The organism is Arachnia rubra, from assembly GCF_019973735.1.
GTDB lineage: Bacteria > Actinomycetota > Actinomycetes > Propionibacteriales > Propionibacteriaceae > Arachnia > Arachnia rubra.
In genome coordinates, this window is record NZ_AP024463.1 from 2334125 (window position 1) to 2447972 (window position 113848).

Here is a 113848-nt window from a genome sequence, read left to right on the forward strand (position 1 = left end):
AGATCTCCGGGCACACAGCCGACGAGGTTCCCATGCGCCCCGTGGGAGTGGAAGCCGACTATTTCGTGCGGATCTCCGCGATGGAGTTCGCGATCCGCAACGACGATGGGGCAATGCCCGCCGCGCTGAGGGAGTGCGACATCTGCCTGGTCGGGGCCTCTCGCTCCGGCAAGACTCCCCTGTCGATCTATCTGGGCTATCTGGGATACAAAACGGTCAATGTGCCGCTGGTGCCTGGCATCCAGCCGCCTGAGGAGCTGTTCGGGATCGATCGCTGGCGCATCGTCGGGCTGACCATCGACGCTGAACGACTGTTGCAGATCCGGTCGCGGCGGGTGCAGGGCCTGGGTGGGTTCGGGACCCGGGATGGTTACGCCGACCTGGGACAGATCCTCGACGAGCTGGACGAGGTGAGCAACATCCAGCGCCGGCTGGGAGCCCCGATTGTGGACACGACAGGCCTGGCGCTGGAGGAGGCCGCAGCCCGCATCATCGACATCGTTGATGAGCGCGCCCGCCGCGCGGGCTCGCATCTTCGCCGCCCCGCGGGTCAGCTCCGGATCAAACCGTGACTGATTACAGGTCGGCGTGGGAGTAGCTGCGGGCGTCGTTGATGGGCTCAATGTGCCCAGTGACGGTCATCCTGGGGAATTCGGAGACGATCTCGTCGGAGAGATCCTCCAGGAAGTCGTGCCCTTGTTTGACGCTCCACTCGTCCGGAACGAGCAGGTGGAATTCCATGAACTGACGAGTCCCGGAGACCCGGGTACGCATCAGGTGGAACCCCACCTCGGCACCGGCGCGGCTGCTCAGTATCGCACGTAGCCGCTCATTGTCCTCCTCGGGCAGGGACACATCCATCAGACCGGCCGTCGACTCCTGCACCAGGGCGTAACCCGCAAAAAGGATGTTGACGCCCACAGCGATGGCGATCACCGGGTCCAGCCAGTCCCACCCGGTGAGCCACACCAGGACTATCCCGGCCAGCACCCCGGCCGAGGTCCAGACATCGGTCATCAGGTGCTTGCCATCAGCTTTGAGGGCGATGGAGTGGTGACGTCTCCCTGCCCTGATCAGCAGCAGAGCGACAGCACCATTGAGGACGGAAGCCACCACTGAGATCGCCAGGCCAACCCCGACTGCCTCGAGGGGCTGCGGGACAAGCAACCGCTGGACGGCGAAAATGCCGATGGAGATGGCGGCGATGAAAATCATCACACCCTCCACCGCCGCGGAGAAATACTCCGCCTTGGTGTGACCGAAGTTGTGGTTGGCGTCGGCGGGTTTCACCGCGATCTTCAGGGCGATCAACGCCACGACGGCGGCGACCAGGTTCACGATGGACTCGGCGGCGTCGGCCAACAGGCCCACTGATCCCGTGACCAGCCAGGCTCCGGCCTTCAGTGCGATCGTGGCAAGTGCAGTGGCCACGGCCAGCCAGCCATAACGGCTCAGGTCCGGTGCACCAGTGGATTGTTGAGAACTCAGCGACACACCTCCATGGTCAGTGCGCACCAGATTGGAAGCAAGCCTTGATAGGTTCTGCTCGCCTTCTCCCGCTCCGCCTTGAGGGAACCGGTTCTTTCTAGGCCCCGACCAGGGGAGGGTAGGGCTCGATCCAGGTGTGGGAGCGGTCAGTTGTCCATCTGGTCACATGGCCGAGGTGCTCGGTGGGTAGGTATCCGGCCTTGAGGTCCGCGACCGGCACCGGCAGGGCTCCTGTTAAGTCAGCGACCTCCGGGATCAGGTCGGTCACCACAGCCACCACCGGTATCCTGAGGCTCTTCCGGTTTGCCACCAGGGTCGCCAGCACCTCATCGCCGATCCCGCGAGCCACCAATACGATCGGCTGGTGCTGGGCAATGGGTTCCATCAACTCCCGCATCGTGACGCCGGTACCGTCGATGATCAGCACACTGGCATCCTCTAGCTCGGCACGACCATGTGCGTCAGCGAATCCCAGAGCTGCAAGCCCGATCTCAAGCCGCTCACCCCTTGGCTTCCCCTGGTCTGGCGTTTCCCCGGCAGCCGGCGCCGGCAGGTCGTCGATCTCGGACTGAGTCAGGTATTCGGGCCTCCCCTCGTCCCCACCTCCCGTGGACTCCCCCTCTAGCCGGCGCCGGCGGAGCATGTCCAGCCAGACGGCAAGCGCCAGCAGAAACAACCCAATGACCAGCGCCCACAGCAACCCGTCCAGCTCTCCCATACCCCAAGCCTGCCACGCCACAACCCGGTGTATGCAGGGAAGGCCAGCAGGTACTAGACTGTCTTCGCCCCTATAGCTCAGTTGGCAGAGCAGTGGACTTTTAATCCATGGGTCGCGGGTTCGAACCCCGCTGGGGGCACGAGGGGGCCGCCGCAGCAGCAAACCCCCGGGCCGCGGCGGATCTCGTCCCCGCAGCCGCGACGGGCAGGTAGCCGGCATCATCCTGGGCGACGCGCTGCGGCAAGATGTCCCTGAGCTCAATCTGCAACAGCTCGGATGTCACGTACAGGTCATTGAGTGACCATCCGATCTCACCCCGCAGCTTCCTGCCAGCATTGGAGCCAGTCACTCCAAGCGCATCACCAAGCTGCTTCCGGGTGACTCGTCGCTGGAACATCAGGTTGTTCACGGCAATACCCACCGCCTCGTCGGCGCTGTAGGTACTGATGAGGCCCGCATCGCGAGCTGTTTCTAGGTCCCTGGCCATGAAGCACATCATAGACGACTGCGCACAAAACGCACAACATGACGATTGACAAACAACTTGGACGCGCAGCACACTAGGCGCGTGAGCGCGCGAAAAACACACGATGCCACCAAAAAAGAGTGGATCGGCACTGAAGAGGCGGCCGATTGGATCCCTGGTGCCTCGAAGCGGAGCGTCCGACATTGGTGCGCCTCCGGGTTACTTCCGGGGGCGATTCAGTTGCCGTCGGGTCGGTGGCAGATTCCGTGGTCGGCTGTGGTTGCGGTGTTGGGGTTCGATCCTGCTGCGGGGTCGTCCGATGGGGTCGGGGTGTCCCCCTTCCCGGCCCTGCCGGATGATCCTGATGGGCGGGGCGGTGTGGATCCGTTACCTGGTGTTGAGGAGCCGTGAGATGTCGATCTGGGCGGTGAACTGGGCTTTTCAGTTGGATGTGCCGAATCAGACGCACAAGTTGGTGTTGTTGTCGTTGGCGAACTTCGCGGATGATGAGGATGAGGCGTGGCCTCATGTCGAGACCTTGGCGAAGATGGCGTCGGTGTCGGTGCGTTCGGTGTTTCGGGCGTTGGCGGCGTTGGAGGCTGCTGGGTTGATCTCCCGGACGATGGGGTTGCGGGAGAACGCTGGGGGTGGGTTGCGGAAGTCGAATTCGTTGTACCGGCTGCATGTGCCGGATGAGGTGTCTCGGAGGGCTGGCCGGGGCGAGGGCCGCCCCAAGCTGCTGCGTGAAGCTCCTAGTGGGAGCCAACCTGACACTGGTGTCATGTTGGCTGCTGTCGCGGATAAAACCCCTAGTGGGAGCCAATGTGACACGGGTGTCACATTGGCTGACCAACATGACACTGGTGGCACCACCAACATGACACCAGTGTCAGGTCTCTATAAGGAAAACCCATCACATATAGAACCACCAACCCCCCTACCCCCCACGCCGCCGGCGGCGGCCGTGGTGCTGGCGGACGGGTCTGGTGGGGTCGGGTCAGGATCTGAATCCGACTCCGACGTCGAAGATTCCCGGGGTGGTGTTGGCCTGCCGGCGGCTGGGTCGGCTCCGGCCGGTGGCCGGGCCGTCTCCCCCAACGCTGACGGCGGTGTTGTGCCGGTGGGGCGTGATGTGGCGGCTGACTGGGTCTTGATCCGGCACGCGCTGCCGGAGCCGATGCAGGTCCTCGACGACGACGGCGTCGCTGTGGTGGCGCCGCTGCTGCGGGAACGCCTAGATGCAGGCTGGACCGCGGCCGATCTGCGGGCGCATCTGGCGGTGAATCCGATACCGGCCCGGGTCCGGCATCTCGCAGGCCTGGTGGCGCACCGCTTGTCGAAACTTCCGCCGGAAGGGGCTCCGAAGTCGTCGCCGTCCAAGCGGCGGGTACCGGATCCGCCGTCGATGCCGCCGTTGCGGCCGGAGGAGCGTCATCCGGTGGCGGTGCGGGCGGAGGAGGCTCGGGCGGAGGCGATCCGGACAGGATCGCCTGATGCAGGCCGGTCACGAGTTTGGTGGCTGATGCGTGAAATGGAAGCGGCCTCGAAGGCGGCGGAGGGTATGTCGGGGGTCTGATTGTTGGGGTTCTCGTCTAGGTAATTGTCAGTTTGTGTTGATACTTGTTTTCGGGTTTACAGGAGGAAGATGATGATGTTTTTGTTGGAGATCAAGGACGTCAAGTTTGATACGACGTTGTTGAATTTGATTTTGGATGGCTTGGGGGCTTTGATCGGTATTGGGGGCGGTGTGTGGGCTGTTTGGGGTTTGGTGCAGTTGGGGATCCAGTTCTTTGGTGAGCGCGATGGTAGTGGGATGAAGACTGCGTTGAATCACATGATGGGTGGCGCGATCATTGCGGCGGCGGGAACTGCTTTGGTTGCTTTGCTGTGAGGTGTTGTCGTGATGGTGTTGTTGGAGGCGTGGACGGATACGATTTTGCGTCCGATCTTGACGGATTTGTCGTCGGGGTTGGGTTCGATGTTCGGTTTGTCGATGGCTACCGTGCTGGAGTCCCCTGAGGCGTGGGGGGATAATCATGATGCTACTGCGCAGGTAGCGGGTTATGTGTCGACGATTTCGACTGCGTTGATGGAGACCGCTGCCGCTGTTGTGTTGGTGATCTTGTTTCTCATTGAAATGCATCGTGTGATGTTGATGACCGATGGGGATGGGGACACAAAACTTCGGATGAGTGTGTTCACATGGGTCAAGTTTGGTGTTGTGTGGGCGGTGTTTCATCAGACCCCGGCTATTTTAGCGGCGATCTACCAGTTTGGCACGTCGGTGGCATCGGAAACCAACAAGCTATTCACCTCCGAGGTGTGGCCGGATCGTGATTTTGATGAGTTCTTGGGGGCGGTGAAGGATCTCGATTGGCTGGGACAGACCGTGTTGGTGGTGTTGATGCTGCTGGCGTGGCTCATCAACAAAGGTGCTGTGCTGGGTGGATTCGCCTTGGTGGTGATGCGTTTCATTAAGTTGTACATTTATGGGGCTTTTGCTCCGGTGCCGATGGCGATGATGGTTTCAGACCATACTCGTTCGTTCGGGATTGGTTTCATCAAGAATTACGCTGCTACTGTGTTGCAGTCGTTTGTGTTGGTGATTCTTTTTGGGATTTACACGATTCTGACGACGCGGTGGGCTGGGGCTGCGATGACGGGCTTGCCTGAGGGGGGCGTGGCTGCGGCGTTCTCATTGGGTGGGAAGTTCATTTTCATGGGGATCCTGCTGGGGATGCTTGTGATGGGATCAGGGAAGATCGCAAGCGAGCTACTAGGAGGCTGACATGAGGAAATTTACTGGGCTACTGCTGGCGGCCACCGCTGTTGCGGGGCTGGTGTCGTGTGGGGCGTCGGTGGAGCAGGTCCGGAAGGATGCTGCGGAACGGCTGGATGGCATGGTTTTCATCGACGACAAGGACCAGGTGCGTTCGAAGCTGGAGGCCGCGAAGAGCGTTGACGAGGTGACCTCGGTGATCGATGCAGCAGCGGTGGAGGATCAGGCGGCGGCTGATAAGTATTGGCCGTGTGCTGAGCAGGCCGTGGCCAAGTTGAATTCTGGCGTGACGTGGACTGCTGCGTCCTCCACGACCGACGGCAGCAAGCTCGTGTGGGCGGCGCTTGCTCTCAGACCTGATGGGGTCGCGTCGATGGAGGTCACCGACAAGGGAGTCAATGTGGCTCATGAGCCGTTGAAAGGGGCGGTGTGGATCGAGAAGCTGGCCGGGAAAGTCACTGGGTGGAGCAGTGACGCAACCGAGTTGGTTTCGAAGCGGCGCGTGATCGGCGAGAAGAAACCTAGGTTCGATGGTCCGGGTAGCTGCGAGTTCCAGTTCAATTTGACGCTGACCACGTCCGCTGCGACTGAGGCGGTGCAGGTACGGATGGAGTACTACAAGACGTCCTACCAGCCGGGTTTGATCATTGACGGGGCGGCGTTCCGGGACCTGGAAAGTGGTAGGTAGATATGGCAATCGAAATGCGTGTCTATGCGGAGATCACGGAGATCGATCCGAAAGTCATGGGGGGATTGACCTGGCGGCAAATGGGAGCGGTCGGAATTCTGGCGTTCGCTACTGCCGCTGTAGGGTTCGTGTTGTTCATGGTTTTCGGTCTTGAGAGTATCCGAATGCTACCGTTCGCGATTGCTCCTGTAGCGGCCCCTGTGGGGGCGTGGGCATGGGTGAGACCTATGGGTATCCGCACGGAGAAATGGGCGCCTCATATGCTGCGCACGTCATTGTCGCCGAAGCGTCTTTTGTATTTGAATCATTCACCGAACTCGGAAGATTCTGTTCGATTCCCGGGAAGGAATAACCATGTTTCTTGGAAAGAAGCGAAACGACGGAAAGAAGCAGGAGCCTGACAGCAAGCCATCGGGGCGTCTGGAAGTCGGTCACGGCAGGAAACGCTCGAAACGACGTAACGGGAAGACGAAGAAGAAGTCGCGTTTGATGCGGCGGGCGCAGGAGTTTTTGTGGTATGAGTCGATGCTTGAATCCGGCGTGTGTGTTCTCGGTGGCGGCTTGTATTCCGCATGCTTGAAGTTGTCTGATATTAATTATCAGATGGCGACGGATGAGCAGCAGCATTCGATTCTGGAATCGTATGCTCAGTTGTTCAACAAGTTCGGGTCGGGTGAGCATTTGGCGGTCACGATCATGAATCGCCGTGTCGAGCGCCGTAATTTGGTGGGGCGTGTGTTGTTCCCGGAGCCCAGGTACGGGGATGAGTTCACGGCGTTGCGGAGTGATCACAATCGGATCGTGCACGCCAGCATCGGAGATCGGAAGTACGTGATCGTCACCGAGAAGTATTTGACGTTAACGGTGAAAGCGTCGGACCTCGAGGAAGCGAAAGCGCGACTGGATCGTCTTGTGACATTGGTGGCCAAACACATGTTGGGGTTATTGCAGTGCCGCGCGGAGCAGTTGGATGGTGTGGGCAGGATCGAGCTGCTACGGGAATGGACTCGTGGCTGCTACGCGAAAGGGTTCGACTATGCCGCAATGGATTTGTCCGGTGCGACAACTCATGACGAGTTGGCTCCGCAGGCGGTGGAGTTGGGAGACCGGTCACGTCTGGTACTGGTGGGCGACGAAGGTGAGCTGCACTACCAAGTACTGGTGATGCGGGACTATCCGACCTGGGTGGCGGATACGTTGTTCACCCGACTCTCGGAGGTACAGACCGATCTCGCGATCACGTTCGTGGTGGAGCCGATTGACAAGGTAGAAGGCAAACAGCTGGTGCGAACGTATCGGGCGGGGTTGTCGATGGAACGCCAGGACGCCCGCAGACGGGCGTTGAAGGCAGATATGGACCCCGAATATGACTTGCCCGAGCGGGTCATCAACGGTATGGAAGAAGTTCGTGATCTGCAGCAGGCGATGGATCAGCAGGATCAGCGGTTGTTCACCACCACCTTGGTGGTGATGGTACGAGCAGAAAGCAAGGAGGAATTGGCGAAACGTGTTGACCAGGTACGTAAAGCAGCCAAGGGCGAGTCGTGTGAGTTGTCGTTCTTGAAGTTTTGGCAGGAGGAAGGCTTCAACACCGCACTGCCGTTGGGGTTGTCGCTGGTACCATTTCATCGAACACTGACCACAGCGTCGGTGGCGGTAATGATGCCCTTTACGTCGCAGGAGATTTTGGACGACCAAGGGTTGTTCTACGGCATCAATTCCACCACTAGGAATCCGATCATCATGGATCGACGAGCCACTAGGAACGGTAATGCGTTCAATCTCGGCACCAGCGGCTCTGGCAAGTCTTATTTCACGAAATGGGAGATCGTGGAGGTGCTGCTGGGGCGCCCGAAGGACGTGATCATCATCATGGATCCCGAAAGGGAGTACCGTGCCTTGGTGGAAGCCCTGGGGGGCACCGTCATCGATATCCACGCCGGCTCAACGCATTCGATCAACCTGTTCGACCTGGTGCTGTCGAATGTTGAAGGCGATCCGATCCGGCTGAAAACCGAAGCTGTGTTGGGGATGCTGCAAGTACTGCTGGGCGGAAACACGGGTATCGATGCCGCGGCGAAATCTTTGCTGGACCGCTGTATCACAGCGTTGTACCGTCGCTGGGCGGAAACCCCGCCTGAGCAGCAGGAGATGCCTACGCTGCGGGATCTCTACCACGAAGTCCGCGGTCAGGGCGACGAGGTCGCGGCTCAAGTGGCTGCCGCTTTGGAGATCTACGCTGTTGGGTCGTATTCCGGGTTCGCGCGGCAAACGAATGTGGATACCAAACATCGACTGGTGTGTTACGACACCAGTCAGCTCGGCCCGAGTCTGCAAACCTTCGGGATGATGGTGGTTTTGGACTCGATCTGGAACACGGTACAGCGCAATTACGGTAGTGGAATCCGCAGTTGGCTCTACATGGACGAGTTCAGTCTGCTGCTGGCAAACGAGCATGCCACCCAACAGGTCACCCAGTTCTACCAGAGGTTCAGGAAGTATGGTGGATTGCCGACTGCTATGTTGCAGAACATCACTGCCTTGCTCGAGAACCCGTCCGCGTGCCGGATGTTGAACAATGCTGAGGTGTTGTTCTTGATGGGGCAGTCTCATACCGATGCGGACGCATTGGCAGAGCTGTTGGGGCTCTCTGAGGACGAGATTCGTGCATTCACCGCCGTGGAACCAGGATGTGGTCTGCTGCGTGTCGGAGCCACCACGATTCCGTTCAATGGTCGTAAACCCCACGACGGGCCGTTGAACGTCTTGTTCTCCACAACCTTCGAAGAAACAGGGGCCGGTCGTGGTCAATGAACGGCCCCGCCGATGGGGTGAGATCCGCACTACCCGGCAGCGGACGTATCGCCTCGACCCGGATGATTCACCGCAGTCCCCCACACCCCGCTACGGTGGAATCATCACCGAGGTGCGGGGGAATCAGGTCACCGAAACCACCACCCGGCGCCAGCGCTTGACTGAGGCCGCCCGGCAGGTAGGTGCCGATACCTTGACTGCCGGGAAAGTGGTAGGACGGCACGTTGGCCGGGCAGGCAGATCTGCGGCCAGGAGCGCCGCGCGGCTCAGTGTGAACCAGCTAAGGCAGATCGATCGTCTGGGTCTGGCGGACACAGACGATCAGGCAGCAAGTCTTCTCCGCCAAGGCGCAACTCATGCACGTCGAACCAGCAAGTCGATAATCAAAGGCAGTATGCACGCTGCGAAGGTAGTCGCCAAACGATTCCTGCCGGGTGTGCCGCCGGCCCCCAAATTGACCAAACATCAACCTGGCCTGATTGGCCGCCTCACCCGTAAGTTGATACGCGGCGGCACCAAGAAATTCGTAGCTGCTGGACGGACCGGGATCCGTTCCGGAGTCAGAACAGCGGGTTCGTCCCTTCGCGCCGGGGGTTATCTTGATGCTGATCGGGCAGCATTCCGGGCCGCTCAAACGGCATGGCAGAAACCCACCCGGTTCGGCCTGAAACAAGCCGGACGGCCCGTGAAATGGGCTGCCAGACATACAGCACGAGCAGCAATGCGAGCAACCGCCAGAGTCACCATGCTAGGAGCTAAAGCAGTTGTTGCGGCCATGGGCGCAGCCGGAGCTCTCCTTCCCGTACTCATCGGCATCATCGGTATCGTCGCTGCCCTGTGCGCAATCCTGCCATCATTCATCACAGGCGCCGGCGCAGAGAACCACCGCCGGCAAGCAGCGCAGACGAGGTGCGTGGGCGGATCCACTCCGGGACATGCAGTCACGGCCGCTGAGGTCGCCGAGTTCCTACCGAACCCGAATGGCAAGGACATCTCCTTGCTGCTCACTGCCGAGCAGCGGGCGACGGCGACGGCGATTGTGGAGGAGGGCCAGAAGGCTGGAATCCCGCCGAGGGGCTGGGCGATCGCGTTGATGACCGCGATGCAGGAATCAACAATGGGTGCCAACCCATCGACGAAGAAACCGAATGCTGATGTTGATGTGGGGGTGTTTCAGCAGCGGGCGAAGGTCGGCTGGTATGCCGACGGCGCGACGGTAGAAGAAAACACCAATATTCTCAATGATGTGCACTATGCGGCACGAACCTTCTACCTCGGCCATGATGTCGCGGTGCGTCACGGTGATGGGGCGGGCAGTGTCGGCTATCACATTCCCGGTTTGACGGATATCGAGGGATGGCAGTCAATGGATCTGGGCCAAGCGGCCCAGAAAGTCCAGGTGAGCGCTTTCCCTGATTACTACTCGAAGCATGAAGCGACGGTGGCCTCGCTGCTGCCTACGATTCAAACCCAGGGCTGTACAGCGATCACAACCGGTAGTAGCCCTGCGGCGGGTGTGGATGACTACGCCCCAGTCCGGCGCGACCGTGAAGGACTCGATGATTGGGCGTTCTATTGGGGGGAGTGTGTATCCTATGCTGCTTTTGCGGTCCGCACATACAGTCCGCACAAGGATTTCGTCAATAATTGGCGCGGCGCGCATTTTGGTAATGCAAAGGAATGGGACGAAGCCGCACGCAAGCTTGGTATCCGGGTTGATCAAATCCCAACCGTTGGGGCTGTTGCACAGCACAGCCGAAACGGCTATGGACACGTGGCCTACATTACTGCTGTCCATGAGGACGGTACTTTCGATGTAAACGAGTACAATCATGGGCCGCGACACAAGTTCGGCACTCGCAGCCATGTTTCCATTCCTAAGGACTTCGATGTCGTCATTCATTTTGAGGAGCCGTTGGCATCATGATGAGGTATTTGAAGGTCTTGGCTGCTGGTTCGCTTGGAGTGGTGTTTCTCGGGGCTTGTGGCGGGCCGGCCGAGGAGTCGGCGGTGGGGGTCTCGTCGGTGTCGAGCGTGGCCGTGGTTGCTCGAGGAGTAGCGGAGAGCCCAATTCCGGAGTTCGCCGACTCCCCGGCCCGGTGGGCCGCGGCGGAGTTCGTGCGGGCGGCGGCGACGCCGGATGCCCGACTGGACACCTCCCCGGCTGAGGCGTGGCGCCGAGCCGCGCCCTATGCAACTAGCGAACTTGCACCGCACCTCACCGAGGCCAAGGAGTCCGGCACCGTCCCTGGGTGGTGGCGGCGCTTGGTCGAGGCGGGCGGGTACGTCTCGATCGAGATCAGCAACATCACTGGTGATGAGTCTCAGGCTGCGCCGCCTCCGGGTAGTCCCACACCAACCGCTGCTCCGGGCGAGGAACTGCCGGTGGAGGTGATGTTCAACCGCACAGCCCACGCCCCTGGCCGTGTTCCTAGTCGGGGGGTGAAAACCCAGATTTGGGTTGTGACGGTCCGAGACGGCCTAGTGGTTGCTTTCAAACCAGAGTCCGGCGACTGATACAGGAAGAGGGTGTGGAAATGGTGCGACGGCGTCGATGGCGGCGAATAGCAGCGTGGATCATTGGTCTGCTGCTGGCGGGGTCGATGTTCTGGGCTGCCGATGTATTCAGCTGCGGTTTCCGTGCCGCTGGCGGGAGTCTGAATCTTCTGGAGAAGGTCTCGGCCGGGTTCTCGACGATGCGGGCGCTGCACAGTGTGTCGTGGGCTGCGGCGGATCTCCTAGCAGGCGGGGCTGTGGTGTTGTTTGCTGCTGCGGGGTGGTGTGCCTATCGGCTGGGTCAGCCGCAGCGGGCCGGGGCGGAGCATGGCTCCGCCCGCTGGGGCAAGTCCCGGGATCTGCGGCCGTTCACGGACCCTGACATCGAGAAGAATGTTTGGTTGACGAGGGAGCATCGGATCCGCATCACTAGGGCGGCGCGTCCGGAGCATCAGCGGAACCTCAATATCTTGTGCATCGGTTCGTCTGGGTCTGGTAAGTCTCGTTTTTTTGTGATGCCGAATCTGGATCGGGGTCTTTCGTCGGTGGTGGTGACGGATCCGAAGGGTGAGCTGCTGCGGCAGTGCCGCCCCGGCCTGGAGGAGGCCGGGTTCCGAGTGCGGGTGCTGAACCTAGTGAACTTCGCCGAGTCGGATGGGTTCAATCCCCTAAGCTATTTGCGTCCTGGGCATGAGCCGGAGGATGTGGCTTTGTTGGTGCGAACGATTATTGCGAACACCAGTGTTCCGGGGCAGAAACCCTCGGGTGGGGATCCGTTCTGGGAACGAGCGGAAGCCGCGTTGCTGAACGCGTTGATTGCGTTTGTTGCCGCCACCGCACCGGCCGGGCAGCGGCATCTGGGTGAGGTGATGGACCTGCTGTCGCGGATGCAGGCCAGCAAGGACGACGCCTTGTCCCCGGTCGATGAGTTGTTCCTTCATGCGGCTGAGTTCGGTCAGGGGTCGGAGCTGCTCACCTATGCGGTGTCCCAGTATCGGGTGTATCAGCAGGCGGCGGCGAAGACGGCCGCATCAATTCTGGTCACTACCGGCGCAAGGCTTGCCCCGTTGCATATTCCAGCGGTCCGCCGCATCTTGGCGCAGGATACGTTGCGGCTTGATCGTGTGGGCTTCGAGCCGACCGCGGTCTTTGCGGTGATCTCGGATTCGGACAAGCAGTTCGCGTGGTTGTCGGCGTTGATGTTCTCGATGTTCTTCCAACGCTCGGTGTGGTTGGCGGATCAGCGGCCCGATGGGATGCTGCCGGTGCCGGTGACCTGTTGGATGGATGAGTTCGCCAACATCGGCCGGCTGCCGGACTTCGAGATCTTCCTGGCCACCGTCCGTTCTCGAGGCATCTCGGCGGTGTTGATGATCCAGGCTTTGGGTCAGGGCAAAGCCCTCTATGGCGATGCCTGGACCACGATCATGGGCAACTGCGACACCGTACTGTTCCTGGGTTCGCAGGACGCCGAGACCAGGAAGTGGGTGTCGGAGGCATTGGGTAAGGAGACAATCCGTACCGTGGATTCGTCGATCTCGCATGGCCGCAGGGGCGGCTCCAGGAACGTCAAGACGATCGCCCGCGATTTGTTGAGTGCGGATGAGGTGGGGCGGTTGCCTGGTGGGGAGGCAATCGTATTGGTGCGGGGGCTGCCGCCGTTCCGGGGCCGGAAGCTGCGGCCTGTCACCGATGGGCAACGAACTCGACGTAAGGCTAGTGACATGGTGAGGAGTGGCAAGTGATGAGTGAACATGTCGACAGCGATGCGGCTGGGGATGCGCGTGATGATGCGGTGGCCAGGTTGTCGCAGGAGGTGGCGCAGCAGAACGCCTTGTTGTTGCAGGTGATGGAGCGGTTGCAGCAGACCGAGGCCCGCACCACCAGCGTCCCCACTCGTGGTGGGAAGCAGGAGGTCGTGGTGTTGTGGCCGTGGAGCCTGGACCCGGCCCGGAGCGTGGAGGATTGGGACCGGTTGATCGTGTGGGTGGATGGGATCTGCGCGTCTCATGCGGTGACTGCGATCCCACCGTGTTGGCTGGCCCATCCCGACTTGGTGAATCAGCTCGAGGCACTCAGGTGCGCGTGGGAGACCGCCGCCGCACACCATCCTGGGCCAGAGTTGATCTCTTGGTACACCTATAGCTGGCGGCCATTCCTGGCCTATGTACAGTCGGTGGATCGGTGCCGGAATGGGCATCATCAGCCGGATCCGGCGGCTACGGTCACCGATGTTGGGTTCCATCCACTCGCCGCTGCCGAGGCTCCGGCGGAGTGAACTCGACCGGGTTGTGTCCCCGCCGGCCTTGGGCTGGCGGGGACACAACCGTCTCATAGCAGCCCCAGCCAAGGGTGAGGTGGAATATTATTCCCCGTTTTGTTACCCCCTCAGCGTTCGGGTGCGTCGCGTTCGTGGCGGGGTGTGGGTTGTTCCGGCTGTGGTGTGTGTTGGTGTTTGAGGGCGGCTGTGTCGCGGATCCGGTCGATGAGGGGCCGGTCTTTGTCGGCCGCGATCGCACGGGCTTGGGCGTCGATGGTTTTGGCCCGTTGGGCTTCGAGGGCGCCTTGGTAGCGCTCGAGGCTGCGTTGTAGGGCAGGTTTGTTGAGATCCGCGGCACGAGCCCGGAGTTCGGTGATCTCTTGGTCGAGCGCGATCTTTGCTTGGATGGTTTCGATGAGGGGGGTGCCGGGTGCAGGGCGGAGGGTCTCGCGGGCGCGGGTCGCGGCGTCAAGGTCCATGGCCAGGGCCGCCCGTTCGGGGAGGGTCTCGAGGCGCTCGGTCAGGGCGGTGAGTTGTTGGCGGAGCTGCCATTGGTCGATGAGGTCTTGCACCGACCCTGTCTGCTGTGTCGGTTCCGCTGGCCGTATCGGTGGCGTGGGGTGCAGTGACTGAGACTTCTGCACCGCCTGCACTGCCTGCGCTGGGTGCGCTGTTTGTGCTGGGGGTGCCGATTCTGCTGGCTGTACCGGTGTCGCTGGGTGCCGCGGTTGTGGTGGGGTGATCGCCGCGGTTGGGCGGGTGATGGCGGCAGTGTGGAGGGGCTGATGGACGACGTCGTGCAGTGCCGTGTCGGGCACTGGGCCGGGTATCCGTGTGGGTGTGGGAGGCTGTGGGGCCTGGATGGGTGTGGGGGTGATGGGGATACCGAGGTGGGTGGCGAGGTCGTGAAGACGCTCCCCTGCACGGGGCCGGATCCGACTGCCTGAGTTCCGACGGCCTTGGACCTGCTGCTGGATTTCGTGGCTGACCAGGTCCCGCACCGCGTCCTGGTGCTGGGTGGGGGCGGCATCGCGGAGGGCGGCTGCGACCAGGTCGGTGTGGTAGGGCTGCTGATCGGCCGGCAGGTCGGCAATCAGCCGGGCGGCATGACGTGCCACACCGACGAGGATGTTGACGTTGCCGGCCAGGTCGCCGGCGTGGTCACGAACCATGCCGACGAGGAGTTTCCCGGCGATGGTGGGGGCGGCATCCCCGAGCACCAAGGGCTTCTGTAGAGCTTCCGCGCCGCCGGGACGGGCTAGGAGTTCGGCGGGGTCCTTCACGGGCTGTCCGTCGGGTGGCAGGAGGAGGAAATCGTAGGCGGTGATGCCGTGGCGGACCAGGAGCTCATGGTCGCGGGCGGCGGCGGCCTGCCCGGCAGCATCGGTGTCGGTGGCCTCCCACACCCTCGCTCCTTGGTTGGCGATCGCCTGGGCTTGCTGCTCGGTGAGTGCGGTGCCGAGTGGGGCAACCCCAACCGCGCGGCCGCCAGTGGCGAGGGTGATGGCCAGGGCGTCGAAGGGTCCTTCTACGCGCACCAGGTCCGCACCCTTGGCAACCAGGTCCTGATACTCGGGCAAGCCAAAGAGGACCTCGCTCTTGTGGAACGCGCGGGTGGTGGGGGTGTTGAGGTATTTCGGCACTCGCGGGTCGGCGCCGGGACGGGCACGGCCGACGAAACCGACCAAGTCGCCATCGAGGTTGTGGATGCCGAGGACGAGACGGTCACGGAACACATCGATGACGCCGCCGCCCTGGGCGGGTTTGGCAAGTCCGGCGTCGATGAGCTCCTGGTCGCTGGCCCCGTGGCGTCGGAGGTGTTGGACCAGCCGACTTCCTGCCGGCGCATACCCGACCACGATCTCGGGGTGGTCGGTCAGACCAGTCTTCAACCGTTCCTCGAGGTACTGCCGGGCAGCCGAGTCCTGGTAGTGGTCCTTGAAGAACTGGGCGGCCTGTTGGGTGAGGTCGAGGATCCGTTCCCGGCTGGTGAGGCCGATGAGGTCGCGTTCGAGCTCAGCGGCGGGCGTCAGCACCGGCGCGGTTGCGGGGGCCGCTTTGGTGGGTTCGCGGCGTGGCGGGGCCTTGGTGCGGGCGTGCTGGATGCGGTGGGCGGGTTCGGTGGCGGCGCGACGCATCCCACTGCTTGGTTCGGTGGTGGCTGGGGGTGCGGTGAGAACTGGTACCGGGACAGGAGGCGACGGCTCTACACCGCCATCGCTAGGAGCGTCGCCCGGGGTGGGTGTGGGGCGGCCGGTGCGAAGGTCGGAGGCGGCGGCGTGGAGGGTGTGCAGCCAGGTCGCTGCTTGGGCCCCGACGGCCTTGGATCTGGACGGGGCTGGCAGGGCGACGTTGGGGTTGGTGTGCTCGGTGAGGCCTCGCCAGGTTTCGATTTGCCCTGCGACCTGCTCCCAGCGAGCACGCTGGGCGGGCTCGTCGGGGACGGGGCCGAGATAGGTTGTGGCCCAGTCGGGTGGGTCGAGGGCGAGCGCTTGGCCGCGGGTGGTGATCGCGTCGGCGACCTGGTGGCGCATCTGGGTGAGCGCGGCCGCCCAGCTGCTCGGCATGGCTGGATCGGTGGTGCCGTGGCCGGAGATCGCCCACGCGGGAGCACCGCACCGCTCCACCTGCCCGGGACGGGGGTCGAAGCGGCGATGGTGGGCTTCGATCCACAACTGCTTCCGCAGCTCCTGCACCGCCACAAAGCCGAGTTCTGCACGGTCCACATCGCCCGCGAGGTTGCCGGGGCGTTCCGGCATGGTGGCGGCCTCCCGTTGCGTGGTTTCGCGGTACCACGACTTCCCGTCGAGGTCGGCGCGGGTGCAGGTCTCGTCTCGCAGCTGAGTAGCACGACGGGTTGCATCATCCCGGTCAGCGCGCAGCCGCTCCAAACGCGCATCCAGATTCTTCAAGAGCTGTTCGGGAGCGGCCGTGTCGGGGGTGCGGAGCAGCTGCCGGATGTGCCGGCGGATCTCGGTGATCGCTTTCGATGCGGCCTCGGCGCGGCCGCGGGCTGCGCGGAGTTGGATCGCGAGTTCGGCATCATCCAACGCCCCGTGGGGGCGGTGCTGCCAGGACGGCACCGCTTCGCCGCGTTTCGTGACTGCCGGCACGGCCTCGGTCTCACGGTGGGTGCGTTTCGTGGCTTTGAGTGCTTTGAGGGCGGTGGTTTTGTCGCAGGTGGCGGCATGGAGTTGGGCGGCGAGTTCTTGGTCGGTGAGGTGACTGAACCGGCGTACTGCATCCCGGTTCTGGCGGGCGTGCTGTTGGGCGAGGGTGAGGTGGCGGCGGATCCGCCACGCGATCAGTCCGGCCGGGGCCTCGACGCCGTCGGGCAGGTTCTCCGCGCACTCGTGGAGGATCCGGGCCGGGGTGAAACCTTGTTGTTCGGCGTCGTGGAGCGCTTTGTGGAGGCGGTGGAGCTGGGGAGATTCTTCGATCTGGCTCCACACCGCTGGATGCTCCCGCCGCAACGTCTGGTTGTAGCGGTGGGCATCGGCGCGGCGTTGCATATCGGCCAGGATGCGGACCAGGTGTGCGGGATGCCCGGCTTCGGCTTGGGCCTGGGCGATCAGCTCCCGCGCCGACGTGGCTTGCACATTTTTGGCTGCGGCGTGGCGGAGCATGTCCGGGGCGGTGTGGCCGTCGGTGATGGCCCATACCTGGTTGGAGTTACAGCCGCGGGTGAGCCCCACATACACGGCGTCATGCCCGATCGCGGTGGTGTCGAGGAGGAGGTGTGCTGAGTCGACGGTGCGGCCCTGGGCTCGGTGCACCGTCACGGCGTACCCCAGACTGCTCCATTGACGGACGTAGTCAGCGGGGAGGGTGCAGGTGCGGTCGTGGTCATCGACAACCTCGATGCTGCCGTCAGAGTTGATGGCCTCGACAGTCCAGCGGTCACCGTTTTTCACAAAGGACCGACCGGTGCCGGTGGCCAGGCGGCGGTCGTTACGTCGGGTGAGGATCCAGTCCCCCACCCCGGCTTCTGCCCCGTCGGCCAGGGTGATCGTGGAGCTGACGTTGACGTGACCTTCGTCGATGCGGCGCTGCTGCGCCAACAGATTCAACGCGTTCACAGAACTGTTGGTGGTAGCCAGCAGCAACACGCGATCGCCCCGTTCGAGGTCCTTGGTCCATGCCTGGACCATGTGTTGATGGGTGTGCTGGGCGGTGCCGCCGTGGACCCGGCCCTGGGCCAGATACCATTCGACATCGCCCTGATCCCGCAACCTGAGCGACGCAGCCGCTTCGTGTTCGTCGGTGAAGCGGTGGAGGGTCTCGAGGCGGACGACGTCGGCCTCGTGGGTGAGCATCTTCAGGGCTCCGCCGGCGCCGATCGCCTGCAACTGGCGGTCATCCCCCACGAGCCGTACGAATGCGCCGTTGTTGCGTGCGGTGCGGGTGATGGCGGCCAGATCGGTGGCCGAGGCCATGCCAGCCTCGTCGACGACGACCACATCGCCGGGCTGGATGTTGAGACGGCCTTGGCGATGTTCGTGGAGCCATTTCGCGATCGTGACGGATGGCATTCCGGTGGCGGTTTCGAGTTGTTCGGCGGCCGCTGCCGAGACCGTCACACCCCACGTTCGCGCTCCGGCGCTAGCGATTGCCTGGGTGGCAACACGCATGGCGGTGGTCTTCCCCGCACCTGCCGGACCAATGCCGACGGTGAGCACCTGGTCGCTGGTTGCGACTTGCTGGGCCAGGGCAATCTGGCCCGGATCGAGCTGTAGTTCCTGCTCCCCCACGACGGTGTCGAAGATCTCTTGGGTGGCGGCCGGCAGATTGATGTCGTGGGCGGCATCTACCAGGAGAGCTTCGGCTTCCAGGACCTGGGCGGAGGTGTAGAGCCGCGCCGCCGGCGGGGAGTAGATGCTGTTGCCGTCGGGGTTGAGGAGCTCGGGGAGGGCAGGTGTGGCCACGTCGGGGGTGATGGAGATCGACGCCTTCGTCAATGCGGCATCGAGCACGTCGTGGCGCAGCTCATCCGAGACCAAATCGGGTTGTGAGGCGGCCCACATATTGACTCTGGTCGAGACATGATTACGGTTCCACACCGACTGCCGGGCGCTCAACTCCGTCACGATTTCGGCTGCGACCTGGTCCACATGCACCCTTGAGCCAGGCTCTTCCGGATTCTGGACAGCAGCCGATGTGGTATCGGGTTCGGCGTCGAGTTGGGTGATGATCTCCTGCTGGATCTGCTCCGCTTCTGCTCCAAGATGGCCCCGCCACTGCTCACGCAATTCATCCCGCGTGATGGCCTGGGACTTCGGGATCCGGGTCTCCAATGTGGCCTGCTGCGCCAACGCGAGGTGGGTCTTCTTGTCGGGCTGGTGTCCGTGCTCGGCGGCGAACTCTGCGATGAGTTGCTCGGTGCGGGCGGTGATTGCTGCCCGTCTGCCCGAGCAGCGCTCAATCAGGTCATCGCTGATCGCGGCGAGTTCCATGCCGCGGTAGTCGCCGCTGGGTGTGGTGCGTTCCCGTAGCTCCAACCCCAGCTGTTTCAGCTCATTCGCGAGCTTCTGGTTGTAGACCGATGAGGCGGTGACGGTGGCCTTGTACAGCGACCGGGAGTCGATGGTGAGCCACCTCACTCGGCCTTGCTCGTTGGTGATCTGCACCCGATTGGCGACAACGACGTGGTCGTGGAGTTGCGGGTCGCCCTCCCGGGATTCCCAATGCCGGAAGCGGGTAGCGAGCAGCCCGTTGGTGGTGTGGAAGGCGATACCCTGGGCGCCGGTGCGGGCTCGAATGACTTCATCCTCGAGCCACGTAATGGTTTGTTCAATGGCTGCTTCGTGCGCAGCCTCAAGTCGCTCGGCCTGCTCCGGGGAGCTGATTCCCCACGCCACCGACAACGACTTCGGCGCTGAGAAGGTGAGGTCAAACCCGGCGACGGTGTTCTGCTTGCTGCTGAGTTCGCGGCTCATCCACTTCGCGACTTCGATGCGGCTCCCGCTGCGCCCATGCGCAGCTCTGAATTCGATCCCGGCGGTGCGCATCCTCACGCGGAGGCGCTCATCAGCCTCGAGTTCGCGACCCAAACGATGCTCTTCTGTGCTGAGAGCGTTGTCAATCGCTCGCTTCAGCGTACTGTCTGGGACCTGGTAGGCGGCGAATTTCCTGCCTAACCGGACGCTCTGGATGGCCTTCTTCGCGCTCACCCCGGCGGCGATCTGCTCAGCGATGAGCCGGTCTGCATCGGGATGCAGACCCTCCCCGAACAGGGCCTTCATCTGGGCCTCGGTTACCTCGCCCTCAATGCCGAGAGCGGCCGCGCCGCGTCCCATCCACACCCCAGCTGGCGTGCCGGATTCGAGGTAGTAGTCGCCCAACTCCTGATCCTTGGAGCGGTGATCGCCACGTGCTGTGCAGGAGGTGTAGTACTCATACCCATCCCCGGCGCTGAGGCGGGAGATGGTCATCACACCGCCTATCGTAGCTCATGGTCCGCTTCATGTACTGAAAGTGCCAGTAGTGTGACGGCTGGAAGGGCCTTGAACCCCTTCTGTATTGAGGAGAAAGTAGGAGCGAAGCGACTTCCGAAATATGCTCAGAAGGGGTTCAAGGCCCTTCCAGCCGTCTTGGACACGCGAAGCGTGTCCAAGATTTAACGACTTACCAAAGTGAGATGATCGCCTGACTTGAAGTGTTTTGAAAGTTGTACCTGCTCCGTCAGGAGTGGGTACAACTGGAAGTGGTTGTGTCGCCCTCGATGGGCGGCACAACCACCACAACCTGCGTCCCGGCAAGACAGCATCCGTGCAGCCAGGTCGGCTCCGCGAGGCGGATGGTCGGGCCTCGATGGCCCGGTCATCCGCAACAGCCCAGCCACCACGAAACCATGAACCCGACGGCGGACTGGTTTGTGCACCGTGGTTGTGTGTGGCCTCGATGGCCTCACACAACCAACAAGCGCGGTAAACTGTGCTTGTGCGGAAGACAATGACGAAGACCAGTGCACGCAGCACAGTGCGCGGACGCTCCACCTCATTCGCTGAACGCGAACGACGCCTCGAGAACCTCGCGGTCGAGCACCTCGTGCTCACCGACAAGATCGCCGCCCTGGAGGCAGAACGCACCGAGATTGTGCGAAAGCTCTACAGCGAAGGACTCAGCCGGGGTGAGATCGCGCAACGACTCGCGGTCGAACTTCGCGCGGTCCCAACACGCAAACGCCTCACCGCTGAGGCTGCAACTGAGACTGAGGACAGCGACGATGACGGATCACCTGACGGAGCTGACAACAGCAGCGCAGAACCCGGCGATCTTGACGAGGTTCCGTGCGAAAATTCATCGCAGTCCTGACCTGGACTGCTGGCTTTGGACCGGCGCCATCAGCGGGAAAGGGCACGGCCGCTTCTGGATCCGCGACGACCTGGTGGTGATCGCGCATCGGTTCGCGTGGCTGGTCGATCAACTCGAACGCGGCCAGATCGTCACCAAGATGCCGGCAGTCATCTCCCACGACTGCGACAACCCGATCTGCCAAAACCCTGCCCACCTGCGCGTCGGCACGGCGACGACGAACCGACGCGAATGGGCCGCGAGACGAGACGTCCCGGGGTCACCGCTGCGAGACCTTCGTGGAGCACGCGGCCGCGCCGAAGCGCTCCGCGACGCCGCCAAGACCAGGGCAACAGATCTGACAGCGGTGATCGACGACGGCAAGGGCGCTGTCGATCGGCTGCAAGAACAGCTGTGGTGACGGTGCAGGTGGGTGTTAGGCGAGGGCTCGTTGAATGCTAGATTTGCTGACCTGGAGGATGCGGGCGATCTGCGCCAACGAATGCCCATCGGCGCGGAGTTTTTGGGCAGCCTTGCAGCGCTCGGGGGTTATCACAGTGGGGCGGCCGCCGATACGGCCTTGGGCCCGTGCGTGTTCCAGGCCCCGCATGGTGTTTTCGCGGATCGTGTCAACGCGGAGCTGTGCAAGGACGGCCATGATCCCGATGATCGCCTGCCCCATCGGCGTGGAGGCATCGACGTCCAGGGCAGGTTCGGTGAGGCTGCGCAACCGGATCCCGCGGGCGGCGAGATCACGGATCACCTCGAGTGCGATCCGTTCCGTCCCGGCGATCCGGTCCAGGGCCCGCACCAGCAGCGTGTCACCCGCTCGGAGGTAGTCCTGGCACGCTGCCCATTGCGGTCGCTGTGTGGTACGGGCGGAGTGGCCGTGATCGACGAACACCCGTACCGCTCCAGCGGCCTCGAGCTCCGCTTGCTGCGCCTGCGGGTTCTGGTCACGCGTGGACACCCTCGCGTAGCCGATGATGCTCATCGCTCCGGTCCACCGTGACCGTGGTCGGGACGCGACGGTGTGGAACGGTGTCGGGGCCTGAGGCCTGTCGTCCTCGATGACGAGTCATGCCGCGCTGACGGGAGCCTGCTCAGGCAGCGACTGGAAGAGCTGCCTCCACTCAGCACGCTTCGCCGCAACAGCTGCGTGATCTTCAGGGCTGATCTCCCACGCCTCCTGGCGGAGCTGGGCAGCCTGACGGATCCAGTAGTCATGCTCTTGCCTGGTCTTCGCCTGGTTGGCCCACATCACGTAGTGGCCACCAATCCTGCTGCACAACTCATGCAAAGCGTCGTAGGCCATCACGGGGTCGTTCATCGTGGTCCTCCTCCTCACAGTGCGGGGGTCACTCCCCCAGTCTACTTCGCCCCACCCTGCTGGACCTGTCCTTGCTCCGTCTGGCGCCGCAACAACTGGGGAACGACGAGGTCGGTCCAGAAAGGACTTCTCGGGGGTTTCGGGTCGTTGAGGGTGTGGGACGGGTTTTTGGGTCGCCTTGGCTGCTCTCCAGGGGTGCTGGCCGTGATGGGTGGGGGTGGTTCGTTATCGGCCGTTAGTGGAACACGCCAGGCGCACCGCCACCCCGGCAGGTGCGTGTAGCCTCATGGACGCAGCGGGCACAACGGACTTGGAAGAGCTGACCCACATCGTTCTTGGGCGGCCAAGCATCGGTACCAGGCCCGGGGCCTCACCCGTGGTACGGGCTCGGGTTCCTCAGGCCCTCAAGGACCGTGTGGCCGCTGTAGCCAAGCGTGAACACCGCAAGGAGTCAGATTGTGATCAGGCACGGCAGCCTCGGGGGTGAGGTGTGTCGTGGCTGCGCGCTGCTTCTAGTTGTAGTTGCGACGGTCTCGTGATGCTTCGAAACAGCGTCGATCGAGGTTGGTGTTCCAGATGCGGCGGGGGCTGGTGGGGCGGAGGCTACCTCCCGCGTAGTTGCCTTCCTGCTGGGCGTTTCTGTTGTACCAGGAGACTGTTTCGATCTTGGCGACGGCCGGGCTCTCTTGTCGCATGTCGAAGAGGGTGTCGAGAGTGGGGACCAAGTCGGTGTCGCGGGAAGCGAGGATGACCAGGTCGATGTCGGGTTGGAGGGCTTTGCGGAGGCATGTGAGAGCTACCAGGACATCGATGCCTTTCTCCTGGCCAGGTCCTTTAGGTATTTTGTGGCCGTTGGCGTTGCGGGCGGGGGTGCCCTGGGCGGTCAGCTGGAAGCTGTACTTCAGATCTCGTAGTTCGACGGTGGCTCCGTCGCGGCGCCACTGCTCAGCTTGGGCCGCGCATCGGCGACTCTGGTTCCAGTCGTAGTTGATGTGGGGCAGGCCACGGAAGGCGATCACTTCGATGAGGCTTGCTTCCGGATGGCCTGCTCGTTGTGCCTGGTTACGTTGGCGTATCGCGACGTCGGCGAACTGCTTGGGGTGGATGAGGGCATCGTGTTTGTGACCGTGTCGATCGAAGACATCGTGTGCCGTGAGATGGACGTTCTGGTAGTCCATGACGATGACGCTGCGCAGCATGCGAACTCCTCAAAAAGTGAAAAATCCCCACCAACCCTTACGAGCGGTGGGGAGCAATGAAGCCAGTATGCATGATGTTCGCAGTCATGGCAAGGGCAGCCAGATGAGTTACTGCGGAAGCCGTGCCGCGCCACCGCATCCACTCACCCTGACCTCTTGGTTGCTTTGGCGGGGGTCACTGCCCTGGGTCTTCTTCCTCTTCCCCTAGCTCAGCTAGCTCAGCGTCGCGTAGGGCTTTCTCCCGCTTGCGGGCAGCGAGTGTTTTGAGGATTGAGGGGATGCAGACCCTCAACGCGACGAAAGCTGTCACGGGTGGCAGCAGTCGCCACGGTGAGGGCTCGAATAGCCAGAATCCGAGTTCTATGGCGAGGAGCAGGGTTCCGGTTATGACGATCCCCATGATGTTGGCAAACTTCAAGGCCCCCGCGAGATCCATCGGCCAAGGCAGTCGCCACGGTTCCCTTCTGCCTGGAACCACGATGCGGGTTCGGCGCGTGGTGGAAGGACCAGAACTGTTGAACCACTCCAGCAGCACGACTCCATTGAGCGTACCCACCATGAGGACTGCGTAGACAAAGGTGAAAGGCATCATCGTGGGCTCCTTGCAGGGAGTCGGCCGGGGAGCCGGTCGGGTGGGGTGGGGAGGGTACCGCCGGCGCGGTGGCTGGCGTGTTGGATGGCTGTGGTGATGGCGGTCAGGACCCATGCGGAGCGGGTGGTCCAGTATCCGGCGGTGGAGTCGGCGGTGATTGCGGCATCGATGGCGGCCCGGGCCTGGGCGCCGATGGTGAAGCTGCGTGGCTGCCCGGAAGGCTGGATCGCGGGATGGTCTGCTCGTTGCTGAGGGGTTAGGTGCGCGTGCCGGAGACAAGCTCCGGCGATCCAGTCGCCGAACGTGTCAGCGGTGCCGCCGGCGTGCCAGTCAGCGAGGAATGCGGCCTTGGCTTGTTGGTAGGTCTCGGGGGTGAGGCAAACCGAGACGGTGTCCATACCTGCGCCCGCAGTTTGGTCTCTACGGTTTTTCTCTTCGGTGGGTGGGGCCGGTGGTGCTGTCTGCGCTGGTTGTGGTGGTGTTTGGCTGAGGATTGCGGAGCGTCTGCGGTCTGCGAGGGTTGGGCGTTTCGGCATTTTATGCCTCCTTGAGGACTGGGGTGAGGGCTTTGTGGTAGTCGTCGGTGACGGGGTGCCCTGGTGCGTAGCAGCTGACGGGTTTGCCGTCGAGGTAGGAGTCGCGGACGATGACGGCTTCCCGCACAGCGGGGGTGACTCGTCCGGGGTAGTGGGTGTGGAGGGTGTGGAGGACGTCGCGGTCGAGGCAGCGTTGCGGATTCGCTCTGGTGGGGATGATCCAGTTGATACGTTGTCCGGGTCGCAGCCGGGGGTTGATGCGGCCGGTGATGATGGCGTCGAGTCTCTCCAGCTGGTCGTAGGCTTCGCCTTCGCATGCGACGGGGGCGATGATGACATCGGCTGCTGCGAGGGCTGCGAGGGTGGCGATGCCCATGACTGGTGGGGTGTCGATCACAACATCATCCCACCGGTCGGTGAGGCCGGGAAGGTAGTCACGTAGCGCGGTGATCGCTTCGGGACGGTACTGCAACTCGGCGAGGTCGTCGGTGCCGGCCAGTACCCACGCGCTGGGAAGACAGGGTGATGGGATGGCGGCTTGTTGGGCGGTGGAGGTGCCGAGGATGACATCGGCTGCGACGGCCGCGACGGGAGCATCGGCCAGGACTCCGAGGCGGGTGGTGAGGTTTCCCTGCTCGTCCATGTCGATGGCCAGGACTCGGCGTCCACGAGCAGCCAGATGGGCGGTGATCTCGGCGGCGGTGGTGGTTTTCGTCGAGCCGCCTTTTCCCAAGGCTGTGGTGTAGATCGTCATAAGTGATATTGCCTCTCAAATCTAGGGTTGTTAGTGGGGTTGGCCGGGTTGGGGCCGTTAGTCGAGCTATCTCGACTAACGGCCATGTGGTGGTTACTGGAGGCACCCCCCGTAGCGGATGGTCTGGGCGGTTTCACATGGCCATCGCACTTGGCAGGTGGGGCAGACCAGGCGGCCATCGGTCACTTGGGAGTTATGGAGCCGCCACACGGTCTCGAGGACCTCGAGAGCCCTCTGTCCACGGCGTGCATGAGTGAGAGTGGTTTCGAGGTCGTCGTGGAGGTCTTCGACCATGTCTTTTGCTTCGTCGACGGCTCCCAGTACATCGGTAAGAGCAGTGGTGATTTCGGTAGCGGTGGTCATGACTGACTCCTTGTTTCTCCTAGTGCAGCTGGTGCGGCTAGTTCAGCTAGCCCAGTTGATGCGGTTGGTGTGGTTAGTTGTGGTTGGGCGGCCAGCGGTTGCCGGCCATAGTGGGGATGGTTAGAGGCCTCTGGCGACGGCTGCTGCGGCGGCGAGCCAGGCGCGTTGGGTGGCTGGCCGGAGGGCTGAGTAGAGGAGCCGTCCGCCGACCATGGCGGGGTCGTGGGGGATGGCGACGACGGTGACGCCGAGTTCGCGGTAGCCATTGATGATGCGTTTGATGGTCGCAGGCTTCGCGTCGGGGTCAGCCTGGGAGACGATCACGACCGCTTGGTCGGCGAGGGCAGCTGATTTCGCGTCGCGTTGAGTGAGGGCCTCCAGCAGCAAAGCGCCGGCTTCGGCGTGGTCGTCGCGGGTGGTGGTGGGGACCACGAGTCGGTGAGCGTGGTCGACCAGGGTTCGCCATTCGGCTGCGGATTCGTCGTTGCCGGTGTCCACCACGGAGACGCGGTAGTACTTCGCGGCGACGTCGAGGAGGGCGGTGAGGTCACTGGGGGTGAGTCGTTGGGCGGACGCGAGTGCCAGGGGTTGGGATTGCAAAACGTCGAAGCGGTCCTCTGGCTGGTGATGGACGAAGTGCGCCATGTCAGCCGATTGAGCGGTGGTACCAAGAAGACGCGGGATCTCGGGCAGCAACTCGATGACGGTGGCGTCGTGTGATCCTTTCTGGGTTCTCCAGCCCAGGGTGCCGCGGGTTTGGTTGGCGTCGATCGCGAGGACTCCGGCACCCCCGCAGCGGGCCAGCACTGCGGCGAGCATGACGGTGGCAGGGGTTTTCCCGGAGCCGCCTTTGCCGTTGGCGACTGTGATGAGCCGATGCCCGGGCCAATGCTGGCTGACCGCGAGCACATCCGCCCGCTCAGACCGCTCCGCAGCACCTGGTCGGACCCGCAATCCGAAGCGGGTCAGAGCGCCACGCCAGCCCTGGCGGGCCGGCTCCTCCACCGCCTGATCGGTGAGGAACGACCGCCGCGGCACTCTCGCCACCGCCTCAGGTAGCGAGACACTAGCAGCACTACCATGACTAGCATCATCAACCCCACTAGCTGCACTGACCGGGCTAACAGGGCTAGCCGCGCTAGTGAAGCTAACTGGGATAGGCTCGCTAGCTCCACTAGCCGCCGGCAGCGGTGACACCGGTGCCGGCGGCTGCGCGGAAGACTTCGACGCAACCGTCTTATCGGGATTGAGAGCCTGATACCAAACCTTCTGATCGGAGGCGGTGAAGGTGATCTCCCCCTGCCTGGTCGCGACGATTTGGGTGTAGGCCCAGGGCTCGAAGGCACCCTGAACGGTCATGTTGGCAATCAGCGCCGTCGCGACGTCAGCGTCGGGGAGGTAGGGGGCGGCGTCGCGGAGGAGGTCTCCGAGAGCCACCACCGTCGCCGCGGTGGGGCGATCACCGGTGGGATCATCGCTCCAACGAATGTCGAGCATCCCATCCTCGTGGAGTATCGCGAGAGCCTGATATGTCATAGCGGTCCTTACGTGTCGGCGGCATTCACAGCCGCCCTGAGAGCATCGGAGGTGAACGCGAGGTAGCGTTGAGTGGTGGCCACGGATGCGTGGCCCATGAGTTGCTGGACGACGATGATGTCGCGTGTCGCGGCATAGACGGCCGTCGCGAACCTGTGACGGAGCCCGTGAAGAGTCCACGGTCGCGGCAGCTGGGAGTTGACCAGTTTGCCGATGCGGTCTGCGCCAAGGTGGCCACTGGTTCCGCCGGGGAACAGCCAGCCCTGCTTGATGCCGTGTGCCTCTTGGTAGAGGCGGATCGCTGAATCAAGCCGGTCGGAGACCGGTACCAAGCGTTCGTGGCCGCCTTTGCCGTGGACCAGGATTGTGCGGCCGTGCTGCTCGGTGATGAGGTCATTGGTGTGAAGGAGGGGAATTTCTCCGCGTCGCATGCCCGCATAGGCTGCGAGCCGGACGGCTAGAGCCACGCGATCATCGGTGCAGCCCATGAGTCCCTCAATGAGAGTATCGGGGACGGGGCGAGCAAGTGCGCGGGGGCGGCGGACGGTTGGGAACTCGATGATTTCGGGATTGCCCTGGTCTCGTCGTAGCCAGGTCAGGAAGCTGCCGTAGCTGCCATAGGCGGCGTGCCTGGTCTCTGGCTGCCACTTCTGTGTGGCTGCCCAGGTAAGCATGACGTCGACCGTTAAGTCGTCCGGCAGGATGTGGGGGTTACGCCGCGCGAAGTACACGATGTGGTGCCTCTTGCAGCGGATGGTGGCTGGCCGCAACCCGCGGGCAAGGAGCCAGGTGGTCCAGCGGTCGACAGGGTCTTGCCAGGCGGCGGGGGTAGGTTTCGCGTTGTATCGGGCCATGGCCTTGATGTTCGCTTTGCCATGCCCCGGCCGTCATCGGATGTGGGTAGCGGCTGGCCCACGGCTGTCTCTTGTTCTCCATGGGTCGCGGGTTCGAACCCCGCTGGGGGCACCGGCGCAGGCTCGAAACCTGGCTCCGTTTCATCCGTTCTGTGGGGCAGCAGCTGGGATACCGTGACGCCGAAGTAGGCGGCAGCAGCGTATAGGTCGTTCAGGGACCACCCCGTCTCTCCCCGCAACTTGCGCCCCACAGCGGGACCCGTCACGCCAAGGACTTCTCCGAGCCGCTTGCGGGTGACCCGATGCTGAAACATCAGGGTGTCACTGATCAGTGGTGACAACGCCAACTTCCCGGCGCGCGGCAGCGTGACTTTGCCGGCGGTATCCGGCATATCGGGGGTTGGTGGAGCGGCTGGGTCGAGCGTGCCGGGAACGATCGTTTCCAAGCCTCACTCTGAAAGCGCAAGGTTGAGGGCGTTACCCTTGAGGGCATGAGTTCTTTAGTAGTCACTGACAGCAGGGGTCGAGCAACACTCGGCCCGAAGGAACAGACTTTCAAGGTAACCAAGCTGGATGGTGGCGCTCTGCTACTAGAGCCTGCCCGGGTGCTCACTGAAATCGAGGTCGCAGTGTTGCAGACGCCCGGCCTAGTTGACCAGGTCAATGCCTCAATGGCTCACCCGAGCGAGGGACGAACATACCGGAAGCGTTCTGCTCGTGCTTGAGGTCCTCGAGGACGAGGCAGCCACCACGATTCTTGATCAGCTCTGGGAACAAGGCCGTGAGCAGCTGCTAGAGAAGATCGACGAAGTGGTGGACTGGATCGCTGCAGGTGATGCGCGAGCACGACGTCATCGCCTCGATGCACCAGTTCTGGTTCACGGCTTCGTCTGGGCCATCAGAGTCACTGACCAGGGGCAGGACTGGCTGATCCTATGGAGCGAGGTTGATCCAGGCACCGCCAAGATCCACGCCGTGAGCCAAACAAACCTGCTCTGACTGACACGCTTAGCCACCTGTTCCTCAACCGCCAGGAGCCGGGCTAGGGTGCTGTCTTCACCGGCTCAGAGAAGAGGCACAAGCATGAACAAGCAGCACTCTAACCCCACACTTGCCAAGGACACGATCCACGCCCCGGAGCACATGGAGGCATCTCAGGAAGACCTCAGCGACGATCAGATATCTGCCGACGATGAGCAGTCGTGGTCTCATCATCACACGGAACCACTTCACGGACTACGTTTCTTCCCCGAGACACCACCCCCTCGCATCCCCGCCAGAGCAGCTGCCGCAGGCACCCTCGGCATCATCAATGGCATGTTAGGCATCATCCGAGCCACCACCACGCCTATTTTCTTGGCCTCCCTCTCCGATAACCTCGGGCTGCTCCTTACTAGCCCCATTTTCCTGCTGACCTGCACCGAGGCAATCTGCACTTTCGGAATCGCAGCAACTATGCTGGCTGGCAGCGTTCATCTGTTCAAGGAGAGAAGGCGCATCACCTTACTGGCCGCCGGATTCATTCAGATGGTAGTAGTATTATTAGAATCTGCCTTGCTTGTGACCTTCCATTATGGCGGTACGGCTTTCATCATCATGCAATTAGTCGGTCTGGCATTGCCTATCCTGATCATCATTCTCCTCAGAAAAAAGGCAACGCCTCAGGAAGCTGTCAAAGAACAGCCACCACGCCCTGAAACAATTCCCAGCAGGATAACCATCGCAGCTATCCTGGGGATCACAACAGGCATCCTGGGTATCCTCCGAGTCTTTGTCTCATTCCCCTCATTCACCCAGTTCATCGAAAAACTCAATAGCCCTCTTCTAGAGTACACAGTTGACTCCTCTGGAAATATCCTACCGGGTAAAGACTATTCAGTTATTACTTTCTGGCTCCACGGCGTGCACTACGGAGAAAAGATACTCGCTCTCGGAATCGCAGTGATCATGCTGACTCACGGCATCCGAATCTTCAAAAACAACAAACACACTCCTTTACTGACGACAGGAGTCACGCAGTCGCTGATCGCGGTACTGGAGATTGGCTTCATTCTCCTGCTATTCTCATACGTTAATAAAGAACTAGGCTACTTTACTGGTATACCATTCATGGATGTTTTCCTGATGATCGTACCGCTTTTTGTCATGCTGATACTACCGGTCCCGATGATCCTCTTCCTGCACAGCCGGAGCGCAACCACCTGGCGTCACACCCGGCGCTGAGACTTCACCCCTGGAGCACACGAAACTGCGCTAGGTTTTCCCATTGTTATCCGAGTGCCGCTGTGACAGTTCGTGGTAGCCGAGCAGGAAATCCCGACTTCGCGATGATGGTTTCGCGGCGGGCTGGCTGTTCCACCAGCGGCGCTAGCCCTTCACTAGCACGGGACACACCCGTGGCGTGGTCGTGAATAGGTTTCCGGCGAAGAGCTTGTAGATAACTTTCAGCATGAACCGCGGGGGTCTGTTGTATGATAAACACAAAGACCTGTTGCCGAGCGACTGATTGCGACAATCCGATTATCGCAACCATAAACCTTCCACACACATACACGAAACGCTAATTTTTAAAACTCGAAAGAGCACCTGCAGCACCAAAAACCTAGCAGGATAGTTCATTCATAACTGACGTACGGGGGTACAGATGTATAGCTTAATCATGGGAAACACGGACGGATGGCTGGAGAAAAGCCGAGTCCTGGAATATACTGACGAGCCAGCCAAGAAATATATAGCCCCCAGAGGCGAGATAAACATCTCTCGACTTGCGGCTCTTCCCGCACTGGCCATGCCAGAGCTGCACGACGAGAACTCACCACAAGTTGCCCACATAGGCCATGTCGAGTCTCTCAAAGAGTCAGGACGCAAATATCTATTCCGCTTCGTTCCCTCACCATATTTCCACCCGATCCCCTCCGAGCAGGTTGAGGCTCGAGCCCTGGATCTAAATATCGACTCAGATGGCTGGGAATTCAGGCGAACGCATTGGGCCGTCAAAGGAGCCGACTTGTTTCACGCTCTCGGACCTTTGCTTATCCCAAGCCTGCAGCCAACCGTATTCCGGTTCCCCACCGACGAACTGTGCGAAGATTCGGTATCAGTAATGATGCCGTTCGGTAAAGAGTTTGAGGCAGTTTACGAGACGTTGCGGGGAGCGGCAGAAGATAATGACCTGCCTTGCGTACGAGCAGATGAGATCTGGCATGAGAGCGCCATCATCAATGATATAGCCCGGTTGATTTATAAATCGAGAGTTGTGGTGGCGGATCTTACGGGACGGAATGCAAACGTTTTCTATGAGGCCGGAATAGCTCATACACTTGGACGAGAGGTTGTACTAGTCACACAAAACCCCAACGATATCCCATTCGACCTGCGCCACCTGAGGTATATCCACTACCTGGCCAATGATCAAGGCCTAAAGAAATTAAGGGAAGATCTAAGCAGGCGCTTGCACGCCTTGTTCACCAACAGTTGATCTTGGAGATCCTACTGGTAGAAATCAGTCGGTTCTCAATGCCCACACGCCATTCTAGCTACGTGTTGACATCGAGAACACACCGGACTTCGGCAGCCAGGACATCACCCACAGAAGCTTGCTTAGCTGGTAATGGGAACAGCGTCAGTCACTACAGCCAAGCTCATCATTGCCAGGAGAACCATGTCACACCAGACGGGATCTCCAACTCCCCATGACCGCATTTCTAAGCGCCAGTAATCAGTTCAAAACGTTCGGTCCGTAGTCGTAGGGTGCTGAATCCCCAGGCAGCCAGGCTGCACACGAACACAGCGATCACGAAGTACGCTACCCCTTCAGACAGGCTGTCGTCTGCAGCCGCCTGGAGGGCATAACGGGTCAGCTCACGAGTCGACCACAAGGGCAGGAACCGCGTATAGGAATTGTCAGGATCGACGAGCAGTTAGACGGCCGTCAGGGCGAGCTACCCCTGGCTTCTCGAACCGGGCCAGCCAGTCCAGCATCGTCTGCAATGCCAGTCCGAGGTTGCCCAGCTGGCAGTGGTTGCTGGCCGACTCTTCCTGCGTGAAGACCCGGGCAGTCAGGGAACGCACTCCGGTGAGAGTGGCCATCTGGTCGCGCAGCTGCCTGATGGGGACGTAATGGTCGGTGGCCCCAGCCATCAATAACACGTCCTGGCTCAGGCGGTGACTGTACGGCGCAGTCTGGAACTGGAGGGTAGCCCGAATGAAGTCAAACGGATCGTCGGCTCGCATCACCAGCATTCCCTGCTGGAGGCCCCATGCGATTAGAAGGTCCTTGGCGGCGGCCCGGCGCAGCACCGAATTGATCACACCACGACCCAGGCCCAGCGGGACCCCCGTGCGAAGCAGCATCCGCACGACTTCCGGAGCCGCCTGGCCGAGAGACTCGAAAAGGTCGGGCAGGATATCGAAGCAGATGACCCGGCTGATGCGCGGCTCAAAGGCCGCCGCCCTCACGGCTAGCCCACCACCGAGCGAGCAGCCGACGACCGTGACGTCATCGAGGCCGAAGTGGTCGAGGATGGCACTTGTCGGGCGCTCCCACTCCGGAGTCATCGGAACCCGGTAGGTCTCCAGCACCGCACCCTGCCCCGGCCCATCAAAGGCGATCACTTCGTAGCCCACCTCGCGAAACACCAGGAACAGACGCATGAACTCCTCCAGGTAGCCGTCGAAGCCGTTCATCATGACCACAGTTCCCCGGCTGGGGCCCTTGGGCGCAAACCGGTATGCAGAGAGCTCGATGTCGCCGAAGGGCACCCAGCTGTGGGCGTCGTCGGGAATGCCGTAGAAGGAGATGGCGAGTTCCCGGAACCGGCGCCGCCACATACCCTTGCGAGGATCTGAGACGGGGGCCACGAACTCCGCGCCACGGTAATACATAGCTGCCCGCAACAGCTCACCCTCCTCCTCAGCCCGTTCGGCCAGCGGAACGAGCTCATCAATCAGGGTCCTGAAGTCACGGATGCGCACAGCGGCGTCCCGCAGCTGCTGCAGCATCACCGGGTCGTTGCAGAAGTTGTGGAGCCGGTTGAGCTGGAAATTGATGCTGACATCCGGGTGAAGCTGTTCGAAGCCCACGGGAAAGTCATCGGTGGTCCAGGCGCGCATCGAGTCCTCCTAAGAGATAAAAAGAAACGATCGTTTCGTTTTAAGAACATATGCGATCGTCTCAAGCGACACAAGCAGGCTGTATGCGGCATGTGGCAGGGTGATCCCATGCCCCGAGTGACTCAGGCCTTCCGCGACAAGCAACAGGCGCGGATCTACGCCGCCGCCACCCGTTGCTTCGCCCGGGCGGGCTTCCATGCCACCTCGATGGACGACGTGATCCGGGAGGCGGGCATGTCTTCGAGCACGGTCTACAGGTACCTCCCCGGGGGAAAGCAGGAACTCATCTGCTCGGTGTGCACGTGGCGGATCGACAAGCTGGCCGCCCGCCTAGACCAGCTACGCCAGGAGACGAACCCGCCGGGAATCCGCGACGCCCTGGTCTCCGCCCTGGCCAGCCTGCACGAGGACGATCCAGACACGGACTTCACCACAACCGCGAGACTGGCGGTAAACGCCTGGTCGGAGATGCCGCGCGATCCAGAGTTCCGCGAGAAGATCAAGAGGTACTTCGCCGGTATCAGATCCCACCTGCTGGCGCTGGCCACCCAGTGGCACGAGAGCGGACAGCTTCGCCTCAGCCCGGCCGAGACATCTGAGATCATCCTGCGCACGAGCTTCGGCCTGATCGCCGAGGAGGCGCTCTACGGGGACATCGACGTCGCTGCGGCCGGTGAGGCGCTGCAGCGGCTGCTGGAAGCTCCGCCACGAGGATGACCCAGGCCAGAAGCTTCAATGCACCAGTCCCACGCCCGCCAGCTAGCTCTCACGGGTTGCCTGGCTCGCTATTCCTCCAGCAGGTCATGGACCAGTAAGGCGAAATCTCCCTGCCGTATGGATTCCACGAGGTCCTCGACCTCCGGCGACAAGAACCGGTCCTCCTCTAGGGGTGTCACCTGTCCCCGGAGCTGCTCGTAGACGCAAGCCGATCCGTCTCCCAGCGGCAGTCCCCGCATCCGTTCCTCCAGCAGATGAATGCCCTGACCGCTGATGACGAACAGGACAGCCAGCAACTGGTCGAAGCGGCGGCTGTTCGACACCAGGGCATTGACCGCGGCCATCGCCATGGTGTGGAAGTCCTCCTGGCCGCCTTTGAGCGGAAAGGACAGGGCGCCGACGGGATTCGCGAGCAGCTGGATCTCCGGTATCAAGGCAGCCGCGCTGGTGTGCAGCAGAAGCATGCCGGAGTTGAGCCCGGTCTCCCCGCCGCTCAGCCCAGCCGGGAGACCGTGGCTCCACCCATCGTGCAGCAGCCGGGCTGCCAGGTCCTTGGTCAGCACGGCCAGCCGCGCCAGGCAGCCGTTCACCGACTGCGCAGCCTGTCCCAGCACCGTCGCATCCCAGTTCCCGCCGGAGAGGAAGTCATAGCCCTGACCGGTGTAGTCCGGTATCAGCAGCGGATTGCAGGTCGACGAGTTCGCCTCCCGCGTGACGTCCTCCCTCGCCCGTTCCAGCTCCCGCAGGATGATGCCGACCTGGTGCGGGACCGATCTCACCGATGTGGCGTCCTGGATGCGTGGGGCATGTTCCCCCACGCGGCGGCGTCCTTCGCTCGTCGCCCACCCGCTGTTCCCCATGAGTCGAAGGATCAACGCGTTGGCTTGCATCTCCCAGGGCATGTGCCGCTCAGCGTGGATCCTGGGGTCGAAGGCGTTCTTCTCCACCCGCGCTGCCTCGCAGAACAGTGCGAATGCTCCGAGGAAAGTTTCAACCTGCCGGTAGACCTCCTCGACGGCGAACGCCAGATGGGCCGTCAACACCGCCGACCCCGAGATCAGCGCTATCGCCTCTCCGGTGGCCAGCTGGAACTCAACATCCCTGCCCATGGCCGCCCATGCCTGTGGAGCGCGGCGTTCCTCACCGTCCTCGCACCTCACCCGCCCGGCGGCGTCCCCCGTCAGCGCCAGCCCGGCTGCTGCCATGGGCTGAAGATCACCGGTGCCCATCGACCCGGTCCCCGGTATCACGGGGATGAGTCCCAGGTTGACGGCGTCGTTCATCCGGTCTACCAGTTCAGGACGAGCTCCTGAGGTGCCTCGCGCCAGGCAGTTCGCCCGCACGATCAACGCCAGCCGCGCCACCTGCCAGGGCAGTGCCTCTCCGAGCCCAGTGCTGTGGGAGCGCAGCACATTCACTTGGAAACGCAGCTGCTCATCCGGCTTCAGCCGCCGGTCCTTGAAAGGCCCTAAAGCCTGGTTCCAGCCGTAGACCCGCAGCTGGGGATCAGCCTTAAGGGCCGCCAGCCCTGCCTCGCGGGTGCGCTGCATCTGATTGCGTGCCACGGGATCCATCGTGATGCCGAGACGCTCTGCCGTCAGGGCCGCGGCCAAGTCCCGCCACGTCAGGGAGGCGCCGTTCAAGGTCAGGGACAACATCCCGTCACTGGCTTCCAGCGCTGATGCCGGTTGCTCACTCTTATGCATGGGGGTCTCCGGCGATTACCTCCTGATCCCGGGCCTGGTCACGACCGAGTGCGTGGTCTCTGCTGTTCATCCCTGCTCCTGGCGCTCGGGGAGGTATCTCAGGAAGTCGATGCCCATGATGTCCTCGCACTCCCCCACAGCGACCCGGTCCACCGCCGATGAGGACAGCGGCAGTGCAGTGGCAGCTACCTTGACCAGTGTCACGTCCAGTCCTTCGACGGCGTCCTTGACCGCCAGCGGCAGGCCATTGTCCTTGCGAAGGATGAAGATGGTGTCCGGGTAGGTGGCGACCCGCCCGCTCGGCCCCTCAATGGCCATGTACTCGTTCAGGTAGGGGACAGTGTGCTCGCCGACCCGGAAGGTGCCGTGATCCCAGCCTCCCCTGGTGACCAGCTCCGCCTCATGACCAAGTGGTCCCTCATCGACGATCTCGCCGCCGAGGAAGTCGGCCACACGTGTGATGACGCGTTTTCCGGCACGGGGCTTCCCCGCCCCCGCGTCCTCCATGGCCCTGCCAAGGTCCAGCGCCAGGGAGATCACACCGAGCGCGGCATGCTGTTTCACCCAGTCCAGCTCGACGGGGTTGCGGGCCGAGGCGATGAACCCACCGGAGCGCACCGAGATGTCGCGCAGCACGTCGTCGCAGGTGTCCACGCGGCCGATGTTGATGCTGAGAAGGTGCCCGTGCAGGGCACGATTACCGCCACAGACCACTTGAATGGTCTCGTATCCCTCGCGAGTCGTGAGCCCGAGGGACCCCAGCTTCCCAGTGGGATGGGCGCGAACGTCACCCGCGGCGTCCAGGACCTTCACCCCAAGTGCCGACGACTGGATCCAGCCGTTGAGAGTGGTGGAGTAGCCGTTCTGTCCGGTGATGACGGCGGCGATGGGGTGAGGGGACAACTCGATGAGTTTCCGCAGTGCGTCGACGTAGTCGATGGGCCGGATCTCCCAGTCAGGTGCTGCCGGCGCCCCGATCGCGGTGACGGTCGCGACCCAGGAATCCTCGGGCAGCTCGTCCACACCGGCTAGCACGGGACGGTTGAGGGTGGTCGCCAGCTGTCCCATCAACTCTCCGTGGTCCTGCCAGCCGCCGCCACCGCAGGCGAAGACGCCTCCGCCGAGAACGGCCCAGCGGGCATCTTCGATGGTCAGTTCACGCATGTCGGGATTCCTTCTGAGTTTTTACTTCGGTCAGTTCTGGATCAGGTTGAGGGGTTCACCGTGGGCGCCGGGTTGCTGGGATTTCTCCACCGCGTCGAGGGCTTCCCCATAGCCGGCGGTGGCGTGGCGGATGACCCCGAGCCCCGAGTCGAGGTCGAGGGCGCGGCGCAGTCGTATGGCCGCGGCCTGGGTGCCGTCGGCGACGATGGTGACGCCCGCCGACTGCATCCAGCCGGAGTAGCCACCGCCTCCGGAGTGCACCGCAACCAGGTCCGCCCCACCCGCAGCCAGCAGCATGGCGTCGAGGAGGGGCCAGTCCGTCACCCCGTCGGAGTCGTCGCGCATGCCCTCGGTGCCAATCCTGGGATGGGTCATTCCCGCCGAGTCCAGATGGTCGCGGCTGAAGGCGACGGGAGCGGTGATCCGCCCGTCAGCGACGGCCTCGTTCACAGCCACGGCCAGGGCGGAACGTTCGCCGTACCCGAGCCAGCAGGAACGAGCGGGCAGCCCCTGCAACGGGATATGACGGCGTGCCAAGTTGATCCAGCGGGCGATCTCGGGGCGTTCAGGGAACATTGTCGAGGCCAGGTCGTCCACCACCTTCATGTCGTGCTCGTCTCCTGAGAGGATCATCCAGCGGAACGGCCCGATCCCCCGGCTGAACAACGGCCGCAGATAGGCCTCCATGAATCCGGGAATCTCCGCGAAGACCCGTCCCCTCTCGCCCTCCTCAAGAACCTGGGAGGCCTGCACCCTCAGGTTGTTGCCATTCTCGAACACCACCGACCCGCGGTCTCCGAGTTCCAGCATGGCCCGTATCTGCGCGGCCATCGATGCACGGGCATCTCGTTCCACCCGTCCTGGATCCCGTTCCCGGGCGCTGGTCCAGGTCTCAAGGGTGTATCCGGCGGGCAGGTAGCCGTAGCGGGCATCGTGGGCTGCGGTCTGGTCGGTCACGATGTCCGGCAGCGCGTCGCTCGCCGCGATGGCGGGAAAGATCTCGGCTGCGTTGCCCAGCAGGCCGACGGCGGAGGGGCACCGCTTGGCAGTGGCCGTGGTCACGGCCGCGAGCGCTTCGCTGAGGTCGTCAAGAACCAGGTCAAGCCCTCCTGTAGCGTGGAGCCTCGACAGTTTTGCGGGGTCGGCTTCCACCGTGAGAGTGGAGAGCTGCAACATCCGCGCAGAGATCGGCTGGGAGGAACCCATCCCTCCCAGGCCTGCGGTGAGCACCCAGCGGTGGGGTGCGGTGGTTTCCTGGAAGTGCCGGCCGAGGGCAGCGCGCAGCAACTCGTAGGTGCCACCCAGTACACCCTGCCGCCCGATGTACTGCCAGGCGGCCGCGGTCAGCCCACCCCAGATGGTCTTGTGCTCAGCGAGCCGGGAGTAGAACCTCTCCTCCGTGGCCCAGTTCCCGACGGTGTTGTTGACTGCCGAGACCACCATCGGGGCGGCGGCATGGGTGTTCAGCACAGCCACGGGACGGCCAGTCTGCAGCACCAGTGTCTGGTCCTCACCGAGACGCCGCAGGGCATCGGTGATCTGACGGTAAGCGTCCCAATCCTTAACTGCTTTGCCAATGGAGGCGTAGACAACAAGTTCCTCAGGCCGCTCCCCCACCTCCAACACATTCTCCAGCAGGCGAAGCAGAGCCTCAGCCCGCCAGCTGCGGCAACGCAATTGGGTCCCTCTACAGGCCGTGACGCTCATGTAGCTGCTTCTCCTTCAGTCAGTCTTCGAGTGCTGCTTCCACACCCCGCCTGAGACCTTCCAGCGCGTGGGGGTTGATATCGGAGTGCAGAGTGCAGTTTGGAGCCACTATCAGGCGATCTCCTGCGGCGCGGCGAGCTCGCAGGACATGTGCGGCCGCTTCGCTGGGAGTCCAGTAGAGGCTGTCTATCTCATCGATTCCCACCATAGGGGCCCAGCCATAGCGGGATGTGGCATCGGCGATGGCGGGTTCGGAATCTCTATCCGACCAGCTGAGCACCTCGACGGGGTAGTCGGCGATCAGCTCCGGTTGTGCGTCCTCACCGTGCAGGTGCGCGATCCGCACCAGCGGCGTGGCGGCAGCCAGCACCTGGATGTCGTAGGGGGCAACCCAGTCGCGGAACTGTTCAGGTGTGAGGCCAAAGCTGGTTGGGTCCTTGCTGGCGCCGTTCACAGCCACGAACAGCGCATCGACCCCCAAGTCTGCGAGTCCTGTAACGTAGCGGGCCAGCACACCGGCGACTCGGGCGATGGTGCGGTGGGCCAGGGCAGGATCGGCCTTGAAGTAGTCGATCACGCTTCCGCCGAGGGCTCGAACGAGGGTCTGGGTGGGCGAGAACAGCGTCTCGATGATGGCTGCCTCGGGAGCCTCAGCGCGAATCAGCCTCAACGCCTCGCGCTGCCGGGCATGGCTTTCCAACTCCGCGCTAGGGTCGGCCAGAACCGTGTCGAGCTGGGCGGGATCGGTGATCTCGTCTAGTCCGCCGGGCAGGTCGATGCGGTAGTCGTGCATCACTTTGATGAAATCCCAGTCGTAGTCGCGGTAGAACCGCAGGTGAGCCTCCGCGACCTGCTCAGGACTCCATCTGGCAGAGCCATAGTGCACCCAGGCGCCGACCGGGGGACGGTCGGGACTCTCGCCGCGGGCAGCGGCCAGGAATCGGTCACGCTTGCTGGTCATCGTCGTCTCCATTTCGTGCGGTGCGTCCCAGGTAGGCCTCCTGGACACGCGGGTTGTCGAGAAGCTCACCGGCCGCTCCCTCAAGGACGAGGTTCCCGGTCGCGAGCACATAGCCGTGGTGGGCGATGCTGAGAGCGAGTTCCGCCTGCTGCTCGACCATGAGGACGGCCAGCCCCAGGTCGGTGTTCAGCGTCGCGATGGTCTCCAGGACCTCGTCGACGAGGCGGGGTGAGAGCCCCATGGTGGGCTCGTCCATGCAGATCAGGCGGGGACGGCTCATCAGGGCGCGCGCGAACGCGAGCATCTGTTGCTCCCCGCCAGACATGGTCCCGGCGGCCTGGCGTCGCCGCTCACCCAGGCGGGGGAAGCGGTCGTACTGGGCCTCCAGGTCCTCACGGATGTCAGCCCGGGACCTCCGGGTATAGGCCCCCATCAGGAGGTTCTCCTCCACGGTCATCGGCCCGAAGATGCGGCGCGCCTCCGGAACCGACGCGATCCCCGAGGCCACTCTCCGCGAGGTCGGCCACCTGGTGATGTCCTGCCCGTCCAGCAGCACACGGCCCGTTCCCGGCCGCACGAGTCCCAAGATGGTCTTCATCGTGGTGGACTTCCCCGAGGCATTGCCGCCGAGCAGAGACACGATCTTCCCCCCGGGAACCTTCAGACTCACCCCGTCCAGGGCCTTGGCCTGCCCGTAGCTGACCTCCACCGCATCGAGTTCCAGCAGTTCACTCATGCCCTTCTCCCTCCCTGGCGCGCTGGCGGGCGTCCTCGGACTTGCCCAGGTAGGCCTCGATGACTGCCGGGTCGTTGCGGACCTGCTCCGGTGGGCCGGAGGCGATGACGTGGCCGTCGTCCATCACCAGCACGTGATCGGACAACGTCATGACGAGGTCGAGTTTGTGCTCCACCAGCAGGATTGACTGCCCGGCAGCCTTCAGCTGGAGAAGCTGCTCCAGCATCTCAGAGGTCTCGGACTGGTTCATGCCGGCGGTCGGCTCGTCGAGGACCAGGAGGGTGGGCCTCCCGGCCAGGGAACGGGCGATCTCGGTGCGCCGCCGGTTCGCGTAGCTGAGTGTGTACGCCAGGTCGCCGGTCCGGGCCCCAAGACGTTCAGGGAATCTGCCGATCTCGGCGGCCACCCGTTCCGCGATCCTCTCCCGCTCCCTCCGGATCCCGGGCAGCGGCAGCAGTGCTGCGAGCGTCTCACCCAGCAACGGCAGCCATCCGAGAACCGGGTTTCCCGCCAGGCCCTTCAGGGGACGGTGTGCGCTCAGCTCCCGGTGCAGGCCGACGGAGACGTTCTCCGCGACGGTCAGGTTCCCGAACACCCGGCCGTTCTGGAAGGTCCGCAGCACCCCGGCCGTCGCCACCTGTTCGGGGCGCCGGGCTGCCACTACCCGCCCCTGGATCGAGATCTTCCCGGCACTTGGTCTCAGCACCCCTGTCACGAGGTTGAGGGTGGTGGTCTTGCCGGACCCGTTCGGCCCGATGATCGCCACGGTCTGTCCGGGTGCGATCTCCAGGTCGACGCCCGCGACGGCGTGCACGCCCTCGAAGTGGCGGTGCAGGCCGGTTGCCTTCAACACTGGTGTGGTCATCAGGCCCTCCTCGTCCACAGGCCCTGGGGCAGGAAACGAATGATCGCTATCACGACGATCCCGTAGAGGAGGATGCGCACATCGGGAGCGAGTCGCAGCGCCTCGGGCAAACCCACCAGGGCGAGGGCGCCGAGCACGGCCCCGAACGGCGAGTTCATGCCGCCCAGCACGACGATCGTCAGCACCAGCACCGACATCTGGACGGTGAACACCGTGGGATCGAGGTAGTTGTACTGGTGAGCAAGTAGCGCTCCGGCCAGCCCTGCGAAGAAGGCGGCTATCGCGTAGGTGAGCGCCTTGTAGCCGCGGGTGTGGAGCCCCAGGGATCGTGCAGCCACCTCGTCGGACCCGACGGAGGCCAGGACCGTCCCGAGATGCGATGCCCGTAACCTGAAGACCACGAACAACGTGATCCCCAGCACAACCAGATCGAATTGGTAGTGATCCTCGGCGACGAGCAGCGGAAGACCGAACACCTCCGGCGAGGGTATGCCGGAAAGCCCGTAGGCACCCTTGGTGACAGCATCCCAGCTGCGGATGACCGAGAGCACGATGTAGCCGAGGGCCAGCGTCGCCATGGACACGTAATGGCCATCGAGTTTCCAGATCGGGAGGGTCACCGCCGTCGCCAGCACGGCCGCGATGACTCCGGCGAGCAGAAGAGCCAGCAGGAACGACAGCCCCAGCCGCATCACCAGCAGCGCCGAAGCGTAGGCACCGATGGCGACGGGCGCCGCCTGCCCGAGGGAGATCTGACCGGTCGACCCTGCCAGCAGCGTCATCGGCACCGCGATAATCGCGTAGATCGCCACCTGGGTGCCGACGGAGCTGAGCACTGGGCCTCCCAGCAGCGGCACTGCCAGGCCAGCGGCCAGCGCCAACACCGCCCAGTGCCACCAGGCCAGCCGGATGGGCCGGCCAGCTCCCAGGAAGGTCCCGGTCATGGGCTCGGAGACAACAGCATGCCGGGAACCGAACAGCCCATGGGGACGCAGCAGGAGCACCAGCAGGAAGGCCCCGAAGATGAACAGGTCCCGGAATCCGCCACCGAACTGGTAGATGCCCAGCGACTCCAGCAGGCCGATCACGAATCCCCCGGCGACAGCGCCGGCGATGGACCCCAGGCCACCCACCGCGGCCGCGATGAAGCCCACGGTTCCCGTGAAGGAGGCCGAGTAGGGCGAGATGACCCCGGCATACATGCCGAAGAAGATTCCCCCGACCCCGCCGAGGCAGGAGGCCAGCAGGAATGACAGATTCTGCACCCGTGTGACGGGAACGCCCATCTGGCGGGCGGCATCCGGGTCGGCTGCGGTGGCGCGGACAGCCAGCCCATCACGGCCGAATCGCAACCAGGCCCACAGGGCAGCCATCGCGGCGAGGGTGAAACCGAAGGCGACCGCGTCGGAGGTACCGAGCCTGACGCCGCCAACGGGCAGGTTGTCGGTGGGCAGCGGGGCCGGGTATTCGCGGGTGTCGGCTCGGAACAGGATCTGGCTCAGGTTGTCGAGCACCATCGAGGCCGCGAAGGTGGCCAGCAGGGCAGCGATCGGGGGTGCCTTGATCAGCGGACGCACAGTGGTGAGATTGATCACCCAGCCGATCAGTGCGCTGGCTGCCGCCACCGCCAGCAGAGCCAGCCACCACGGCCACCCGAGCACGCTGATGAACCACCAGCCGAGCATCGCGCCGAATCCGACGATGGAGCCCTGGGCGAAGTTGACCACGCCTGTGACACCGAAGATCAGGGAGATGCCGACGGCCACCAGGGCGTAGACGTTGCCGTGGACGAGCCCCGAGATGATCGTGTCGATCATGACGTGGTCACCGGCGCGTAGGCGCCGTCCTTGACCGTCACCGGCAAGAGTTTGACGTCACCGGGCCTGCGGTCCGGGGAGAACTCGAAGTCACCGAACTGAACGGCCTGCCACGTGCCGCCGTCTGAGAGGGCCTTAAAGATTCCCTCCCGGGTGGCGCCGCCCCTGCGGACAGCCTCGGCGAGAATGTTGACAGCGTCGTACGAGTAGGCAGAGAAGGTGCTGGGATCGTGCCCGAACTTCGCCTTGAACCTCTTGTTGAAGTCCACGACCTCCGGCGAGTCATTGCCGATCAGGAAGTTCTCGATGATGATCGTGCCCTCGGCCGCTGAGCCGGCCGCCTCCAGGAACTGCGGCGTGTTCTGTCCGCCGAAGAACTGGCCAGTGAACCCGATCTCCCGAAGCTGGCGTACGATGCGAGCGCCGTCGGGGCCGTAGCCGAGATGGACGATCGCCTGCGGTTCAGCGTCCCGGGCTTTGATCAGAACGGGACGGTAGTCCTCCGAGTCGGGCTGGATGGGCGACTCGTAGGCGATCTCCAATCCAGCTCCAGCAGCCGACGCCTTGAAGATGTCGAAGGAGGTCTTGCCCCAGTCCGTCTCGAGATAGACCAGCGAGATCTTCCGATATTTCCCCGCTATCCACTGCGCGGAGCGGGTCTGGTAGAACTCCTGCGTGAGGGAGGTGGACCACATGTGGTCACCGCCCTTGGTGAAATCGGGATTGGAGTTGGTAAAGCCGAACTGCACCAGCCGCGCCTGCTGGTAGGTGGCGGAAGCCGCCATGGATGCGCCGGAGGAGAAATCCCCCAGCTCGGCGAGGATGGTGTTGTCAGCCACGAACTTCTGCGCGATCGGCACTGACTGTTTCGGATCGGACTGCGAATCCTCCCATTTCAGCTCTATCTGGCGGCCGCCGACTCCCCCAGCGGCGTTCAACTCCTCCAGGGCCAGGTCGAAACCCTCCTTCCAGTACTGGCCGTACTCAGCGCTGGAGCCGGTCACCGGCCCCGAGACGCCAAAGACGATGGGTCCGCCCTGGTCGGCGGAACCACTACCAGAGGAGCCTGCCCGCGAGAGGGCGCTGCAGGAACTCAACGCCACAAAAGCGGGAATAGCCCCCACAATGGCACGGCGAGATAGTTTTTTAGGCATGGGGAAACTCATTTCTTGGCCGGGATGATTGAGCACCGGGAAAGCACGGTGAAACGGGAGACAAACGCTAATTTGCGATGCCTCCGGAATGGGGATCAGTTACCCCAGGAGGTGAAAAATTGCGATGTGCAGGCCTCTACACAGAGACCTCAGGCTCAACACCGTGCTGAGAATGATCAGCAGGGACAACAACACATGCAAGCAGGGCGAGGCGTGACCCGGATGGTCAGATTCGCTGCAATTCGCATGGCTGCTCCCATTAATCGATGGACATCTCCAACCTATGGGGTTGGAGACCTCGTGTCAATTCAATCCAAGACAGGTAAACCACATGGCATGACCCGGCAGGCAAGACGGATATAAGCGGGTATACCTTGTATCGACGGCCCGCCCTGCCACGCCACGACGCACCGGAGGGACGCGATGGCCTCTCCAGTGGGATCTCCTATTCTTCCGGCTCCTCTGCCGCAACGAACCAACGCACCTGGTAGGGCTCAAGGACCAGCACGGGCGGGTTGAGATCCCATTGGGCATCGTCCAGCAATTCCCTGGCCTGGCTCCCGAACGGGGTGCGCAACAGCCCCATGGGGACGCTGACCTGGTCCTCGGAGAGGTTGTAGAGCTGGATCATGGGGCCGATCGGGTGATCTCTGCGGATCGCCAGCACCCTGCGGTCGCCCACATCCATGATGTATGACTCGTAACCGGCGTGCAGCTGCGGAACACCGCGCCTCACCCCGAGGACATGCCGCAGCCAGGCATTGACGCGGGCTGGGGCGGAGCCGGGATCCTCGCCCAGCGCAGCGACGGCATCCCAGTCCATGACGGGACGGTGCACCCAGCGATTGTCCTGAGCGTGCGCAGGGTCCTGATCAAAGTGGTAGTCATTCAGCATCGCCAGCTCGTCGCCCATGTAAATCAGGGGAATGCCACCAAACCCGCAGATCACGGCGTGCAGCATGTTGATCCGGGCCACCGCCAGATCGATGGCCTGCTGGTCCTTCTGCTCAAGGGCCAGCTCCAGGCCCGCGAGCGACGCCAGGCTGCCAGAAATGCGGCGGTCCCCCGTGGCCGGATTGGCCTGGAACACCAGCCCACGGGCGAACGACCGCGGGAATTCGCCTGAGTAGAAGTCGGACAGGAACCGCCGGTGCTCAGCACCATTGATGCCGACGGCCGCGGCGTCACGATCGTCAACGGCCCAGCCGATGTCGTCGTGGCAGCGCACGTAGGTGCCCCACGTGGCGGTCGGGGGTTTCGCCGGGAAACGGTCCAGGGCGTAACGCAGCAGCGTCACGTCGCGGCTGGCGAGCGCCGACCATAGCTGCGCCATCAGCGAGTTGTGATAAGCCAGGTCGGAGAGCTTGCCGTAATGGCGGCCCTGGCCGAAGTAGGCGATCAGGTCCCGCGGGCCGACGATCGCCTCGGCCTTGAATACCACGGCCGGAGCCGCAATCCGCACCGCGGACCGCAACGCCTCGGCGATCTCGTGCACGGGCGGCTCGTTCTGGCAGTCCGTGCCCATCTGCTTCCAGATGAAGGCGATGGCATCCAACCGCAGCACCTCGACGCCGTGGTTCGCCAGGTTGCAGATGATCTCCAGGTACTCGCAGAACACGTCGGGATTGGCCCAGTTCACGTCCCACTGGTACTCGTTGAAGGTGGTCCACACCCAGCCCTTCAGTTCCTCATCCCAGGTGAAGTTCCCGGGAGCGAAGTCCGGGAACACCTCCGGGAGGGTCTGTTCGTACTGGTCTGGGACGGTGCGGTCCGGGTAGATCATGAAGTAGTCGCGGTACCTCTGCTCACCCGCCTTGGCGCGCCTGGCCCACTCGTGCTCCTTGGCGACGTGATTCAGCACCAGGTCGACCACCAGTGAGATGCCACGTTCCCGGAGCGCCGACGCCACCCCGGCGAGGTCGTCCATGGTGCCGAGGTCACTGCGGATGGATCTGTAGTCTGCGACGGCGTAGCCACCGTCGCTCTCGCCCTCCCGGGGCTGGAGTAGTGGCATCAGGTGAAGATAGGTGACTCCCAGGTCTTGCAGGTAGTCGACGTGGTCCAGGATGCCGTTCAGCGTACCTGCGAAACGGTCGGTGTAGCAGACATACCCCGTCATGGCGGGCTGCTGCAGCCAGTCGGGACGCAGGAGACGTGCTTCGTCGAGCCTGCGTAGGTCGGCAGGACGCTCACCAAGCGTCTTCCTCACGATGCCGCGCACTCGCTCCACCAGCGCGTCGGTCTTGTCGCCGTAGACATTACGCAGCGCAGTCGTCAGCTCATCTCCGTAGCGATCCCAGCGCAGCTCCAGGACGTCATCAATGTCACCCATGGCGCAAGCATAGTCGGATACCCCGGCAGTTGTTACGTCACGGAGATAATTCATCCCGAGGTTCGCCTATCCCTCCACCCAGCGCGGGCCCACACCAGGCGGCTCCGGATGCTCCTCGAACCGGGCCCAGCACTGCTCGGCCTCATCGGGCAGGAGCCGCCGCTGGCAGCGGGCAATGGCGTCACGCAGTTCGAGTTTCGCGCTCTGCAGCTCCAGCAGTGCGCGACGGCTGGCGAGATCCGCCAGCCAGTTCTCCTCGCGCCGCAGGCAGCGCATCCGCAGCCGGGTGACCTGGCTCAGCCGCCGCTGTTCCTCTGGCGTGGCGCCCTGGACCACCGCAGCAGCACGAGACCAGCCATGATCACGATGGATACGGATCAGGCCGGGGTGCACGGTCATGGCCTCATGGACCTCCACGTCCGGAGCGATCACGACGGCGCCTGCTGAGAGCGCGTAGGCGGTCTCATCCCTCCCAGACTCATCCATCAGGATCTCAGTGGAGCGCATCACCACCTGGAAGATGTCGGCCCGGGCCATCGACTGCCGCCTGGGCACCCCGTCGGTCTGCGAGGAGACCACGTAGGTCCGTCCAGCCCGCAGGGGCCCGATCGCCATCTCGGCGGGCAGATTCTCCCGAGCGCCCCCGTCCACGTAGGTCTCCACCCCGACCGGTACCGGCCGGAACACCCCGGGAATGGCGCATGAGGCCAGCACGCCGCGGGTCAGGTTGTGAGGGCCCGCATCGATCACCCGGTCCTCCCTGTTCACCAAGGCTCCGTCCTGGCGCATGAAGTGCAGTTCCCCGGTCTCTAGGGCCACCATCGCCATCCTCAACTGCATCCCCGAGGCAATAACGCGGTCTGGGTCGAAGACGTCGGGGTGAAGCAGTTTCGCCAGCACCGGGCCCGGCCGGTACAACGACCTCGACTGCTCCAGCCCAGCACGCGCGGCCATCAGGTCGCTCCCCAGCTTCGGGAGCCGTCCGAGGCTGCCCGCCAGCTGCGCCATCAGGCCCAGCGAGAAGTCGGATTTCAGCTCCTCGTCGGGAGTCAAGGCCTCCTCGACGGGATCCTCACGTTCTCCTGCCTCCAAGGGTTCGGGCCGCCGGCGCCGGAGTGAGGACCAGGGCCGGGGCGACACCTCTGCGGGTTTGGCGGGCTGCCCCACCAATTCCAGCCAGGCCGGCGCCTCGGCCAGCAGCCGGGACAGCCATGGCCTGGGGGTGAACATGTCATCGGCGCTTCTCATGGAGCACCAGAGCTCGTCGATGCGCTCGAGGAACCCGGCCTGCTCCTGCCGGGCGGAGTACTGAGCCAGCCCCGCCGCCAGGATCGCCCCAGCTGAGGTCCCCACGAAGACTGAGGGCGTGAAGTCGGGGTCATGCTTGTAGAGATAGTCGAGCGCCCCGATCTGGAAGCTAGCTCGCGACCCTCCCCCTGAGAGCACGCAGGCCGTCGCTCTCGGTTCGGACTGAGAATCGAAAAGCGGGAGTCCGAACCATCCTCTCAGGGCCATGGAGGAAGTCTAGTGTCGTGTGGCGTGAGTTCGCCGGTGTTTTTCGGCCCCGGATGCGGCGTCTCGCGTCGTTCACCTCGCTCACGGTACGACCCGGTAGCGTTTCACTCGGTTGCCTCGCGAACCATCTGCCCCGGAACCGCCTCCCACTGACAAGCTCCCACCACACGACACCCGTGTCACCTCACCCGCGGGCCGGAGGAGTCCAGATGGCGCCACACCAGGTGCTTGGCCTGGCATGGAGCAGCGGTGGGCAAACCTCGGTGGACCTGAACCTGAAGTGACAGTTGAGGTGAATTACAGCCCTCGAATTCAGGTAATTCTCAGACTCTTCTCAGGAAACATCCAGCAGGGCGATTGAAATATCCACCAGATTCGTAATGCCTAGTCAAAGCAGATTTATCGAGTCGCTTCCCGGGGAAATTACATCGATGTGATCTTTCAGGATCCGGAGCAGTCACGCTCACCACGCCTCTCAGGAAACGCTCACTTCAAGCTTGTGGGCGCCCCCGATGATCCTTAATGTCCGATCGGCCGACACGATCGGGACAAGCTCCCGGGGAAGGGTCGTGTCGGCCCTGATCTTGAGGAACTCGGAGGAATCGTGAACCGGATGATGAGAACCGTGCGGGGAGGGCTGGCCGCCCTGGTGGTGGCCGGGCTGGTGCAGTCGGTCGGCTCACTCGCGCTGGTGACCAGTGCCGACGCGGCTGGCACCGCCATGCGAGCCACCACGGCTGTGAATGTGCGTTCAGGCGCGGGAACCAATTACTCCCGGATCGGCCTGCTCCAGGCAGGCGAGCAGATACAGGCCCTGAGCTCCAAAAACGGTTGGACGCAGGTCAGCTACAAGGGCCGCACCGGCTATGTGGCATCCGCCTACCTTGCCTCATTGTCAGGCGGTGAGGGGGGCGGTTCCTCTTCGGGCGCATCAGGGGTCGCCTACACCACGACTGCGCTGAATCTGCGCACTGGCCCCAGCCTACGGTCCTCCGTGAAGACGGTCGCGTCGAAGGGCACGAAGGTGACGCTGACGGGCACGGTCCGGGGCGAATTCTCGCAGGTGACCTGGAACGGCCAGACGCTGTGGGCTGCCACGCGTTATCTGTCGCAGTCCGCAGGCGCCGCCAGCCAGGACCTGCCCAGCACCACGAAGAAACTGAGGGCCACCACCGCCCTGATGATCCGCACCTCACCGGAACGTGACTACCGTTCCCTGGGGGACGTGCCACGCGGCACGATCCTCGACTGCACCGATGTGGTGACCAGCGGCATGGCCCAGTGCATCTGGCAGGGCAACGTCCGCTGGTTCAACAACCAGTACCTGAGGAGCGCCGGGTCCTCCAGCTCCCCCACTCCTGGGAACCTGCCCTCCACGACGGTGCAGTATGCGACGGCCAATCTGAACATCTGGAATTCAGCGACCGGGTCAGCCCACACGGGAGAGATTCCAAAGGGCAGTGAGGTCGCTGTGACGGGCACCGTCCAGTCGGGGCGCGCCCAGATCGTCCACAACGGCGCGATCCGCTGGGTCACCGCCCGTTACCTCAGCTCCACCGCTCCTGGGAGCGACGACGGAGGCAGCGGCGATGGCGGCAGCCTCAACCGGGGCTGGTCGAAGGGCCTGGACCAGGCCAACGCCAACGTCAAGCGCATCGTCCGCTACATCTGGGGCAACGTGCCGGAGATCAAGACCATGTACGGCGTCCGGCCGGACCCCATCCCGGACCACCCGTCGGGCCGGGCCGTGGACATCATGATCCCCAACTACAAGTCCAACAAGGAGCTGGGCAACCGGCTCGCCGCCTACTTCAAGGCCAACCACTCGCAGTTCCGCGTCCACTACATCATCTGGGACCAGAAGATCTGGAACATCACCCGGGACGGGGAAGGGTGGCGGCCCATGGCAAACCGTGGCGGCGACACCGCGAACCACAAGGACCACATCCACATCACGGTCTACGACAACTGATTCTTCCGGTTCCTCCCGGCGAAGGGTGTCACTCGGTCACCTCGACGGTGCCGAGGGCGCCCTTCTCGGCGTCCATGAAAGCATGGTCGACGACGGTGTAATGCCCGGCCTCAGGGAAGGTGAGCTCCACGAAACCGGCCTGGGCAGCCTCAAGCCCGAGAGCCTGCGCCCCGCCGCCGCTGCCGCCGAAAGCGTCCCTCCCATCCTTCAGCTGATAGCCACCCTCGAAATAGACGGTGTCGAACTGCGCACCGACGATGTGGAAGCTGGTGGCAAGGTTCGGGCCCGCCGCCAGCACCCAGAACCGTACCTTCTCCCCTACCCTCGCGGTGAACGGCCGCTGCGCGTACTGGAAGGCGATGCCATTGAAGGTGGAGTAGCTGGCCTCCTCCGTCTGGGCCTTGGCCGCGTCCACCTCTGCCGCCGTCTCCGGGCTGCTGCCCGTACCATCAGCCAGATAGATCTCGGAGGCCACCGCGACATATTCGCGATCCACCTGCGGGAGCCCCTCTTGAGGCTCAATGATGACTGCCCCATGCATGCCGGCGGCGATGTGGGCGGAGGTGGGTGCAGTGCCGCAGTGGTACAGCCACATGCCAGCGCGGCGCGCGGTGAAACGGTAGACGAGGCTCTCGCCGGGCGCGATGGTGCGCATCGGCCCATCGGGGGCGAGGTTGCTCGCGTGGAAATCGATGGAGTGGCCGATGGTGCCGTCGTTGATCAGGGTCACCTCGAACACGTCCCCCACTTTGCCTCGCAGGGTGGGGCCGACCGGTCCACCGTTGAAGGTCCAGCGTTTCTGCCACACCCCAGGTGCCACCTCCAGGGGGGTTTCCGTGACGCGCATCTCCACCCGGTGAACGGTCTCGCCGGTGGCGGCCGGGGCCACGGGGTCCACGATGGTGTTCAGCGGAGCCGAGTTGGCCTGAGCGGGCGCATGGTCATGCCCACCGGTGCCGCTGCTTTGAGATGCGGTGGCATCCTGCCCGGAGACACGGAGGGTGAATATCATGCCGGCCTGCCGGTGTCCGACGACGGTGCACCAGCCCTCCAGCGACTCCCCAACCACGCCGAGATCCAATTCCGCGGTCTCACCCGAGGCGAGCCTCGGTGTGGTGGCATCGCCGAGCTTGAGGTCGTGAATCATCGTGGCGTCGTCGTTCCTCAGCTCGATGATGACCCGGTCACCCCGGTTCACATCAGCCGAGGCAGGCTCGAACCGCTGTCCCTCCCTGGCCGAGACCTGGATTCTCTGGGTCCTGCCCGTCGCATTCACCCCCGACGAGGACGAGGATCCGCCGCCCAGGCCGACCGCGGAGGGATCGATACCAACCCCCACCGTGACCGCCAGGGTCAGGGCCAGCACCCCCGCGAGCAGGCCATTGGCCGTGAGGGCTGACTCGCGTTCGGGAAGCTTCTCCGGCGGCCCGGTGCGGGGCCCGGCCTGAGCGATCGCCTTACGCTCCGCGATGCTCGCACGTATCCCGAGGATCATCAGCGGCAGGAAGGACGCGACCGACGCCACCCCGAGCAGGCCGGAGGTCAGCTTTACCCACCCAGGGGTGGGGGTGAGGAAAAGCACCAGGGCGCCGTTGATGGCGACGAGCCGGAAGGTGGTGAACCGGTCGAACCAGGCCGCACCGGCCCGCACCACGCGGGGACCGCCCCCGAGCACTGAAGGAAGTAGGTAGCTGAGAGCTCCCGTGAGCAGCTGAGCTGCGAAACCACCTGCCCAGAGCGCAGCCAGCGTCCCCGTCGCCTCGGACCACCCCGAGACCGGGGTGACCAGCACGATCCAGCCGGTGACGACCAGAGCCACCACCCACCAGATCACCGCGGCCAGGACGGAGGCGGGAGAGAATTCGCGCGGGGGGCGGCGCCGCAGTGGTGCGATGAGCACTCTCCCCCACCAGCCAAGCGCCACCAGATATCCGAGCAGGCCGGCCACGGCGATGTATTGCAGGCCAGCCAGCGCGCCGGCGGCCACGACCGCGGTCGAGCCGATCAGCCACGGCAGGGCCTGCTTGGCGAATCCCTCGGCGCGATCGTCCATGCGGGTGCGCAGGATGGTGGGCCAGAATGTCACGAGCGTCCCCACCACGGTGAGCCCGATCCAGCCCAGCAGGTTCGTCATGGTGTGGGCGACGAGGAACCGCCAGTGCCAGGTGCTGTCCAGTCCGAACGCCAGCGTCGCCCCGAAGGCCGCCCCGACCGGCAGGTGACAGGCCGCGGCGACGTAGTACCAGACCGCTATCCGGAACCTGCCTGGCAGCGCCCTACGGAGGGACCGCCACAGCGATATCCCATGCCAGATCACCGCAGCCGTCACCAGGGTGGCTCCTGCGACCACCAGCCACCACCAGGTGGCCGGCACACCGATGAACACGGCCAGGGAGCCGAGGGAGAGCAGACTCAGGCGTCTGCGCTGCGCACGTTCCTGGGCCTCGTCGGGACGGGTTTTCAGCAGCGCTGCCGTGAAGTACTGGCTCCAGACGAAGACGGAATGGGTCAGCGCCCCCAGCAGCACCAGGTGCACCATCAGCCACGTCGACTCGGGCACCACGCGGTGAGCAGCCGCGATGATCACGGCACTCAGCAGCCAGATGATGACGGTGTAGTCGCGGGCTCGGTTGCGACGTCCGCCGCCGGGCCGTCCTGCTCCCGGCCGGGCCGCGCCTCCGGCGCCCTTGGGACGGGTGGGGATGCTCATGCCCGCACCGCCGAATAGATGGCAGTCGCAGCGAACAACAGGATCGAGACCACGGTCATGGCTCCTCCGATCTGGTAGAGGATGGTTCCGGTCAGGGCACCGATGACACGCACCAGCATGCCCAGGTGGAGCACCGTGAGCGGCACCCACATCGCTGGGCGGTAGGGCAGGGGACGGGCTAGGACGGTGGGAAAGATGATGGGGGCATGGGCCATGATCATGGACATGGCGAAGCCGAGGAAGGTGCCGTGCACCACCACGTCGTAATGGCCGGTCGCAACGGGCCGCCCCACGACGACCCAGGTGAGCCCCGCAACGGCCAGCCAGGTATTGCCGAGCAGCAGCGCCGCCGCGTTGTAGCGCCGCAGGCCCTCGCTGCGGATCAGCCGGCGTCCGACATCATCACGCAGCAGCCAGAGCGCCACGAACAGTGCCCCAGCACCGAAGAGCCGGTCGCCGGTCCCAGGCCACAGCAACGCGGACACCGCTGCTAGGGAAAGCCAGGCGCTGGCTGCCACCAGGGTTGGGACGGCACGGGGCCCCATCGTCAGCTGGGCCAGCTCCGCGCGTTCTGCCGCTATGGTGACGACGATGAACCCGGCCAGCAGCGGCACCAGCGCGGCTATTTCCACTACCACGAGCAGCGCCGCGGCAAGACAGGCGAGGACGGCGCCCACCACCTGAGCAGCCACCAGGGGCAGCGGGGCACGCCGGTAGAGCGCCACCATGACGGCGACGAACGCCAGGGTGCCGTCGAAGAGCAGCAGCCTGCCCAGCACCGGGAACAGTCCTGATATCAGGACCACGGCCCCGGCACCGAGCAGGATCGGCGCCGCATAGGCCAGGCGGTTGCGCAGGGCCTGGGCGCGTTCCAGGGATATCAGGGAGCCCATGAACCCCAGCACCATGAGTGGCCCGTGTAGGTCTGCAAGACGCCCGTTGACCACAGGCGCCCAGACGCCAAGCCGCACCAGCCCTGCGTTCAGGCCTGTCACAAGGCTGATGCCTGCCAGCATCACCAGGAAGACACGGCGCGAGACGGGGGCTGATGCGGCCTTGTCGTTCAAGGAGGTCAGCTGCGGCGTTCGAGCTTCAACTTCCAGGCCTCGGGTCCTTCCTCGACGTAGGAAACCGCAATGGCGTCCCCGTACAGGTCGGCGATCTGGGCCAGCAGGGGCAGCGGGTTGTGGGGGGCGACGAGAATGAAGGCGCCGCCCACGTTCAGATGCTCAACGACTCCGAGAATGGAGGCGTGCCGGATGGCGTGGGGGATGACGCGGGCATCAAGTTCGGGAAGCGACTCGTGGCCGCAACCACAGCCGCAGCTGGAAGGCTTCTCAGTGATGGGCAGTTCATTCATGCGGCGGAGTTTAATGACATATTAGGCCGCACGAAAGCCGACGCTACCGTGATATTACAGAGTGCAAGTAGGCTTGTGATTTGTTGACGAATTTCACGTGCGAACAGGGGGCGTCCGATGCCGGTGATCCACACCGCAGTCACCACCGACCCCATTGACCAGGCACGCCTGGAGAGAGCCGTCTCCAGCGCGCACGCAGGAGCGCGCGTCAGCTTCGCAGGCTTGATCCGCGACCACGATGAGGAAGCCGAGGGCACCGTGGTGCGTCTCGACTACAGCTGCCACCCCGAGGCCGGGAAATTCCTGGCGGACGTGGCCAATGCCGTGGCCGCTGAGCTGGATCCGGCGGGCGAGGCCGTCCTCGCCGTCGAGCACCGGGTCGGGTCGCTTGGAGTTGGCGAGGTGGCGATCGTCGCGGTGGCCGCTTCGGCCCACCGCAGGGAGGCCTTCGACCTCTGCCAGGCGCTGGTTGACCGCGTCAAGGCCGAGGTCCCGATCTGGAAACACCAGCACGAGGCGTCCGGACGGGCCTCCTGGTCAGGCCTGGGGCTGCCCCAGTGACCCTGACCGACCGTTTCGGCCGGATTCATCGCGACCTGCGGATCTCGTTGACCGACCATTGCAATCTGCGCTGCACCTACTGCATGCCCGCCGAAGGAGTCCCGTGGCTTCCCCGCAAGACCCTGCTGACCCCCGAGGAACTGATGCGGATCGTGAGGGTCGCCGTCGGGGAGGGCATCGAAGAGGTGCGGCTCACGGGCGGCGAGCCGTTGCTGCGCCCCGACTGCGTGGCCGTGGTGGCGGCCATCGCGTCGGTGGAGCCACGTCCCGAGATCTCCATCACCACCAACGGCATCGGGCTCTCAAGGCTGGCTGAGGCACTGAAGCAGGCAGGACTAGCACGGGTGAACATTTCCCTGGACACCCTGAAACCGGACCGCTTCCACCAGCTCACCCGCAGGAACCGGTTAGCAGACGTGCTGGCGGGAATTGCGGCGGCGGATGCGGCAGGGCTGCACCCCGTGAAGCTGAACGCACTGCAGCTGCGAGACATCAACGACGACGAGGCCCCGGACCTCCTCGCCTTCGCGATAGAGCACGGCTACGAGCTGCGTTTCATCGAGCAGATGCCCCTCGACGCCGGCCACACCTGGCGGCGCGACTCCATGGTGACAGCGGCTGAGACCATGACCCGGCTCCGTGAACACTTCACCCTCACCCCGATGCCGGGCCGCGGAGCTGCGCCTGCAGAGCGTTTCCTGGTGGACGGCGGCCCCGCCACCGTCGGAATCATCGCATCGGTGACCGCCCCATTCTGCGGCGCCTGCGACCGGCTGCGGCTGACCGCGGACGGCCAGCTGCGCAACTGCCTGTTCGCGTCCGAGGAGTCCGATCTGCGCACCCCGATGCGGGACGGCGTGGATGACGAGGAACTGGCTGAGATCTTTCACCGGTGTCTTTTCCGCAAACTGCCGGGACATGGCATCAACGATCCCGGTTTCCTCCAACCCCAACGTCCAATGAATGCGATCGGTGGATAGCAATTAATCCGTATTTGCGGATATCATGAGCGGACTCTGCACTCAGATTCCACAAGATTGGGGATCCGCACGTGAGCCCAGTGACCACTTTCAGCATCCGGGAAGCCGCCCAGCTCATCGGGGTCAGCGACGATACTCTTCGCCGCAACATCGACAAAGGCACGCTGCGTGCCTCCCGCCGCGGAGGACACCTCACCATCGACGGGCGTGACCTGGTCGCCTTCCAGCAGGAACGCCAGGCTGCGGCCGAGGCCGAGGGCACCCCGACCTCGGCGCGCAACCGGTTCACCGGACTAGTGATGGCGGTCAAGAAGGACAAGGTGATGGCCGAGGTGCAGCTGCGCTGCGGACCCTTCGTCGTCACCTCGCTGATGAGCACAGAATCCGCGGAGCGGCTCGGGCTGGTCCCGGGAACACTCGCAACAGCCGTGGTGAAGGCCACCACCGTGATCGTTGAAACACCGAAGGGACTCTCATGACAAAAAGAAAAATCGCCCTGGCCCTGGCTGGCCTGCTGGCACTGACCGCCTGCGGCTCCCAGACCGGTCCAGCCAATAGCCAGAACGCCTCGCAGCCGGCAACCTCATCAGCTGCTGCGGGCAGCACCGACCAGACCAGCGCCACCCTGACGATCTTCGCCGCCGCCTCCTTGAAGGACGTCTTCCCGAAGATCTACGAGGAGTTCAAGAAGACCCACCCGAACTACACAATCGAGTTCTCCTTCGCTGGCTCCTCGGAACTGGCCACCCAGATCAACAACGGCGCTGAGGCCGACGTCTTTGCATCCGCCAACGAGAAGCAGATGAAGGTGGCCTCCGACGCTGGGAACGTCGATGCCGCAAACACGAAGATCTTCGCCACTAACACCTTGACGCTGATCACCCCTCCCAGCAATCCCGCGGGCATAGCGAAACTGGAGGACGTTACGAAGGATGGCGTGAAGCTCGTCGTCTGCGCCGAGCAGGTTCCCTGCGGCGCGGCGACGAAACAGCTCGCCGAGAAGACCGGGTTCACCTTCACACCCGTCTCGGAGGAGCAGAAGGTCACCGATGTGGTGACGAAGGTCACCTCGGGTGAGGCCGACGCCGGCCTGGTGTACGTCACCGATGCCACCAGCGCCAAGGACAAGGTGAAGACCATCGAGACTCCCGAGGCCGATCAGATCGTGAACAAGTACCCGATCGCGGTGACCAAGTCAGCGCGTGAGGGCGCCCAGGCGTTCGTCGACTTCGTCCTTGCCGAGCAAGGCCAGTCCATGCTGCAGGACGCTGGTTTCGGCGCTCCCAAGTGACGACCCCTCGCTGGGTAGTGCTGCCGGCAGCCCTCGGAATGCTGCTGGTGGCACTTCCCCTAGCCGGGCTGCTGAGCAAAGTTCCGTGGCCCGGCCTGTGGGAGCTGCTGACGTCGCAGTCGTCGCTGGCGGCGTTGCAGCTCAGCATCCTCACTGCGAGCGTCAGCACCGTCTTCTGCATCGTGCTCGGCACGCCGATGGCGCTGATCCTGGCGCGCCACGGGCTGCGCTGGCTGCGGCCCCTGGTCCTGTTGCCCCTGGTGCTGCCCCCGGTGGTCGGGGGGCTGGCGCTGCTGTTCACGTTCGGGCGGATGGGTCTGATCGGGCAGCACCTGGAGGCCGCGGGCATCAGGATCGCCTTCAGCACCGTGGCCGTCATCCTGGCGCAGACCTTCGTGTCGCTGCCCTTCCTGGTGATGGGTCTCGAGGGGGCGCTGCGCACCGCCGGGGACCGCTACGAGAGGGTGGCCGCCACCCTGGGGGCCTCCCCCACCCGGACCCTGTTCACGGTGACCCTGCCGCTGGTGTTCCCGGGGCTGCTGTCGGGGGCCGTGCTCAGTTTCGCCCGGGCGCTGGGCGAGTTCGGCGCCACCCTGACCTTCGCGGGTTCCCTGCAGGGCAGGACCCGGACCCTGCCGCTGGAGATCTACCTCCAGCGGGAGGCCGACCCGGATGCCGCCATCGCCTTGTCGCTGCTGCTGGTGATCTTCGCGGGAATCGTCATGGTGATCGCGTACGGGAAGGGAAGGACCAGGTCGTGAAGGGACTGCACTGGGAGGGAACCCTCAATACCCGCAACCACGAAACCAGTCTGGACGTGCCGGCGGGGCGGGTACTGGCCGTGGTCGGCCCGAACGGAGCCGGGAAATCAACGCTGCTGGACCTGCTGTGCGGGCTGCTGAAACCCGACCGGGGCGACCTCAGCATCGACGGTCAGGTCCTCGTGGACTCCCGGCATTTCGTACCGGCTCACCGGCGCCGCATCGGACTCCTCGGGCAACAGCCGCTGCTGTTCCCGCATCTCGATGTGCTGGGCAATGTCGCCTACGGGCCTCGGGCCCAGCGGGTCCGCGGGGCTGAGGCCGAAGCCCGGGCTTTGGAGATGCTGGAACGCCTGGACGCAGCCAGCCTCTCCTCCCGGAAACCGGGTCAGCTCTCCGGCGGTCAGGCAGCCCGGGTGGCGCTGGCCCGGGCCCTGGCGACACGCCCCCGGGCGATGCTGATCGATGAGCCCTTCGCCGCCGTCGACGTCGAATACACGCCACGCCTGCGGGTCGCGGTGAAAGAGGCACTCGCCGAGGCCGGCTGCCCCAGCATCGTCGTCACCCATGACCCACAGGACGTGAAGGCCCTCGCCGACGACATCGCGGTCCTGGAGAACGGCCGGATCACCGAGTCCGGGCCGGCTGCCGAAATCATGTCCGCCCCGGCCAGCAACTTCGGAAAACTGCTGTTCAGCAACGGGCAGTGATTACCCACTCAGCGGGCAACGACAGTCAGGACCCCGTCCTCATCGCTGTTCACCGCAACCTCGGTGTCATAGACCCGGCTCAGGTTCTCCGAGGTGCAAACCTCAAGGGGCGTTCCCTGGGCCACCACGTCTCCCGCGGTCATCAGCAGCACCTCATCACAGAAACGTGTCGCCAGGTTGATGTCGTGCAGGACCACCAGAGCCAGGCGTGAGGACTGCGCAGAGTCGTCAGCCTCCGCATCAGAGCCTTGGTTCTCGTTCTTCTCTTTCTGCTTCTCAGCGACCGTCGCCTCAGAGCCGTGGACGTGGTTGCGCACGCTGCGCAGCACCCGCACCTGGTGTTTCAGGTCCAGTGCGCTGGTCGGCTCATCGAGCAGCACCAGTTCGGGTCCGTGCACGAGGGTCTGCGCCAGGGAGATGAGCTGCCGCTGACCACCTGAGCACTCCCCCAGGTAGGTGTTCGTCAGTGCGGCGATGCCCAGCGCGTCAAGCGCAGCGTAGGCGCGTTCCACGTCCTTCTTTGGAACCCGCCAGCCCGAGCCGCCCCGCTGCGCCGACACCAGCACTGACTCCATGGCGGTCAGGGCGATGTGGCCGGGAATCTCCTGAGGCATGTATCCGGTGACGTCCTGCAACGCCCGGCCACTACGCCCCCCGTAGCTCACCGCACCCAGGCACTGCTGGGCACCGGCGATGGACCGGACCAGCGTGGACTTGCCGCAGCCGTTCGGCCCCAGCAGGCCAACCACTGCCCCCTCCCGGACGGAGAGGCTGAGGCCGGAGAGAACCACATGTTTCCCATAGCTCACGCTGATGGAGTCAAGGTTGAGCATGATCTTTACACCTATTTCTCGCTGACAGCGTGGACTAGTTCGAGATCGCGGAGGTGGTGCGGCGCCTGCCCAGGATGATCAGGACGAACACCGGAACACCGACGAGAGCAGTGAGAATGCCGACAGGAAGCACCTGGCCGGGCACCACGACCTGGGCCACGGCATGGGCGCTGCACAGCACCAGGGAACCGCAGGCCATGGCCGTGGGCACGAAGAGCCGCTGGTCTTCCCCGACGAGAATGCGCGCCACGTGAGGACCCACCAGCCCCACGAAGCCGATGATCCCCACCGAGCTCACCGAGAGCGCCGCTATCAGGGAGGCCCCGAGCAGCGTCCACATACGCACATTGTCGACCTTCACGCCCATTGCCCGGGCCCGGGCTTCACCCAGTGACAGGGCGGTGAGCTTCCACTGGTTGATCCCGAACAGCGGGATGACCGTGACCAGGGCGACCACGACGAGACAGATGGAGAACCAGGTAGCCCGCTCCAGGGATCCCATCGTCCAGAACACCATCCGCTGGAGGGACTCCTGGGTCGCGCGGTACTGCAGCAGCATCAGGAGCGCCTGGAAGCCGAAGACCAGTGCGATGCCCAGCAGGATGATGGTCTCGCGGCCGGAACGGCGTAACCGTGACACGAGCGCGATCACCCCGCTGGCGAGCAGAGCGAACAGCGCAGCGCCGATGGCGACAGAGGCCTCGCTGAAGACGGGGAAGCTGAGCCCGGTAGCAATCACGATGGCAGCCCCGCAGCCGGCCGCCGCGGAGACGCCGAGGGTGTAGGGCTCCGCCAGCGGGTTGTCGAGGATGGTCTGCATCTGCGCGCCGGCCAACGCCAGGGCAGCCCCGACCACCACCGCCATGAGCGCGGGCGGTGTGCGCAGATCCATCACCACGGTGCGGGTGCTGCGCGGAACGTCCATACCCAGGTAGGTTTGTGCGATTTCCAGCGCACTCACGCGGATGGGCCCCACCATCATGGCAACGACAAACATGATCACCACGGCGGCCAGGATGCCGATCAGAATCAGCAGGCGCTTGGTCTTGATCCGCCAGAACTCCTTCAGGGCCTCCTGCTCAGAGAGGTCGGGGCGTCCTGCCGCAGCCTTCAACGCCGTGCCGTCTGACGTTCCGGTCTTGGTTTGCCTGGAGCCGGTCATGACATCTTGGCGGCGAAGACGCCCTCGGCCTTGAAGGGCATGAACTTGTCGTGGAACTCGGTCCAGGCGGCGTTCGCGTCCGGCAGGCCCTCAACCTTCAGCCCCTGCCATTCGGCGAAGGCGACGTAGGCGAGGAAATTGAACGGCGCGTCGTAGAACTGGTGGTAGATGCCGTACACCTGTTTCTCGCTGATCGCCTTCAGCTCGCTGTAGCCCGTCTCGCTGGACAGCTGAGACAAGGTCTGGTTCGCCGCCTCGGCTGTGGCATTGTAACCGAGCTCGACGTAAGAGGTGCCTGCCTTGTCGTTCTTCTTCTGCTTCCCCCAGTCCCCGCCGGTGGCGATGATGATTTTCGGCTGGGATGCGATCAGCTGCTCGGTGGTCAGGGTTCCCGAATCGCTGTCCAGGAGGCTGGTGCCCAGGTTGGTGCCGCCGCTGGCCGCCACGATCTGGCCGAAGTTGGAGTTCCCGAAGGTGCTGCCGGGTGCCTGGAGTCCGGGTGCACGCCATACGAAGGTGACGGGACGCTCCGACTCGGGCCGCGCCTTGGCGGCCGCGGTCACCGGGTTGACCAGTGAGTCGTAGTAGGCCAGGAATTCCTTGCCCTTGTCCTCGACACCGAATGCCTGCGCCAACAGGGTGACGCTGGTGTGGGTGTTCTCGACGGGCTTCCTACGGAAATCGGTGACCAGGTAGGGGATCTGGGCCGAGTCGAGTTTGGCGTCGAAGCCGGCCTGCTTCGCGGCGTCGTACTGGTCCAGCGTCATCAGGAACAGGTCGGGGCTGTGCTCTAGGAGATTCTCGACGCTCAGGTCTCCCTTGGCGACGCTGCCGACGGTCGGGATGCTACTCGCCTTGGATTGCACCTTCTCGACGCGCTCGAAGACATCCGGGGCGGCGGTCTGCATGTCGGTTCCCCACGCCACGACTTTGTCCAGCAGGTTCTCCTTCTGAAGGAACAGCAGGGAGAAGGCCTGCCGGGACTCCCCGAGGATGATCTTGGATGGCGCGGCATCCAGGGTGACGGTGCGGTCTGCGACGTCCTTGATGGTCAGCGCCCCTCCAGAGGCAGACGCCGGGGCGCCCTGTTGATTGCCGTTACCGCACGCTGAAACAGCCGCTGCACCCACAACGGCCGCAGCTCCGGTCAGAAAAATCCTGCGTCTCATTGACTACCTCCCGCCGTGGTGGTGTGGTCACCCACCGGCCATGGATTTTCCGATGAGATCGAGACACCACCCCCAGATACGTCCCCCAAAACATAAAACGAGGTAACCCTAAACAGGCTCCCTAGAATTAAGCAACCCCGCCGTCAGATTATTTGAGATGGCGTGACGCCACGACCTGGAAGTGGTAAGAGACCACCTCACAACAGCTGACGGCGCAGTCGGTGGGTGGCCGCAGGAGACCGGCCGAGGCCACTGCCCAGAGCTCTCTGCAATCTAAACTCATACGCCATGAGCAAACGCACCATCCCGGAGCACTGGATCACACATCTGGGCGGATCCAACCGCGAACCCATCGGCTGGATCACACCCCGCGACGACGGATTCGTCGCCATCGACTTGCTAGGCAGAGAACGCACCGGCGTGGTCAGCTGGCTTGAAGCAGAAGAAACCCTCGACGAACTCGGCATCCGCTACCTAGCAGACCCCTACAACCTGGCCACCGAAACCGGGGCCGTCAAGGTCTACATCGCAGAGGCCACCCCCGGATTCGTGAGAGTCAAAGAAGACGACTTCCAGAACATCGACGCCAACCAGACCTTCCACACCCTCCCCTTCCCCGTCCCCGAAGACCTCCTGAGACAGTTCCCAACCCGCTGATCAATCCCCCCAGCGGCCAACCCCCACAGGTGGGTACTGACCAGAGCCATGGGACGCACCCCCGCGTGAGCAACCTCTCGGCTCAGGCCAAAAGCACACCATGCATATCACCCCCCCCGGATCGACCCCCAGAGCCGCGCAGACCCGGTCCACGAAACGCCGATACTCCACCATCCGCGTCGGGACTTGGATGGGTGTTTCCTGAAGATCATCCAAGCCTCGAGGCGAGTTCTCCGCACAGTCCCGGGCAGCAGACTCAATCGGCAAGGCACGATGCTTGGTCATCAGCGTTTCCCTTTTCGAGCTGCTGCTTTCTGCTGTTCAACGGATAGTGCTTTGAAGGCTCCCATCGCGTTGGGATCGTTGCGGGGAATACCTGCTCTGCGGGCACGGCGGTACCACGGCGGGAGAAGAAAGAAGGGGAACCAGAAAAAGACCCCGAGAAGAAAGGTTAGACCACCGAACAACCACACCGGAGCCAGCAGTCCTATGATGACCTCGGGTATGGAAAGAACGGGTCGCAACCCAGCCAGTCCCATCAGCAGCAAGCCCGCACCACCGTAAAGCATGGCGAGAGGCGGGCAGGTCCCGCCGTTGTAGTGGATGACGAAGCGGGGAATGGGTTCGGTGTAGGCGACCCACCCCTGCCAAAGGCAAAGAAAGCCGAGCGCTAGAAGAATGACTGCAACCCAGATGGCTTCGGTTGTTACAGGAGCCTCCAAGAGAACTAAATTGTTTATCATCCGCCGAATATTTTCTTTCCGAAGTTCCAGACGGATTCTCCAAAGTCCGCGACGTTGTCGCCGAAACTCTTGCCATCGCCGTCAGGGTCACAGGACATCACCAAGCCCACTCCGACTCCGACGGCGAGGCCGACGGCGGTTCCACCGACGGGAAGGACCGACCCAACGGCAGCTCCCGCTGCTACTGAAGCAAATACCTGCGATCCGGTTCTCACAGCAGCTGTCTCAGCGACTCGGCCTCTCCTCTCGTCGGCTGTGAGTTCGGGGGGTTCCTCCCGGAAACGCTTGTCCATCTTCTCGTGCTCACTGTGGTAAGTGAGCCCGATGCCAAGCACGAAGAAGCCACGTCCGGCAGCTCGACCAATCCCTGTAACGCCGGTGTAGGTCCGTGAGGTGTGCTCTGTGCTCGCACCGACCCAGCTGAGCGGGTTGCCCCACTTGAATGGCTTTATGCTGTGAGGTTTGGTGACTGTTGTGGGTCCCCAGCTTCCCGGTGGCGGGCCGAGGAAGGTTTCCCGCATGGCTGCTGAGAACCGCGTCAAGAAGCTGCCTCCGTGCACCTTGCTCGGTATCAAGACACCTAATCCCGCACATCTCTAAAAGCGCAAAACATCTCACCTCAGGTTGAGCTCCGTCATTGCGCAACCCTTCCGCTGAAGTACACAGTCTCCAGCCCGCTAATCAGCCCCCAGCAAAGGGAGGCAGAATGTCGATTCCCCCCACACCGGCCAGATCGTGATCATCAGACAGCCCCGCCTTACCATCAACCAACAGGGAACAACGGCCGAGCACCGCCTCAAAACCCTCACCATGACGGGCCACCAGAAGCTTCTTCAACTCCCCCACAGTGGCAGCCTCAACCTCAACCGACCCAGCACCAGCCGCAGCCTCAGCCGCAGCAAAAAACCGCACCAACATCACTTCTCCTCCGCCTTCAGCGGGGGCAGGGGCGCTGAAGTCGCGGAATCCTCCACCACCCGGCGCAGATAATCGAGATCAGCCCCCGGATCAGCCCCAGCGGCCAACCCCCACAAGTGGGCACTAACCGGAGCCATAGGACGCGCCCCCGCATGAGCAACCTCCCGGCTCAGATCAAGCACACCATGCATATCAACACGCCCCGGATCAACCTCCAGGGCCGCGCAGACCCGGTCCACGAACTCCTGCCACCCCGTCTCGTCCTGACTCATCTTCTCCCTCCAGAACTCATTCCAATAAGCATGATCCACCCACGTATCCACATCACGGCCGTCATCATCGGCATCGGGCAACAGCCCTAGTCTCAGCCCCGCCAGCAGCCCACGCACCGATCGGTTCCGCGGATCACCATAGGTCTGGGCGACCAGCCGCAGCCGCGGGGTGCGGTGGATCCCCAGCAGCCACTGCGGACTCCCCTCCGGGGAGGCCAGGCAGTAACCGTCAAGGTCATCATCTCGCGCGGTCGCGGCCAGCAGGCGCGGCACAGCGGCCTGCACACCGGGCAGGTCGCAGGCCAGCACGACCGTCCAGCCAGCCGGTTGCGCCACGGCCTCCAGCCCGGCGACGATACCGGCAGCGGGCCCAGTGCCGGGGGGATCCTCGAGAGTGACCAGCACCCCGTCAGGCGCAGCAACCTGCCCGACCACGACCGTCGTGCGGGCATGCCGCACAGCCTCGAGCACCACATCGAGCAGCCGTTTGCCGCCCACCATCAGGTCAGCTTTCGACACTCCACCCAGCCGCGATCCACGGCCGCCGGCCAGGATGATCGCATCGAACTCAGGCATCGCGCCGCCAGCTTCCAGACCTGCCACCTTCCTTGGCGAGCAGTTTCACCTCACGGATGAAGGCGTACCGGTCGAGGCCCTTGACCATGTCGATCAGCGCCAGCGCCGCGACGGAGGCCGCGGTCAGCGCCTCCATCTCCACTCCGGTGCGGTCGGCGGTCCGGACGGTGGCGGTCACCTCGATTGACTCCTGGCCGACCACCAGATCCACTGACGCACCATGCACTCCGATGACATGGGCCAGCGGCAGCAACTCCGGGGTCCGTTTCGCCGCGGCGATCCCCGCGATGCGCGCCACCGCCAGCACGTCCCCCTTCGGCACCTGCCCAGACGTGATCCGCCGCAGTACCGCCGAGTCGCACACCACTGTCGCGGCGGCCGTCGCTGCGCGTTTCGTCGGCTGCTTGTCGGTGACATCGACCATGTGAGCCTGGCCTGCGGAATCGAGATGGGTGAACTTCACAGGTACCTCCGATAGGAGACGAGGTCGCCAGGACTGACGCTCTGAGTGGGGGCGTCGAGCAGCGCCAGCCCATCTGCCCGCGCCGCGGCCGAGACCAGGTGCGATGCCGAGATCCCCTCATGGGCAGGCACCACGACGAGCCGACCCGTCTCATCAGTCTCAGCGCAGACCGGCACCACCTGCCGCCGCCCCCTCGGGGCCGGCCAGGGACGCCCGACGACGGCCCGCTGCCAGGGGCGGTGACGTCTTCCCAGCATCGCATCGAGCAGAGGTTCCACGAAAAGCTCACAGCTGACCATCGTGGAGAGCGGATTTCCCGGCAGTGCCACCAGCGGAACCTCCCGCTCCCCCACCCGCCACAACGCCCAGCCCTGCGGTTTCCCGGGCTGCATGACGACATGGACGAAACGAGACCTCACAGCGGCCGACGCCCCAAGCTCCCCGGTCAGCACCTGCCGCACCACGTCATGATCGCCGACCGAAACCCCGCCACTGAGCACCACCAGGTCAGCCCCAGTCGCCGCCTCATCCAGCCCAGCGGCAAAGCGTTCGGGATCATCAGGCAGGACCAGGACTGCGACCACCTCAGCTCCCATCCGGCGGAGCTGCCCAGCCATGAAGATGCCGTTCGACTCATAGATCTGCCCCCGCGCCAACAAGGCCCCGGCAGGACGCAGTTCATCCCCGGTGGCGACCACGGCAACACGTGGCCGCCGCACCACCGTCACCTCGTCCCGGCCACAGGCTGCGGCGACACTGATGGACCGCGCGCCCAGCTGCAGACCGGCCGGCAGCACCTCGGCGCCCGCCAGGAAGTCCTCCCCCGCCCCCCGGACGTGGGTCTTGTCTCCTGGCTCCTCGACGATCCGGACCATCCCGTCCGATTCCTCAGTCAGCTCCACGGGAACCACCGCCTCGGCCTGCGACGGCAGGGGAGCACCCGTCATGATCCGCACGCACTCCCCGGGCGCCAGAGCAGGATCCAGCGAGGATCCTGCGACAACCACCGCAACCACCCGCAGCTCAGCCCCCAGGTGCCGGTCCGCCTCGCGGAGCGCGAATCCGTCCATGGCAGAGTTCGCAAACACCGGGACAGCCGCCGCGGCAGTCACCGGCTGAGCCAGCACCCTCGCGCTGGCCTCAGCCAGCGGCACTCTCTCGGTCTCGGTGAGCCGTCCCACGAGCCCCAGTAGTTCATCCCGGTACTCCTCGATCCCCAGCCTGTCCCGCATCTCAGCTCCTTCCGGCCAGCGGCAGCTCCGCCACCCTCGCGCCAAGGGTGTCGATGTACATGACGCGGCCCAGCAGCGGTTCGCCCGTCCCGGTGATCAGCTTGACCACCTCGGTGGCCATGACGGATCCCACCCAGCCGGTCATGGGCCCAAGGACCCCGACCTCCGCAGCGGTCGGACAATCCTGCGGAGGTGATGGGAACAGGTCCGACAGGGCCAACCCATGCCGCTCCCACAGCACCGTGACCTGCCCGTTGACGGCCTGGACCGCCCCGAACACCAGCGGCAGGCCGAGACGCTGGCAGGCGCGGGCCACCAGCAGCCGGGTGGGCAGGTTGTCGACCGCATCGACCACCACATCACAGCCGCCGAGGATGGCATCAACGCTGTCCTCGGTGACGCGCCTGGTCACGGCGATCAGCTCGACCAGGGGGTTGAGGTCACGCAGTCGGGCAGCAGCGGACTCTGCCTTCGCACACCCCAGAGTTGCGGTGCCGTACAGGGTTTGGCGTTGCAGGTTGCGCTCCTCAACGACGTCGTCATCCACGATAACAACGCGCCCCACCCCGGCGCCCACCAGGTACTGCAGCACCGGACCACCCAGGCCGCCCGCACCGATACAGCACACCGTTGCGGCCTTGAGCCTGCCCTGGGCCTCCTCGCCGAAACCCTCGATGGCCATGGTCCGCTGATAACGTTCACGCTCACCGTCAGTCAGGGCAGCCGGGACGGCTATGAGCGGCAGCATCAGGTCTCCGGAAGCGCTGCGATGATGGCCTGGGCCAAGTCGCCGGGGTCCCGGTCCGGGTGGGTGGCGATGGCCAGGCCCCAGAGGTACGCCGACACCGGCGCCATGGGCCGCTGGTAGCGACTCGCCACCTCACCGGTCAGGTCGTGGATGGCCCGTGGCGAAACCGGTGAGGCATCCACCTCCAAGGCCGTGGCAACATGCTCGACCCAGGGCCTCCAGGCAGCGTCATCAATCGGTTCACGGTGACTCATTGCTGTTGCTCCTTGAGCTTGGGCAGCTCCCACAGGTCGGTGGGGACGTTGGTGTGAGGAGCAGGTTTCTTGCCCGCGGAACGATAGACGACATAAGGCCGGGTCACGTAGCCCACGGGGATGCTGAAGGCATGCACCAGCCGGGTGAAGGGCCAGATCAGCAGGATCAGGAAGGCCAGGAAGGCGTGCGCCTGGAAGGAGAAGGGAGAGCTAACCATCAGGTCGATGTTCGGCTGGAAGGTGAAGATGCTACGGAACCAGGGGCTGACGCCCTGCCGGTAGTTGTAGTCGTGGCTGAAAGTGGTCGTGAGAGTGTTCACCATACCGGTGACGAGAACACCGGTCAGGACCACATACATCACCACGTCCCCGATGGTGGTCGCCTTCCGTACCGCAGGCACAGCGATGCGCCGGATGATCAGGATCGCGTAGCCGACGAAGATCATGGCGCCGGAGACCCAGCCGCCGGAAACCGCCACCATGTGGTAGGTCTCCTGTTCGATACCGAGTGCGTCTGTCCAGGACTTCGGAATGATCAGGCCCATCGCATGCCCGCCGAAGGCGAACAGCAGCCCGAAGTGAAACAGCGGCGCACCGATCCGCAGCAGCTTCGATTCGTAGATCTGCGAGCTCCGGGTGGTCCAGGAGAACTTGCTGAAGCGGTAACGCCAGATCATGCCGACCACGAAGGTCGCCATCGAGATGTAGGGGAAGACTCCCCAGAGCAGAGTGTTCATGGATCAGACTCCCAGCAGTTCAGCGTCATCGTCGGGTCGGGGATTCAGGAAGGGATCGATGCCGTAGGGCTCCAGGCCCACCTCCTCAGACTCAGGACCGTCGCGGAGCAACTTCGCGACGGCTTCAGCCTGTTCGCCGTCGATGGCCGGCAACGTGGCCCGGAGCGCGGTGAGGGCACCCTGCCACGGCGAGTTGCGGTGTTCCAGGGCCATGGCGAGCAGCTCCACCCCGGCCCGGTGCCGGTTCACGAGGTCCCAGGCGACGTCTAGGTCGCCGAGCGCACCGAACTCCAGCACCACTGACAGGTGGTCGGGTAGTTCCTCACCCTCCAGCTCCATGCCTGCCCGGCGGTACACCTGTTTGAACTGCACCAGCGCAACCCCGCGCTTCCGGCTGTCGCCGTGGGCGTAGTAGGTCAGGTGCAGGGCGCATTTGCGCGTGTAGTCGAAAGTCTCGACGTAAAGCCGCCGGGACTTCTCCAGGCCCTGCTGCTCAAGGCAATCGATCACCTCCACGAGGGGCTCGCCCACGGCGGCGGGAAGCTGCTCCGCCGTCGCACGCAACCGTGTCAGCCGCTGGAACAACTTCACGGACGGGTACTCAAGCAGCAGCGACACGAGTTGCCAGGCGACACGCAACTGATCGTCGGGCAGCTCCCGGTCCGGGACTGTGGGTTTCCGGCGCCCGATGCCGGGAAGCCAGCGTCTCATCTCGGTGCCCCCGAGGTAGGCATGCCATGGCCATCCCAGTCGAGGAAGGCCCCCCGATTCGCGGTCTCCTCCATCCGGGCTTTCGCCGCGGAGTAGCTGCCGATCGTCACGGGAATGGGGCCGCTTCCCGGAGCAACTCCGCCCTCCCCCACCGGGCACTCGGTAGAGATCGACTCCAGACTGTGAGCCTGCTCCTTGTGCGACGGCGGGATGACGTAGCGCTCGTCGTACTTGGCGATCGCGAGCAGCCGGAACATGTCCTGCACCTCCTGCCCGGTCATGCCAACCTTGGCCGCGATCTCCTCATTGCCGGCTCCCCCGAGGTTGATATCGCGCATGTAGGAGCGCATGGCCGCCATCTTCTCCAGCGTCGCGCGCACCGGAGCCACATTGCCAGCCGTAAACAGGTTCGCCAGGTACTCCATGGGGATGCGCAGCACGTCGATGGCGCCGAACAGGTTGTCGACGTCCTCGGCGTCGTAACCGGTGGACGCGACGGAGTCGACGACCGGTGACAGCGGCGGGATGTACCAGACCATCGGCATGGTGCGGTACTCCGGGTGCAGGGGCAGCGCGACCTGGTAGTCCATGATCAGCTTCTTCACCGGCGAGCGCCGGGCGGCCTCGACCCAGTCGTGCGGGATGCCCTGCCGTTCCGCCTCGGCACGGATCTCGGGATCCTCCGGGTCGAGGAAGACCGTGAGCTGCTTCTCGTAGAGCTTGTGCTCGTCACGCTCCGCGGCCGCCACAAGCACCGCATCGGCGTCGTAGAGCATCAACCCGATGTACCGCAGCCGCCCGACGCAGGTCTCCGCGCAGATCGTCGGGATCCCCAGCTCAACCCGTGGGTAACAGAAGGTGCATTTCTCGGCTTTGCTGGTGCGGTGGTTGAAGTAGACCTTCTTGTAGGGGCAACCGGAGATGCACATGCGCCAGCCGCGGCAACGGTCCTGGTCCACCAGGACGATGCCGTCCTCCTCGCGTTTGTAGATCGCACCGGAGGGACAGGCGGCGGCGCACGCCGGGTTGAGGCAGTGCTCGCAGATGCGCGGCAGGTAGAACATAAAGGTCTGCTCGAACTCGAACTTGACCTTGTCCTCGATGCCCTTGAGCATCGGGTCCTTGTGCCCGTACTCGACAGTGCCGCCGAGGTCGTCGTCCCAGTTCGGCCCCCATTTCGGGGTCATGGGTTCGCCGGTGATCAGGGAGTGGGCCCGGGCCACCGGGAAGTGCTTCTGCTGCGCTGGGGCGTTCAGCAGGTTCTGGTAGTCGTAGGTCCACGGCTCGTAGTAGTCGTCGATCTCAGGCATCTTCGGGTTGCCGAAGATGTTCAGCAGCTTGTGGAAGCGGCCGCCGCCCTTGAGACGCAGCCGGCCACGCTTGGTGACCTCCCAGCCGCCCTGCCACTTCTCCTGGTTCTCGTACTCCCGGGGGTAGCCGAGACCCGGACGGGTCTCCACATTGTTGAACCACACGTACTCGGTGCCGGCCCGGTTGGTCCATGCCTGCTTGCAGGTGACCGAGCAGGTGTGACAGCCGATGCACTTATCGAGGTTCATCACCATCGCCATCTGGGCCATGATTCGCATTGTGATTGGTCCTTTCCGGCTCAGAAGTACTTGACGTCCTGGGAACGCTTACGGATCATCGTGACCTCATCCCGGTTGTTTCCCGTCGGTCCAAGATAGTTGAACGCGAACGCGATCTGGGCATAGCCGCCCGCGATGTGGGTGGGTTTGATCAGGATGCGGGTCATCGAGTTGTGGATCCCGCCACGCCGGCCGTTCTTCTCCGTCAACGGCACCTCGATGACGCGGTCCTGCGCGTGATACATGTAGATCGTTCCCTCCGGGATGCGGTGGGAGACGATGGCGCGGCAGGAGACGACGCCGTTGCGGTTGACGAGCTCAACCCAGTCATTGTCCTTGATGTCGACCTTGGCCGCGTCTTTGTCGCTGATCCAGATCTGCTGGCCGCCTCTGGAGAGCGTCTGCATGAACCAGTTGTCCTGGTACTGGGAGTGGATGGCCCACTTGAAGTGGGGGGTCAGGTAGCGGACCGAAACCCCCAGCTCGTTCACCTCACCGAGGGGTGCCTCTCCGAACAGCTGAGTCATGTTCAACGGACCACGATAGGTGGGCATCGCCTCACCCAAGGCGATGATCCAGTCGTGGTCGAGGTAGAAGTGCTGGCGCCCGGTGAGGGTGTGCCACGGCTTCATCCGTTCCACATTGATAGTGAACGGCGCATAGCGGCGGCCACCGGACTCGGACCCCGACCATTCGGGTGAGGTGATGACGGGCGTCGGCTGAGCGATGATGTCCTGGAAGGTGATCATCTTGCCCTCATGCTCCGCTGCCAGGTCGTGCAGCTGCACGCCGACCCGTTTCTCCAGGGTCTTGAAGCCCTGCGTCGCCAGATGCCCGTTGGTGGTGCCGGCCAGCGCCATGATGGCCTCCGACGCATTCACCCCGTTGTCCAGCCTCGGACGACCATCGGCGGGGCCACCGCGGCGGACGCCGTTCTTGCCTGCCAGGTACTTGATCGCCGACGTGACGTCGGTGACTAGTCCCTTCTGGGCGGTACCAAGTTTGTCGAGCAGCGGGCCGACGGTGCCGTACTTGGCGCCGATCGCAGTGTAGTCGCGTTCGATGACGGTCAGGCGCGGCATGGTGACCGCCGGGATCGGCTCCACCTCCCCCTTGCTCCAGTCCTTGACGATGCCATGGGGCATGGCCATCGCGTCTGGTGAGTCGTGCATCAGTGGGGTGGCCATGACGTCCTTGCGCACCCCCAGGTGGTCCTTGGCCAGCTCCGAGAGCTTGTCGGCGATCAGCTGGAACGTCTCCCAGTCCGTCTTCGCCTGCCACGGCGGATTGATCGCCGGCGTGAACGGGTGGATGAACGGGTGCATGTCGGTGGTGTTGATGTCGTGCTTCTCGTACCACGTGGCAGCAGGCAGCAGCACATCCGACACCAGCGTCGAACCGGTCATGCGGAAGTCCAGGGTCAGCAGCAGATCAAGCTTTCCCTCGGGCGCCTCCTCCCGCCAGACCATGTCCTTGGGACGCATCTCACCCTCAGCCTCAGCCGCGGTCACGGCATGGTCGGTTCCAAGAAGGTGCCGCAGGAAGTACTCATCGCCCTTGGCTGTGTTGCCGATCAGGTTGGACCGCCACAGCGTCAGCGCCCGCGGGAAGTTCTCAGGGTTGTCGGGATCCTCGACGGCGAACTTCAGCTTGCCTCGCTTGAGCTGGTCGACGACGTAGGCGGGAGCCTCCTGCCCCGCCGCCTCAGCCTCGTCGGCGAGTTCGAGAGGGCTCTTCTCGAACTGCGGGAAGAACGGCATCCACCCCATCTTCGCGGACTGCACATAGAGATCGGAGGTGACCTTCTTGTCGAACATGTCATTGCCGAACTCCTTCGCGGAGAGGGTGTCGGCATCGAAGGTGTCGTAACGGTACTGGTCGGTGTGGATGTACCAGTAGCCGGTCTGGATCATCTGGCGGGCAGGACGGCACCAGTCCAGCGCAAACGCCATGGTGGCCCACCCGGTGATGGGCCGGGCCTTCTCCTGCCCGACGTAGTGGGCCCAGCCACCGCCATTGCGGCCCTCGCAACCACACAGCTGGATCAGCATCAGCATGGTGCGGTAGATCACGTCGGCGTGATACCAGTGATTGGCACCAGCCCCCATGATGATCATGGAGCGGCCGCCGGTGTCTTCGGCGTTCTTCGCGAACTCCCGGGCGACGCGGATCACCTGCGCGGCGGGAACGTTGGTGATGGCCTCCTGCCAGGCCGGGGTGTAGATGCCCTCGACGTCGTCATAGTCCTTCGGCCAGTCGCCGGGCAGGCCCGGGCGAGCCACGCCGTACTGGGCCAGCATCAGGTCGAGGACGGTGGTGACCAGCCGGTCACCCACCCGCCGCACGGGGACCCCACGACGGATCCCAAACGGCTCCTCGGTGGCATTGGCGAAGCAGGGCAGCTCGATCTCGACACTCTCGTAGCCGGGGGTGTCCATCATCGACAGAGCAGGCTTGATGTCACCCAGAATGAGATTCCACTTGCCCATGTCGGCATCCCCGAACCGGTGTCCAAGGGTACCGTTCGGGCTGGCGACCTGACCGGTGTTCTCGTCCCAGACGAGGGGTTTGAACATGGCATTGGACTGCTCTGCCAGCTCACCGCCGACATCCCCCGCGACGAGGTTCTTGCCCGGCCGGTACAGCCCGGGGGCGTGCTCGTCGAGGGTCACCAGGAATGGTGAATCGTTGTAAGTGCGGTTGTAGTCCTCGAAGAACGGCACCCGCCGGTCGACGAAGAACTCCTTCAGCACCACATGCCCCATGGCCATGCCGAGGGCCGCATCGGTCCCCGGAGCAACTGGCACCCACTCGTCGGCGAACTTGGTGGCCTCCGCGTAGTCGGGGCTCATCACCACGACTTTCTGGCCGCGGTAGCGGGCCTCGGTCATCCAGTGCGCGTCCGGGGTACGGGTCAGCGGGATGTTGGACCCCCACATGATGAGGTAGCCGGCGTCCCACCAGTCGCCGGACTCGCGCACGTCGGTCTGGTCGCCATAGACCTGCGGGGACGCCACGGGCAGATCGGCATACCAGTCATAGAAGGACAGCATGCAGCCACCGATGAGGCTGTGGTAGCGGGCACCGGACGCGTGGGAGGCCATCGACATCGCGGGGATTGGCGAGAAGCCCGCGATGCGGTCGGGGCCCCACCGCTTGATGATGTAGGTGTGAGCGGCAGCCACCATCTCGACGGCCTCGTCCCAGTTCGCCCTAACGAAACCGCCCTTGCCGCGGGCCTTCTTATAGGCCCGGGACTTCTCCTCGTCCTGGACGATGGACGCCCAGGCCAGCACGGGGTCGCCGTAGCGGGCCTTCGCCTCGCGGTACATCTCCAGCAGGACACCCCGGATATAGGGGTACCGCACCCGGGTGGGTGAATAGGTGTACCAGGAGAACGACGCCCCCCGGGGACAGCCACGAGGTTCATACTCGGGCTTGTCGGAGCCGACGGACGGATAGTCCGTCTGCTGCGCCTCCCAGGTGATGATCCCGTCCTTGACGTAGACCTTCCAGGAGCACGACCCGGTGCAGTTCACCCCGTGGGTGGAGCGAACCACCTTGTCATACGCCCAGCGATCCCGGTAGAAGGAGTCGCTGCGACCACCCTTCTTATGGACGCTGCGCCCATCACGGGAGACCTCGCCGCGCGTGAAGAACCTGCCGGTGTCCACCAGCACATCCGTGAGCGGGCCGTCGATGCCCACCTCATACGTCTTGGTCATTTCTTCTCTCCTTGATTCCCGGTTGCCCGGCTGAGCCTCAGGCAGCAGGGTCCGCCCGAGAAGTCTGAGTTCAATTCGACACCTGTATCGGGTTCTCCGAGTACCCCCAGGGCTCCCCGGATCAGCCCTCGGTGAGCGCCACACACCGCCTCAGGCGATGAGAAGGCTGCTTGCCGCAGCGGACAGCTCCTGAGATCCACCGCCGCGCTCCACGGCCCGGTCTCTGTGACCTGTGGGTCATACCCCCATGCTCGCAGCAGGTCGATCACAACACTCACCTTCTCCTGCCAGCTTGCCCCAGAGATCGTGGGTATTCCCAGCAGAGCGGCATCGAGGGTGCGCATCGCCCATTCGCGCAGCACCTCCTCGGCCTTGGCCCGCTCGACGTCCAGCACCTGCGCCAGCACCTCAGCCAGCAGCTGGTAGTCATCCTGGAGCGCAATGGCCGGCACGGCCCTCGGCACGGGGAAATAACGGCGCCGGGGACGCCCGACCCCGGCCCGCTCGTCGCGCTGCAGAAGCTTTCCCTCGGCAACGAGCCGGTTGAGATGCACCCGGACGGTCGTGACATGCAGATGGAGGCTTTCCGCAACATCAGACGCGGTCAGTCCTTCGGGGTGGCGTATGAGCAGCTCGAGGGCGGGGTCTCCCACAGATGCGGAATTCTCAGCCCCCACCAGCTGCCTCATGATCACCACCGTCATCCTCTCGAACCAGAATAAAAAGGAACAACCGACTCCACCCTCCGAAGGAATTTAGCAACGTTTTATTTACCTAAAATCCCCGCCATCTGGCGTTTTCGGCCTTGTTTGTTGACTTGATACTACAGGCCCACATAAGCTCCTGCCAGCAATTTAGAGGGACCACCCCAGCGGAGGGAGCGCCGTGAGCGCCGACACAACCAGACATCGTGAGATCCCAGGCGCTGCGCGCGTCCTCACGATGTCCAGCATCTCGTTCACCCTGATGTTCGCCGTGTGGCTGATGTTCGGCATCCTCGGCAAATCCATCCAGGATGAATTCGGCCTGGATGCCGTCCAGCTGAGCTGGATCAGCGCCGTTGCCGTGCTCAACGGATCCATGTGGCGGCTGCCCTCCGGGATCCTCGCGGACCGGTTCGGCGGCAAGATCGTCATGACCGTGATGATGGCCGTTGGCGCGGTCGCCTCACTGGCTGTCTCGTTTGCCAGCAACTACCCGATGCTCCTGGTCCTGGCGTTCTGCGTCGGCATCGTCGGCAACTCCTTCTCAGCCGGGGTGGCCTGGAACTCGGCCTGGTTCTCCCCCGAACGCAAGGGTTTCGCGCTCGGGGTCTTCGGCGCGGGCAACGTCGGCGCCTCCGTGACCAAGATCATCGGCCCCGGCATCATCACCGCCACGGCGGGCAGCACCGTGCTCGGCTTTCTTCCTGGGGGCTGGCGCCTCATCCCCATCGTCTACGCGGTGCTGCTGACCGTGGTCGGGATCCTGCAGTGGTTCATCACTCCCCTGCCGGACCGTAAGCCCGGGGCGAGCGCCAAGATCTCCGAGATGCTGACGCCGCTGCGGGACATCCGGGTGTGGCGTTTCAGTCTCTACTACGTGATCGTCTTCGGCGCCTACGTGGCCTACTCGGCGATCTTGCCCACCTATTACCAGGACGTGTTCAAGACCGACCTGAAGATCGCGGCTCTGCTGACCACCACTTTCATCTTCCCCGCTTCTTTGCTGCGGCCGCTGGGCGGCTGGGTCTCCGACCGGTGGGGCGCACGCAACGCCATGTACGCCACGTTCGTTCCCATCGGGGCCTTCTTCACCATCCTGTGTATCCCGAGCGGCGTCGACGACCAGGGCAATGCCTATGGCCTACCGCTGTGGCTGGTGGTGACGCTGATCTTCCTGATCGGCTGCACCATGGGCATCGGCAAGGCCGGCGTCTACAAACACATCCCCACGTACTTCCCCCACCACGTCGGCTCCGTTGGCGGCCTGGTCGGGATGCTGGGCGGCCTGGGCGGCTTCTTCCTGCCCCCTATGTTCGCCTACATCCAGCAGTACACCGGACTGACTTCCACCCCCTTCGTGGTGCTGACCATCCTGACAGGCCTTACGCTGATCTGGATGCATCTCGTGATCAGCCGTATGAAACGCGAGAAGCCTCACCAGGATCTCGTCGACGTTCCAGACGCGGATCCCAGGCCAAATTAGTAAGGAAGATCAATGGGCACTCCACAAGAGAAACCGCGCTCCAAGGAATGGCTTGAGGATTGGGACCCCCAGGATGAGTCGAAGTGGGACTCAAAGATCGCCTGGACCACCCTGACCATCACGACGTTCTCACTGACCATGGCATTCGCGTCATGGTTCCTGCCGAGCGCTGTCATCCCGAAACTCACCTCGATCGGCTTCACCTTCACCAAAGACGAGCTGTACTGGATGACCTCGATGGTGGGGCTGTCCGCAGGCATACTGCGACTGGTGTGGATGGTGCTTCCACCGATCCTGGGGACCCGCAAGCTAGTCACCGTCACATCCGTGCTGATGATCCTGCCGCTGGTCGGATGGGGATTCGCCGTCCAGAACCCCGAGACTCCCTACTGGCTGTTCATGGCACTCGCCTTTCTCGCCGGCATCGGCGGCGGTGCCTTCTCCGGCTACATGCCCTCCACCTCGTACTTCTTCCCGAAACGCCTGCAGGGAACAGCCCTTGGCCTCCAGGCGGGCATCGGGAACTTCGGTGTCTCGCTGGTCCAGCTGCTCACGCCATGGCTGATCGGCTTCTCCATGGTGTCCTGGCTGGGGGCAGCCCAGCACGGCCCCAAGGGTGATGTCTGGTACCAGAACGCCGCATTCGTGTGGGTGCCACTGCTGGTCGCCATCGCGGTCTGGGCCTGGCTGGCGCTCAAGTCGGTGCCAATCAAGGCGAACATCAGGCAGCAGTTCGACATCTTCAGCAACCCGGACACCTGGTGGATGACCTACCTCTACATCATGACGTTCGGCACGTTCTCGGGCCTGTCGGCCCTGTTCGGCCTGCTGATGACCAACCTCTACGGTTCAGGTGCTGGGCTGGAGAGCCTCGTCGCCCAGGGCTACGTTCTCAAGGACCCGGCTGCCTACGCCTTCCTCGGCCCGCTCGTCGGCGCCGGGGCGCGAGTGGCCTTCTCGCCTCTCACCGACAAGATGGGGGGCGCCATCTGGACGCTGATCTCCGGGATCGGACTGGCGATCTCCATTCCGGTGACGATCCTCTCGCTGACCCCCGACAGGAGCTCGGTGGCAGCGCTCGAGGGCAGCTTCAACCTATACCTGTGGGGCATGCTGGCGATCTTCCTGTTCTCCGGGATCGGGAACGCCTCGACGTTCAAGCAGATGCCCATGATCTTCGAGCCGCGGCAGGCCGGTGGCGTGATCGGATGGACCGCCGCCATCGCGGCCTTCGGACCCTTCCTGTTCAGCGTCAGCGTCAGCATCATGGGGGCGGTCATCTTCTACTGGATCGGCATGGTCTTCGCTATCGGCGGCGTGATCATCACCTGGCAGCGCTATGCCCGCAAGGGAGCTCCAAAACCCAGCTGACCTGAACCCGGGTGGCCTGCGCGGCCCACCGCCGCGCAGGCTCGCACCCGGATAAGATAGGCTGCCACAGTTGGCCCCGTAGCTCAGGGGATAGAGCACCGCTCTCCTAAAGCGGGTGTCGTTGGTTCGAATCCAACCGGGGTCGCAGCAAAAAGGGGCTCTGGCCAAACCTGGGTTTGGCCAGAGCTTTTTCCAGTGCCTGGGCCCGCCACCCCTAATCCCGCGGACGGCGACTCAACGAGTCACTGCCCCGCGTCAGCTGACCCTGTCCTTCTGAGCAGCTGCTCGAAGGGGGTCACCTGTTCGAACTGATCGACGGGCCTCTGCCGTACCGACCCTGACAGACAGGCACGCAACTCCTTGAGGGAGTCGCCGATCCGCTGCCGGAGTGCCTTCGCTCCCGGGCCGCCGAAGTCCTCCGTCGCGGCGAAGACGCCCGTCCTGACGGTCTGCGCCCCGAGATAGGAGAACAGCGGGCGCAGCGCATAGTCGATCATCAGCGAATGCCGGACGGTGCCGCCGGTTGCCGCGAGCAGCACCGGCATCCCCCTCAGGGCTCCCGGCTCGAGGATGTCGAAGAAGCTCTTGAACAACCCTGAGAAAGACGCGGAGAAGGTGGGCGTGACCACCACCAGGGCATCAGCCCCGGTGACGGCCGCGATTGCGTCGCCGAGTCTCTCGGCGACGACCCCTGTCAGCATCGCATCGACGATGGCATGGGCGTGGTCGCGCAGGGCTACGACCTCCGCTTGTTCCCCCGGCAAGGCCGCCGCGAACTGATCAGCCAGCAGTTTGGTGCTCGACGGGACGCGCAGTCCCGCGTGGACGATGACGACCTTGCTCACAGCCGGCTCACCGCCCCGGCGTTGTCCTCCTCAGCCCGGGTACCGGTCCACCGGTCGACCGCCACCGCGCCCTCGTCGGGCTCGCTGGCGCCCTGGACGGCGCGGCGGGCGGCATGCGTGGGGGCCGCTGGGACGCCCGGGGCACGCAGCGCCTCGAATTCACGCCGCAGCACCGGCACCACCTCGGTGCCCAGCAGCTCCACCTGCTCCAGGACGGTCTTCAGCGGAAGACCGGCGTGGTCCATGAGGAACAGCTGGCGCTGGTAGTCGCCGATGTAGTCGCGGAATCCCAGCGTGCGCTCGATGACCTGCTCAGGACTGCCGACGGTCAGCGGGGTCTGAGCCATGAAGTCCTCCAGCGACGGACCACCGCCATAGACGGGAGCATTGTCGAAGTAGGGCCGGAACTCGTTGACGGCATCCTGCGAGTTGCGGCGCATGAACACCTGGCCGCCGATCCCGACGATGGCCTGCTCCGGTGTTCCGTGACCGTAGTGGGCGAACCGCCGCCGGTACAGCTCCACCATGCGCTTGGTGTGGCCAGGACCCCAGAAGATGTGGTTGCTGAAGAATCCGTCGCCGTAGTAGGCGGCCTGCTCGGCGATCTCGGGACTGCGGATGGAGCCATGCCAGACGAACGGGGCGACGCCGTCGAGGGGCCTCGGGGTGGCGGTGAAGGCGTGCAGCGGAGTGCGGAACCGGCCTTCCCAGGTCACCACGTCCTCATCCCAGAGCCGCCGGAGCAAGGCGTAGTTCTCGATGGCCAGGTCGATACCGTCACGGATGTCCTTGCCGAACCAGGGATAGACCGGGCCGGTGTTGCCGCGGCCGAGCATCAGATCCATCCGGCCGTCGGTGAGATGCTGCAGCATCCCATAGTCCTCAGCGATCCGCACCGGGTCGGTGGTGGTGATCAGGGTGGTGGACGTGGACAGGATGATGTTCTTGGTCTGCGCCCCGATCCAGGCGAGGGTCGTGGTGGGCGAGCTGGCGACGAACGGGGGGTTGTGGTGCTGCCCGACGGCGAACACATCGAGGCCCACCTCGTCGGCGAGCTTCGCGATCTCGACGGTGGCCTTGATGCGCTCGTGCTCGGTGGGAGTCCGCCCGGTGGTGGGGTCGGTGGTCACGTCACCGACAGTCATGATTCCGAACTGCATGTCTCCTCCTCGGACGATTCCGTAACTGCGTAACTGATTGAAAAGTTAACCAGTTTCCCGGATGGTTTATTCCCTAACGAGGTTCACGATCTGCCGTGGCGGGAACCGAGATGCCAGCTATCCGGATTGCCGGCCCAGCTGGCCAGGCCTCACCGCTCAGCTTAGGGATTCCAGACCCGTGGCGGTGTATGTCCGCGGCGCGGCGGGAAGCACCAGCGGGGTTCCCGTGACCGGATCTGGGGTCACCGAGACCTCAAGACCGAAAACCTGCTCCACCGTCTCGGCGGTCATCACCTTCTGCGGACTGCCCTGTGTCAGGATCTGGCCATCGCGCATGGCGATGATCCAGCCGGCATAACGGCAGGCCTGGTTCAGGTCGTGCAGCACCGCGACCACCGTCGTGCCAAGCACCTGGTTGAGCTCCCGGCACAGCTCCAGGACCTCGACCTGATGGGCCAGGTCCAGGTAGGTGGTGGGCTCGTCGAGGAGCAGCACGCGGGTCTGCTGGGCCAAGGCCATGGCGATCCACACCCGCTGCCGCTGGCCGCCGGATAGCTCGGACACGCGACGTTGGGCCAGCGCACTGACGTTGGTGCGTTCCATGGCGACGCTGACCTGCTCGTCGTCCTCGTCCGACCACTGGTGCAACACGCTCTGATATGGGTACCGGCCCCGGCTGACGAGTTCATGGACCGTGATGCCCTCGGGCGCGATCGACGACTGCGCCAGGAAACCGACCTCCCGGGCGAAGGCCTTGGGACGCATCCCCGCGATCTCCCGGCTGTCCAGCAGCACGCTCCCAGAGCGTGGTGGCAGCACCTTGCTCAGCGACCTGAGCAAGGTCGACTTGCCGCAGGCGTTGGGGCCGACGATGACACTGAAGGATCCCGTCTCGATGGCGACGTCAAGCCCTGCCACGACATCGCTGCCACCGGCATAACCGAGATGAAGGCCCCGGCCCTCCAGCACGAAGGGCCGGGTTTCGCTGCCGCTCAAGCCGAGACGGCCTTGACGATCTGCTCCCGGACGACACGCGCCGCGGTCGGCCCGGCGTTCAGGAAGAACGGATCGTCGTCGACCTTGACCGCATGCCCGGCGCCCACTGCCTTGAGCGATTCCCACAGCGCCTGTCCGGTGAGCTCCTCATCCTTGCCTCCCTGCACCGCGTAGAACAGCCAGTCTCCGTCGGCCTGGTCGAGGGTTTCAGAGGAGAGCTCATGTGAGACGCCATCGTTGAACTGCTGGGTGTCGGGACGCTTCAGCCCCATGTCGGCGACGACCGATCCCGCGAAGGACAACGGCCCGAAGACACGGAGCTTCTCCCCGTTCTTGCGCAGCAGCGACACCGTCCCGGCGGAGGTGAGCCCGGCGCCGGCCTGGGCGGCGTCCGAGGTGAGCCCGTCAAGCAGGGTCTGTGCTGCCTGCCGCTTGCCGAGGGCATCAGCGAGCAGGAGGAAGTCGATCTTCCAGAACTGGCCGGTGCCGCGCGTCACCACTGTCGGGGCGATCGCCGACAGATTCTTATAGAGGGTCTCGGCGTCGTCCTTGCCCGCGACGTTCGTGAGGATCAGATCAGGGTGAAGAGCGCCGATCGCCTCGATGTCCGGCTCGGTGCGGGAACCGACCGTCTTGATGGCCTCGATCGCCGAGGCCTGATCGGGGTAGGCGTCTTTCAGGTACTGGGGAACGGGGCCCTCCGCGCCGGACGCGGTGGTAGAGCCGGCCGGGCACATGCCGAGGGCCAGCATGGCGTCGGCCTGCCCCGTGGAGATGATGACCACCTTGGTGGGGGCCGCATCGATGGTCGTCTCCCCCTGGTAGTGGGTGACGGTGCGCGGGAAGACACCGTCAGCCTGCCCGGAGCCGAGCGTCTGGTCGAGTTCGGTGGGAACGATGGTGCTCTTCGGCAGGCTCGGGGAAGAGCCTGCAGAAGCTGCCGGGCTGGACGCAGCAGTCGGCGAGGAGCCCTGCGAGCTGGAGTTGGAGGAACAGGCTGCAAGCACTGCCATGGCAGAGACCGCACCACCCGCCAGAAGAGCGCGGCGGGAGACGCCAGAAATATGGGGACGCTTGGCTCGAGAAGCACTCATGGGGTAAGGCTAACCTTAAGTTCGTGACAAAGACCAGCATCAGGGAACGTCCGGTCCGGCGCTCTCGCAGGCAGTCTGGCTCCCTTCGTGTCCTGGCCTTCCTGCTGGCGGTCCTGGTCCTGGCCGTGCTGATCACCGAGAGCCTAGCCCTGGGATCGCGGGAACTGGCCCCAGCCGAGGTCTGGCAGGGTCTCCTGGCCCACGACAACTCGGTGGCCAGCAAGGTCATCTGGGGGCTGCGCATCCACCGCACCATCCTCGCAATCGTGGTGGGGGCTTCCCTGGCGGTGGCCGGGGTCGTCATGCAGGCCCTCACCCGCAACCCCCTGGCGGAGCCGGGGATCCTGGGCGTCAATGCGGGCGCATCCCTGGCGGTGGTGACGGCCATCGGCGGGTTCGGCTTCACCGCAGTGAACCAGTATCTGCCGTTCGCCTTCGCAGGCGCGGCCACGGCGGCGCTGGTCGTCCACCTGATGGCACGCCGCTCAGCTGATGCGGGAGCGGCGCGGCTGGTGCTCGCTGGCGTGGCGCTGGGCGCCAGTCTCTCGTCGATCACCGGCACCATCACCATGTACAACAGCAAGATCTTCGACTCCTATCGCTTCTGGGTGGTGGGCTCTCTGGAGAACCGGGACCTGGAGGTCCTGCTCTGGGTGGCCCCTTTCCTGGTGGTCGGCTTGATCCTGGCGCTGGCATCGGCACACAGCCTCAACGCTCTGACCCTCGGCGATGAGCAGGCGACGGCGCTCGGGGTGAATCTCACCGTGGTGCGGGGCGGCGCCTTCGCCGCGATCACCCTGCTGTGTGGGGCGGCCACGGCAGCGGTTGGCCCGATCACGTTCATCGGCCTGGTGGTTCCGCATGTGGTCCGCATGCTGATCGGAGCCGACCAGCGGCGCCTGCTGGTGTGGTCGGTCGTGGCGGGAGCCGGGCTCCTGCTGCTGGCGGACGTGGTGGGCAGGCTCCTGATCCGTCCCACCGAACTGGAGGCGGGAATCGTCACGGCCTTCATCGGAGCGCCCGTGCTGCTGGTGCTGGCCATCACCCACAGGACGGGCAGGGGGATCGCATGAGCTCAGGACCAGCTGCGACTCTCGGTACGCCTGCCGGTTACCGCCGGATCGGTGGCCGCGTCAACCTTCTCGTGCACTGGCGTTCCCTGGCGGTATCCGGGGTCGCGTTCGTGATCATCCTGGTAGGGGCTGTGGCGTCCTTGACCACCGGCACCTACCCGGTGTCCCTCGACATGCTCCTGGCGATATTCCGCGGCGAGGGTGAGGAGCTGGCCGCGTTCATGGTGCTCGAGCAGCGGTTACCACGGGCGACGGGAGCGATCGTCATCGGTGGCATGCTCGGTATGTCGGGCGCCATCTTCCAAAGCGTTTCCCGCAACCCCCTGGGCAGCCCCGACATTGTCGGTTTCACACGTGGCGCAACGACGGGTGGCCTGCTGGCGATCCTGGTCCTGGCCTCCTCCAGCACATTCGTCACCGGCGCAGGCGCGATCATCGGCGGCGCAGCCACCGCGGCGGTCGTTGTCCTGTTGACGCTGCGGCGCGGCGTCGGCGGGGACACCCTCGTGCTGACGGGTATCGCGCTGGGCCAGATGCTGGCCTCGCTCAACGACTATCTGCTCGCCGCGACCGACATCGAATCGGCGGAGGCAGCCAAGACCTGGCAGCACGGCAGTCTCAATGGCATCACCTGGGGAAGCGTCACCCCGCTGCTGATCACGGCGGTCCTGCTGCTGCCAGTCGGCCTGTGGCTGGCCGGCCCCGGGAGGATCCTCGAGATGGGCGACGACGCCGCAGCCGGGCTCGGCTTGCGGGTCCGCCGGACCCGGTCCGTGATGATCGGCTACGGGGTGGTGCTGGCCGCCGTCTGCGTGGCCGCGGCCGGGCCGATCGGTTTCCTGGCCCTGGCTGCTCCCCAACTGGCAGGAAGAGTGTCGAATTCCGCCGGGATCAGCCTGCTGCCGTCGTTCATGGTGGGAGCGGCCCTGCTGCTCCTGGCCGATTTCACCGCGGGCCGGCTGCTGAGCCCCTTCCAGATCCCGGTCGGCCTGATCAGCTCAGCTCTCGGCGGTCTATACCTGATGTGGCTGCTCGGGATGGGCGGCCGGCGTCGCGCATGAGGTAACTCACGCTGACTGCGACCGTCCCTCTGATGCGGCCACTCCCATAGATCAGCTGGGCTGGGGACCGTGAGACCTGCGATCGCCCGCTGGGGTCACTGGCAGCCGGGCCAGTGCACCGGTGGGCCTCTAAGCTGGAGATCCGGACGTGAAGCAACCACGAGGAGCGTCATGACGGTCATCGCCGGCAGGGAACTGCCCGACTGGGAGAGAGAGTTTCCACTGCTCCGGGAACTGGTCGAAGGCCGGGAGACAGCATGGTTCAATCCCGGGATCGCATCAGGTGACGAGGCGCTGGCGGGTGTTGGTCTCACCGTCGCCGACATCGACGATGCCGCTGCCCGGCTCAGGCGTTTCGCCCCTTACATAGCGCAGGTCTTCCCTGGAACCAGGCATGCCGGCGGAATCATCGAATCACCGCTGTACACGATCCCCGACATGCAGGATGCCCTCAAGGAGCATACGGGAATCCCCATCCCGGGGAGGCTCTGGATGAAGATGGACTCCGAGCTACCAGTCTCGGGCTCCATCAAGGCCCGTGGCGGCATCTATGAGGTCCTGTGCCAGGCTGAGCGGATCGCCCTGGCCGAGGGGCTGCTACAGCAGGGCGACGACTACCGGAAGCTCGACTCCCTCAAGGCCCGGGCCATGTTCTCGGGGTATTCGATAGCCGTTGGCTCCACCGGGAACCTGGGACTGTCGATCGGGATCATGGGCGCCCGGCTCGGCTTCAAGGTCACCGTCCACATGTCAGCCGACGCCCGGCCGTGGAAGAAGGAGATGCTCCGTGGTCACGGCGTCGAGGTGACCGAGCATGAGTCCGACTATTCGGCGGCCGTTGCCGCAGGCCGCGACCAGGCCACCTCTGACCCGTCAGCACACTTCGTCGACGACGAGAACTCGACGACTCTGTTCCTCGGGTACGCAGTGGCTGGGCGCCGCCTAGCCGGGCAGCTCCAGGCCCTTGAGGTGCGGGTCGACGAGGAGCATCCCCTCTTCGTCTATCTTCCCTGTGGTGTGGGCGGCGGACCCGGCGGGGTCACATTCGGCCTCAAGACCATATTCGGCGATGCCGTCCACCCGGTTTTCGCTGAGCCGGTCCACTCCCCCTGCATGCTTCTCGGCGTCCACACCGGCCTGCACGAGACGGTATCAGTGCAGGATTTCGGAATCGACAATGTCACGGCCGCCGATGGACTGGCCGTCGGACGGCCATCGGGTTTCGTGGGGAGGGCGCTGGAAGCCGCCATCGACGGCTACTACACGGTCAGCGATGCCAGTCTCTACCGTCACCTCGCGCTACTTGCCACGACAGAGGACCTGCGGGTCGAACCCTCAGCCGCCGCGGGCCTGCCGGGACCGCAACGGGTCCTGGCCGATACCGCCTATCTGAAACGGGCCGGGCTCACTCCGCCGGCACTCGCGAAAGCCACCCACCTCGTCTGGGCGACAGGCGGGTCGATGGTGCCTGAGGAGGAGATGAGCAGATATCTCCAGACAGGATCTGGGCTGCTCTCAGAAAGCTGAACCACCTCGGGCCAGGCCGGCACTGACCCGAGGAATGAAAAAAGGCCGCCGGGACGATCTCGCGTCCCGGCGGCCTTTCATATCAGGCTCACTTGCCAGTGAACTTGTCCTTAACTTCCTCGACCTTGTCGGCGACACCGCTCGCGACGTCGCCCAGCTTCTCCTTGGCGCTGTCAACGACCTGGCCCAGGCCGCCCTTCACGCGGTCTTCCTGGCCTTCGGCACGGAGGTCCTGGTTACCGAGCGCCTCGCCAGCGCCCTCCTTGACCTTGCCAACGGTTTCCTGAAACTTGTCACCGAGTCCCATTGCATCCTCCTGAATTAGTCGTGTTTGCACTGGTTCTGTTGCCACGCTACAAGGCAATTCGCGATCACCAAAGCTGTTCCGCCGAGTGTCGGCCCATGTCTGAGGGTCACCGCCCAGGCAGGCGCCCTGGCCACAGAGACCCATCAGTGGGGGCCAGCCGGCAAGCGGAGCGATGCGCGAAACCGGCTGCTAGCAGGGCCTACCTGAGGACACAGGCCAAGGGCGTCCGCTCCTGGAATCCCGGACTGCCCACGTAATTCTGAGAATTTTCCTGAGAGAAATTATTGAAAACTCAGTGATTTTTCTTTCAATCACCAGGTTTTTCTGGAAGAGTCAGCTCCCGGAGGGAGCCTCGGCTTCGAGGCAAAAGACAACATGTACCCGGGGCCACGTGTGGCCTGTACCGCTTAGGAGTGGTCGATGTCCAGAATTTCCCGACGAACCATGCTTGGCACCAGCGCAGCCGCCCTGGCCGCAGCAGCCATCAGCGGCGTCTCCAGTCCCACCGCCCGCGCAGAGGAGTCGCTTGACCTCCAATGGGCCAGGGCAACGCTGGCGAAGATGGATCTCAACGAGAAGGTGAATCAGCTCTTCATCCATCAGGTCTTCGGCACCGATCCACATGGCACGGACCCGCGGAATCAGGAGCTCTACGGGGTCGGCAGCCCCGTGGAAATGATCCAGAAGTTCCAGCCCGGCGGCATCATCCTCACCCCCGAGACCGGCACCTTCGATGGCTCCAAGGATCACATCATGGGCTGGAACAGAACCCTGGACGAGACCGTCAAGAGCATCGGCACGGGTGTCCCACTGCACCTCATCACCAGGCAGGAACCCTACCAACTGGCCCGCCAGGGCATCCCCATCACAGACTTCCCGAGCTTCATGGCATTCGGCGCCATCGCCGGAAACGTAGGAAACAGCTGGGGTTTGCTTCAAGAGATCGGGAATGAACTCCAGGGAGCTGGATTCACTGCCTGGCCGGCGATCCCAGCCGACATAGAGTCTAATCCCGCAAATCCTGTCAATGGCCTCGGGTCGTTTGGCGCGGAACTACAGAAAGTCAGTGACAGGGTATGGACCTTCAGCCGCACAAGCACGATAACCGGGCCACTGGGCGGCGTCCATTCATTCCCCGGGAAAGGTGCAACGACGATTGGGGACAATGGATTGCCGGTGCTGAACCGCTCACGTGAAGAGTGGGATGCCCTTGAGGCCGTGCCCTTCAAACGAGTGGCGGTCGGCATCTACACGGAGCTGATGATCGTGGGACACATCGTTGCCCCGGGCCTGGATCCCTCCGGCATGCCTGCCTCGCTGAGTGAGCCCATTGTCACGGGAATCCTCCGCAAAGAGTACGAGTATGGCGGCACCGTGATCACAGAGGCCTTGAACACCCCCGAGATCCGGAGTCTGTATGACGATGGCGAGCTAGCGGTCCGCGCCCTGGAGGCGGGGGTCGACCAGCTGCTGATGTCGGCGGCCCCTGAGCAGGCGCGTGCCGCTGTCCTGGAGGCAGTCAACTCGGGCAGGATTTCCCTAGAGGCCCTGGACAAGAAGATCATCCGGATCCTCTACCGGAAGCGCGGATTCCGCAGCTACGACGACGATCTCATGCGTGATCGACGCGACAAAATCGGGCACCCCAACAACCCGGAGTCTGCCAGGCGTTGGGCCGCACGGGCCATCACCGCGGTAAGCAATGATGGCCTCCTCCCAGTAGCGGCTGGTTCCCAGCTGCTACTGGTGGGCCCCTTCACCGAATTCCCCAACAAGCTGCAGGACGCACTCCAGGCCAATGGGGTGAAAACCACCATCAGGATATTCGATGAGCGGTCAGGCCCAGATTCGATTGATTCTTTCAAACGTGCAGCCGATGAGTTGAAGGCGGATGCCGTGGTGGTACTGACGAAGAACGCCTACACCACCCCAGAGCAGGTGAACCTGGTCAATGAACTGAGCGCTGCCGGCCTCAAGGTGATCGCGGTCGCGATCGGTCTCCCCTACGACGTCGGCCAGTACACCGCCACCGCGAAGCTCTGCACCTACTCCGACCAGCTGGTGATGACCGCTCCCCTGGCAGACATCATCACCGGAAAGGCCAAGCCGGAGGGCAAGCTGCCGGTGTCCGTTCCTACCGCGGACGGCAGCATCGCGATCGGCACGGGGCTGACCTGGTAGTCACCGGAAGCTGAGCACGCACGCGGGGTTGGGGTCATGACATCATGATGACCCCAACCCCGCCGAATTCTATGAGGAGAAGACGTGCGACGTTACTGCTTCACCCTTCAGGTCCGCCCCGACAAGGTCGCCGCATACGCGAAGCATCACGAGGCTGTGTGGCCACAAATGCTGGCGGCGCTCCGGGATGCCGGATGGCACAACTACTCCATCTTCCTACGTCCGGACGGGCTGCTGATCGGGTACGTGGAGAGCGATGACCTGGCCGCCGCACAGTCTGCCATGTCAGAGACGGAGGTGAACGCACGATGGCAGGCCACGACGAAACCCTTCTTCGAGGGGCTTGACGGCAACCCGGACGAGGGCCTGAAACTGGTCCCGATGGTCTTCAACCTGGAGGACCAGCTCAGAGCCTCAGGCCAGTCCCTTTGACTTCAGCCAGTCGGCGGCGATCGCCGAGGCCGCTTCCTTGTTGTCCACGGAGCGTTTGTTCATGCTGATCAGATCCTCGGCGGTGAGTGCCTTGGACACCTGGTTCAGTGTCTCCGCGGCTTTCTCGTCAACGCGTTCCGAGACGATCGGCACCACGTTGGAGGACAGGAACAGGTTCTTCGGGTCTTCGAGGACCACCAGGTCGCCGTCGGCCAGCACCGGGGCTGCGGTGTAGATGTCAGCCACCTGCACCTCACCATCGCGTAGGGCCTTGACGGTCAGCGGGCCGCCTGAGTCCTCCGCCGGTTTGATCGTCATATTCACCCCGTAGGTCTCCTGCAGTCCCTTCGGACCGTAAGGGCGGGTCTCTAGCTCTGAGTTGCCCGCGACCTTCAGGTCAGGTATCCCGGCCAGGTCGCCGATCTGCTTGAGTGAGTGTTCCTCGGCGAATGCTTTGGTCACCACGTAGGAGTCCTGGTCGGTTGCGGCAGCCTGATCGAGGGCCTTGAGCCCCTTTGGCAAGGCACTTGAGAGCTCTGTGCTGACCTGCTCCGGCGTACGGGCGGTGGTGTCGGACTTGTAGTACTGCAGCAGGTTTCCGCTGTACTCGGGGAACACGTCGATCTTTCCGGCCTGGAGGTCAGGCATGTAGACCTCCCGCTGCCCGATGTTCAGCTGCCGGTCCACTTTGTGGCCCGCCTTCTCCAGGGACTGGGCATAGATCTCGGCGAGGATCTCGTTCGAGTAGTATTCCTGCGAGCCGACCACCAGGATGTCCGAGGATCCTCCGGAGTTGTCACTCTTGCCCTCCAGGTTCGAGGCGCTGCCACAGCCCACCAGGGCCAGGGCAGCGACGACACCGAGCGCGGCCAGCTTGGTCATGGACTTCATCGGGACTCCTTAACGGAAGCGATTTTGGTACTTGGGTCGAGTGTGCGGGTGAATGAGCGCTTGGCCAGGACCAGCAGCAGGTCCAGGACCAGCGCGAGAACGACGACCAGCAGCGCCCCGCCGATCATCTGTGCATAGTCGCGAGTCTTGAGCCCTGCGAACAGAAATCGTCCCAGCCCCACATCCGCGGTGTAGGCCGCAAGAGTCGCGGTGGCGACCACCTGAAGGGTGGTGGAGCGCAGCCCCTCGAGCAGCAGCGGGACCGCCGCAGGAAGCTCCACCTGGGTGAGCACCTGCCATGGCGACAACCCGATCGCGCGGGCAGCATCCACGGTGGCGGCCTCAGCCGATGTGACGCCCGCATATGCTCCAGCCAACATCGGAGGAATCGCCAGCACGAGCAGGGCGAGGAAGGGAGCCACCAGGCCGAGCCCAGACCACAGGCCGACCAGGGTCAGGAGTCCGAGGGTGGGCAGGGCACGAGCAGAGGCAGTGACCATCGGCACCACCGCCACCCCGCGGCGGGTATGTCCGATGGCCACGCCGGCAGGCAGCGCCACCACGGAGGCCACCGCCACCACGGCGAGGGTGAACCCAAGGTGCTGCAGCAGCCGCCACCAGATTCCGCTCGCACCGGCCCATTTGTCCGGAGTGACAAGCCAGGCGAGAGCGTCCAGGAAGATGTTCATGCCTTCGTCTCCTTGCGTCTGCGAAGCCACGGGGTGAGGAGCCTGCCGGCCAGCACAATGATTAGGTCGAAGACCAGGGCCAGCAGCAGCGTCGCGCCGAGGCCCGTCAGCAAGGATTCGACCAGCTGCCGCTGAAAGCCGTCGGTGAACAGCGTGCCGAGCGACTGAACCCCGACCAGGGCGCCGACTGTGACCAGCGACACCGTCGACGCCGCCACCACGCGCAGGCCAGCGACCAGTACGGGAACGGCGAGCGGCAGCTCCACCTGCCAGAACCGCCGCCACGGGTCGATGCCGAGAGCGTTGGCGGCCTCGATGACGTCACGGGGCAGGGAGCGAAACGCCTCGGCCACCTGGGTGATGAGCACCGCTATCCCGTAGAGGGTCAAGACGATCACCATGTTGAGCGGGGAACGTACCGGGATGCCCAGGATGACGGGGATCACCACCAGCATAGGCAGCGAAGGCACGGCGTAGAGCAAGGCCAGGGCACTCAGCACGACACCACCGATGCTCCGGGACCCGACCGCCAGGCGTCCCAGCGGCACCGACAGCACAGCAGCCGCGACGATGGCGCTCAACGCCAGCAGGGTGTGGGTGGCCAGCAGCTCCCCCACCCTTCCCAGGTTGTTGAGCAACCAGGTCACGATGACTCCCCGGCCGGTCGGTAGGCACCGGTGTCGAGAGACCCCAGGGGACGCCCATCGGCGTCGACCACCAGCAGGGTGCCGTCGCGGTCGATGGCACGCAGCTGGCGGCGGCCCGCGTCCGCCCCGACGAAGTCGGCGACGAACTCGTCGGCGGGACTGGTGAGCAGCTCCTCCGGAGTGCCCACCTGGGCGAGTGTGCCACCGGTGCGCAGCACAGCCACCTGATCGCCGAGGAGGAAGGCCTCATCGACATCGTGGGTGACGAACAGGATGGTGGTGCCCAGGCGTTGCTGCAGTTCACGCAGCTCCCGTTGCAGGTCAGCACGGACCAGCGGGTCGAGAGCCCCGAAGGGCTCGTCCATGAGCAGGACCTTGGGGTCGTTCGCCAATGCTCTGGCGACACCGACGCGCTGGCGCTGCCCACCCGAGAGCTGGGACGGGAAACGCTGGGCCAGGTCCCGGTCGAGACCCACCATGCCCATCAGGTCCAGGGCGCGTTTACGGGCCTGGTCCTTGGGAACTCCGTCGAGGACCGGGACCGTGGCGATGTTGTCGACGACGCGCCGGTGCGGGAACAGCCCCCCGTCCTGCAACACGTACCCGATGGAGCGCCGCAGTGCCACGGCCGGCTGCTCTTCGACGTCGGCCCCAGCCAGCAGCACACGTCCCTCGGTCGGTGTGACCATCTTGTTGACCATGCGCATCAGCGTGGTCTTACCGGAGCCAGACGACCCCAGCAGCACCGTCGTGGAGTGCTCGGCAACGTCCAGGGTAATCCCGCCCACCCCGACGGTCCCGTCCGGGTAGATCTTGTGGACTTCCTCGAACCGGATCATCAATCAGCTCCGTATCTCACTGGTCAAGGTGACGAAACCGCCTCCCGGAAGCGGTTCTTCAAGGCGTGCTCCCTGCATTGCCGGGACGACATCGGTTCGCTGCTCAGCCCCAGAAACCAGCCGGAGCAGGTTCTGGGTGAGCACCGTCAGCTCCCCGGGATCGAACTCCGCCAGCACTGCGCACAGAGTGCTCTCAAAGGTTCCAGCTGCGTTTTCCATCCGCTGCCTTCCCTTGTCGGTGAGACTCAGACGACTGGAACGCCGGTCCCTGGGACAGGGAGTCCTCACCACCAGGCCGTCACCCACCAGCCGGTCGACGAGTCGCGACGCGGCCCCGACCGTCGTATGCTGGCGCTGCGCGATGTCCTGGACGCGCAGACCACCGTCGGCTGCCGACCTGTCGATCTGTCTGAGCACGAGATAACGGGCCAGGGTTGCGGAGTTCGCGGTTCGCCAGAGTTCCTTCTCAAGACGGTTCCAGAGCGCTACTTCGGCATGCAGCAGGGCCTCGAAGAGAGCATGCTCCTGGTGGGATGGCGCTGGTTCCTTCACGCTCAAAACATTACATGTAAATCGATTACATGGAAATAAAACAGGTGTGGTGGCGCCATAACGCCACCACACCGCGTACCTAGCCAGGTCTGCACGAGCCGTCAGGTCCTCGCGACAGATCCAGTACCCCGAAGGGCACCGGTCACTCAGCGGAGTTCTTACCGGCCTCAGCCTTCAGCTTCTCCGGATCGAGCTCCCTGACCTGCTTGATGAGGTCGTCGAGCTGGCTCCCGTTCAGCAACCCGGCCTGGCGGAACACGAGGGTGCCCGCGCGGAAGGCCATGATGGTGGGGATGGACTGGATGTCCAGGGCGAATGCCAGGTCCTGCTGAGCCTCGGTATCCACCTTGCCGAACACAACGCCGTCATGACGCCCAGAGGCATCCTCGAAGATCGGGGCGAAGCGCTGACAGGGACCACACCAGGAGGCCCAGAAGTCAACGAGCACCAAGTCGTTGTCCTTGACGGTGGAGTTGAAGTTTTCCTTGGTCAGCTTCGTGGTAGCCATGTTCCCTCAATTCATAATCGTTCTCTGTCCGGGGAACGATGCCCCCGCCCGGTTTATTCCCGGGGTGCCAACACGTCAGGGAGCGGAGACAAACAACAGCTCCGCGACGGCCTCATCCACGGTAACCGCCTCCTCACCGACGCTGAACCGCAGGTCCAGGCCAACGCGGCGCACCACAAAGTCCATTCCAGGCCTCAGCCCCAGAGCCGCAAGAGCTGAGAGCACCTCTGCGTCAGCCTGCAGGTTCTCGCTCATCCGCTGCAGGGTGACGGTAACCTCCCCTCGGTTCGGCACCACCTGGGACAGCGGTACGACCCCCTCGCGGAAAGGCACCTGGTCATAGTCCATGCCCAGATCCTTCAGCCCTGGGATGGGGTTGCCGTAGGGAGAGCGGGTGGGCGATTCGAGGATCCCGAGCAGCCGGCGTTCCACATCGTCCGAGATGACATGCTCCCAGCGGCAGGCCTCCTCGTGCACCTTCTCCCACTCAAGGCCGATCACGTCCGTGAGCAGGCGTTCTGCCAGGCGGTGCTTGCGCATCACGTCGCGTGCCAGACGGGCCCCCTTGGGGGTGAGCTTGATCGTGCGGTCGGCCTTGACCGCCAGGAGACCGTCACGTTCCATCCGAGCCACCGTCTGCGACACAGTGGGGCCGGACTGGTGCAGGCGCTCGGCTATCCGGGCCCGCAGAGGCGGCACCCCCTCTTCCAGCAACTCGTACACTGTGCGCAGGTACATCTCCGTGGTGTCGATCAGCTCGCTCATTGCAACAACGCCTCCTTGAACGCAATGCTAGTGATGTTATGCGACACCCGTACTCAGATATGGCTGTGGGTCCTGAAAATATGCACCAGAGCTATGCGAGGATGCTCTCATGGCGCACAACCCTGATGGCAGGCCACTCATCGGCAGCCTGGTGAGACTCGACCCGACGCAGGCAAAGGACGAGACCGCACTGGTAGAGGCCCTCGACGATCCGCGTGTCTTCGCTCTGGGGTTCGCGGGGGGAGCCAGCGACCGTGCTGCCGCGATCGGGCGCCTGATTGCCGGGGCCGGGGAGAGCCGGAGCATGTATACGATCCGCCTGGCGAGTGACACCGGATTCGGTGCGGCAGGCGAGGTCGTAGGGACCACTTCGCTGGGTGACCTCGAACCCACGGCGTGCCGGGCCCACGCGGGCTGGACGGCCTATCGCCCGGATCTGTGGGGCAAGGGTTTGAACGCCGAGGTGAAGCTCCTGCTGCTGGGGCATGCCTTCGAAGATTGCGGCTTCGAGCGCGTGAAACTCCAGACCGACAGCATCAACGAGCGTTCCCAGAAGGCCATAGCGCGCCTGGGCGCGGTGCGGGAGGGAGTGTTGCGGCACCATCAGCCGCGTGCCGACGGCTCGTGGCGTGACACGGTGGTCTTCTCGATCCTCTCCACCGAGTGGCCGGCCGTGCGCACCGGCCTGGAGACACGGCTGCAGGCAACCCTCCGCTCGGTGAACGCCTAAGCCACCCGCTCGCCCCGCCGCCAGACCTGCCGCAGTTCACCGGATTCGCCGACAACGCAGATGTCAGCACGTTTGCCGGCCTCCAGGGTGCCGACCTCATCCAGTCCATGCCACCGGGCGGGTGTGGTGGCCGCGATCTGGGCGGCCTCGGGGATGCTGAGCCCGACGTGCTGGATGGCGAACTTGAACGCCTCGGCCATGGTGAGGGTGGATCCGGCGATGGCGCCGGGGGTGCCATCGGCGGTGACGAGCCGGGCGGTGCCATCCTGCACCTCCACCTCGAGCTCACCCAGCAGATAACGCCCGTTCCCCTGCCCCGTGGCGCTCATGGCGTCGGTCACCAGGCAGATGCGGCCGAGCCCGGCGGCGTCGATGGCCATCTTCGCGATCACAGGCCGGTGGTGGATGCCGTCGCAGATCAGCTCGCACATCACGCGTTCGTCGGAGAGCAGCACAGGCACGGGACCGGGCTCGCGATGGTGGATGGAGCGCATCGCGGAGAACAAGTGGGTGGCGATGCACGCTCCCCAGCCGATGGACTTAGCGGTGACGTGCTCGTCGGCGTCCGAGTGGCCGAAGGCCACCTTGACGCCCGCCTGCGTGAACCGCCGGGTGGCTGCCTCCCCTCCTCTGCGCTCGACAGCCAGCGTGACCATGCGCAACGCCGGCCCGCCTGCGGCGATGAGTCGTTCGACCGCTCCGGGATCGGGGTCACGCAGCAGGACGGCGTCGTGAGCACCTTTCCTGGCCTCGGACAGGAAAGGACCCTCCAGGTGGATGCCATCGAGCTCACCCGCCTCGACGAGCCCCCTCAGGACCCGGCACTGGGCTTCCAGCTTTTCCAGGGGCTCGGTCACAGTGGACGCGAACAGGGTGGTGGTTCCCTGTGAGCGGTGGTATTCGGCAGCACGCAAGTTGGCCTCCGGGTCCGGGTCGCCGAAACTGACCCCGACTGCCCCGTGGCAGTGGGTGTCGACGAAACCGGGGACTGCCCACAGGCCATCATCAGGTCCCCCGTCTGTGATGGCGGTGATGCGTCCGCCTGCGATCTCGATGATCGCCTCCTCAACCGTCCCTGACGGTGTCACCGCCCGTCCAACCCGCAGTTTCGCCATGGGCTCATCCAACCACTGAAGCCCTCCCACACGGTGAACCGCGCATTCCCAGTTTTCAACAGCATGGAAGAATGCCGGGATGATCGTCATCCCTGAAGACCTCCTGCCCGCTGACGGCCGTTTCGGCTCAGGCCCGGCCAAAGTGCGCCCAGAGGCCCTCGACTACCTGTCGCTGCGTGGCGATGTGATCGGCACCTCACATCGCCAGGCCCCGGTGAAACAGCTCGTTGCCATGGTCCAGGAGGGACTGCGGGAGCTGTACCAGCTGCCGGACGACTATCAGGTGGTGCTCGGCAATGGCGGCTCAACGGTCTTCTGGGACGTGGCGGTCTGTTCCCTGATCAAGCAGCAATCTGCGCATGCGGTCTTCGGCGAGTTCACCCGGAAGTTCACGCGCGCCGCCGCAGCAGCCCCCTTCCTGAACGATCCCAGCATCACGGAGTGCGAGCCGGGGTCGGTCGTCCTGCCCGTCCCGGAGGCTGCGGATGCCGTGGCCTGGGCCCAGAACGAGACCTCCACAGGCGCCGCTGCCCCGGTGGAACGGATCGGGGACGGCCTGGTGCTGGTCGATGCGACATCGTCGGCGGGTGGCATGGCTGCCGACATCAGGCAGGTGGACGCCTACTATTTCGCCCCACAGAAGAACCTCTCCTCCGACGGTGGTCTGTGGATCGCCTTCTGTTCGCCAGCCGCGTTGGAACGGGCCGGGCAAATCGCCGCCTCGGGCCGCTGGATACCGGAGTCACTGAACCTGAGCGTCGCAGCCACGAATTCGGCCAAGCACCAGACACTGAACACCCCAGCGATCGCAACGCTGCTGCTGTTGGAGGACCAGATCAACTGGCTGCTGGAGCTGGGAGGTATCGGCGCCGCCGAGGCGCGCTGCCGCCAGATGAGCAGTCACGTCTATGCCTGGGCAGAGGCATCACCCCACGCGACGCCATTCGTCGCCAACCCGGAGCACCGGTCCCCAGTGGTCGCGACCATCGACCTGGTCCCGGAAGTGGATGCCGGCCACCTCGTGGCGGAGCTGCGGCACAACGGGATCGTGGACATCGACCCCTACCGGGCACTGCAACGCAACCAGCTGCGGATCGGCACCTACGCCTCCGTGGACCAAGCCGACGTGGAGGCGCTGACCGCCTGCATCGACTATGTCCTGGAAAGGCTCTAGTTTTTGCGGAAGAACACTATTGCGCCGAGCACCAGCGCCAGCACAGCGGCGGCGGCGAGAGCCAGCCGGGTGCCCCCACGCGCTGGCTGGCTGGTCTTTTGCTCAGGGTCCGGGGCGGCGCTTCCCCCCTCCGTGGCGGCTGGGCTGCTGGCTGCGGTGTCCGGCGCTGAGGCCTCCGGTGAGGCCGACGCCCCCTCACCAGACGGCGAGATGGTGATGGTGCCATCCGATACGGGGACGGCCTCTTCGCGCAGCTGCGGGCCTGCACCGACCAGGATCTTGTCGTCAGCGAAGGCCGTCAGCGACTCCCCGTCAGGGGCACCTTCGTAGGTGACGGTGGCGCGGGCCTCCCACGATCTCGCGTCCATGACCTGGACTCCCGTGGCCGTGCGAATGGCCATGGTGACGCCATCGGCGAGGAAAACGGCGTCAGTCACCCCTGCGGGTGCGTCAGCCGCACGGGTCAGTTTGTTCGTCGCCGACCGCGATGGCTCTGTCTCGGCATAGTAGATGCCCGGCTGGTCGCCACCCGTGATGATGTAAATGCGGCCTTTGCCGGAGACCAGCAGGGCTTTGGCATCGTGGGAGCCGTCCGGGTAGCTGAAGTCGTAGGCCTGGTATGGCTGGTTTCCCACTGCGGTGGGGAGCCGGTACACGGTGACCTTCTTGCGGGTCGCGTTTGGGTCACCGATGTCACCTACATAGAGAGCATCCGAGTGCAGGGCCAGGCCCTGTACCGACTCGGTGCTGGCAGTGAAGCTCACGGTGCCCGCTTTCTCCCCCTTCGAGTCCGTGACCAGGATGTTCGTCCCGTCGGATTCGGAGACGGCAAACAGCCGGGACGATTGCCGGTCGAATGCCAGCCCCGTCAAGGCGCCCCCGGAATCAGCGATGGTGACGTCGGCTAAGGCCGGGGTTCCCCCCCCAGGCCAGACACGTGGTCGCCACAGCTGCTGCGGCGATACAGTGAATGGATCTCATGGTGTCGGCCAGCATACTGGTCATCACCGGGTAGGCTGTGGTTCATGCGAGCGATGAGGCTCTTTGGCATCCGTATCGATGATGTCCGGGACATCTTCGGCGCCCCACCCGAGGTGGCGGCGGCGCTGAGCACGGTGTTCGCGGACCATTATCCGACCCCTGCCATGAAGCGCCGCTGGGGGTTGTTCCGCCGCAACCCGGATCTGGAGGTTGACCCGTCACATCCGCTGAAGCAGGACGCGGAGATCCTTCTGACTGGGGGTTTTGTACCCCAGGAGCGCCTTGAGCAGTGCTGGGAGGTGTTCCTGGTGTGGCTGGAACACCTGGCAGGCCCCACAGCACAGATCGACTACCGCCGCCTAGATTCGGTGGAATTCGACCTGGCACGCCGTGGCCTGCCCTCGACGCTGTCAGTGAACCACCTCGGACAGCGCCCGCTCGGCATCCCGTTGATGCCACTGCCCGGCATGAAAGCGGGCTACGGTCACCATGCCCATGCCGTCGCCACACGCGAGGCTTTGGAGGAGATCGATCCGGAGACCCTGGACGAGGCCACGAGGGCCATCGTGGCCCCACTCCTCAGCTTCCTCCGCGAGCTCTCCGAACCTCAGGACGTTGTGGTCGTGGACTCGTGATCCTCGGCGCAGACCTTCTCGGCCACATCTCAGCCGGCCCAAGCCGACGAAATGAGCACCCAGGACATCCAGATGACCCTGGCGTTCTTCGCAATCATGACGTACGAGGACGTCGACGGGGTCTACGGCGAGCAGACCATCCAAGCCGTGAAGAACTTCCAGGTAGCAGCACAAGTACCGACCATCGGCTACGGGTACGCCAACAGGCCCACCGTGGGCGTGGGACTGTCTTTGTGGGAGCTAGAAATACGAGCTGTCTTCCTATGGTTTGATAGCTACAACACTAAAGGCAGATCGACGAATGGGGTTTGGGGCTGACGAACACGTCAGCCCCAAACCCCATTTTTCTCAGAGATAAACACCGAAATCAGCAAAACCGATCCTGACTATTCACTTGATCGCGCCGCGACAAACACATCGCGCGAAATGCCAGTATCGACGAAGGCTACCAGCCCACCAGAGCCTAGTACCTTGTTCCGAGAAAATCCTAGAGAATCTAATATATTCCTAGATCACTCCAGCCATGCAGGAAAGTGCCTCGGCTATCTCAATCCTCCTGATGATGAATTTTGTGGTATTAACTGGCTTGACCAGCCAACACCCAGGGGTGGAACCCCGGTGTCATCGCTCGCTATCGCCAGAATCATTGAAGCTTATTCATGAGGCGGCCAACAAACAGCGAAACTTCTTGTCAGAGCAGGTTGGTTGCGGCTGTGAATAAACCTCATTGCACCAGCGACAATTATTCGCAACACCAAAATCAGCCACCCTAAACCACCTGACTATCACTTCTTCTCGGAGCCGGGATTCTCTTCCTGATATTTTATGGTGCTGCGCTCAGCAGCGAGCATTACTACGGCAAAGAACAATGCTGACACCAACGCGGCATGACTCCAGTAGACTCCTGTATACAGCAGAACAAAGAATAGCACCAGTGCAGCAGAATAGAGTGGAATGGAGATGGCCAGATACTTGCGCTTGGGAATTTTGTACCACAAGGGCCTGGTTTCCCCAGGGCGAGGCGTATAAGAACCCGTCAACCCGAGCCAGCACCCTAACCGAACCACTGTTCCATTATTTTTCTCCATTTAGGTTCCTTCCAAAGTTCTTCTGCGTCTCTCTCGGAGACCCTGGCTTGGGATAGCACCTCTCGCAGCGCCTATACGCTGCCCTGACTCCATCGCCCATCCACACGAGACACCACTTCGGCGGCTCTTTTATTCTGGCCATGGAAACACTCAACAACCGTTTTCAGCAGAAGTTCTCATCGCCAGACTCTAGACATTTTCCCGGAAGAAATCCAGGAAATATGCTGGATAATTCATTATGGCCTGTCAGACCGGCGTTTCCCTAGCACAGTCCAGCATGGCCCCGCCGAGGAAGGGCCATAGGTCAGCGCACACCACACTGTGACTGACCTGCCGTCAGGGTGATCAGCCTGCCCAGCACACAATATGATCCGGAGACCGAGGAGTCGCCTACTCGATCACGGTCACCAGGTCGCCGCCGTCTAGCTGCGTGGTACCACCCAGGACCACGCGCTTGACCACGCCCGTGATGGGGGCGTTGATGGCGGCCTCCATTTTCATGGCTTCGATGGTGGCCACTTGATCGCCGGCTGCGACCTCGTCTCCCTCCGCGACGGTCACCGTCACCGCTCCCGCGAAGGGGGCGGCGACGTGCCCGCGGTTGCCGGGATCGGCTCTCTCCGCGGAGACCACCTCCGACTCCAGGGACTCGTCGCGTACCCGTATCCGCCGCAACTGCCCGTTGAGGAGCGTCATGACGGTGCGCATCGCCCACTTGTCGGGAGCGCCGATGGCCTCCAGGCCGAGCAGCAGAGTGACGCCCTTCTCCAGCGGGACGTGGTACTCGTGACCGGGTTCCATCCCGTATAGGTAGGGCACGGTCGGCAGCACGGAGACGTCGCCGAACTCGTCGCGCCCCTGCTGGAAGTCGCGGGTCGGGCCGGGGAACAGCAGCCGATTGAGGGTCTGCTGCCGCTCCACGCCGGGCTTCTCCAGCAAGGCGAGGTCCTCAGCTGCCACCTCGGTGATGCGGGGCGGCTTGCGGCGCCCCTCCAGAGCCCGGGTGCGGAACGGTTCCGGCCAGCCGCCCGCTGGCTCGCCCAGCTCACCGTTGAGGAAACCAATCACCGAGTCGGGGATGTCGAAGCCGCGCGGGTCGGCCGCGAACTCCTCCGGATCAGCACCGACAGCAACCAGGTGCAGCGCCAGGTCGCCGACCACCTTCGAGGACGGCGTCACCTTCGTTGGACGCCCCAGGATTTTGTCGGCGGCAGCGTACATCGCCTCGATGGCCTCGAACTTGTCTCCCAGCCCGAGCGCGATGGCCTGCTGCCGCAGGTTGGACAGCTGACCGCCGGGGATCTCGTGGCTGTAGACGCGCCCCGTGGGGGCGGGCAGCCCCGACTCGAATGGCTGGTAGAGCCTGCGGACCGCCTCCCAGTACGGTTCCAGGTCCAGCACCGCCTGCGGGTCAATGTCCGGAGCCCGACCAGTGCCGTCAAGGGCCATCAGCAGTGCCGACATGGGCGGCTGCGACGTGGTGGAGGACATTGCCGAGTTCGCGGCATCCACCGCATCCACCCCGGCATCGATCGCCGCCATCAGGGTGGCGAGCTGCCCGCCTGTGGTGTCGTGGGTGTGGAGGTGCACCGGAAGGTCGAAACGTTCCCGGAGGGCTGTCACCAGGCGGGTTGCTGCGGCCGGCCGCAGCAACCCTGCCATGTCCTTGATGGCCAAGATGTGGGCGCCGGCGGCGACGATCCGCTCCGCGAGCCGCAGATAGTGGTCGAGGGTGTAGGTCCTCTCGGCAGGATCCAGCAGGTTCGCGGTATAGCAGAGCGCGACCTCCGCCACCGCCGCGGTCTCGTTGACGACGGCATCGATGGCGGGACGCATCTGCTCCACGTCGTTCAGGGCATCGAAGATGCGGAAGATGTCCACCCCGGTCTCGGCCGCCTCCGAGACGAAAGCCCGGGTCACCTCCGTCGGGTAGGGGGTGTAGCCGACGGTGTTGCGGCCGCGCAGCAGCATCTGCAGATTCTGGTTCGGCATCGCGGCCCGGAGCTTCGCGAGCCGCTCCCATGGGTCCTCGCCGAGGAACCGCAGCGCGACATCGTAGGTGGCGCCACCCCAGCACTCGACGGAAAACAGGCCGGGCAGCAGCCGCGCCTGCCAAGGGGCCACCGCCACCAGGTCCCGGGTGCGCACGCGCGTCGCCAACAGCGACTGGTGGGCGTCGCGGAATGTGGTGTCGGTCACTCCCACCGCCTGCTGCTCGCGCAGGGACCTGGCGAACCCGGCCGGGCCGAGAGCGAGCAACCGTTGCCGGGCACCGTCTGGGATCTCGCCTGCCGGCAGCCTCGCGGGCAGTTTTGCGGCAGGTTCCAGGGTGGTGGGGGCAGGGCCGTTCGGCTGGTTGACGGTGACGCCGGCGAGGAACCGTGCCAGCTTGGTACCCCGGTCGGCCGGGACGCGGCCCGTCAGCAGGTGGGGTCGCTCGTCGATGAACGACGTGGTGACCACGCCCTGCTCAAAGTCTGGGTCCTCCAGGACGGCTCGCAGGAATGAGATATTCGTCGCGATGCCACGGACACGGAACTCTGCCAAGGCACGCTTGGCCCTGACCACCGCGTCGTGGAGGTTGCGGCCGCGTGCGGTGAGCTTGACCAGCAGCGAGTCGAAGTGGGGGCTGATCTCAACACCGGTCCCGGTGGTGCCACCGTCCAGGCGGATACCCGCGCCGGAGGCGGAGCGGTAGGCCTGGATCACCCCGGTGTCGGGGCGGAACGAGTTGGCCGGGTCCTCCGTCGTGATGCGGCACTGCAGGGCGGCGCCGCGGATGTGCAGCTCGTCCTGCCGGATCCCGATCTCCTCCAGGGTCTCCCCAGCGGCGATCCTCAGCTGCGCCTGCACCAGGTCGACGTCGGTGATCTCCTCGGTGACGGTGTGCTCCACCTGGATGCGCGGGTTCATCTCGATGAAGACGTGACTTCCTGCCCGCGGACCCGATGTCTCAACGAGGAACTCGACGGTGCCGGCGCAGGTGTAGTTGATGGCCTTGGCGAACTTCACGACGTCCGTGGTCAGCGCGGCCCGCAGCTCGTCGCTGATGTGTGGCGCCGGCGCGATCTCCACCACCTTCTGGTGACGGCGCTGGATGGAACAGTCGCGCTCGAACAGGTGCACCACGTTGCCCTCGTGGTCGGCGAGGATCTGCACCTCGATGTGACGGGGTGCAGCGACCGCTTGTTCCACGAAGACCGTCGGATCGCCGAAGGCACCCTGCGCCTCTCGCATGGCGGCACCCAGCTCGTCGGAGAACCGGGCCGGGTCGTCGACGCGTCGCATGCCGCGGCCGCCACCGCCCGCGACCGCTTTGATGAACACCGGGAAGCCGATCTCCTCGGCGCCCGCGATCAGCTCGGCAGGGTCGGTCGACGGTGGTGTCGATTTGAGGGTCGGGACTCCGGCCTTGCGTGCCTGCTCAAGGGCCCGGACCTTGTTGCCGGCCAGCTCCAGCACGTCGGCGGAGGGGCCGACGAAGGTGATCCCGTTGGCGGCGCAGGCGGAGGCGAGGTCTGGATTCTCGGACAGGAAGCCGTACCCGGGGTAGACCGCGTCGGCCCCGGATTCCTTCGCGACGCGAATGATCTCGCTGATGTCCAGGTAGGCCTTGACCGGATGCCCCTGCTCCCCAATCTGGTAGGACTCGGAGGCCTTGATCCGGTGATCCGCGTTGCGGTCTTCGTAAGGGAAGATGGAGACGGTCTTGCAGCCCAGCTCGAAGGCGGCACGGACACCGCGGACTGCGATCTCACCACGGTTTGCGACAAGGACCTTCTCAAACATGCGCCAAGACTAGTGGCATCTCTCAAGACCCACCGCCGGGGCCGGCAGAACCTGGGCATGAGGCGGGCTCAGCCTCCCCCGCTAAGGGCAAGGCTGAGCCCGCCTGTGTGGTCCTTTCGCGCCAGTCTCAGTCCTGCTGAGCCGCCTCGATTTCCTGGGCGCGGACGACAGACATCCGGTACACGCCCCAGCCGAGGAGGCTGAAGAGCAGTCCGGCTCCCATCACGAGGGCAGACACTCCGAACGCCATGACGGAGGTGAACAGGGAGGAACGCACGAAGTTGCCAGTCTCGACCATGTTGCGGGCCGTCTGGAGCTTCTCAGCGGTAGCGGTGTCACCTGAGGCCTTGGCCTCCTCCACCTTGGTGCCCAGCTCGGCATAGGTCAGGCCTTCGCTCGCGGCCATGGTGTGCTTCTTCACGGCCTCAGCCTGGTAGAAAGCGGTCAGGGGGCCCGCCACCTTCGACCCTCCGAAGGCCGGGGCGTCGTTGGCCACGGTGATGTTCTCAGAGGCGAGCTGAGTGGAGGTGAGCCCCCACGCGAATGCTCCGGATACGATCATGAGAACCCCTGCGATGAAAGACGCAAGGCCGGCAAACTTGGCTGACTTCATGATTATTCCTTTCTCATCGCCGGCTCCTTGACCAGCGGATGGATGAACATTCAACCAACTACGTCTTAACGCTACCTGAGTTTCCCTGGCAAACCAATAGGCTTTCTTACATTTCTGAGCCCATAAGGCCAAAGGGATGACACCCCAGCCTTGGCAGATGGACACAATACTTCACGCCATGCCCCAAGAAATCAGAGAAGACCGATTCAGCCGACGAGAGCCAAGAGCGGTCCCTGCAAGAAATAGATGATGAACAACAGCGCGACCACATACATCAGCGAGTGCACCCGCTTCGCATGCCCACGGATCACCTTGATGAATACATGGGCGAGGAAGCCGACGCCAATGCCGACGGTGATGGAATACGAGAACGGCATCAGAATGATGGTCAGGAACGCTGGGATACCCACCTCGGGATCGTTCCAGTTGACATCCACCACCTGGGCGATCATCAGGAAGCCGACGAAGACCAGCACCGGCGAGGCTGCCTCGGAGGGCACCATGTTGATGATCGGCGACAGGAAGACTGCGGCCAGGAAGGCAAGGCCGGTGACGACGGAGGCCAGCCCGGTGCGCGCCCCTTCCCCAACACCCGCCGTCGACTCCACATAGCAGGTGGTGGAGGAGACGGAGCCGATACCACCAGCGACCGCGCCGAGCGAATCGACCAGCAGGATCTCAGTGACACGCTCGGGCATCCCGTCAGCGTCCAGGAGCTTCCCCTCGGAGCCGACGGCCACGACGGTGCCCATCGTGTCGAAGAAGTCTGCCAGCAGCAGCGAGAACACCAGCACCATCAGCCCTAGGAAGGTGGGGAAGCTGAACTGGCCGTCGGGATAGAAGGCCCCGAACAGATCCACACGGAACAGCAGGCCGAGATCCGGCAGGGAGAAGTTCGCCAGCGAGGGCACGTTCAACGCCCACCCCGTGGGGTTCTCCGTCCCGACATGTGCACCGACGTGGGCGACCGCTTCGACGATGATTGCAAGGACCGTCGCAGAGACGATGGAGATCAGCATCGCGCCCTTGACCTTCAGCACGTGGAGCACGATGAGCAAGCCCAGCCCGACGATGAAGACGAGAATGGGCCAACCCGTCAACGACCCCCCGATGCCGAGCTCGACCGGCGGGGAACCCGCGGGCTTGCGCACCACCCCGGCGTTGATGAGACCGACAAACGCGATGAACAGACCGATGCCGACGGAGATGGCGGTACGCAGAGTCTTCGGCACAGCCTTAAACACGGCGGTGCGGAAACCGGTGAGCACGAGGATCGCGATCAGGATGCCCTCCCAGACCACGAGTCCCATAGCCTGCGGCCAGGTCATTTTCGGGGCGAGGGTGTAGGCGACCAGCGCGTTCAGGCCGAGGCCGGTAGCAAGCCCCATGGGGAAACGTCCGACCATGCCCATGAGGATGGTCATGATGCCCGCTATGAAGGCGGTGGCGGCTGCCACCATCCCGATGGAGGCGCCGACTGCGGCGGCATCAATCACGGGAGCGGCACCAGCAGGGCCTTCCAAGAACTTGGGGGCCCCGGAGATCAGGTTGCCGTTGATGTCGGTGGTGGTGCCAATGATGAGCGGGTTCAGCGCGATGATGTATGCCATCGCGAAGAATGTCACCAGGCCACCGCGCACCTCCTGCCCGACAGACGAGCCATGTTTGGAGATACGGAAATAACGCTCGGTCCAGGGGGCGCCAGCGAGAGCACCGAGACTCTCAGGTCGCCGGGCGGCTTTCGGGGATTTCATGACCACGTATCCGGATCATAGCCTCGGGAGCCCCCGGTGACGATAACCCCACTCAGTGTCAGCTAAAGAGATGTTCATCGATGCCGATGGTGTCGAACACCGGCGCAGGCAGCTCCCGCGGACGTTCAGCGGCCACCACATCGGAATGCCCGCCACAGCCGTGCTCAAGACTGACGACCCGCGCATCCGAGGGGGAATACTCGTTGGCGCAAGCCCCGAACAGGGTGCCGAGAGAGCCGCGCAGCGGCACGAAGTAGCCACAGGACCCGCAGGTGGCGGGCGCATGACGGCTGGAGTCGTCGCCGTTTCCCGGCGCACCCGAGAGCCATCGCTCCGCAGCGGCGTCACGGCCAGCCGCCGAGAGCACTCGCTCCCGCCCGAGGCCGAGCTCGGCGACGGTGCTGCGAAGCTGCGTCCACTCGGCGGGGTCGGCGTCGGCAGGCAGGTCGGTGGCTGCGAAACCGGGTTCGAGACGAGGGTCGTTGTCCGGGGTGGGCATCAACATCCCAGGGCTAATGTCACCAGGCTGGATACGCTGCTCCCAGGGCACCCAGGCGGGCGCCAGCAGGGCGTCTGTGCGGGGCAGCAGCACGACCTCGTTTACGGTGGCCACCCGCGCCCGCGAGGCACGCACCAGGGTCACCGCCCAGTACCAGTCTGGGTATCCCGTCAGCAGGCAGGCGAAAGAGTGGGTAACGACCCGCTCAGCCTCAGCGCTCACTCCCAGGTGCGTGCCGACCGCACCCTCGCCCCCAGAGTCGATCGCGGCGGCGCGGGCCATATCGACTGCGGCAGCGGCTATGGAGTCAAGTTTGACCGCGGCCACTTTCACAGCTCCAGCTCATCGGCGACACGACGCAGCACAGCCGCAATCTTCGCGCCATGCCGGTCGTCGGGGTAGCGGCCGTGCCGGTAGCCGTTGCCCAGGGCGTCGAGCATCTTGATCAGATCCTCGACGATCACGGCCATGTCCTGGGCCTTCTTCCGCGAGGCCTTGGAGAGTGACGGGGGTGCCTCGACCAGGCGCACCGACAGAGCCTGCTCGCCGCGGCGCCCGTCGATCACCCCGAACTCCACCTTCTGGCCCGGCTTCAGGGCAGTCATGCCCTTGGGGAGAACGCCGGAGCCGACGAACACGTCGCCTCCACCGTCTTTCGTGATGAACCCGAAACCCTTGTCGGCATCGAAGAAACGCACTCTTCCGGTGGGCATGACAGGTTCTCCCTCGTGGTTGTGACTGGCAGGCAAGTCTATCTCGCCCTAGGGCCGGGGGAAACCTGAGGAGGTGAACCCTGAAGGCACCGGATCAGATCAGGTTGTCAGCGACATACCGGAAGTAATCCGCGTGCTTCAGGCCGGCGGCAGCAGCCTCATCGGTCACCACCAGGACGCTGGGATGGAACTGGAGGATGGACCCGGGGCACACCGCTGCCACAGGGCCCTCGACCATGGCAGCGACGGCATCGGCCTTATGACTACCTGTCACCACCATGACGACATGACGGGCCTCCATGATGGTCCCCAGCCCCTGCGTCACGCAGTGCGTGGGGACCTGCTCCCCCGCGGCGAAGAACCGTGCGTTGTCGGCGCGAGTCTGCTGCGTGAGGGTCTTGACGCGCGTGCGAGACCCGAACGACGAGGTGGGCTCATTGAACCCGATGTGGCCGTTGCTGCCGATGCCCAGCACCTGCACGTCGACGCCACCGGCTGCCCTGATCGCCTGGTCGTATTCGTGGGCGGCGGCTGCGAGGTCGGGGGCGGCACCGTCGGGGACCCGCACCCGGCTGGGCTCCATGCGCAATGGCTCCACGACTGTGCGCCGGATCGTCTGCCGGTAGCTGAGCGGATTCTCCGGGTCGATGCCCACGTACTCGTCGAGGGCGAACCCAAGGCCATGCGAGAAGTCGGCCTCCCCTGCTGCCACCCGGCGCGCCAATTCGCCGTAGAGAGCCAGCGGAGAACTTCCCGTGGCGAGACCGAGCACCGGGGTCGCGAGTCCCTGCACCCAGCTGACCACCCGCTCCGCGGCGACCCGGCCGACCTGATGCTCGTCGGGGCAGATGATTACTTCCATCGTCGGACTCCTTCGCCTCACAACCGGCAGATTGCTCATTATCAGTTCAGAAATGAACATTACGCAGAAGAAAACTGCGCAGCACGCTCAGGGAAGCCCACCGGAACAATCAATCATCACCGGTGCACGGACACTCAACAGCGCTGCGCAAAGCCCGCGAGCAGGATCCTGGAATCGTTGTTTCCAGGGAGCCCCCGCCCTCCCGCTAGTCTGTTCTCCATGGCTACCTGGACTGACGGCGCGGCTTACGCCCCCATCGAGCGGCCAGACGGTTTCGCGACTCCCGAGGTGGCGCCCCTGCCCGCAGCGGAGGTCAGGCAGCCCCTGACGCCAGGCGCCATCGCTCCCCCGCACGATTTCGCCCCAATGCCGCAGTCGATGCCACTGGCCGCACTCGGCGCACGTGAGCCCCAGCGGCGCAACCCAGCCGCCCCCTTCGATGTGGCATCCGCGCTGCTGACGGCGTCTCCAGCAGGTGTGGGAGCACGTGATCCGCACCAGCCGTTCGCGGTGAGCACAGCTGCCGGGCACCTGCCCGCTTCCGGAGGCCCCAGCGACGGTATGGCACCCCCTGATCCGGGCAGCCGCATCGACCTACAGCCGAACGGCCCAGGCCCCTACCCGCCACAGCACAACACTGCGGACCAGCCCCTGAGCGCAGCCCAGCAGCTGTTCTTCTTCATCGCCGGGTTCGCCTTCCTGCTGGGTGCTCCGTTGTTTATGGCCATGCCCTGGCTACTGCTGGGAGGAGGCGGACTGCTGCTGCGCACCAACAAGGTCGGCCGCCAGATCGGGACCGCGGCGCTGGTTACAGGGGTATTGATGGGGATCGCGGTACTGGCCAAAAGCGATTTCCTGCTGACAGGCCTGGGCAGATGGGCCACCCTGGCCCTTGGTATCGGCTGCCTGGCCACCGGGTTCAACCAGGCACGGCGCTGACCTGTTCCCACTCGGCCGCTGTCAGCGGCACCGTCGACTCCTCCCGGTCCGCCAGATCGAGCGGATGGGCCGGATGCGATGCGGCGATGTCAGCCAGGCGTGAAGGCCAGAGTCTGCTGGGCAGGGAGTCGAGCGGCCACCAGCGGAAACCCTTCATGCGTCGCCGCTCGGATTCGGTCCAGCCCGCGGTGCTCGGCTCGAAACGACTGACGTGCGCCGTGAAGAACACCTCATCCTGCACCAGGATCCGGTCGGTGTAGCCGTGGCAGACCCGGCCCCGCGCCACCGGCCCCGTGAGCTCGCCAGGGGCCAGGATCAGCCCTGTCTCCTCCGCGATCTCCCGGGCCGCTGCTTCCCTCACGGGCTCGCCGGCGTCGATGCCCCCTCCGGGCACCACCCACCAGGAGAAGCCCGGGACACCCGGATCGGAGTCGTTCAGCAGCAGCACCTCGGGCCCGCAGACCAGGAGCACACGGGCACCACGGCGCTGCCTCACGGGACGCAGCCTCACCCCGTTCCCCTGACGGCCGCTGTCTGCTCGTCTATCAGCTCCCGCCAGGTGCGCACCAGACCGGGATCGACATACGCCTTGAAGCTGCCTCCGGGACGAGCGGGGCTGCCGATGTGGAATGCCCGCACCCCTGCCCGGACCAGCCACGGAACATGTTCTGGCTTCAGTCCTCCGCCGGCCATGATGATCCGGGCGATCCCAGGGTGGGAGCGGGCCCGCGCCAGGAGTTCATCAAGCCCGTGGACCACGCCACGCGCGGACCCCGCGGTGAGCACCTGGTCGAGGCGGGGCAGGGTTGCCAGATCCTGCCAGGCGTCATCGAAGTCCAGGCAGTTGTCGATGGCCCGGTGAAACGTCCAGGCGAAGCCGCCGTCGGCGACGAGCTCATTGCACACTTCGAGGTCGATGCCAGCATGCCCGTTCAGGAAGCCCAGCACCACACCGTCTGCCCCCTCATCCAGATAGGCGGAGATCAGCCCCTTGAGACGGGTGACCTCACCCCCGTCGGTGCGGAAGCCACCACGCAGCCGCACCATGGGACGGATCTGGATGGACGTGACGCGGCGCACCTTCGCCACCGTCACGGGCTCCGGGGAAAGCCCGTCCTCGTCCATGGTGCCGAGTAGTTCAACACGATCGGCACCACCTTCCTCAGCACGCTGTGCGTCAGCCGCATGCAGCGCGATCACCTCAAGCAGACTCATGGCCCCTAGTCTGCCGTTTCCATCAGAGGCGGTCCACGCAGGAAGATCCCGGCGCCCGGCGGGCGGAGCCAGGGCTGGTGGCCGCAGCCCATGGCTGCCGGCAGATGACATCAGACATGCCACGTGCTGGCGGCCTGCCACTCGCTGAGAAGACGGGCGTATTGGTCTCCGGATGCCTCCAGCTGCGACGGGCTGCCCTGCTCGGCAATACGACCGTCTGCCATGACGATGACCGCATCGGCGATCCTCAGCATGGCGGGGCGGTGGCTCACCAGCACGGTTGTGTAGTCGTGGCGGATGCGGTTGATGGACTCGACTATCGCCTGCTCGTTGTGGGCGTCCAACGCTGAGGTCGCCTCATCGACCAGCAGCAGGTGCGCGGGCTTCGCCAGCGCGCGAGCGATCCCCACCCGCTGGCGCTCACCACCGGAGAGCTGGGTGCCAAGCTCACCGACGGGGGTGTCCCAGCCATTGCTGGCGTGCTGCAGCACCGGTGCGAGCTGGGCGGTATCGGCGATGCGTTCCAGGCCGGCCTGTCCGAGGGCTGGGTTCACCGCCAGGAGGTTCTCCCGGATCGTGCCATCGCCCAGCGCAGTCTGCTGGAAGACGACTGTCGCGTTGCCCAGCAGGTCGGCCTCTGTGGCGGCGTGGCCATCGAGGCTGATGGTTCCCGCGGTGGCAGGGGTCAGGCCGGCGAGGGTGCGCAGCAGGGTGGTCTTGCCCGACCCAGAGCAGCCCACCACGACCGTCACCGTCCCCGGGCGCAGGTCGAGGCTGACATCTTGCAGCCCGGCGCTCCCATCGGGATAGGTGACGTGCAAGCCGTCGGCGACGAGGTGGGGAGCTTGGCTGGCGGGGGCGGCGGGCGTCACGGGTGCGGTCTCGATGATCTCCCGGACCTCGGTGAGGGTCTGGTTGATGGCCAGAACCCCGCCAACGGACCGGGAGACCACAGTCACCTGTTCGACCACTCGCAGCAGGACGATCACGAGGGTGGCTGCAGCAGCTGCGGTGATGGAGTTACCGCTGAAAGCCAGCCAGGCAGTGGCCCCGAAACCGATCAGCACTAGCTGGAGGACAAGGCTGAAAAGGAACTCACCGGGGATCTGCCACAGCAGCAGCCTCAGGACACGCCCCCGGGTGGTGGTGATGGCGTCATCGACGAGTCGCTGCCCAGCAGAGGTACTTCGTGCGGTGCGTAGTGAGGGCTGGGCCCAGGCGAACTCGAACAGCCTGTTGTCGAGTTTTTCCATGGCCAGGGAGTACTGACGCTGGGCGCGGGACTCCACCCGGGTGCTTGCCCAGAGCGCCAGCAGCATAAGCACCCCGCCCAGGGCGGTGACCAGGGCCACTGGGACTGAGATCGTCAGCAACCCCAGCCCAAGCGCGAAGGTGAACACGGTGGCGGTGATGATGGGGGTCACCATGAGAATGACTGCTGAGGTGGCCTCAACTGCCCCGTTAGCCATGAGGCTGCGCAGAGCCGCAATCCTGGCGGGGGTGAGCTTCGAGGCCGGCCAGGCCAGGACCGCTTCCGGTGCGTGCCGCTCGATGGCCCGCATGACGCCGATGCCGAGCCTCAGGCCCCGCCGGGCGGTGAGGATGTCAGCGCCCCACGCCAGGGCGATAATCCCTAGGAACACCAGCGCCCAGGTCCCCGCTGTCGCGGGATGGTCGCTGAAGAGCTCACCAAGGAGCGGGAAGAGCACCAGCACGGCCACGGCCTGCAACGAGGCCGCGGCCACGGCGAGGCACAGGTACTCCCAGAAGACACGGCCGCCACCGGCGACAGCATGGATGTTCCTGAGCATCAGCGGACCTCCCCCTGCGGCGCGGCGGTCGCATGCCACAGACCGGCGTACGTCCCCTCGCGGTCGAGTAGCTCCTCATGCGTACCGGACTCGGCGATGGCACCGTTATCCAGCACGACAATACGATCGGCTTTCCGGATGGTGTGCAGGCGGTGCGCGATCATCAGCACGGTCCGTCCCTTCAGCAGTCGCTCTAGGCCCTGGAGAATGGCCCACTCAGAGTCGGGATCCGCCGCAGCGGTGGCCTCGTCCAGCACAACGATGGGGGTGTCTGCCAGCAGCGCGCGGGCGATGCCGATGCGCTGGCGCTCGCCCCCGGAGAGCCGGGAGGAGTCGACGATCGTGTCGTAGCCCTGTGGCAGCTGTTGGATCAGCTGGTCGATGTGCGCGGCCTGAGCAGCGGCGCGGATATCGCTTTCGCTCGCCTCCGGCCGGGTCAGTGCGATGTTGTCGCGGACGCTGGCGTTGATCAGCTGCACGTCCTGCAGAAGGATCGTCACCTTCGCATACAGCTCGTCCTGGGTGAGGTCCCGCACATCCACGCCGTCGATGCTGACCGAGCCCTGCTGTGGATCCCACAACCGGGCCAGCAGCGCAGCGACCGTCGACTTGCCGGCACCCGACGGGCCAACCAGCGCGGTGACCGTGCCTCTGTCCAATGACAAATCCAGCCCAGGTAGCACCGTCCGGCCGGAGTTGTAGCTGAACCGGACCTTGTCGAAACGCACATGCCCAGCCGGCACGCTCCGGTTCCCCGGTTCCGCCAGGCCAGGGGTTCCCAGCAGCAGCTCCAGGCTGTCACGAGCACCCAGGCCAGTCGTCAGCGCGCCGATGTTTGACGCAATGCCCAGCAGCTGGCCGCCCAGGGAGGTGCCAAGGATCAGGAATGGGATCAACTCCGCGACGCTCATCCAGCCCGGCATGATGAACAGCCAGCCGGCCAGAACCATGATCCCCAGAACCGTCGTCGGGCGATTGATCATCACCGCCTGGATCTTCGCCATGCCGGTGTCCCTCTGCCAGGTAGCGACGAAGTCGCCGACCATCCGCAGGGTGCCAGGCAGGTCCACCACCGACGATGGCCCGAAGACCCGCGCCTGGTCGCGGGTGGCCATGAATGTCTGCGCCTGCCCGGAGGCCAGAGCCAGGTACCGCTGTGAGGTCATGGTCTTGTCCCGGTCGCGAGCCGAGATCCGGGTCATCACGAACAGGAACGCCACGACCGGGATCAGCAGCACCAAGGCCAGCCGCCACTGGACGGCGAAAAGATAGACCAAGGCGGCCACTGGCGTGACGATCGCGGCCACCAGGTCCAGGACCGCGTGGGTGACCAGATAGTGCAGTGCCGCGACGTCGTCACTGACCAGTTTCTTGACATCGCCGGCTTTTCGGTCGCCGAACCAGCCCAGTGGAAGCGTGTTCAGCTTGGCCATCAGCCGACGCCTGACCGCGGCGGCGAAACGGCTGTCGTAGAGATGCATCAGGAACAGCAGGACCGCCGTCCCCACAGCACTGGCGCCCATCACGATCAAGGCTGTGACACCCAGGGTGATGAACTCCTGCTGCGTGGCTCCTTTGAGGAACAGCCGTGCGGCCTCCGCGAACAGGATGAAGGGAACAATCTGCAGGACAGCCAGCAGCGCCTGCGCCACTCCCCCGGCGATCAGGGCCTGCTTCGCCGGGGATAGGAGTCCCTCGGCTGGCTTCGCTTGTTCGCCTGCATCGGCCGCCGGGTCCTCGGTGGCCTGGACGCTGGCTGTGGCGTGTTCTTCGTTGATCTCCTCGAGGACACGGGATTTGCCCATGGCACGGCCACGGATCCAGTAGGCCTGGGCATGGAGCGTGGACCGGTTCAGCCCGAAATCACGCTGGAGCGGCGTCTTCGCGCGCCGGGTCGTCAGGGATTCGGCGGTGACCCAGGCATACCAGCCCGTCCAGTCCCTGGCCGAGATCGCCTGCGCCAGGCCTTGGCCGTCGGGGAGTTCCTCAACCCACCGGGCGGTGATGTTCGGTCCTTCCGGCAGTGGGAGTTCAAGGTCCCGGTCGTCATGCTTCTCCAGGAAGACGACCACAGGGCTCTCCTGCGGAACCACGGCTGCCAGAGAGTGGATCGCGGGATACGACGCCAGGTCACCCAGGAAGAGGTACCCGGCGGGCGGCGGATCGGGTGGCGCGAAGGGCTGCTCGCCATAGCGCATGGCGACAATCTGGTCGCCGGGCTCGCAGGTCGTCGCCCAGTAGGCGGCAGGCCCCATGGGATGGTGGATGACGAAGTCGATGGCCATGGTGCCTAAGACCGGGTCCGCCTCCGCCAGGGTGTAGCCCCGCTGGAACTGCCTGGAACCGCCGTCCGGGTCCGGGAACCAGGCGCGCACCCAGTTGCCCGGCGCCTCCCCCCGCGCGTCAAGCAGTGTGTCCGAGTGCAGATGCACGCGGATGAAATGCCCTGCGCGATACTCGCTGCCGGTGACCGTCAGGACATGCTCCCTGGCCCCCAGCGTCCTGAGAACCGCACCTTCAATACCCTTGCCCACAGCGTTACCCATTCAGTCGTCATCAGACCCCGCAGGCACCTCCAGGCCACCATGTGAGGTCAGGCAAACCTTATTCCACCGGGGAACGCTAGGAAAGGGCTTGCCTGGAGGTTCCAGTGGACAATCACGGCGACAGAGCCGGGAGCTGCCCCGGCCCGGGGATGGGCGTCGGGACACAAGGCAGC

Annotated in this window: 104 protein-coding genes, 2 tRNA genes and 2 pseudogenes (1 of these 108 only partly in view); 40 read left to right on the top strand and 68 right to left on the bottom strand. The window is 64.3% G+C overall.

Annotated features, from left to right (window positions below):
- A protein-coding gene (locus SK1NUM_RS10635; protein ID WP_212321826.1) for a pyruvate, water dikinase regulatory protein crosses the window boundary here: on the top strand, nt 1-572 show its 3' portion. Its footprint begins 307 nt before the window's first position; 572 of the gene's 879 nt are visible here — the last part of the coding sequence; the start codon falls outside the window, past its left edge; it ends in the stop codon at nt 570-572.
- A gap of 4 nt (nt 573-576) precedes the next feature.
- Here SK1NUM_RS10635 and SK1NUM_RS10640 read toward each other — a convergent pair whose 3' ends face one another.
- Nucleotides 577-1494: a cation diffusion facilitator family transporter gene (locus SK1NUM_RS10640; protein ID WP_212321828.1), complete on the bottom strand. Its 918-nt coding sequence runs from the start codon at nt 1492-1494 to the stop codon at nt 577-579.
- A 91-nt stretch (nt 1495-1585) separates the two neighbouring features.
- Nucleotides 1586-2206: a hypothetical protein gene (locus SK1NUM_RS10645; protein WP_212321830.1), complete on the bottom strand. Its 621-nt coding sequence runs from the start codon at nt 2204-2206 to the stop codon at nt 1586-1588.
- Nucleotides 2207-2272: 66 nt separating this feature from the next.
- Between SK1NUM_RS10645 and SK1NUM_RS10650 the strand changes: the two genes are divergently transcribed.
- Nucleotides 2273-2345 (top strand) — tRNA-Lys (locus SK1NUM_RS10650).
- Nucleotides 2346-3084: 739 nt separating this feature from the next.
- A pseudogene (locus tag SK1NUM_RS10655) lies at nt 3085-3225 on the top strand (helix-turn-helix domain-containing protein); the annotation flags it as partial.
- On the opposite strand, the gene SK1NUM_RS10660 reads toward SK1NUM_RS10655, so the two are convergent.
- Complete coding sequence (locus tag SK1NUM_RS10660) at nt 3198-3407, bottom strand: hypothetical protein (RefSeq protein WP_223928032.1); 210 nt, start codon at nt 3405-3407, stop codon at nt 3198-3200. The pseudogene SK1NUM_RS10655 and the gene SK1NUM_RS10660 overlap by 28 nt on opposite strands.
- Before the next feature lie 151 nt (nt 3408-3558).
- On the opposite strand from SK1NUM_RS10660, the gene SK1NUM_RS10665 reads away from it, so the two are divergent.
- From SK1NUM_RS10665 to SK1NUM_RS10710, 10 genes are all read left to right on the top strand, one after another.
- Entirely contained in the window at nt 3559-4248 is a 690-nt protein-coding gene (locus tag SK1NUM_RS10665) for a hypothetical protein (protein ID WP_223928034.1), read from the top strand.
- Nucleotides 4249-4317: 69 nt separating this feature from the next.
- Nucleotides 4318-4563, top strand: coding sequence for a hypothetical protein (locus SK1NUM_RS10670; protein ID WP_212321834.1), 246 nt, complete (start codon nt 4318-4320; stop codon nt 4561-4563).
- Between the two features lie 9 nt (nt 4564-4572).
- Entirely contained in the window at nt 4573-5460 is an 888-nt protein-coding gene (locus tag SK1NUM_RS10675; RefSeq protein ID WP_212321836.1) for a hypothetical protein, read from the top strand.
- A 1-nt stretch (nt 5461) separates the two neighbouring features.
- Nucleotides 5462-6139 carry a hypothetical protein gene (locus SK1NUM_RS10680; RefSeq protein WP_212321838.1) on the top strand — a complete coding sequence of 226 codons (678 nt, stop codon included), beginning with the start codon at nt 5462-5464 and terminating at the stop codon, nt 6137-6139.
- A 2-nt stretch (nt 6140-6141) separates the two neighbouring features.
- Nucleotides 6142-6540, top strand: a complete 399-nt coding sequence (locus SK1NUM_RS10685) for a PrgI family protein (RefSeq protein WP_212321840.1) — start codon at nt 6142-6144, stop codon at nt 6538-6540.
- Nucleotides 6494-8953 (top strand): VirB4-like conjugal transfer ATPase, CD1110 family, encoded by a 2460-nt coding sequence (locus SK1NUM_RS10690; RefSeq protein WP_212321841.1) that lies wholly within the window; start codon nt 6494-6496, stop codon nt 8951-8953. Before SK1NUM_RS10685 ends, SK1NUM_RS10690 begins: the two co-directional genes overlap by 47 nt.
- Nucleotides 8954-9347: 394 nt before the next feature.
- Nucleotides 9348-10880: a CHAP domain-containing protein gene (locus SK1NUM_RS10695; protein WP_212321843.1), complete on the top strand. Its 1533-nt coding sequence runs from the start codon at nt 9348-9350 to the stop codon at nt 10878-10880.
- Complete coding sequence (locus SK1NUM_RS10700; protein WP_212321845.1) at nt 10877-11470, top strand: hypothetical protein; 594 nt, start codon at nt 10877-10879, stop codon at nt 11468-11470. Before SK1NUM_RS10695 ends, SK1NUM_RS10700 begins: the two co-directional genes overlap by 4 nt.
- Before the next feature lie 20 nt (nt 11471-11490).
- Nucleotides 11491-13194, top strand: a complete 1704-nt coding sequence (locus tag SK1NUM_RS10705) for a VirD4-like conjugal transfer protein, CD1115 family (RefSeq protein WP_212321847.1) — start codon at nt 11491-11493, stop codon at nt 13192-13194.
- Complete coding sequence (locus SK1NUM_RS10710; protein ID WP_212321849.1) at nt 13194-13727, top strand: DUF4913 domain-containing protein; 534 nt, start codon at nt 13194-13196, stop codon at nt 13725-13727. The genes SK1NUM_RS10705 and SK1NUM_RS10710 overlap by 1 nt, the downstream gene beginning before the upstream one ends.
- Nucleotides 13728-13837: 110 nt before the next feature.
- Here the strand turns inward: SK1NUM_RS10710 and mobF are convergent, their stop codons facing one another.
- A complete protein-coding gene (gene mobF, locus SK1NUM_RS10715; protein ID WP_212321851.1) occupies nt 13838-20140 on the bottom strand; it encodes a MobF family relaxase in 6303 nt (2100 codons plus the stop codon).
- Between the two features lie 508 nt (nt 20141-20648).
- Between mobF and SK1NUM_RS10720 the strand changes: the two genes are divergently transcribed.
- On the top strand, nt 20649-21023 hold the full coding sequence (locus SK1NUM_RS10720) for a hypothetical protein (protein WP_212321853.1): 375 nt from the start codon (nt 20649-20651) through the stop codon (nt 21021-21023).
- Nucleotides 20935-21423: an HNH endonuclease family protein gene (locus tag SK1NUM_RS10725; protein WP_212321855.1), complete on the top strand. Its 489-nt coding sequence runs from the start codon at nt 20935-20937 to the stop codon at nt 21421-21423. The genes SK1NUM_RS10720 and SK1NUM_RS10725 overlap by 89 nt, the downstream gene beginning before the upstream one ends.
- A gap of 15 nt (nt 21424-21438) precedes the next feature.
- On the opposite strand, the gene SK1NUM_RS10730 is transcribed toward SK1NUM_RS10725, so the two are convergent.
- The 9 genes and pseudogenes from SK1NUM_RS10730 to SK1NUM_RS15475 all read right to left on the bottom strand — a co-directional run.
- Nucleotides 21439-21996, bottom strand: coding sequence for a recombinase family protein (locus SK1NUM_RS10730; RefSeq protein ID WP_212321857.1), 558 nt, complete (start codon nt 21994-21996; stop codon nt 21439-21441).
- An 84-nt stretch (nt 21997-22080) separates the two neighbouring features.
- On the bottom strand, nt 22081-22332 hold the full coding sequence (locus tag SK1NUM_RS10735) for a hypothetical protein (RefSeq protein ID WP_212321859.1): 252 nt from the start codon (nt 22330-22332) through the stop codon (nt 22081-22083).
- 512 nt (nt 22333-22844) lie between these two features.
- Entirely contained in the window at nt 22845-23531 is a 687-nt protein-coding gene (locus tag SK1NUM_RS10740; protein WP_212321860.1) for a PIN domain-containing protein, read from the bottom strand.
- Nucleotides 23532-23706: 175 nt separating this feature from the next.
- Nucleotides 23707-24123 (bottom strand): hypothetical protein, encoded by a 417-nt coding sequence (locus SK1NUM_RS10745; protein ID WP_212321862.1) that lies wholly within the window; start codon nt 24121-24123, stop codon nt 23707-23709.
- The gene (locus SK1NUM_RS10750) at nt 24120-24521 is read right to left on the bottom strand and encodes a hypothetical protein (RefSeq protein WP_212321864.1); all 402 of its coding nucleotides are present in this window, start codon (nt 24519-24521) and stop codon (nt 24120-24122) included. Before SK1NUM_RS10750 ends, SK1NUM_RS10745 begins: the two co-directional genes overlap by 4 nt.
- 139 nt (nt 24522-24660) lie before the next feature.
- Nucleotides 24661-25413 (bottom strand): ParA family protein, encoded by a 753-nt coding sequence (locus SK1NUM_RS10755; RefSeq protein WP_212321866.1) that lies wholly within the window; start codon nt 25411-25413, stop codon nt 24661-24663.
- Nucleotides 25414-25896: 483 nt separating this feature from the next.
- Nucleotides 25897-27312, bottom strand: a complete 1416-nt coding sequence (locus tag SK1NUM_RS10760; RefSeq protein WP_223927518.1) for an AAA family ATPase — start codon at nt 27310-27312, stop codon at nt 25897-25899.
- A gap of 8 nt (nt 27313-27320) precedes the next feature.
- Nucleotides 27321-28166 carry a tyrosine-type recombinase/integrase gene (locus SK1NUM_RS10765; RefSeq protein ID WP_223927520.1) on the bottom strand — a complete coding sequence of 282 codons (846 nt, stop codon included), beginning with the start codon at nt 28164-28166 and terminating at the stop codon, nt 27321-27323.
- Nucleotides 28167-28303: 137 nt separating this feature from the next.
- Nucleotides 28304-28558, bottom strand: a pseudogene (locus SK1NUM_RS15475) (helix-turn-helix domain-containing protein); the annotation flags it as partial.
- A gap of 325 nt (nt 28559-28883) precedes the next feature.
- On the opposite strand from SK1NUM_RS15475, the gene SK1NUM_RS10775 reads away from it, so the two are divergent.
- The 3 genes from SK1NUM_RS10775 (at nt 28884) to SK1NUM_RS10785 (ending at nt 31644) form a co-directional block, all read left to right on the top strand.
- Nucleotides 28884-29165 carry a hypothetical protein gene (locus SK1NUM_RS10775; protein ID WP_212321870.1) on the top strand — a complete coding sequence of 94 codons (282 nt, stop codon included), beginning with the start codon at nt 28884-28886 and terminating at the stop codon, nt 29163-29165.
- 84 nt (nt 29166-29249) lie between these two features.
- Complete coding sequence (locus SK1NUM_RS10780) at nt 29250-30389, top strand: hypothetical protein (RefSeq protein ID WP_212321871.1); 1140 nt, start codon at nt 29250-29252, stop codon at nt 30387-30389.
- A gap of 436 nt (nt 30390-30825) precedes the next feature.
- Nucleotides 30826-31644, top strand: a complete 819-nt coding sequence (locus tag SK1NUM_RS10785) for a hypothetical protein (RefSeq protein WP_212321872.1) — start codon at nt 30826-30828, stop codon at nt 31642-31644.
- Nucleotides 31645-32069: 425 nt separating this feature from the next.
- Here the strand turns inward: SK1NUM_RS10785 and SK1NUM_RS10790 are convergent, their stop codons facing one another.
- On the bottom strand, nt 32070-33278 hold the full coding sequence (locus tag SK1NUM_RS10790; RefSeq protein ID WP_212321873.1) for an alpha/beta fold hydrolase: 1209 nt from the start codon (nt 33276-33278) through the stop codon (nt 32070-32072).
- 108 nt (nt 33279-33386) lie between these two features.
- Between SK1NUM_RS10790 and SK1NUM_RS10795 the strand changes: the two genes are divergently transcribed.
- On the top strand, nt 33387-33995 hold the full coding sequence (locus SK1NUM_RS10795) for a TetR/AcrR family transcriptional regulator (RefSeq protein WP_212321874.1): 609 nt from the start codon (nt 33387-33389) through the stop codon (nt 33993-33995).
- A gap of 68 nt (nt 33996-34063) precedes the next feature.
- Here SK1NUM_RS10795 and SK1NUM_RS10800 read toward each other — a convergent pair whose 3' ends face one another.
- From SK1NUM_RS10800 to SK1NUM_RS10845, 10 genes are all read right to left on the bottom strand, one after another.
- Nucleotides 34064-35701 carry an HAL/PAL/TAL family ammonia-lyase gene (locus SK1NUM_RS10800; protein ID WP_212321875.1) on the bottom strand — a complete coding sequence of 546 codons (1638 nt, stop codon included), beginning with the start codon at nt 35699-35701 and terminating at the stop codon, nt 34064-34066.
- Between the two features lie 66 nt (nt 35702-35767).
- Entirely contained in the window at nt 35768-36865 is a 1098-nt protein-coding gene (locus SK1NUM_RS10805; RefSeq protein ID WP_212321876.1) for an S-methyl thiohydantoin desulfurase domain-containing protein, read from the bottom strand.
- A gap of 30 nt (nt 36866-36895) precedes the next feature.
- Nucleotides 36896-38572, bottom strand: a complete 1677-nt coding sequence (locus SK1NUM_RS10810; protein WP_212321879.1) for a urocanate hydratase — start codon at nt 38570-38572, stop codon at nt 36896-36898.
- 19 nt (nt 38573-38591) lie between these two features.
- Nucleotides 38592-39533: a uroporphyrinogen decarboxylase family protein gene (locus SK1NUM_RS10815; protein WP_212321881.1), complete on the bottom strand. Its 942-nt coding sequence runs from the start codon at nt 39531-39533 to the stop codon at nt 38592-38594.
- A complete protein-coding gene (locus SK1NUM_RS10820) occupies nt 39517-40269 on the bottom strand; it encodes an ABC transporter ATP-binding protein (protein ID WP_212321883.1) in 753 nt (250 codons plus the stop codon). Before SK1NUM_RS10820 ends, SK1NUM_RS10815 begins: the two co-directional genes overlap by 17 nt.
- A complete protein-coding gene (locus SK1NUM_RS10825; RefSeq protein ID WP_212321885.1) occupies nt 40262-41134 on the bottom strand; it encodes an ABC transporter ATP-binding protein in 873 nt (290 codons plus the stop codon). The genes SK1NUM_RS10820 and SK1NUM_RS10825 overlap by 8 nt, the downstream gene beginning before the upstream one ends.
- Entirely contained in the window at nt 41134-42951 is a 1818-nt protein-coding gene (locus tag SK1NUM_RS10830; RefSeq protein WP_212321887.1) for an ABC transporter permease, read from the bottom strand. The genes SK1NUM_RS10825 and SK1NUM_RS10830 overlap by 1 nt, the downstream gene beginning before the upstream one ends.
- Nucleotides 42948-44105, bottom strand: coding sequence for an ABC transporter substrate-binding protein (locus tag SK1NUM_RS10835; protein WP_212321889.1), 1158 nt, complete (start codon nt 44103-44105; stop codon nt 42948-42950). Before SK1NUM_RS10835 ends, SK1NUM_RS10830 begins: the two co-directional genes overlap by 4 nt.
- 445 nt (nt 44106-44550) lie before the next feature.
- Nucleotides 44551-46437: an alpha-amylase family protein gene (locus tag SK1NUM_RS10840; RefSeq protein WP_212321891.1), complete on the bottom strand. Its 1887-nt coding sequence runs from the start codon at nt 46435-46437 to the stop codon at nt 44551-44553.
- A 66-nt stretch (nt 46438-46503) separates the two neighbouring features.
- Complete coding sequence (locus SK1NUM_RS10845; RefSeq protein ID WP_212321899.1) at nt 46504-47952, bottom strand: patatin-like phospholipase family protein; 1449 nt, start codon at nt 47950-47952, stop codon at nt 46504-46506.
- A gap of 613 nt (nt 47953-48565) precedes the next feature.
- Between SK1NUM_RS10845 and SK1NUM_RS10850 the strand changes: the two genes are divergently transcribed.
- The gene (locus tag SK1NUM_RS10850) at nt 48566-49924 is read left to right on the top strand and encodes an SH3 domain-containing protein (RefSeq protein ID WP_212321901.1); all 1359 of its coding nucleotides are present in this window, start codon (nt 48566-48568) and stop codon (nt 49922-49924) included.
- Nucleotides 49925-49952: 28 nt separating this feature from the next.
- Here the strand turns inward: SK1NUM_RS10850 and SK1NUM_RS10855 are convergent, their stop codons facing one another.
- The 3 genes from SK1NUM_RS10855 to SK1NUM_RS10865 are packed head-to-tail and all read right to left on the bottom strand — an operon-like array spanning nt 49953 to nt 53994.
- Complete coding sequence (locus tag SK1NUM_RS10855; RefSeq protein ID WP_212321903.1) at nt 49953-52634, bottom strand: multicopper oxidase domain-containing protein; 2682 nt, start codon at nt 52632-52634, stop codon at nt 49953-49955.
- Complete coding sequence (locus SK1NUM_RS10860; RefSeq protein WP_223927522.1) at nt 52631-53701, bottom strand: hypothetical protein; 1071 nt, start codon at nt 53699-53701, stop codon at nt 52631-52633. Before SK1NUM_RS10860 ends, SK1NUM_RS10855 begins: the two co-directional genes overlap by 4 nt.
- Nucleotides 53702-53706: 5 nt before the next feature.
- Nucleotides 53707-53994: a DUF2249 domain-containing protein gene (locus SK1NUM_RS10865; RefSeq protein WP_212321905.1), complete on the bottom strand. Its 288-nt coding sequence runs from the start codon at nt 53992-53994 to the stop codon at nt 53707-53709.
- Nucleotides 53995-54111: 117 nt separating this feature from the next.
- On the opposite strand from SK1NUM_RS10865, the gene SK1NUM_RS10870 reads away from it, so the two are divergent.
- From SK1NUM_RS10870 to SK1NUM_RS10895, 6 genes are all read left to right on the top strand, one after another.
- On the top strand, nt 54112-54555 hold the full coding sequence (locus SK1NUM_RS10870) for a molybdenum cofactor biosynthesis protein MoaE (RefSeq protein ID WP_212321907.1): 444 nt from the start codon (nt 54112-54114) through the stop codon (nt 54553-54555).
- Nucleotides 54552-55535 carry a GTP 3',8-cyclase MoaA gene (gene moaA, locus SK1NUM_RS10875; protein WP_212321910.1) on the top strand — a complete coding sequence of 328 codons (984 nt, stop codon included), beginning with the start codon at nt 54552-54554 and terminating at the stop codon, nt 55533-55535. The genes SK1NUM_RS10870 and moaA overlap by 4 nt, the downstream gene beginning before the upstream one ends.
- 71 nt (nt 55536-55606) lie before the next feature.
- Nucleotides 55607-56014 carry a TOBE domain-containing protein gene (locus tag SK1NUM_RS10880; RefSeq protein ID WP_396020912.1) on the top strand — a complete coding sequence of 136 codons (408 nt, stop codon included), beginning with the start codon at nt 55607-55609 and terminating at the stop codon, nt 56012-56014.
- The gene (gene modA, locus SK1NUM_RS10885) at nt 56011-56826 is read left to right on the top strand and encodes a molybdate ABC transporter substrate-binding protein (RefSeq protein WP_212321912.1); all 816 of its coding nucleotides are present in this window, start codon (nt 56011-56013) and stop codon (nt 56824-56826) included. The genes SK1NUM_RS10880 and modA overlap by 4 nt, the downstream gene beginning before the upstream one ends.
- Entirely contained in the window at nt 56823-57587 is a 765-nt protein-coding gene (locus SK1NUM_RS10890; protein ID WP_041696228.1) for an ABC transporter permease, read from the top strand. Before modA ends, SK1NUM_RS10890 begins: the two co-directional genes overlap by 4 nt.
- Complete coding sequence (locus SK1NUM_RS10895; RefSeq protein ID WP_212321914.1) at nt 57584-58297, top strand: ATP-binding cassette domain-containing protein; 714 nt, start codon at nt 57584-57586, stop codon at nt 58295-58297. The genes SK1NUM_RS10890 and SK1NUM_RS10895 overlap by 4 nt, the downstream gene beginning before the upstream one ends.
- Nucleotides 58298-58305: 8 nt before the next feature.
- Here the strand turns inward: SK1NUM_RS10895 and SK1NUM_RS10900 are convergent, their stop codons facing one another.
- From SK1NUM_RS10900 to SK1NUM_RS10910, 3 genes are read right to left on the bottom strand one after another with little or no spacing between them, the layout of a single operon-like run.
- On the bottom strand, nt 58306-59130 hold the full coding sequence (locus SK1NUM_RS10900; protein ID WP_212321916.1) for an ABC transporter ATP-binding protein: 825 nt from the start codon (nt 59128-59130) through the stop codon (nt 58306-58308).
- Nucleotides 59131-59164: 34 nt separating this feature from the next.
- Nucleotides 59165-60292 (bottom strand): FecCD family ABC transporter permease, encoded by a 1128-nt coding sequence (locus SK1NUM_RS10905; protein ID WP_212321918.1) that lies wholly within the window; start codon nt 60290-60292, stop codon nt 59165-59167.
- Complete coding sequence (locus SK1NUM_RS10910) at nt 60289-61461, bottom strand: ABC transporter substrate-binding protein (RefSeq protein WP_212321920.1); 1173 nt, start codon at nt 61459-61461, stop codon at nt 60289-60291. Before SK1NUM_RS10910 ends, SK1NUM_RS10905 begins: the two co-directional genes overlap by 4 nt.
- Nucleotides 61462-61749: 288 nt before the next feature.
- On the opposite strand from SK1NUM_RS10910, the gene SK1NUM_RS10915 reads away from it, so the two are divergent.
- The gene (locus SK1NUM_RS10915) at nt 61750-62118 is read left to right on the top strand and encodes a hypothetical protein (RefSeq protein WP_212321921.1); all 369 of its coding nucleotides are present in this window, start codon (nt 61750-61752) and stop codon (nt 62116-62118) included.
- 284 nt (nt 62119-62402) lie between these two features.
- On the opposite strand, the gene SK1NUM_RS10925 is transcribed toward SK1NUM_RS10915, so the two are convergent.
- From SK1NUM_RS10925 to SK1NUM_RS10985, 13 genes are all read right to left on the bottom strand, one after another.
- Nucleotides 62403-62861 (bottom strand): hypothetical protein, encoded by a 459-nt coding sequence (locus SK1NUM_RS10925; RefSeq protein WP_212321923.1) that lies wholly within the window; start codon nt 62859-62861, stop codon nt 62403-62405.
- Nucleotides 62858-63382 (bottom strand): hypothetical protein, encoded by a 525-nt coding sequence (locus SK1NUM_RS10930; RefSeq protein ID WP_212321924.1) that lies wholly within the window; start codon nt 63380-63382, stop codon nt 62858-62860. Before SK1NUM_RS10930 ends, SK1NUM_RS10925 begins: the two co-directional genes overlap by 4 nt.
- A gap of 160 nt (nt 63383-63542) precedes the next feature.
- Entirely contained in the window at nt 63543-63773 is a 231-nt protein-coding gene (locus SK1NUM_RS10935) for a MoaD/ThiS family protein (protein WP_212321925.1), read from the bottom strand.
- 5 nt (nt 63774-63778) lie between these two features.
- Complete coding sequence (locus tag SK1NUM_RS10940; RefSeq protein ID WP_212321927.1) at nt 63779-64627, bottom strand: NTP transferase domain-containing protein; 849 nt, start codon at nt 64625-64627, stop codon at nt 63779-63781.
- On the bottom strand, nt 64620-65090 hold the full coding sequence (gene moaC / locus SK1NUM_RS10945; protein WP_212321929.1) for a cyclic pyranopterin monophosphate synthase MoaC: 471 nt from the start codon (nt 65088-65090) through the stop codon (nt 64620-64622). Before moaC ends, SK1NUM_RS10940 begins: the two co-directional genes overlap by 8 nt.
- A complete protein-coding gene (locus tag SK1NUM_RS10950; RefSeq protein ID WP_212321931.1) occupies nt 65087-66322 on the bottom strand; it encodes a molybdopterin molybdotransferase MoeA in 1236 nt (411 codons plus the stop codon). Before SK1NUM_RS10950 ends, moaC begins: the two co-directional genes overlap by 4 nt.
- 1 nt (nt 66323) lies before the next feature.
- The gene (locus tag SK1NUM_RS10955; RefSeq protein WP_212321934.1) at nt 66324-67070 is read right to left on the bottom strand and encodes a HesA/MoeB/ThiF family protein; all 747 of its coding nucleotides are present in this window, start codon (nt 67068-67070) and stop codon (nt 66324-66326) included.
- Nucleotides 67070-67324, bottom strand: a complete 255-nt coding sequence (locus SK1NUM_RS10960) for a DUF6457 domain-containing protein (protein WP_212321936.1) — start codon at nt 67322-67324, stop codon at nt 67070-67072. Before SK1NUM_RS10960 ends, SK1NUM_RS10955 begins: the two co-directional genes overlap by 1 nt.
- Nucleotides 67321-68061, bottom strand: coding sequence for a respiratory nitrate reductase subunit gamma (gene narI, locus SK1NUM_RS10965; RefSeq protein ID WP_212321938.1), 741 nt, complete (start codon nt 68059-68061; stop codon nt 67321-67323). Before narI ends, SK1NUM_RS10960 begins: the two co-directional genes overlap by 4 nt.
- A 3-nt stretch (nt 68062-68064) precedes the next feature.
- Nucleotides 68065-68772, bottom strand: a complete 708-nt coding sequence (gene narJ / locus SK1NUM_RS10970) for a nitrate reductase molybdenum cofactor assembly chaperone (RefSeq protein WP_212321940.1) — start codon at nt 68770-68772, stop codon at nt 68065-68067.
- Nucleotides 68769-70361, bottom strand: coding sequence for a nitrate reductase subunit beta (narH, locus tag SK1NUM_RS10975; protein WP_212321942.1), 1593 nt, complete (start codon nt 70359-70361; stop codon nt 68769-68771). The genes narJ and narH overlap by 4 nt, the downstream gene beginning before the upstream one ends.
- A gap of 20 nt (nt 70362-70381) precedes the next feature.
- Nucleotides 70382-74086, bottom strand: a complete 3705-nt coding sequence (locus tag SK1NUM_RS10980; protein ID WP_212321944.1) for a nitrate reductase subunit alpha — start codon at nt 74084-74086, stop codon at nt 70382-70384.
- Nucleotides 74083-74775, bottom strand: a complete 693-nt coding sequence (locus tag SK1NUM_RS10985; RefSeq protein WP_212321946.1) for a helix-turn-helix transcriptional regulator — start codon at nt 74773-74775, stop codon at nt 74083-74085. Before SK1NUM_RS10985 ends, SK1NUM_RS10980 begins: the two co-directional genes overlap by 4 nt.
- A gap of 196 nt (nt 74776-74971) precedes the next feature.
- Here SK1NUM_RS10985 and SK1NUM_RS10990 point away from each other — a divergent pair, with 196 nt between their 5' ends.
- The 3 genes from SK1NUM_RS10990 (at nt 74972) to SK1NUM_RS11000 (ending at nt 77789) form a co-directional block, all read left to right on the top strand.
- Nucleotides 74972-76273: an MFS transporter gene (locus SK1NUM_RS10990; protein ID WP_223927526.1), complete on the top strand. Its 1302-nt coding sequence runs from the start codon at nt 74972-74974 to the stop codon at nt 76271-76273.
- A 12-nt stretch (nt 76274-76285) separates the two neighbouring features.
- A complete protein-coding gene (locus tag SK1NUM_RS10995) occupies nt 76286-77644 on the top strand; it encodes an MFS transporter (protein WP_212321948.1) in 1359 nt (452 codons plus the stop codon).
- Nucleotides 77645-77716: 72 nt separating this feature from the next.
- Nucleotides 77717-77789, top strand: a tRNA-Arg gene (locus SK1NUM_RS11000).
- Between the two features lie 97 nt (nt 77790-77886).
- On the opposite strand, the gene SK1NUM_RS11005 is transcribed toward SK1NUM_RS11000, so the two are convergent.
- The 4 genes from SK1NUM_RS11005 to SK1NUM_RS11020 form a co-directional block, all read right to left on the bottom strand.
- Entirely contained in the window at nt 77887-78489 is a 603-nt protein-coding gene (locus tag SK1NUM_RS11005) for a CE1759 family FMN reductase (RefSeq protein ID WP_212321950.1), read from the bottom strand.
- Nucleotides 78486-79649: an LLM class flavin-dependent oxidoreductase gene (locus SK1NUM_RS11010; protein ID WP_212321951.1), complete on the bottom strand. Its 1164-nt coding sequence runs from the start codon at nt 79647-79649 to the stop codon at nt 78486-78488. The genes SK1NUM_RS11005 and SK1NUM_RS11010 overlap by 4 nt, the downstream gene beginning before the upstream one ends.
- 156 nt (nt 79650-79805) lie before the next feature.
- A complete protein-coding gene (locus tag SK1NUM_RS11015) occupies nt 79806-80645 on the bottom strand; it encodes an ABC transporter ATP-binding protein (RefSeq protein WP_223927528.1) in 840 nt (279 codons plus the stop codon).
- Nucleotides 80642-81739, bottom strand: coding sequence for an ABC transporter substrate-binding protein (locus SK1NUM_RS11020; protein ID WP_212321953.1), 1098 nt, complete (start codon nt 81737-81739; stop codon nt 80642-80644). Before SK1NUM_RS11020 ends, SK1NUM_RS11015 begins: the two co-directional genes overlap by 4 nt.
- A gap of 23 nt (nt 81740-81762) precedes the next feature.
- Between SK1NUM_RS11020 and SK1NUM_RS11025 the strand changes: the two genes are divergently transcribed.
- The 3 genes from SK1NUM_RS11025 (at nt 81763) to SK1NUM_RS11035 (ending at nt 85400) form a co-directional block, all read left to right on the top strand.
- Nucleotides 81763-82812, top strand: a complete 1050-nt coding sequence (locus SK1NUM_RS11025; protein ID WP_212321955.1) for a FecCD family ABC transporter permease — start codon at nt 81763-81765, stop codon at nt 82810-82812.
- Entirely contained in the window at nt 82809-83873 is a 1065-nt protein-coding gene (locus tag SK1NUM_RS11030; RefSeq protein WP_212321957.1) for a FecCD family ABC transporter permease, read from the top strand. The genes SK1NUM_RS11025 and SK1NUM_RS11030 overlap by 4 nt, the downstream gene beginning before the upstream one ends.
- Before the next feature lie 171 nt (nt 83874-84044).
- Nucleotides 84045-85400 (top strand): D-serine ammonia-lyase, encoded by a 1356-nt coding sequence (locus SK1NUM_RS11035; RefSeq protein ID WP_212321959.1) that lies wholly within the window; start codon nt 84045-84047, stop codon nt 85398-85400.
- 88 nt (nt 85401-85488) lie between these two features.
- Here the strand turns inward: SK1NUM_RS11035 and SK1NUM_RS11040 are convergent, their stop codons facing one another.
- Complete coding sequence (locus SK1NUM_RS11040) at nt 85489-85707, bottom strand: CsbD family protein (protein WP_212321961.1); 219 nt, start codon at nt 85705-85707, stop codon at nt 85489-85491.
- A 420-nt stretch (nt 85708-86127) separates the two neighbouring features.
- Here SK1NUM_RS11040 and SK1NUM_RS11045 point away from each other — a divergent pair, with 420 nt between their 5' ends.
- Both SK1NUM_RS11045 and SK1NUM_RS11050 read left to right on the top strand, forming a co-directional pair.
- Nucleotides 86128-87888 carry a glycoside hydrolase family 3 N-terminal domain-containing protein gene (locus SK1NUM_RS11045; protein ID WP_212321963.1) on the top strand — a complete coding sequence of 587 codons (1761 nt, stop codon included), beginning with the start codon at nt 86128-86130 and terminating at the stop codon, nt 87886-87888.
- 84 nt (nt 87889-87972) lie between these two features.
- A complete protein-coding gene (locus tag SK1NUM_RS11050) occupies nt 87973-88320 on the top strand; it encodes an L-rhamnose mutarotase (RefSeq protein WP_212321965.1) in 348 nt (115 codons plus the stop codon).
- On the opposite strand, the gene SK1NUM_RS11055 is transcribed toward SK1NUM_RS11050, so the two are convergent.
- From SK1NUM_RS11055 to SK1NUM_RS11085, 7 genes are all read right to left on the bottom strand, one after another.
- Nucleotides 88303-89211 carry an ABC transporter substrate-binding protein gene (locus tag SK1NUM_RS11055; RefSeq protein ID WP_212321967.1) on the bottom strand — a complete coding sequence of 303 codons (909 nt, stop codon included), beginning with the start codon at nt 89209-89211 and terminating at the stop codon, nt 88303-88305. The two genes, SK1NUM_RS11050 and SK1NUM_RS11055, sit on opposite strands and share 18 nt — an antisense overlap.
- Nucleotides 89208-89900: an ABC transporter permease gene (locus SK1NUM_RS11060; RefSeq protein WP_212321969.1), complete on the bottom strand. Its 693-nt coding sequence runs from the start codon at nt 89898-89900 to the stop codon at nt 89208-89210. Before SK1NUM_RS11060 ends, SK1NUM_RS11055 begins: the two co-directional genes overlap by 4 nt.
- Nucleotides 89897-90547 (bottom strand): ABC transporter permease, encoded by a 651-nt coding sequence (locus tag SK1NUM_RS11065; RefSeq protein ID WP_212321971.1) that lies wholly within the window; start codon nt 90545-90547, stop codon nt 89897-89899. The genes SK1NUM_RS11060 and SK1NUM_RS11065 overlap by 4 nt, the downstream gene beginning before the upstream one ends.
- Complete coding sequence (locus SK1NUM_RS11070) at nt 90544-91386, bottom strand: ABC transporter ATP-binding protein (protein WP_212321973.1); 843 nt, start codon at nt 91384-91386, stop codon at nt 90544-90546. The genes SK1NUM_RS11065 and SK1NUM_RS11070 overlap by 4 nt, the downstream gene beginning before the upstream one ends.
- A gap of 3 nt (nt 91387-91389) precedes the next feature.
- Nucleotides 91390-91938 (bottom strand): MarR family winged helix-turn-helix transcriptional regulator, encoded by a 549-nt coding sequence (locus SK1NUM_RS11075; protein WP_212321980.1) that lies wholly within the window; start codon nt 91936-91938, stop codon nt 91390-91392.
- Nucleotides 91939-92080: 142 nt separating this feature from the next.
- A complete protein-coding gene (gene trxA / locus SK1NUM_RS11080) occupies nt 92081-92446 on the bottom strand; it encodes a thioredoxin (RefSeq protein ID WP_212321981.1) in 366 nt (121 codons plus the stop codon).
- Nucleotides 92447-92521: 75 nt separating this feature from the next.
- Nucleotides 92522-93211, bottom strand: coding sequence for a metal-dependent transcriptional regulator (locus SK1NUM_RS11085; protein ID WP_212321983.1), 690 nt, complete (start codon nt 93209-93211; stop codon nt 92522-92524).
- A gap of 109 nt (nt 93212-93320) precedes the next feature.
- Here SK1NUM_RS11085 and SK1NUM_RS11090 point away from each other — a divergent pair, with 109 nt between their 5' ends.
- Nucleotides 93321-93941: a GNAT family N-acetyltransferase gene (locus SK1NUM_RS11090; protein ID WP_212321985.1), complete on the top strand. Its 621-nt coding sequence runs from the start codon at nt 93321-93323 to the stop codon at nt 93939-93941.
- On the opposite strand, the gene nagA is transcribed toward SK1NUM_RS11090, so the two are convergent.
- Nucleotides 93938-95056, bottom strand: a complete 1119-nt coding sequence (gene nagA, locus SK1NUM_RS11095) for an N-acetylglucosamine-6-phosphate deacetylase (RefSeq protein WP_223927530.1) — start codon at nt 95054-95056, stop codon at nt 93938-93940. The genes SK1NUM_RS11090 and nagA overlap by 4 nt on opposite strands.
- Nucleotides 95057-95135: 79 nt before the next feature.
- Here nagA and serC point away from each other — a divergent pair, with 79 nt between their 5' ends.
- Complete coding sequence (serC, locus tag SK1NUM_RS11100; protein WP_212321986.1) at nt 95136-96230, top strand: phosphoserine transaminase; 1095 nt, start codon at nt 95136-95138, stop codon at nt 96228-96230.
- Here serC and SK1NUM_RS11105 read toward each other — a convergent pair.
- The gene (locus tag SK1NUM_RS11105; protein ID WP_223927532.1) at nt 96227-97102 is read right to left on the bottom strand and encodes a hypothetical protein; all 876 of its coding nucleotides are present in this window, start codon (nt 97100-97102) and stop codon (nt 96227-96229) included. The genes serC and SK1NUM_RS11105 overlap by 4 nt on opposite strands.
- A gap of 153 nt (nt 97103-97255) precedes the next feature.
- On the opposite strand from SK1NUM_RS11105, the gene SK1NUM_RS11110 reads away from it, so the two are divergent.
- Together SK1NUM_RS11110 and SK1NUM_RS11115 are read left to right on the top strand one after the other, a co-directional pair.
- The gene (locus tag SK1NUM_RS11110; protein ID WP_212321988.1) at nt 97256-97846 is read left to right on the top strand and encodes a hypothetical protein; all 591 of its coding nucleotides are present in this window, start codon (nt 97256-97258) and stop codon (nt 97844-97846) included.
- A gap of 51 nt (nt 97847-97897) precedes the next feature.
- Nucleotides 97898-98164, top strand: a complete 267-nt coding sequence (locus tag SK1NUM_RS11115) for a peptidoglycan-binding domain-containing protein (RefSeq protein ID WP_212321989.1) — start codon at nt 97898-97900, stop codon at nt 98162-98164.
- 467 nt (nt 98165-98631) lie between these two features.
- Here SK1NUM_RS11115 and SK1NUM_RS11120 read toward each other — a convergent pair whose 3' ends face one another.
- The 7 genes from SK1NUM_RS11120 to nagB all read right to left on the bottom strand — a co-directional run bounded on the left by SK1NUM_RS11120 (nt 98632) and on the right by nagB (nt 107164).
- The gene (locus SK1NUM_RS11120; RefSeq protein WP_212321991.1) at nt 98632-98934 is read right to left on the bottom strand and encodes a hypothetical protein; all 303 of its coding nucleotides are present in this window, start codon (nt 98932-98934) and stop codon (nt 98632-98634) included.
- Nucleotides 98935-99324: 390 nt separating this feature from the next.
- A complete protein-coding gene (locus SK1NUM_RS11125) occupies nt 99325-102723 on the bottom strand; it encodes a pyruvate carboxylase (protein ID WP_212321993.1) in 3399 nt (1132 codons plus the stop codon).
- Nucleotides 102724-102850: 127 nt separating this feature from the next.
- The gene (locus tag SK1NUM_RS11130; RefSeq protein ID WP_212321995.1) at nt 102851-103336 is read right to left on the bottom strand and encodes a hypothetical protein; all 486 of its coding nucleotides are present in this window, start codon (nt 103334-103336) and stop codon (nt 102851-102853) included.
- A gap of 206 nt (nt 103337-103542) precedes the next feature.
- Nucleotides 103543-105090: an NCS2 family permease gene (locus SK1NUM_RS11135; RefSeq protein ID WP_212321997.1), complete on the bottom strand. Its 1548-nt coding sequence runs from the start codon at nt 105088-105090 to the stop codon at nt 103543-103545.
- A gap of 58 nt (nt 105091-105148) precedes the next feature.
- Nucleotides 105149-105871 (bottom strand): DUF3027 domain-containing protein, encoded by a 723-nt coding sequence (locus SK1NUM_RS11140; protein WP_223927993.1) that lies wholly within the window; start codon nt 105869-105871, stop codon nt 105149-105151.
- 47 nt (nt 105872-105918) lie between these two features.
- Nucleotides 105919-106302, bottom strand: a complete 384-nt coding sequence (locus SK1NUM_RS11145) for a cold-shock protein (protein WP_212322000.1) — start codon at nt 106300-106302, stop codon at nt 105919-105921.
- Between the two features lie 94 nt (nt 106303-106396).
- Nucleotides 106397-107164, bottom strand: a complete 768-nt coding sequence (gene nagB / locus SK1NUM_RS11150; protein ID WP_212322002.1) for a glucosamine-6-phosphate deaminase — start codon at nt 107162-107164, stop codon at nt 106397-106399.
- 219 nt (nt 107165-107383) lie between these two features.
- Between nagB and SK1NUM_RS11155 the strand changes: the two genes are divergently transcribed.
- Nucleotides 107384-108103: a hypothetical protein gene (locus SK1NUM_RS11155; RefSeq protein ID WP_212322003.1), complete on the top strand. Its 720-nt coding sequence runs from the start codon at nt 107384-107386 to the stop codon at nt 108101-108103.
- Here SK1NUM_RS11155 and SK1NUM_RS11160 read toward each other — a convergent pair.
- The 4 genes from SK1NUM_RS11160 to SK1NUM_RS11175 all read right to left on the bottom strand — a co-directional run bounded on the left by SK1NUM_RS11160 (nt 108084) and on the right by SK1NUM_RS11175 (nt 113675).
- Nucleotides 108084-108599, bottom strand: a complete 516-nt coding sequence (locus SK1NUM_RS11160; protein ID WP_223927534.1) for an NUDIX hydrolase — start codon at nt 108597-108599, stop codon at nt 108084-108086. The genes SK1NUM_RS11155 and SK1NUM_RS11160 overlap by 20 nt on opposite strands.
- A gap of 11 nt (nt 108600-108610) precedes the next feature.
- A complete protein-coding gene (locus SK1NUM_RS11165) occupies nt 108611-109318 on the bottom strand; it encodes a copper homeostasis protein CutC (RefSeq protein ID WP_212322005.1) in 708 nt (235 codons plus the stop codon).
- Between the two features lie 110 nt (nt 109319-109428).
- Nucleotides 109429-111129 carry an ABC transporter ATP-binding protein gene (locus SK1NUM_RS11170; RefSeq protein WP_212322006.1) on the bottom strand — a complete coding sequence of 567 codons (1701 nt, stop codon included), beginning with the start codon at nt 111127-111129 and terminating at the stop codon, nt 109429-109431.
- A complete protein-coding gene (locus SK1NUM_RS11175; RefSeq protein WP_212322007.1) occupies nt 111129-113675 on the bottom strand; it encodes an ABC transporter ATP-binding protein/permease in 2547 nt (848 codons plus the stop codon). The genes SK1NUM_RS11170 and SK1NUM_RS11175 overlap by 1 nt, the downstream gene beginning before the upstream one ends.
- Nucleotides 113676-113848: the final 173 nt, after the last annotated feature.

Excerpts from the sequence above, each read along its gene's own strand:
- SK1NUM_RS10645 (WP_212321830.1), bottom strand. The coding sequence starts at position 2,206 with ATGGGAGAGCTGGACGGGTTGCTGTGGGCGCTGGTCATTGGGTTGTTT.
- SK1NUM_RS10670 (WP_212321834.1), top strand. The coding sequence starts at position 4,318 with ATGATGATGTTTTTGTTGGAGATCAAGGACGTCAAGTTTGATACGACG.
- SK1NUM_RS10680 (WP_212321838.1), top strand. The coding sequence starts at position 5,462 with ATGAGGAAATTTACTGGGCTACTGCTGGCGGCCACCGCTGTTGCGGGG.
- SK1NUM_RS10685 (WP_212321840.1), top strand. The coding sequence starts at position 6,142 with ATGGCAATCGAAATGCGTGTCTATGCGGAGATCACGGAGATCGATCCG.
- SK1NUM_RS10690 (WP_212321841.1), top strand. The coding sequence starts at position 6,494 with ATGTTTCTTGGAAAGAAGCGAAACGACGGAAAGAAGCAGGAGCCTGAC.
- SK1NUM_RS10695 (WP_212321843.1), top strand. The coding sequence starts at position 9,348 with ATGCACGCTGCGAAGGTAGTCGCCAAACGATTCCTGCCGGGTGTGCCG.
- SK1NUM_RS10700 (WP_212321845.1), top strand. The coding sequence starts at position 10,877 with ATGATGAGGTATTTGAAGGTCTTGGCTGCTGGTTCGCTTGGAGTGGTG.
- SK1NUM_RS10705 (WP_212321847.1), top strand. The coding sequence starts at position 11,491 with ATGGTGCGACGGCGTCGATGGCGGCGAATAGCAGCGTGGATCATTGGT.
- SK1NUM_RS10710 (WP_212321849.1), top strand. The coding sequence starts at position 13,194 with ATGAGTGAACATGTCGACAGCGATGCGGCTGGGGATGCGCGTGATGAT.
- mobF (WP_212321851.1), bottom strand. The coding sequence starts at position 20,140 with ATGACCATCTCCCGCCTCAGCGCCGGGGATGGGTATGAGTACTACACC.
- SK1NUM_RS10725 (WP_212321855.1), top strand. The coding sequence starts at position 20,935 with ATGACGGATCACCTGACGGAGCTGACAACAGCAGCGCAGAACCCGGCG.
- SK1NUM_RS10730 (WP_212321857.1), bottom strand. The coding sequence starts at position 21,996 with ATGAGCATCATCGGCTACGCGAGGGTGTCCACGCGTGACCAGAACCCG.
- SK1NUM_RS10735 (WP_212321859.1), bottom strand. The coding sequence starts at position 22,332 with ATGAACGACCCCGTGATGGCCTACGACGCTTTGCATGAGTTGTGCAGC.
- SK1NUM_RS10740 (WP_212321860.1), bottom strand. The coding sequence starts at position 23,531 with ATGCTGCGCAGCGTCATCGTCATGGACTACCAGAACGTCCATCTCACG.
- SK1NUM_RS10745 (WP_212321862.1), bottom strand. The coding sequence starts at position 24,123 with ATGATGCCTTTCACCTTTGTCTACGCAGTCCTCATGGTGGGTACGCTC.
- SK1NUM_RS10750 (WP_212321864.1), bottom strand. The coding sequence starts at position 24,521 with ATGGACACCGTCTCGGTTTGCCTCACCCCCGAGACCTACCAACAAGCC.
- SK1NUM_RS10755 (WP_212321866.1), bottom strand. The coding sequence starts at position 25,413 with ATGACGATCTACACCACAGCCTTGGGAAAAGGCGGCTCGACGAAAACC.
- SK1NUM_RS10760 (WP_223927518.1), bottom strand. The coding sequence starts at position 27,312 with ATGACATATCAGGCTCTCGCGATACTCCACGAGGATGGGATGCTCGAC.
- SK1NUM_RS10765 (WP_223927520.1), bottom strand. The coding sequence starts at position 28,166 with ATGGCCCGATACAACGCGAAACCTACCCCCGCCGCCTGGCAAGACCCT.
- SK1NUM_RS10780 (WP_212321871.1), top strand. The coding sequence starts at position 29,250 with ATGAACAAGCAGCACTCTAACCCCACACTTGCCAAGGACACGATCCAC.
- SK1NUM_RS10785 (WP_212321872.1), top strand. The coding sequence starts at position 30,826 with ATGGGAAACACGGACGGATGGCTGGAGAAAAGCCGAGTCCTGGAATAT.
- SK1NUM_RS10790 (WP_212321873.1), bottom strand. The coding sequence starts at position 33,278 with ATGCGCGCCTGGACCACCGATGACTTTCCCGTGGGCTTCGAACAGCTT.
- SK1NUM_RS10795 (WP_212321874.1), top strand. The coding sequence starts at position 33,387 with ATGCCCCGAGTGACTCAGGCCTTCCGCGACAAGCAACAGGCGCGGATC.
- SK1NUM_RS10800 (WP_212321875.1), bottom strand. The coding sequence starts at position 35,701 with ATGCATAAGAGTGAGCAACCGGCATCAGCGCTGGAAGCCAGTGACGGG.
- SK1NUM_RS10805 (WP_212321876.1), bottom strand. The coding sequence starts at position 36,865 with ATGCGTGAACTGACCATCGAAGATGCCCGCTGGGCCGTTCTCGGCGGA.
- SK1NUM_RS10810 (WP_212321879.1), bottom strand. The coding sequence starts at position 38,572 with ATGAGCGTCACGGCCTGTAGAGGGACCCAATTGCGTTGCCGCAGCTGG.
- SK1NUM_RS10815 (WP_212321881.1), bottom strand. The coding sequence starts at position 39,533 with ATGACCAGCAAGCGTGACCGATTCCTGGCCGCTGCCCGCGGCGAGAGT.
- SK1NUM_RS10820 (WP_212321883.1), bottom strand. The coding sequence starts at position 40,269 with ATGAGTGAACTGCTGGAACTCGATGCGGTGGAGGTCAGCTACGGGCAG.
- SK1NUM_RS10825 (WP_212321885.1), bottom strand. The coding sequence starts at position 41,134 with ATGACCACACCAGTGTTGAAGGCAACCGGCCTGCACCGCCACTTCGAG.
- SK1NUM_RS10830 (WP_212321887.1), bottom strand. The coding sequence starts at position 42,951 with ATGATCGACACGATCATCTCGGGGCTCGTCCACGGCAACGTCTACGCC.
- SK1NUM_RS10835 (WP_212321889.1), bottom strand. The coding sequence starts at position 44,105 with ATGCCTAAAAAACTATCTCGCCGTGCCATTGTGGGGGCTATTCCCGCT.
- SK1NUM_RS10840 (WP_212321891.1), bottom strand. The coding sequence starts at position 46,437 with ATGGGTGACATTGATGACGTCCTGGAGCTGCGCTGGGATCGCTACGGA.
- SK1NUM_RS10845 (WP_212321899.1), bottom strand. The coding sequence starts at position 47,952 with ATGGCCCTGAGAGGATGGTTCGGACTCCCGCTTTTCGATTCTCAGTCC.
- SK1NUM_RS10850 (WP_212321901.1), top strand. The coding sequence starts at position 48,566 with ATGATGAGAACCGTGCGGGGAGGGCTGGCCGCCCTGGTGGTGGCCGGG.
- SK1NUM_RS10855 (WP_212321903.1), bottom strand. The coding sequence starts at position 52,634 with ATGAGCATCCCCACCCGTCCCAAGGGCGCCGGAGGCGCGGCCCGGCCG.
- SK1NUM_RS10865 (WP_212321905.1), bottom strand. The coding sequence starts at position 53,994 with ATGAATGAACTGCCCATCACTGAGAAGCCTTCCAGCTGCGGCTGTGGT.
- SK1NUM_RS10870 (WP_212321907.1), top strand. The coding sequence starts at position 54,112 with ATGCCGGTGATCCACACCGCAGTCACCACCGACCCCATTGACCAGGCA.
- modA (WP_212321912.1), top strand. The coding sequence starts at position 56,011 with ATGACAAAAAGAAAAATCGCCCTGGCCCTGGCTGGCCTGCTGGCACTG.
- SK1NUM_RS10900 (WP_212321916.1), bottom strand. The coding sequence starts at position 59,130 with ATGCTCAACCTTGACTCCATCAGCGTGAGCTATGGGAAACATGTGGTT.
- SK1NUM_RS10905 (WP_212321918.1), bottom strand. The coding sequence starts at position 60,292 with ATGACCGGCTCCAGGCAAACCAAGACCGGAACGTCAGACGGCACGGCG.
- SK1NUM_RS10910 (WP_212321920.1), bottom strand. The coding sequence starts at position 61,461 with ATGAGACGCAGGATTTTTCTGACCGGAGCTGCGGCCGTTGTGGGTGCA.
- SK1NUM_RS10915 (WP_212321921.1), top strand. The coding sequence starts at position 61,750 with ATGAGCAAACGCACCATCCCGGAGCACTGGATCACACATCTGGGCGGA.
- SK1NUM_RS10925 (WP_212321923.1), bottom strand. The coding sequence starts at position 62,861 with ATGATAAACAATTTAGTTCTCTTGGAGGCTCCTGTAACAACCGAAGCC.
- SK1NUM_RS10930 (WP_212321924.1), bottom strand. The coding sequence starts at position 63,382 with ATGCGGGAAACCTTCCTCGGCCCGCCACCGGGAAGCTGGGGACCCACA.
- SK1NUM_RS10940 (WP_212321927.1), bottom strand. The coding sequence starts at position 64,627 with ATGCCTGAGTTCGATGCGATCATCCTGGCCGGCGGCCGTGGATCGCGG.
- SK1NUM_RS10950 (WP_212321931.1), bottom strand. The coding sequence starts at position 66,322 with ATGCGGGACAGGCTGGGGATCGAGGAGTACCGGGATGAACTACTGGGG.
- SK1NUM_RS10955 (WP_212321934.1), bottom strand. The coding sequence starts at position 67,070 with ATGCTGCCGCTCATAGCCGTCCCGGCTGCCCTGACTGACGGTGAGCGT.
- SK1NUM_RS10960 (WP_212321936.1), bottom strand. The coding sequence starts at position 67,324 with ATGAGTCACCGTGAACCGATTGATGACGCTGCCTGGAGGCCCTGGGTC.
- narI (WP_212321938.1), bottom strand. The coding sequence starts at position 68,061 with ATGAACACTCTGCTCTGGGGAGTCTTCCCCTACATCTCGATGGCGACC.
- narJ (WP_212321940.1), bottom strand. The coding sequence starts at position 68,772 with ATGAGACGCTGGCTTCCCGGCATCGGGCGCCGGAAACCCACAGTCCCG.
- narH (WP_212321942.1), bottom strand. The coding sequence starts at position 70,361 with ATGCGAATCATGGCCCAGATGGCGATGGTGATGAACCTCGATAAGTGC.
- SK1NUM_RS10980 (WP_212321944.1), bottom strand. The coding sequence starts at position 74,086 with ATGACCAAGACGTATGAGGTGGGCATCGACGGCCCGCTCACGGATGTG.
- SK1NUM_RS10985 (WP_212321946.1), bottom strand. The coding sequence starts at position 74,775 with ATGAGGCAGCTGGTGGGGGCTGAGAATTCCGCATCTGTGGGAGACCCC.
- SK1NUM_RS10995 (WP_212321948.1), top strand. The coding sequence starts at position 76,286 with ATGGGCACTCCACAAGAGAAACCGCGCTCCAAGGAATGGCTTGAGGAT.
- SK1NUM_RS11010 (WP_212321951.1), bottom strand. The coding sequence starts at position 79,649 with ATGCAGTTCGGAATCATGACTGTCGGTGACGTGACCACCGACCCCACC.
- SK1NUM_RS11020 (WP_212321953.1), bottom strand. The coding sequence starts at position 81,739 with ATGAGTGCTTCTCGAGCCAAGCGTCCCCATATTTCTGGCGTCTCCCGC.
- SK1NUM_RS11030 (WP_212321957.1), top strand. The coding sequence starts at position 82,809 with ATGAGCTCAGGACCAGCTGCGACTCTCGGTACGCCTGCCGGTTACCGC.
- SK1NUM_RS11035 (WP_212321959.1), top strand. The coding sequence starts at position 84,045 with ATGACGGTCATCGCCGGCAGGGAACTGCCCGACTGGGAGAGAGAGTTT.
- SK1NUM_RS11040 (WP_212321961.1), bottom strand. The coding sequence starts at position 85,707 with ATGGGACTCGGTGACAAGTTTCAGGAAACCGTTGGCAAGGTCAAGGAG.
- SK1NUM_RS11045 (WP_212321963.1), top strand. The coding sequence starts at position 86,128 with ATGTCCAGAATTTCCCGACGAACCATGCTTGGCACCAGCGCAGCCGCC.
- SK1NUM_RS11055 (WP_212321967.1), bottom strand. The coding sequence starts at position 89,211 with ATGAAGTCCATGACCAAGCTGGCCGCGCTCGGTGTCGTCGCTGCCCTG.
- SK1NUM_RS11060 (WP_212321969.1), bottom strand. The coding sequence starts at position 89,900 with ATGAACATCTTCCTGGACGCTCTCGCCTGGCTTGTCACTCCGGACAAA.
- SK1NUM_RS11070 (WP_212321973.1), bottom strand. The coding sequence starts at position 91,386 with ATGATCCGGTTCGAGGAAGTCCACAAGATCTACCCGGACGGGACCGTC.
- trxA (WP_212321981.1), bottom strand. The coding sequence starts at position 92,446 with ATGGCTACCACGAAGCTGACCAAGGAAAACTTCAACTCCACCGTCAAG.
- SK1NUM_RS11085 (WP_212321983.1), bottom strand. The coding sequence starts at position 93,211 with ATGAGCGAGCTGATCGACACCACGGAGATGTACCTGCGCACAGTGTAC.
- SK1NUM_RS11090 (WP_212321985.1), top strand. The coding sequence starts at position 93,321 with ATGGCGCACAACCCTGATGGCAGGCCACTCATCGGCAGCCTGGTGAGA.
- nagA (WP_223927530.1), bottom strand. The coding sequence starts at position 95,056 with ATGGCGAAACTGCGGGTTGGACGGGCGGTGACACCGTCAGGGACGGTT.
- serC (WP_212321986.1), top strand. The coding sequence starts at position 95,136 with ATGATCGTCATCCCTGAAGACCTCCTGCCCGCTGACGGCCGTTTCGGC.
- SK1NUM_RS11110 (WP_212321988.1), top strand. The coding sequence starts at position 97,256 with ATGCGAGCGATGAGGCTCTTTGGCATCCGTATCGATGATGTCCGGGAC.
- SK1NUM_RS11115 (WP_212321989.1), top strand. The coding sequence starts at position 97,898 with ATGAGCACCCAGGACATCCAGATGACCCTGGCGTTCTTCGCAATCATG.
- SK1NUM_RS11120 (WP_212321991.1), bottom strand. The coding sequence starts at position 98,934 with ATGGAGAAAAATAATGGAACAGTGGTTCGGTTAGGGTGCTGGCTCGGG.
- SK1NUM_RS11125 (WP_212321993.1), bottom strand. The coding sequence starts at position 102,723 with ATGTTTGAGAAGGTCCTTGTCGCAAACCGTGGTGAGATCGCAGTCCGC.
- SK1NUM_RS11130 (WP_212321995.1), bottom strand. The coding sequence starts at position 103,336 with ATGAAGTCAGCCAAGTTTGCCGGCCTTGCGTCTTTCATCGCAGGGGTT.
- SK1NUM_RS11135 (WP_212321997.1), bottom strand. The coding sequence starts at position 105,090 with ATGAAATCCCCGAAAGCCGCCCGGCGACCTGAGAGTCTCGGTGCTCTC.
- SK1NUM_RS11140 (WP_223927993.1), bottom strand. The coding sequence starts at position 105,871 with ATGGCCCGCGCCGCCGCGATCGACTCTGGGGGCGAGGGTGCGGTCGGC.
- SK1NUM_RS11145 (WP_212322000.1), bottom strand. The coding sequence starts at position 106,302 with ATGCCCACCGGAAGAGTGCGTTTCTTCGATGCCGACAAGGGTTTCGGG.
- nagB (WP_212322002.1), bottom strand. The coding sequence starts at position 107,164 with ATGGAAGTAATCATCTGCCCCGACGAGCATCAGGTCGGCCGGGTCGCC.
- SK1NUM_RS11155 (WP_212322003.1), top strand. The coding sequence starts at position 107,384 with ATGGCTACCTGGACTGACGGCGCGGCTTACGCCCCCATCGAGCGGCCA.
- SK1NUM_RS11165 (WP_212322005.1), bottom strand. The coding sequence starts at position 109,318 with ATGAGTCTGCTTGAGGTGATCGCGCTGCATGCGGCTGACGCACAGCGT.
- SK1NUM_RS11170 (WP_212322006.1), bottom strand. The coding sequence starts at position 111,129 with ATGCTCAGGAACATCCATGCTGTCGCCGGTGGCGGCCGTGTCTTCTGG.
- SK1NUM_RS11175 (WP_212322007.1), bottom strand. The coding sequence starts at position 113,675 with ATGGGTAACGCTGTGGGCAAGGGTATTGAAGGTGCGGTTCTCAGGACG.